Source organism: Vasconcelosia minhoensis LEGE 07310 (assembly GCF_015207255.1).
Lineage (GTDB): Bacteria > Cyanobacteriota > Cyanobacteriia > Phormidesmidales > Phormidesmidaceae > Vasconcelosia > Vasconcelosia minhoensis.
On sequence record NZ_JADEXG010000017.1, the window covers coordinates 1 to 84,016 of the forward strand.

93 protein-coding genes and 1 pseudogene are annotated in these 84,016 nt (G+C 55.4%); 40 read left to right on the forward strand and 54 right to left on the reverse strand.

The features are described from left to right. Positions 1-137: 137 nt before the first annotated feature. Positions 138-2,945: a malto-oligosyltrehalose synthase gene (gene treY / locus IQ241_RS09015; protein WP_193906208.1), complete on the reverse strand. Its 2,808-nt coding sequence runs from the start codon at positions 2,943-2,945 to the stop codon at positions 138-140. 56 nt (positions 2,946-3,001) lie between these two features. Then, positions 3,002-4,822: a malto-oligosyltrehalose trehalohydrolase gene (treZ, locus tag IQ241_RS09020; protein ID WP_193906210.1), complete on the reverse strand. Its 1,821-nt coding sequence runs from the start codon at positions 4,820-4,822 to the stop codon at positions 3,002-3,004. Between the two features lie 191 nt (positions 4,823-5,013). On the opposite strand from treZ, the gene IQ241_RS09025 reads away from it, so the two are divergent. Next, a complete protein-coding gene (locus IQ241_RS09025) occupies positions 5,014-5,646 on the forward strand; it encodes a DedA family protein (RefSeq protein WP_228021522.1) in 633 nt (210 codons plus the stop codon). Positions 5,647-5,761: 115 nt separating this feature from the next. Here IQ241_RS09025 and IQ241_RS09030 read toward each other — a convergent pair whose 3' ends face one another. After that, positions 5,762-6,763: a phosphoribulokinase gene (locus tag IQ241_RS09030; protein ID WP_193906212.1), complete on the reverse strand. Its 1,002-nt coding sequence runs from the start codon at positions 6,761-6,763 to the stop codon at positions 5,762-5,764. 492 nt (positions 6,764-7,255) lie between these two features. On the opposite strand from IQ241_RS09030, the gene petH reads away from it, so the two are divergent. From petH to IQ241_RS26455, 5 genes are all read left to right on the forward strand, one after another. Next, positions 7,256-8,476, forward strand: coding sequence for a ferredoxin--NADP reductase (petH, locus tag IQ241_RS09035; RefSeq protein WP_193906214.1), 1,221 nt, complete (start codon positions 7,256-7,258; stop codon positions 8,474-8,476). A 130-nt stretch (positions 8,477-8,606) separates the two neighbouring features. Then, positions 8,607-9,902 carry a homoserine dehydrogenase gene (locus IQ241_RS09040; RefSeq protein WP_193906216.1) on the forward strand — a complete coding sequence of 432 codons (1,296 nt, stop codon included), beginning with the start codon at positions 8,607-8,609 and terminating at the stop codon, positions 9,900-9,902. A gap of 12 nt (positions 9,903-9,914) precedes the next feature. After that, positions 9,915-10,823 (forward strand): peptide chain release factor N(5)-glutamine methyltransferase, encoded by a 909-nt coding sequence (gene prmC, locus IQ241_RS09045; protein ID WP_193906218.1) that lies wholly within the window; start codon positions 9,915-9,917, stop codon positions 10,821-10,823. 197 nt (positions 10,824-11,020) lie between these two features. Continuing rightward, positions 11,021-11,209, forward strand: a complete 189-nt coding sequence (locus tag IQ241_RS09050) for a hypothetical protein (RefSeq protein ID WP_193906221.1) — start codon at positions 11,021-11,023, stop codon at positions 11,207-11,209. 30 nt (positions 11,210-11,239) lie between these two features. Then, the gene (locus tag IQ241_RS26455; RefSeq protein ID WP_193906223.1) at positions 11,240-11,353 is read left to right on the forward strand and encodes an NAD synthetase; all 114 of its coding nucleotides are present in this window, start codon (positions 11,240-11,242) and stop codon (positions 11,351-11,353) included. Between the two features lie 537 nt (positions 11,354-11,890). On the opposite strand, the gene IQ241_RS09060 is transcribed toward IQ241_RS26455, so the two are convergent. From IQ241_RS09060 to IQ241_RS09070, 4 genes and pseudogenes are all read right to left on the reverse strand, one after another. Next, a complete protein-coding gene (locus tag IQ241_RS09060) occupies positions 11,891-13,000 on the reverse strand; it encodes an XRE family transcriptional regulator (RefSeq protein WP_193906225.1) in 1,110 nt (369 codons plus the stop codon). 197 nt (positions 13,001-13,197) lie between these two features. Further along, positions 13,198-13,590, reverse strand: coding sequence for an endonuclease domain-containing protein (locus tag IQ241_RS09065; RefSeq protein WP_193906227.1), 393 nt, complete (start codon positions 13,588-13,590; stop codon positions 13,198-13,200). A gap of 224 nt (positions 13,591-13,814) precedes the next feature. Continuing rightward, positions 13,815-14,075 (reverse strand): annotated as a pseudogene (locus tag IQ241_RS26460) (DNA methyltransferase); the annotation flags it as partial. 181 nt (positions 14,076-14,256) lie between these two features. Continuing rightward, entirely contained in the window at positions 14,257-14,688 is a 432-nt protein-coding gene (locus tag IQ241_RS09070) for a DUF29 domain-containing protein (protein WP_193906229.1), read from the reverse strand. A gap of 238 nt (positions 14,689-14,926) precedes the next feature. Here IQ241_RS09070 and IQ241_RS09075 point away from each other — a divergent pair, with 238 nt between their 5' ends. Further along, complete coding sequence (locus IQ241_RS09075) at positions 14,927-16,666, forward strand: SWIM zinc finger family protein (protein WP_193906232.1); 1,740 nt, start codon at positions 14,927-14,929, stop codon at positions 16,664-16,666. Between the two features lie 63 nt (positions 16,667-16,729). Here the strand turns inward: IQ241_RS09075 and IQ241_RS09080 are convergent, their stop codons facing one another. From IQ241_RS09080 to IQ241_RS09095, 4 genes are all read right to left on the reverse strand, one after another. Then, a complete protein-coding gene (locus IQ241_RS09080) occupies positions 16,730-17,287 on the reverse strand; it encodes a Uma2 family endonuclease (RefSeq protein WP_193906234.1) in 558 nt (185 codons plus the stop codon). A 44-nt stretch (positions 17,288-17,331) separates the two neighbouring features. Beyond that, positions 17,332-17,985 (reverse strand): DUF3318 domain-containing protein, encoded by a 654-nt coding sequence (locus IQ241_RS09085; RefSeq protein ID WP_193906236.1) that lies wholly within the window; start codon positions 17,983-17,985, stop codon positions 17,332-17,334. Positions 17,986-18,074: 89 nt separating this feature from the next. Then, positions 18,075-19,145 (reverse strand): tRNA dihydrouridine synthase DusB, encoded by a 1,071-nt coding sequence (gene dusB, locus IQ241_RS09090; RefSeq protein WP_193906238.1) that lies wholly within the window; start codon positions 19,143-19,145, stop codon positions 18,075-18,077. A 118-nt stretch (positions 19,146-19,263) separates the two neighbouring features. Continuing rightward, positions 19,264-19,758, reverse strand: a complete 495-nt coding sequence (locus IQ241_RS09095; protein ID WP_193906240.1) for a GNAT family N-acetyltransferase — start codon at positions 19,756-19,758, stop codon at positions 19,264-19,266. A 37-nt stretch (positions 19,759-19,795) separates the two neighbouring features. On the opposite strand from IQ241_RS09095, the gene IQ241_RS09100 reads away from it, so the two are divergent. Beyond that, complete coding sequence (locus IQ241_RS09100; protein ID WP_193906242.1) at positions 19,796-20,686, forward strand: DMT family transporter; 891 nt, start codon at positions 19,796-19,798, stop codon at positions 20,684-20,686. A 4-nt stretch (positions 20,687-20,690) separates the two neighbouring features. On the opposite strand, the gene mltA is transcribed toward IQ241_RS09100, so the two are convergent. Further along, positions 20,691-21,845, reverse strand: a complete 1,155-nt coding sequence (gene mltA / locus IQ241_RS09105; protein ID WP_193906363.1) for a murein transglycosylase A — start codon at positions 21,843-21,845, stop codon at positions 20,691-20,693. A 32-nt stretch (positions 21,846-21,877) separates the two neighbouring features. Continuing rightward, entirely contained in the window at positions 21,878-22,132 is a 255-nt protein-coding gene (locus tag IQ241_RS09110) for a hypothetical protein (RefSeq protein WP_193906245.1), read from the reverse strand. A gap of 333 nt (positions 22,133-22,465) precedes the next feature. Between IQ241_RS09110 and IQ241_RS25955 the strand changes: the two genes are divergently transcribed. Then, complete coding sequence (locus tag IQ241_RS25955) at positions 22,466-22,588, forward strand: hypothetical protein (protein ID WP_265579883.1); 123 nt, start codon at positions 22,466-22,468, stop codon at positions 22,586-22,588. A gap of 161 nt (positions 22,589-22,749) precedes the next feature. After that, complete coding sequence (locus IQ241_RS09115; protein ID WP_193906247.1) at positions 22,750-23,160, forward strand: hypothetical protein; 411 nt, start codon at positions 22,750-22,752, stop codon at positions 23,158-23,160. A 220-nt stretch (positions 23,161-23,380) separates the two neighbouring features. On the opposite strand, the gene IQ241_RS09120 is transcribed toward IQ241_RS09115, so the two are convergent. Genes IQ241_RS09120 through IQ241_RS09130 form a run of 3 tightly spaced genes read right to left on the reverse strand, consistent with a single transcriptional unit; the run spans position 23,381 to position 24,272 of the window. Beyond that, a complete protein-coding gene (locus IQ241_RS09120) occupies positions 23,381-23,803 on the reverse strand; it encodes a DUF6188 family protein (RefSeq protein ID WP_228021524.1) in 423 nt (140 codons plus the stop codon). 29 nt (positions 23,804-23,832) lie between these two features. Then, positions 23,833-24,051 (reverse strand): type II toxin-antitoxin system HicB family antitoxin, encoded by a 219-nt coding sequence (locus IQ241_RS09125; RefSeq protein WP_193906251.1) that lies wholly within the window; start codon positions 24,049-24,051, stop codon positions 23,833-23,835. Further along, positions 24,048-24,272 carry a type II toxin-antitoxin system HicA family toxin gene (locus IQ241_RS09130; RefSeq protein WP_193906365.1) on the reverse strand — a complete coding sequence of 75 codons (225 nt, stop codon included), beginning with the start codon at positions 24,270-24,272 and terminating at the stop codon, positions 24,048-24,050. The genes IQ241_RS09125 and IQ241_RS09130 overlap by 4 nt, the downstream gene beginning before the upstream one ends. Positions 24,273-24,646: 374 nt before the next feature. Here IQ241_RS09130 and IQ241_RS09135 point away from each other — a divergent pair, with 374 nt between their 5' ends. Continuing rightward, on the forward strand, positions 24,647-25,405 hold the full coding sequence (locus IQ241_RS09135) for a COP23 domain-containing protein (protein WP_228021527.1): 759 nt from the start codon (positions 24,647-24,649) through the stop codon (positions 25,403-25,405). Between the two features lie 78 nt (positions 25,406-25,483). On the opposite strand, the gene IQ241_RS09140 is transcribed toward IQ241_RS09135, so the two are convergent. The 9 genes from IQ241_RS09140 to IQ241_RS09180 all read right to left on the reverse strand — a co-directional run bounded on the left by IQ241_RS09140 (position 25,484) and on the right by IQ241_RS09180 (position 33,033). Beyond that, complete coding sequence (locus tag IQ241_RS09140) at positions 25,484-26,431, reverse strand: F0F1 ATP synthase subunit gamma (protein ID WP_193906253.1); 948 nt, start codon at positions 26,429-26,431, stop codon at positions 25,484-25,486. A 68-nt stretch (positions 26,432-26,499) separates the two neighbouring features. After that, a complete protein-coding gene (gene atpA / locus IQ241_RS09145) occupies positions 26,500-28,017 on the reverse strand; it encodes a F0F1 ATP synthase subunit alpha (protein ID WP_193906255.1) in 1,518 nt (505 codons plus the stop codon). 68 nt (positions 28,018-28,085) lie between these two features. Next, positions 28,086-28,646 (reverse strand): ATP synthase F1 subunit delta, encoded by a 561-nt coding sequence (gene atpH, locus IQ241_RS09150; RefSeq protein ID WP_193906257.1) that lies wholly within the window; start codon positions 28,644-28,646, stop codon positions 28,086-28,088. Then, complete coding sequence (locus tag IQ241_RS09155; protein ID WP_193906369.1) at positions 28,646-29,191, reverse strand: F0F1 ATP synthase subunit B; 546 nt, start codon at positions 29,189-29,191, stop codon at positions 28,646-28,648. The genes atpH and IQ241_RS09155 overlap by 1 nt, the downstream gene beginning before the upstream one ends. Before the next feature lie 93 nt (positions 29,192-29,284). Next, entirely contained in the window at positions 29,285-29,776 is a 492-nt protein-coding gene (locus IQ241_RS09160; protein WP_193906259.1) for a F0F1 ATP synthase subunit B', read from the reverse strand. Between the two features lie 170 nt (positions 29,777-29,946). Then, complete coding sequence (gene atpE, locus IQ241_RS09165) at positions 29,947-30,192, reverse strand: ATP synthase F0 subunit C (RefSeq protein WP_193906261.1); 246 nt, start codon at positions 30,190-30,192, stop codon at positions 29,947-29,949. Between the two features lie 140 nt (positions 30,193-30,332). Next, a complete protein-coding gene (gene atpB / locus IQ241_RS09170) occupies positions 30,333-31,082 on the reverse strand; it encodes a F0F1 ATP synthase subunit A (protein ID WP_193906263.1) in 750 nt (249 codons plus the stop codon). Between the two features lie 107 nt (positions 31,083-31,189). Continuing rightward, complete coding sequence (locus tag IQ241_RS09175) at positions 31,190-31,627, reverse strand: ATP synthase subunit I (RefSeq protein ID WP_322743611.1); 438 nt, start codon at positions 31,625-31,627, stop codon at positions 31,190-31,192. Positions 31,628-31,806: 179 nt separating this feature from the next. Further along, on the reverse strand, positions 31,807-33,033 hold the full coding sequence (locus IQ241_RS09180; protein ID WP_193906267.1) for a class I SAM-dependent methyltransferase: 1,227 nt from the start codon (positions 33,031-33,033) through the stop codon (positions 31,807-31,809). Positions 33,034-33,440: 407 nt separating this feature from the next. Here IQ241_RS09180 and IQ241_RS09185 point away from each other — a divergent pair, with 407 nt between their 5' ends. From IQ241_RS09185 to IQ241_RS09200, 4 genes are all read left to right on the forward strand, one after another. Continuing rightward, positions 33,441-36,191, forward strand: a complete 2,751-nt coding sequence (locus IQ241_RS09185; protein ID WP_193906269.1) for a phycobilisome rod-core linker polypeptide — start codon at positions 33,441-33,443, stop codon at positions 36,189-36,191. Positions 36,192-36,583: 392 nt separating this feature from the next. Beyond that, entirely contained in the window at positions 36,584-37,069 is a 486-nt protein-coding gene (gene apcA, locus IQ241_RS09190; RefSeq protein ID WP_193906271.1) for an allophycocyanin subunit alpha, read from the forward strand. A gap of 59 nt (positions 37,070-37,128) precedes the next feature. Beyond that, a complete protein-coding gene (apcB, locus tag IQ241_RS09195; protein WP_193906273.1) occupies positions 37,129-37,614 on the forward strand; it encodes an allophycocyanin subunit beta in 486 nt (161 codons plus the stop codon). Positions 37,615-37,859: 245 nt separating this feature from the next. Beyond that, a complete protein-coding gene (locus IQ241_RS09200) occupies positions 37,860-38,063 on the forward strand; it encodes a phycobilisome linker polypeptide (RefSeq protein WP_193906275.1) in 204 nt (67 codons plus the stop codon). Between the two features lie 262 nt (positions 38,064-38,325). Here IQ241_RS09200 and IQ241_RS09205 read toward each other — a convergent pair whose 3' ends face one another. Continuing rightward, positions 38,326-38,481, reverse strand: a complete 156-nt coding sequence (locus IQ241_RS09205) for a chlorophyll a/b-binding protein (RefSeq protein WP_228021528.1) — start codon at positions 38,479-38,481, stop codon at positions 38,326-38,328. Between the two features lie 858 nt (positions 38,482-39,339). Here IQ241_RS09205 and IQ241_RS09210 point away from each other — a divergent pair. Next, the gene (locus IQ241_RS09210) at positions 39,340-39,735 is read left to right on the forward strand and encodes an AbrB family transcriptional regulator (protein ID WP_193906279.1); all 396 of its coding nucleotides are present in this window, start codon (positions 39,340-39,342) and stop codon (positions 39,733-39,735) included. 79 nt (positions 39,736-39,814) lie between these two features. Here the strand turns inward: IQ241_RS09210 and cbiE are convergent, their stop codons facing one another. From cbiE to IQ241_RS09225, 3 genes are read right to left on the reverse strand one after another with little or no spacing between them, the layout of a single operon-like run. Further along, positions 39,815-41,080 (reverse strand): precorrin-6y C5,15-methyltransferase (decarboxylating) subunit CbiE, encoded by a 1,266-nt coding sequence (gene cbiE, locus IQ241_RS09215; RefSeq protein ID WP_193906281.1) that lies wholly within the window; start codon positions 41,078-41,080, stop codon positions 39,815-39,817. After that, positions 41,077-41,703, reverse strand: a complete 627-nt coding sequence (locus IQ241_RS09220; protein ID WP_193906283.1) for a precorrin-8X methylmutase — start codon at positions 41,701-41,703, stop codon at positions 41,077-41,079. The genes cbiE and IQ241_RS09220 overlap by 4 nt, the downstream gene beginning before the upstream one ends. Positions 41,704-41,719: 16 nt before the next feature. Beyond that, positions 41,720-42,064 carry a hypothetical protein gene (locus IQ241_RS09225; protein ID WP_193906285.1) on the reverse strand — a complete coding sequence of 115 codons (345 nt, stop codon included), beginning with the start codon at positions 42,062-42,064 and terminating at the stop codon, positions 41,720-41,722. 215 nt (positions 42,065-42,279) lie between these two features. Here IQ241_RS09225 and folD point away from each other — a divergent pair, with 215 nt between their 5' ends. The 3 genes from folD to IQ241_RS09240 are packed head-to-tail and all read left to right on the forward strand — an operon-like array spanning position 42,280 to position 44,547. Beyond that, positions 42,280-43,152: a bifunctional methylenetetrahydrofolate dehydrogenase/methenyltetrahydrofolate cyclohydrolase FolD gene (gene folD, locus IQ241_RS09230; protein WP_193906287.1), complete on the forward strand. Its 873-nt coding sequence runs from the start codon at positions 42,280-42,282 to the stop codon at positions 43,150-43,152. 16 nt (positions 43,153-43,168) lie between these two features. Further along, the gene (crtE, locus tag IQ241_RS09235; RefSeq protein WP_193906289.1) at positions 43,169-44,086 is read left to right on the forward strand and encodes a geranylgeranyl diphosphate synthase CrtE; all 918 of its coding nucleotides are present in this window, start codon (positions 43,169-43,171) and stop codon (positions 44,084-44,086) included. Positions 44,087-44,091: 5 nt separating this feature from the next. After that, positions 44,092-44,547, forward strand: coding sequence for a divergent PAP2 family protein (locus IQ241_RS09240; RefSeq protein ID WP_193906292.1), 456 nt, complete (start codon positions 44,092-44,094; stop codon positions 44,545-44,547). A gap of 33 nt (positions 44,548-44,580) precedes the next feature. Here the strand turns inward: IQ241_RS09240 and IQ241_RS09245 are convergent, their stop codons facing one another. From IQ241_RS09245 to IQ241_RS09275, 8 genes are all read right to left on the reverse strand, one after another. Continuing rightward, positions 44,581-45,180 (reverse strand): hypothetical protein, encoded by a 600-nt coding sequence (locus IQ241_RS09245; protein ID WP_193906294.1) that lies wholly within the window; start codon positions 45,178-45,180, stop codon positions 44,581-44,583. 88 nt (positions 45,181-45,268) lie between these two features. After that, positions 45,269-45,598 (reverse strand): MgPME-cyclase complex family protein, encoded by a 330-nt coding sequence (locus tag IQ241_RS09250; protein WP_193906300.1) that lies wholly within the window; start codon positions 45,596-45,598, stop codon positions 45,269-45,271. Between the two features lie 25 nt (positions 45,599-45,623). Further along, positions 45,624-47,870 (reverse strand): GumC family protein, encoded by a 2,247-nt coding sequence (locus IQ241_RS09255; protein ID WP_193906301.1) that lies wholly within the window; start codon positions 47,868-47,870, stop codon positions 45,624-45,626. A 207-nt stretch (positions 47,871-48,077) separates the two neighbouring features. After that, positions 48,078-48,563 (reverse strand): hypothetical protein, encoded by a 486-nt coding sequence (locus IQ241_RS25465; RefSeq protein ID WP_228021529.1) that lies wholly within the window; start codon positions 48,561-48,563, stop codon positions 48,078-48,080. After that, positions 48,491-49,432 (reverse strand): polysaccharide biosynthesis/export family protein, encoded by a 942-nt coding sequence (locus IQ241_RS09260; protein ID WP_228021530.1) that lies wholly within the window; start codon positions 49,430-49,432, stop codon positions 48,491-48,493. Before IQ241_RS09260 ends, IQ241_RS25465 begins: the two co-directional genes overlap by 73 nt. Before the next feature lie 271 nt (positions 49,433-49,703). Next, positions 49,704-50,444, reverse strand: a complete 741-nt coding sequence (locus IQ241_RS09265; protein WP_193906302.1) for a cyanoexosortase B system-associated protein — start codon at positions 50,442-50,444, stop codon at positions 49,704-49,706. Positions 50,445-50,467: 23 nt separating this feature from the next. Further along, positions 50,468-51,409 (reverse strand): cyanoexosortase B, encoded by a 942-nt coding sequence (crtB, locus tag IQ241_RS09270; protein ID WP_193906303.1) that lies wholly within the window; start codon positions 51,407-51,409, stop codon positions 50,468-50,470. A 5-nt stretch (positions 51,410-51,414) separates the two neighbouring features. After that, the gene (locus IQ241_RS09275) at positions 51,415-52,593 is read right to left on the reverse strand and encodes a DegT/DnrJ/EryC1/StrS family aminotransferase (protein WP_193906304.1); all 1,179 of its coding nucleotides are present in this window, start codon (positions 52,591-52,593) and stop codon (positions 51,415-51,417) included. A gap of 239 nt (positions 52,594-52,832) precedes the next feature. Between IQ241_RS09275 and IQ241_RS09280 the strand changes: the two genes are divergently transcribed. The 3 genes from IQ241_RS09280 (at position 52,833) to ndk (ending at position 53,941) form a co-directional block, all read left to right on the forward strand. Next, on the forward strand, positions 52,833-53,177 hold the full coding sequence (locus tag IQ241_RS09280; protein ID WP_193906305.1) for a Dethiobiotin synthetase: 345 nt from the start codon (positions 52,833-52,835) through the stop codon (positions 53,175-53,177). 33 nt (positions 53,178-53,210) lie between these two features. Further along, positions 53,211-53,414 (forward strand): hypothetical protein, encoded by a 204-nt coding sequence (locus IQ241_RS09285; protein WP_193906306.1) that lies wholly within the window; start codon positions 53,211-53,213, stop codon positions 53,412-53,414. Between the two features lie 77 nt (positions 53,415-53,491). Beyond that, a complete protein-coding gene (gene ndk, locus IQ241_RS09290; RefSeq protein ID WP_193906307.1) occupies positions 53,492-53,941 on the forward strand; it encodes a nucleoside-diphosphate kinase in 450 nt (149 codons plus the stop codon). 59 nt (positions 53,942-54,000) lie between these two features. Here ndk and IQ241_RS09295 read toward each other — a convergent pair whose 3' ends face one another. Beyond that, positions 54,001-54,837 carry a TerC family protein gene (locus tag IQ241_RS09295; RefSeq protein ID WP_193906309.1) on the reverse strand — a complete coding sequence of 279 codons (837 nt, stop codon included), beginning with the start codon at positions 54,835-54,837 and terminating at the stop codon, positions 54,001-54,003. Between the two features lie 153 nt (positions 54,838-54,990). Between IQ241_RS09295 and IQ241_RS09300 the strand changes: the two genes are divergently transcribed. After that, positions 54,991-55,692, forward strand: a complete 702-nt coding sequence (locus IQ241_RS09300; protein ID WP_193906311.1) for a hypothetical protein — start codon at positions 54,991-54,993, stop codon at positions 55,690-55,692. Between the two features lie 7 nt (positions 55,693-55,699). On the opposite strand, the gene clpP is transcribed toward IQ241_RS09300, so the two are convergent. Next, positions 55,700-56,305, reverse strand: coding sequence for an ATP-dependent Clp endopeptidase proteolytic subunit ClpP (clpP, locus tag IQ241_RS09305; protein WP_193906313.1), 606 nt, complete (start codon positions 56,303-56,305; stop codon positions 55,700-55,702). A 121-nt stretch (positions 56,306-56,426) separates the two neighbouring features. Between clpP and petN the strand changes: the two genes are divergently transcribed. The 3 genes from petN to IQ241_RS09320 are packed head-to-tail and all read left to right on the forward strand — an operon-like array spanning position 56,427 to position 58,170. Next, positions 56,427-56,564, forward strand: coding sequence for a cytochrome b6-f complex subunit PetN (gene petN, locus IQ241_RS09310; RefSeq protein WP_228021531.1), 138 nt, complete (start codon positions 56,427-56,429; stop codon positions 56,562-56,564). A gap of 22 nt (positions 56,565-56,586) precedes the next feature. Then, positions 56,587-56,754 carry a hypothetical protein gene (locus tag IQ241_RS09315; RefSeq protein ID WP_193906315.1) on the forward strand — a complete coding sequence of 56 codons (168 nt, stop codon included), beginning with the start codon at positions 56,587-56,589 and terminating at the stop codon, positions 56,752-56,754. Positions 56,755-56,781: 27 nt separating this feature from the next. Then, positions 56,782-58,170, forward strand: a complete 1,389-nt coding sequence (locus IQ241_RS09320) for a 16S rRNA (cytosine(967)-C(5))-methyltransferase (RefSeq protein WP_193906317.1) — start codon at positions 56,782-56,784, stop codon at positions 58,168-58,170. A gap of 17 nt (positions 58,171-58,187) precedes the next feature. Here the strand turns inward: IQ241_RS09320 and IQ241_RS09325 are convergent, their stop codons facing one another. Further along, the gene (locus IQ241_RS09325; RefSeq protein WP_193906318.1) at positions 58,188-58,937 is read right to left on the reverse strand and encodes an SDR family NAD(P)-dependent oxidoreductase; all 750 of its coding nucleotides are present in this window, start codon (positions 58,935-58,937) and stop codon (positions 58,188-58,190) included. A 99-nt stretch (positions 58,938-59,036) separates the two neighbouring features. Here IQ241_RS09325 and IQ241_RS09330 point away from each other — a divergent pair, with 99 nt between their 5' ends. Further along, positions 59,037-59,165, forward strand: a complete 129-nt coding sequence (locus IQ241_RS09330; protein ID WP_193906319.1) for a photosystem II protein Y — start codon at positions 59,037-59,039, stop codon at positions 59,163-59,165. 17 nt (positions 59,166-59,182) lie between these two features. On the opposite strand, the gene rdgB is transcribed toward IQ241_RS09330, so the two are convergent. Then, a complete protein-coding gene (gene rdgB, locus IQ241_RS09335; protein ID WP_193906320.1) occupies positions 59,183-59,767 on the reverse strand; it encodes an RdgB/HAM1 family non-canonical purine NTP pyrophosphatase in 585 nt (194 codons plus the stop codon). A gap of 63 nt (positions 59,768-59,830) precedes the next feature. Here rdgB and ureE point away from each other — a divergent pair, with 63 nt between their 5' ends. From ureE to crtD, 5 genes are all read left to right on the forward strand, one after another. Beyond that, a complete protein-coding gene (gene ureE / locus IQ241_RS09340) occupies positions 59,831-60,280 on the forward strand; it encodes an urease accessory protein UreE (RefSeq protein ID WP_193906321.1) in 450 nt (149 codons plus the stop codon). Then, positions 60,267-60,956: an urease accessory protein UreF gene (locus tag IQ241_RS09345; RefSeq protein WP_322743612.1), complete on the forward strand. Its 690-nt coding sequence runs from the start codon at positions 60,267-60,269 to the stop codon at positions 60,954-60,956. Before ureE ends, IQ241_RS09345 begins: the two co-directional genes overlap by 14 nt. A gap of 5 nt (positions 60,957-60,961) precedes the next feature. Next, positions 60,962-61,579 (forward strand): urease accessory protein UreG, encoded by a 618-nt coding sequence (gene ureG, locus IQ241_RS09350; RefSeq protein ID WP_193906322.1) that lies wholly within the window; start codon positions 60,962-60,964, stop codon positions 61,577-61,579. Further along, positions 61,576-62,907, forward strand: coding sequence for an urea ABC transporter substrate-binding protein (urtA, locus tag IQ241_RS09355; RefSeq protein WP_193906323.1), 1,332 nt, complete (start codon positions 61,576-61,578; stop codon positions 62,905-62,907). Before ureG ends, urtA begins: the two co-directional genes overlap by 4 nt. Positions 62,908-63,038: 131 nt before the next feature. Continuing rightward, a complete protein-coding gene (gene crtD / locus IQ241_RS09360; RefSeq protein WP_193906325.1) occupies positions 63,039-64,550 on the forward strand; it encodes a C-3',4' desaturase CrtD in 1,512 nt (503 codons plus the stop codon). Between the two features lie 35 nt (positions 64,551-64,585). On the opposite strand, the gene IQ241_RS09365 is transcribed toward crtD, so the two are convergent. The 4 genes from IQ241_RS09365 to IQ241_RS09380 form a co-directional block, all read right to left on the reverse strand. Then, positions 64,586-65,026, reverse strand: coding sequence for a type II toxin-antitoxin system HicB family antitoxin (locus IQ241_RS09365; RefSeq protein WP_193906326.1), 441 nt, complete (start codon positions 65,024-65,026; stop codon positions 64,586-64,588). 19 nt (positions 65,027-65,045) lie between these two features. Then, a complete protein-coding gene (locus IQ241_RS09370) occupies positions 65,046-65,240 on the reverse strand; it encodes a type II toxin-antitoxin system HicA family toxin (RefSeq protein WP_193906327.1) in 195 nt (64 codons plus the stop codon). A gap of 172 nt (positions 65,241-65,412) precedes the next feature. Next, a complete protein-coding gene (locus IQ241_RS09375; RefSeq protein ID WP_193906328.1) occupies positions 65,413-67,887 on the reverse strand; it encodes an ATP-dependent Clp protease ATP-binding subunit in 2,475 nt (824 codons plus the stop codon). A gap of 315 nt (positions 67,888-68,202) precedes the next feature. After that, positions 68,203-68,730 carry a hypothetical protein gene (locus IQ241_RS09380; protein ID WP_193906329.1) on the reverse strand — a complete coding sequence of 176 codons (528 nt, stop codon included), beginning with the start codon at positions 68,728-68,730 and terminating at the stop codon, positions 68,203-68,205. A gap of 100 nt (positions 68,731-68,830) precedes the next feature. On the opposite strand from IQ241_RS09380, the gene IQ241_RS09385 reads away from it, so the two are divergent. After that, positions 68,831-70,540, forward strand: coding sequence for an ABC-ATPase domain-containing protein (locus IQ241_RS09385; RefSeq protein WP_193906330.1), 1,710 nt, complete (start codon positions 68,831-68,833; stop codon positions 70,538-70,540). Here IQ241_RS09385 and IQ241_RS09390 read toward each other — a convergent pair. Beyond that, positions 70,497-71,084: a DUF2808 domain-containing protein gene (locus IQ241_RS09390; protein WP_193906331.1), complete on the reverse strand. Its 588-nt coding sequence runs from the start codon at positions 71,082-71,084 to the stop codon at positions 70,497-70,499. The two genes, IQ241_RS09385 and IQ241_RS09390, sit on opposite strands and share 44 nt — an antisense overlap. Before the next feature lie 307 nt (positions 71,085-71,391). Between IQ241_RS09390 and IQ241_RS09395 the strand changes: the two genes are divergently transcribed. From IQ241_RS09395 to rbsK, 3 genes are all read left to right on the forward strand, one after another. Beyond that, positions 71,392-71,622: a hypothetical protein gene (locus tag IQ241_RS09395; protein WP_193906333.1), complete on the forward strand. Its 231-nt coding sequence runs from the start codon at positions 71,392-71,394 to the stop codon at positions 71,620-71,622. A 94-nt stretch (positions 71,623-71,716) separates the two neighbouring features. Next, positions 71,717-71,989 carry a hypothetical protein gene (locus IQ241_RS09400; RefSeq protein ID WP_193906335.1) on the forward strand — a complete coding sequence of 91 codons (273 nt, stop codon included), beginning with the start codon at positions 71,717-71,719 and terminating at the stop codon, positions 71,987-71,989. Next, entirely contained in the window at positions 71,990-72,910 is a 921-nt protein-coding gene (gene rbsK / locus IQ241_RS09405) for a ribokinase (protein WP_193906337.1), read from the forward strand. Here rbsK and IQ241_RS09410 read toward each other — a convergent pair. Continuing rightward, the gene (locus IQ241_RS09410; protein ID WP_193906339.1) at positions 72,907-73,338 is read right to left on the reverse strand and encodes a pentapeptide repeat-containing protein; all 432 of its coding nucleotides are present in this window, start codon (positions 73,336-73,338) and stop codon (positions 72,907-72,909) included. The two genes, rbsK and IQ241_RS09410, sit on opposite strands and share 4 nt — an antisense overlap. A gap of 224 nt (positions 73,339-73,562) precedes the next feature. Between IQ241_RS09410 and IQ241_RS09415 the strand changes: the two genes are divergently transcribed. After that, a complete protein-coding gene (locus IQ241_RS09415) occupies positions 73,563-74,504 on the forward strand; it encodes a hypothetical protein (protein ID WP_193906341.1) in 942 nt (313 codons plus the stop codon). Here IQ241_RS09415 and IQ241_RS09420 read toward each other — a convergent pair. Then, positions 74,430-75,026, reverse strand: a complete 597-nt coding sequence (locus IQ241_RS09420; protein WP_193906343.1) for a hypothetical protein — start codon at positions 75,024-75,026, stop codon at positions 74,430-74,432. The two genes, IQ241_RS09415 and IQ241_RS09420, sit on opposite strands and share 75 nt — an antisense overlap. A 190-nt stretch (positions 75,027-75,216) precedes the next feature. Between IQ241_RS09420 and IQ241_RS09425 the strand changes: the two genes are divergently transcribed. After that, positions 75,217-75,780, forward strand: coding sequence for a Uma2 family endonuclease (locus IQ241_RS09425; RefSeq protein WP_193906345.1), 564 nt, complete (start codon positions 75,217-75,219; stop codon positions 75,778-75,780). Positions 75,781-76,167: 387 nt separating this feature from the next. Here IQ241_RS09425 and IQ241_RS09430 read toward each other — a convergent pair whose 3' ends face one another. Further along, positions 76,168-77,436: an MFS transporter gene (locus IQ241_RS09430; RefSeq protein WP_193906347.1), complete on the reverse strand. Its 1,269-nt coding sequence runs from the start codon at positions 77,434-77,436 to the stop codon at positions 76,168-76,170. Between the two features lie 64 nt (positions 77,437-77,500). On the opposite strand from IQ241_RS09430, the gene IQ241_RS09435 reads away from it, so the two are divergent. Next, positions 77,501-78,013 carry a DUF29 family protein gene (locus IQ241_RS09435; RefSeq protein ID WP_193906349.1) on the forward strand — a complete coding sequence of 171 codons (513 nt, stop codon included), beginning with the start codon at positions 77,501-77,503 and terminating at the stop codon, positions 78,011-78,013. A gap of 48 nt (positions 78,014-78,061) precedes the next feature. On the opposite strand, the gene IQ241_RS09440 is transcribed toward IQ241_RS09435, so the two are convergent. Continuing rightward, on the reverse strand, positions 78,062-78,520 hold the full coding sequence (locus IQ241_RS09440; RefSeq protein ID WP_193906351.1) for a type II toxin-antitoxin system VapC family toxin: 459 nt from the start codon (positions 78,518-78,520) through the stop codon (positions 78,062-78,064). Further along, entirely contained in the window at positions 78,520-78,786 is a 267-nt protein-coding gene (locus IQ241_RS09445) for a hypothetical protein (protein WP_193906353.1), read from the reverse strand. The genes IQ241_RS09440 and IQ241_RS09445 overlap by 1 nt, the downstream gene beginning before the upstream one ends. A 245-nt stretch (positions 78,787-79,031) precedes the next feature. Here IQ241_RS09445 and IQ241_RS09450 point away from each other — a divergent pair, with 245 nt between their 5' ends. Further along, positions 79,032-79,247 (forward strand): hypothetical protein, encoded by a 216-nt coding sequence (locus IQ241_RS09450; RefSeq protein WP_193906355.1) that lies wholly within the window; start codon positions 79,032-79,034, stop codon positions 79,245-79,247. Positions 79,248-79,751: 504 nt separating this feature from the next. On the opposite strand, the gene IQ241_RS09455 is transcribed toward IQ241_RS09450, so the two are convergent. The 3 genes from IQ241_RS09455 to IQ241_RS09465 form a co-directional block, all read right to left on the reverse strand. Beyond that, on the reverse strand, positions 79,752-80,729 hold the full coding sequence (locus IQ241_RS09455; RefSeq protein WP_193906357.1) for an ABC transporter substrate-binding protein: 978 nt from the start codon (positions 80,727-80,729) through the stop codon (positions 79,752-79,754). 97 nt (positions 80,730-80,826) lie between these two features. Next, the gene (locus tag IQ241_RS09460; protein WP_322743613.1) at positions 80,827-83,499 is read right to left on the reverse strand and encodes a TonB-dependent receptor; all 2,673 of its coding nucleotides are present in this window, start codon (positions 83,497-83,499) and stop codon (positions 80,827-80,829) included. Between the two features lie 187 nt (positions 83,500-83,686). Then, on the reverse strand, positions 83,687-84,016 hold a 330-nt coding region (locus tag IQ241_RS09465), incomplete at its 5' end, for an IS66 family transposase (RefSeq protein ID WP_193906359.1).

The window sequence follows — 84,016 nt, forward strand, 5'->3', positions numbered from 1 at the left end:
ATCAGCACTTTCGGTCATTATCTCACAGTTGTGTATACACAGTAGCCCCCCGGGAGAGGGATTTAGGGTGTAGACGCCAAAGCGGCTTCTCGAAGAGTGGGCGAACCGGTACGCTATTTAATTGCCATTCCCTTAGCCTACAGGTCAACCGGATGGTTTTCGCTCACCAGCAGCGCCACTGGAAAATGCCGCAGCACCTCCCCTACCGAGATCACATTGTCGGCAGCAATCGTGCGGTCCGTGATCCACTCGCACCAGCTGGCCTCGGCCCCGCCGGGCAGCTCGATCTGCGTATCGTTCCAAATTTTAGCACCCAGCGGGTATTCCCCGGGTTGGATCAGCTCGGTCAGAAAGCGGGGCGCGATCGCGACAATCGTTCGTTCCCCCTTATGACGGGCAAAGGCAATCAGATTATCAGCATGTTTGCCAACCGTTTTAATCGGGGCATAGCTGCCATTTTGCAGCACCTGGCGGAACTGATTGCGCAGGGCCAATCCGCGCATCGTTAAAAAGAGCTTGATCCGCCCGTCGGTACGGCGGCTGAGCAGCTCCTTCATCAGCTTTTCTTTATCGGTCTGCCAGTCCTTTTGGATGCTCTTCAGCGCCGTCAGCCGTCGGTCGTAATCCACCGGGCGGCGGTTGTCGGGGTCAACCAGGCTCAGATCCCACATTTCGGTGCCCTGATAAAAGTCGGGAATGCCGGGGGCAGTCATTTTAATCAGGGTCTGGGAAAGCGCATTGTAGATGCCATAGTCAGCGATCTTCTGCTGAAAAGATTGCAGCTGCTCTAGAAACGGATTTTCGGGTGAGGGGGTGAGCAGCGCCTCCACAAAGTTGACAAAGCCTTCTTCATATTCGGTGTCAGGCCGCAGCCAGGCGGTGTAGACCTTGGCCTCGCGGACGGCTTTGACCACGTAGTCTTTCACCCGCTGCTTAAACGAGTCCAGCTCACCGGGGTCAAAGGGGAAGGCGCCGACCAGCGTCTGGTAGAGAAAGTATTCGTCGTTCGGGTCAGGCACTAGGTGCCCGCTGAGGGACTGCTTGTGGGGCTGGTTGAGCTCACTCCAGGTTTTGACCTGCGATCGCCATTCCGCCGGCAGCTCTGAAATTGCATTCAGCCGGGCTCGCACGTCCTCACTGCGCTTAGTGTCATGGGTGGAAGTGGCGTTGAGGGTATAGGGCCAGTTTTCATACTGCCGCTGGTTGTACTCGTGGAAATCCATCAGCGACAGGCCGAAATGCTCGGGCGAACCGCCCACTTCATTCAGGCTGATAAACCGGTTGTAGACATAGAACAGCGTATCTTCGACCCCTTTTGCCATTAGCGGCCCGGTAAACTGCTGCAGCCGCATGACAAAATGCAGCCACTCCGCCCGTTCGTCTTCGGGCAGCGAGTCTTCGTACTCCAGCAGCAAAAATCGCTCGATCAGATTGAGCTCATTCAGCAGCTGGGGAATCCGTTTGCGGGCCGCTTGAATGGCGGTGCGAATATACTTCAGGTCGCGCTGGGCTACCCCCCGCTGGTTAATGTAGGTGCAGTAGATGGGAAAAGTCACCAGCACTTCTTGAATCGCCGTCTTCAGACCGCTAGCGGTGAGGTCGCGGCCATAGCGATACTGGCTGGCGACTTTCTTCAAAAAGCGGGCCAGGTTGTCAATATCGCCGACTAGGTTGGTGTCGGCAATCAGCTGCTTCTTCTCTAGAAAGAGCTGCTCATAGGGCGTCGTCACCCCGCTAAAGCGGCGATAGAACTGAGAAAACGGCTTACGATTTTGCTGCTGGCAGAACACGCCGTTGACGTAGTTCAAAAATTCATAGCCTGAGGTGCCCTGGACTGGCCAGTAGGAGGGTAGCTCTTCATTGAACTCAAGAATTTTTTCGATCACGATATAGAGGTCTTCTTTGCGCTCGCGCAGCCGCTTCAGGTAAACCGTCGGGTCGTAGAGGCCATCGATATGATCGATCCGCAGACCGTCAAAAGCGCCTGAATCCACCAGCTGAAAGATCAGCTTGTGCGTGTTCTTGAGCACTTTGGGGCTATCGATCTTCAGGCAAATCAGCTCGTTGACGGTAAAAAAGCGGCGGTAGTTCAGCTCCTCTGCCCCCACCTTCCAGAAAGACAGCCGGTAAAACTGCTCTAGCAGCAGCGAGTCCAGCAGGGTAAAGCTGCCCGGCTTACCGGGCTGGCCGTTAAAGGTCTCGATGTTCTGATCGATAAAGGCCTTGACTTCCTGATTGTCCTGGTACAGCTCCCACAGCATTTGCTTGACAAAGGCCGACTGGTCTTTGCGCTGCTGCAGCGCCATCTCTGGAAAGGTGTCCTTGAGCAGGTACAGAATCCCCAGCAGCTTGATGTAGTCGGGATGCTGACGGCCCAGGCGACGGCGCAGCCAGTGCAGGTCATGGGTCAAGAACTGGGCGTAGGACTCAATTCTGAGGGGAAACTGCAGGGCGTAGTAGTTGACCTTGAGGCCATCTTTGTCATAGCTGATCTGAATTTCGCCGCGCTCCAGACAGCGATCGTAAAAGTCGCCCAGCATTGGCGCTAGCAGCTTGCCCTGAATATCGTCGGAATGCTCCCACTCAATGTCGAAATAGTCAAAATACTGGGAGTGGGGACCATGCTCCAGCACGTCCATCAGGTACTGATTCTGCCCGTCGTAGGCCATGTGGTTGGGGACGATATCTTGCAGCCAGCCCATCCCCCGCTCGTGCAGGTCGCTGATTAAGGCGTCGAACTCGCCGCGATCGCCCAGTTCCGGGTTGAGCTGGTTCTGATCGACCACGTCGTAGCCATGCCTACTGCCCGACCTCGCTTTGAAAATTGGCGAGGCGTAGATATCTGAAATGCCCAAGGCATCCAGATAGGACGCAATCTGCTTGGCCTCCTGAAAGCCAAAATCCGGATTGAACTGAAGTCGGTAGGTCGCGATCGGGATACGCATGGCTTACTCACAGGAGGATGTTCTAAACAGGGGAGCGGACAGACCAATCAAAACCGCTAGGTCTTAACGGTGGCATAAAGGACGACACTACGGGGTGAGATCGATACTGCGGTCTGGCTCAGGGTCTCGGGAGCTTCTGAGCCGGGGCCGTCCCACTCGGGCGCGGCGGAGTCAATCTGCTTTTGCCAGGATAGGTTAGTGGTAAAGGTAATCTTAGCGGCGGATTTGCCAAAGTTCATCAGGCACAGCAGTTGGCCTTGAGGCAGCTGCCGCAGGTATTGGACGGTCTGGCTGGCTTCGTCGAAGTCAACTTCAATGTCTTCTGGCCGGGAAGGAGTCGCGATCGCGAGCTGCTTTCTCAGCTCAATCAGCCGCTGGTAAAAGGCGTACAGCGTTCCCTGCTGGCCCTGACCTCGCTTGTCCCACTGGAGAGTGGACTGCTTCAGGGTTTTCTCGCTGGCCGCATCGGGCGGCTCACCGGTGGCATGGAAGTCTTTGAACTCTTCCTTGCGACCCTGGCGTACGGCGGCAATCAGGTCGGGATCCCCATGATCGACGAAGTATAGAAAGGGCGACTCCTCACCGTACTCTTCGCCCATAAACAGCATGGGAATGTAGGGCGAGAGCAGCAGCGCCCCCGCCGCCAGCTTCAGCGCCTCAAAGGAAACCAGATGGGTGAGCCGGTCGCCCATCATCCGATTACCCACCTGGTCGTGGTTTTGGACGCAGACGACAAACTGGTTTGAGGGCAGGTCGCCGGCATCGCTGCCGTGGTAGCGCTGGCGAAAGCTGGAGTACTTCCAGGCGTACACAAAGCGTTCCTTAATCGCCAGCGCCAGCGCTTCGCAGCTGCCAAAGTCGGCGTAGTAGCCGGTGCGCTCTCCGGTCAGCAGAGTATGCATGGCGTGGTGGAAATCGTCACTCCACTGGGCGTCGATGCCATAGCCGCCTTTTTTGGGCGAGCGAATGATCCGGGCGTCGTTCAGGTCGCTTTCGGCTATCAGGTAGGCCGGAGACTGCCGGGTTTCGGCAAAGGCTTGTACCGCGTCGGACAGTTCCAACAGCAAGTGCTTGGCGCCAAAGTCGTAGATGGCGTGAATGGCGTCGAGCCGCAGGGCGTCGATGTGGTAGTCCTGAAACCAGCAGAGCACGTTCTGAATTACATAATTCCGGACACCGGTGCTGTAAGCATCGTCAAAGTTGATAGCGCTGCCCCAGGGCGTCTGATACTTGTCGGTGACGTAGGGGCCGTAGAGCCCGGTATAGTTGCCCTCTGGTCCAAAGTGGTTGTAGACCACGTCCATAATCACGGCCAGCCCCGCCTGATGGCAGGCGTCTACCAGCCGTTTCAGCCCTGCCGGACCACCGTAGGAATTTTGCACGGCAAAGGGCAATACGCCGTCGTAGCCCCAGTTGCGCTCTCCCGGGAACTGGGCCACCGGCATAATTTCAACCGCAGTGATACCCAGATCGAGCAGGTCGCCCAGCCGAGGAATCACCGCGTCGAAGCTGCCCTCTGGAGTAAACGCGCCGATATGTAGTTCATAGACAATATAGTCCTGGAGCGGAATGCCCTGCCAGCCTTCATCCTGCCAGTCGTACTGGCTGTGATCTACGACCTGAGAAGGTCCATGGACGCCCTCAGGCTGAAACCGCGAAGCCGGGTCGGGCCGACCGTCGCCCCCGTCAATGTGATAAAAGTATTGGCTGTCGGCGGCTAGACCCTTCACTTCGGTCTGCCAGTAGCCCCGCTCATGGGGCTGAAGCGGCAGCCGCTTCGCTTCGGGGCTGACCAGCTCGAGCTCAACCTGCGATCGCTCCGGCGCCCACACCGTAAACCGGCAGCGCTCTCCGTCATAGATGGCACCAATTTGCATATATTTCTAAGAAAACGGTATAAAGCTTCTGGGTAAAAATACTGATGAATCTCAGTACTAGCTGCTAGGGTATCGAAACGCCAACCGCTTTTCTTCATCTCTGGGATAGATGTGCTCAGCTTAGACTCCCCCCAGTAGGCGGACGCGTTTTTTTCAATTTCGCTGCATATTGGAATAAAATAGCGCTTTTTATGCCTGACCACACCACCATTCTTGAATGGATTACGAATGCGATCGCGACCCTGGGCTACGTTGGGGTGGCGCTGCTGATGCTCCTCGAAAACGTCATTCCGCCGATTCCCTCAGAAATCATCATGCCCCTGGCCGGGTTTGCCGCCGCCCGAGGCGAGCTTAATTTCGGCTGGGCCGTCTTTGCGGGAACGGTTGGCTCGGTTGCTGGGGCGCTGCTGTGGTACTACATTGGGCAGGCGCTGGGTATCGTCCGGGTCAAAAAGCTGGTCGATCGCTATGGCCGCTGGGTTAGCCTGTCGAGCCGAGACGTAGACATCGCCCAGCGCTGGCTGCTGAAGCGCGGCTACTGGGCCGTCGGCCTCTGCCGCGTGATCCCCGGCGTCCGCACCTACATCTCGATTCCAGCTGGCTTTGCACGGATGAAGATGCTTGGCTTTCTAACTTACTCCACCGTCGGCACGGTCATCTGGGTCGCCTTTCTCACCTACGCCGGCTACCTGCTGGGCGACAACTATGAGCGAATTGAAACCTACATTGCTCCAGTCAGTCGCGCCGTCATCATTGGCCTGATCGCCGCAACGGTGTTTTGGATTGCTCGCCGCCGGATGAATCCTCCCGAGCCGCCAGGATAAAGCCAGAAAAAAGCCAGAAAAAAGCCAGAAAAAAGATTGACTAAACGCCTAGTTAAAAAGGTGCTCGCTGAGCACCCTTTAGCATTTTCGGAATCGGTAAAGTCGGCCGACTGGGCTAGACGGTTGACTTGGCTGGAGCCTTAGCCGTTAACACTTCATAGGTCTCGCGCATCTTGAGCCCAACTAGGACCTGGAAAAGGCCGCTGCCGTTATTCGAGCCAGGATATTCGCGGTGCTTGAGCAGCAGCTCGGTCATTTCGCCATAGTTTTTAGTCGAGGTATTGCTGAGATGGCTCTCGATGTAAATCACCTCTTCTAGCCGATCAAACTGACCGTCAATCTCGAGCACCGAGACCTCTTTACCGTAGTAGCTATCGGGTCCGTAGTGCATCCGAATGCCGGGGTAGGAGCAGGTGAGCTTGCGACCGCAAGGAATCCAGTCGATGGTAGAGCCTTCGTCGAAGAGATAGACTGGGTCAAAGTTTTCGATTCCTTCGCGCTGAATCAGCCGCACCCTGAGGACCTTAGTTTCCTTATCGTCGGGAATGAGGTTAGTCGGCAGGATTTGAATGACGACGTCGGCATACTGCTTTTGGACGTCGATATAGGCTTTGAAGTCGGGCTTGCGGGAGTTGATGGCGGCCAGCACGTCTTCGTAGGTATGACCGCGCTCTTCCATATCCCGCTGGATCTTCCAGTTGATCTTGACCTCGTCGCTGATATCGAGGTAGACGCTAAAGTCGATCAGCTCGCGGACTCGCTCGTCATAGAGCGGATGTAGCCCTTCAATCACCACAATGTGGTTGGGCTCAACCCGCTCAGGGGGGTCCAGCTCGCCAGTTTCATGGTTGTAAATCGGCTTGTCGATTGCGTTCCCAGCTTTAATTGCCTTGATCTGCTCGTACATCAGATCAAAGTTATTCGCCTTGGGATTCAGCGCCGTCACCTTCTGCGCTTTTCGCTGCTTGCGGTCGAGGCTATGGTAGTCGTCGAGGCAGATCACGGTAATAAACTCTTCGCCGAATATCTCTTCCAAACGGCGCAGAAAAGTGGACTTACCGCATCCTGAATCGCCGGCAACTCCAATTAAAATGACTTTTTCTGGCTTACTGGCCATGGTTACCCTCTTAAAAAATGACAGCTGCCCCAGTCGTTAACCTGAAGCTTAATACTTGTATTGCTAAGGAGTGCTACAAGGATTTTGCCAAAAATGGGAGAATGACATCAATCCTGCCGCCGATCGCTCAACTCATCGCATCCGTTCCAAAACTTATCAGTTAAGGCTGTAAAGCCAAAGCTACAAAGCCAAAGTTTTTGAACCGTTTCGATCCCGTAAATCGAATTTTACCAGAAACCCCAGTTTCCTCACAAGCTAGCAGCTCAGCCGAAAGGTAGAGAAGTCTGGAAATGAAACTCACGTAACAGTCTACCTGAGAATGAATCGCTATTCTAATGTAGTAGTAAAAGCCGTGAATACTGTGCTGCTGCCAGCAAAGGCATAAGCGATTGGAGCTGCTTGAGGGACTTCTAAGCCCCTTTGAAGATGGATTCGCCCCTCTGACGATGATACTCTATATATCACGAGGATTTCGAGATACAAGAGTTAAGCATGTACAATCCAAGCATCAGCGGCGTTAAAGCCAATAGTACGGCCAATAGTCGGCTGTACGTCTATGAGATCGAAGGTCTGGGCCAGAACGGCGAGGCTAGCAATCTCAATGTCCCCATTCGGCGCAGCGGCAACATGTTCCTGACGGTTCCCTATAACCGGATGAATCAGGAAATGAAGCGAATCGCCAAGCTGGGGGGAAAAATCGTCAGCATTCGTCCGCTGGTCGGCGACACCATAGAAAATAACGGCAGCGCAGCTTCTACGGCCCAGTCCGCATCCGGAGATACCGATAGGCCCATGACTCAAGCCAAACCCAAAGAGCAGAAAAAGAAAGTTCCAGTCAACATTTACAAGCCCAAAGAGCCTTACATGGGCGCCTGCTTATCGAATGATGAGCTGGTTGCCGAGGGCGGGATTGGCACGGTACGTCACCTCAAATTTGACCTGTCCGAGGGGGATATGTACTACTTAGAGGGCCAAAGTATTGGCGTTATTCCCGAAGGCGAGGATGAGAAAGGCCGACCCCATAAGCTCCGGCTCTATTCCATTGCCTCGACCCGCCACGGTGATGACGTAGACGACAAGACGGTTTCACTCTGCGTACGCCAGCTAGTCTATGAAGATCCGGAGACGGAAGAGACGGTCAAGGGCGTCTGCTCGACCTATTTATGCAACATGGAACCGGGCACTAAGGTCAAACTTACCGGCCCGGTGGGCAAGGAGATGCTGCTGCCCGACGACCCCAACGCCAATATCATCATGATGGCGACTGGTACAGGCATCGCCCCGTTCCGGGCCTACCTCTGGCGGATGTTCAAGGAGGCCGAAAGGCAGGCCAACCCAGACTATCGGTTTAAGGGCTTTGCCTGGCTGATTTTCGGCATTCCCAAGACGCCTAATATCCTCTACAAAGAGGAGCTGGAGGCGCTTCAGGCCAAGTATCCCGATAATTTCCGCATCACCTATGCCATTAGCCGTGAGCAGAAGAACGAGGAAGGCGGTCGGATGTATATCCAGCATCGGGTGGCGGAACATGCCGAAGAGCTATGGAATCTGATCCAGGATGAAAAGACTCACACCTATATTTGTGGTCTGAAAGGGATGGAAGACGGCATCGATGCGGCCCTGGCCGAGCAGGCGTCCAAGTCTGACGTGGATTGGGAAGAGTACCGCCGGGCGATGAAGAAGAACGATCGCTGGCACGTGGAGACGTACTAAGCAAGTTTGGGGCGTTCAGAACTTGCCCTTGAATTTAAGCGCCCTTGAATTTAAGCGCCCTTGAATTTAAGCCAGGAGAGCCAGTGGGTTCTTCTGGCTTTTACAATTGGGGTGTCGCTTGGGGATTGGGATGGTTTTTAAGGTCGGGTTACTCGGACTGGGTACGGTTGGCACCGGCACCGCTAAAATTTTGCTAGACCCGGAAGGGCGGCATCCGCTGCTTCAGTCGATTGAAATTTGCAAGGTTGGGGTCAAGTCGCTGAGCAAATCCCGCCAGGTCAGCCTACCGCCCGACTGTCTGACAACCGACCTGGAGGCGATTGTCAGCGATCCTGCAATCGACGTTGTGGTAGAGCTGATCGGTGGGCTAGAACCGGCGCGATCGCTCATCCTCAAGGCCATCAAACAGGGCAAGCACATCGTCACCGCCAACAAGGCCGTAATCTCCCGCTACGGCGACCAGATTTTTACCGCTGCGAATCAGGCCGGGGTCTACGTCATGCTAGAGGCGGCGGTCGGCGGCGGCATTCCGGTGATTCAGCCGCTGAAGCAGGGTTTGGGGGTGAATCGCATCCAGGCCGTGACCGGCATCGTCAACGGCACGACCAACTATATCCTCACCCGGATGCAGAATGAGGGCGGCGACTTTGAGCCGATCCTGGCTGAGGCCCAGCGGCTGGGCTACGCCGAGGCCGACCCGGCTGCCGATGTAGACGGCTTCGACGCGGCGGATAAGATTGCCATTCTGGCCTCCCTGGCCTTTGGCGGGCGAATTAAGCGCGATGAGGTCTACTGCGAAGGCATTCGCCAGGTCAGCGCCGCCGATATTTCCTACGCCGACAAGCTGGGGTTTGTGATTAAGCTGCTCGCGATCGCGAAACGTCCCTATCCAAACCAGCCCGGCCTGCAGGTGCGGGTGCATCCCACCCTGGTGCCGAAGGCGCATCCGCTGGCCAGCGTCAACAGCGTCTACAATGCCATCCTGGTCGAGGGCGAGCCGATTGGGCAGGTGATGTTTTTCGGGCCGGGAGCCGGGGCGGGTCCCACTGCTAGCGCCGTCGTGTCGGACATTATCAATATCGCTGCCACCCTCACCAGCGCCGCGACTCAGCCTGTCGCTAATCCGCTGCTGGCCTGCTCCCACCAGCACTACAGTCCGATTATTCCGAACGCGGAGTTGTTTAGCCGCCTGTATCTGCGGCTGCTGGTGAAAGACCAGCCCAAGGTAATTGGCCGGCTGGGAAACTGCTTTGGCGACCACGGCGTCAGCCTGGAGTCGGTGGTGCAGATTGGCATGCAGGACAAGATCGCCGAGCTGGTGGTGATTACCCACGAAGTGCAGGAAGGAGCTTTTCAGGCGGCACTGGATGAGATTCGCGGGTTTCCGGAGATTCAGGATATTCCTAGTTTGCTGCGGGTGCTGTAGGGGAGTGATGGAGTGGGTGAAGGGGTGGCGAGGGGGGTAGAGCTGGTGGCCTGGCGGCGGTGGGCGCAGCAGGCGGCCGCGGCGGGTGGCGTGCCGCTGGCTGAGGTGGATTGGTTTTTGCAGGCGATGACGGCTTTGGACGGGCTGGCGCTGAGGTTTGAAACTTACGCGGCTGAGGATTCGATTTCGCTGAACGTGCCGCTTGAAATCCTGTCTCAGCAATGGCGGCGGCGGGTTGAAGAGCGTGTTCCGGTGCAGTATCTGGTGGGTGAAACTCGCTGGCGGCAGTTTTCTCTGACGGTTTCGCCCGCTGTTTTGATTCCTCGGCCTGAAACTGAGCTGATGGTTGAGATTGTCAGTCAGGCGCTGGAGCGAAGTCCGCTGCGGGAAATTTTGCGGCGGGGTGACTGGGCGGATTTGGGGACGGGCAGCGGCGCGATCGCGCTGGCCCTGGCAAATTGCTTTCCCCAGGCTCGGGTGAATGCAGTGGATGTGAGTGCGGCGGCGATCGCGATCGCGCAGCACAATGCTGACCGCGCTGGCCTCAGCCGCCAGATTCAGTTCCACCAGGGCTCGTGGTTTGAGCCGCTGGCCGGGCAGCAGGGACTGGCTGGAATGGTTTCTAATCCGCCCTATATTCCGCATCGAACCGTTTTGACGCTACAGCCCGAAGTCACGCAGCACGAACCCCATCTTGCTCTAGACGGCGGCGATGACGGCTTGGATTGCATTCGCCATCTGGTGCAGACGGCTCCTCAATACCTCCAGCCCGGCGGCCTGTGGCTGGTGGAAACGATGGCCGGGCAGACCGAAGCGGTTGCGGCTTTACTGCGATCGCAGGGGCAGTATGAGAAAATCTCGGTCCATCGAGATCTGGCAGGACATCAAAGATTTGTACTCGCCCACCGCCGTAAGATGTGAGGATGGTCAATAATGGACGGTACGCTCAACAAGCTTCAGGGGCTAGTGCTTTGCGACCGCGCTCGCACTCTAGCCCGGTTGAGATTTTGTATTTATGATCTCTACACGGTGGGCGATTTCCTATTTGTTGAGGCCAAAAGCTGCGATGACGAGACAGCCAAGCGCATTTTTACAATTACGCCAGAGGGAGGCCTTCTGTGAATCTTAAAACTCTAAAGACTGAAGAAGTAAAGCAATATATCCGCGCTGAGCGAGAGAAAGGCCGGTCTATGAGCGAGATCGTTCAGGAAATTGCGGCGGTCCGAGAGGATTTCACTATTCTTTCGCATAATCCCGAAGTCGCTGAGCGCCAAATGCTTGAAGCGCTGGGCAAGCCTCACGTTTAAATAGGGCCAAATAGAGCAAAGGAAACATGCATGGAAAATGGGGCTTCGTTGGATTGGGTATTGGGGCTGGTTGCGATCGCAATTCTGCTCGGCGGCCTGTTTATGCTCTTCAGCGGCATCAGCGAAATGGGAAAACGAAAATAGTTAGTAATGGGGGGATGGGTGGTTTGTTTCCAGTGGCCAGTTAGCAGTTGAGGCAAGTTCTATCAGCTCTGGCTTTGGCATTCGGATCCCTTTCTGGACTAAGATGCTCAGCCACTTGCAGAGTTCAGCACTGATTAGGATTCGCCGCTGATCAATTTGCTGAATGATCCAAAGGGTGCCATGAACGGAAACTTGCTCCTGATAGCAAAGGTTTCTCAGCGGTTTTTCGTTGGTCAGCAGCAGACGATTAAAGTTTTTTGCGTAGTAAAAGCACAGGGCGTCTTGAAGGCTGAATGGGCCTCGGTGATAGAGCTGTGCAGATTGTACCCATTCGCGGCTGACAGCAATCTGCTGAATTCCGGCGGCTCGAATCTTGGTTAAAAGAAATAAGCTCATGCTTTCTTTAGCCCCCCTTCTTAAGGGGGGCTAAAGGGGGATCCTCGGGTGCTTTGAGGTATTGAGATCCCCCTCTGTCCCCCTTGAAAAGGGGGAGGTTAGAGCCCATATCGATCAGGATGTTGGCATCTGAGAGCAGAATCAAGCTTCAGCCTCCTCCAGCCAGGCGTTGAGCGATTCTCGGACTTTGATCAGAGGCTTGCCTAAGATTTCGGCGGCTCTAGAAATCGTGATCTTTCCCTGGCGTAGTGCCAGGTAAACCATGCGTTCTAGGCGGGTTAAATGCTCTGGCTGAGGCAGTGTCACAGGTTCATTATCGGCCCCGTACTTTTTATTCAAGATGCCGATCTGCTGGCCTTTTTGCTTTATGGTAATCAGTTTGGCCTGCCTGGCGCGGTATAGAACTGTTCGCAGGCTGACGCCATATCTCCGCTTGATATCCATGAGCAAAGGTTCTGGTAGCCAGCGATCGCGGTAGGCATGAAGCTCACGCCGGATCACGTCCTCCGGTAGCAGCACGGCTCCAGCAAAGTGATTGGCAGCTTTTTCGCTGGGGTCGCTGCGTTTGGATTTGTTGAACCTCAGGTGAGCTTTAATCTCAACGGAAATGCGGTATTCCTGGCGGTGAAAGACCAGGTGAGCCAGTTCGTGCAGGGCGGTAAAGAATTTTCGCTCGGTAGGATGGCTTTCATTGATGAAAATGGTTGCGCCGTCGGTTTCGGTATAGGCTGAAAAGCCTGAGATTTCTGGGGGCAGCGGATGTAGGATTGCCTTTAGCCCTTTTGACTCTAGCAGCGCCAATACATCGCCTAGCGGGCAAGCTTCGCCCACGCCAAGCCAGTCGCGAATTTCGCGGGCAACTTCCTCAACGATGTAGTCGTTGTAACCCTGTAGGGGACGCAGGGCGGGCAGGGTAGGGACTTCCTGTACCAGGGTTTCTACGAAGGCATAGTCTGCTGCTTTTTGGGAAAGCGTTGCTCGCAAGTAGGGATTCAAGGCTGAAGGATCATCAGCTCTGAACATGAGCCCTGGTTCAAAGGTTTCGGTTGCTGGCCGGGAAGTTTGTAGCAGCAGTTCGACGCTGACTCCCAAAGTCTGGGCAATTTTGGCTAGCTGAGCGACGGATGGCTCGCGGTCTTCCCGTTCCCAGGCTGCGATGGTTTGGCGGGTGACGCCGACGCGATCGCCAAGTTCTGCCTGAGATAGGCCAGACTGCTCTCTACAATGACGTATTAAATTAACATGTGTCATCTTTGTAGTTGATCATTCAGGGGGGCATATGTTATATAAATCTAACATGTACTATGTAGGTTTAGTCATGGCTAAGTCAAATTCTGGCAAACGGCGCGTCGTCCCGAATTAATGCGGAACCTCATCATCTTTAAAAGAGAGGCATGGCGACGGTTACCAGGTCAGGCTCAGGGCTATTCATCACCAGTCTCTGTGAGCTAACTGGCGTGAGGACCATGAGATTCTGGCCAATGCTGAATTTTGTGACACACAACATCAAAATTGTTGAGTACGTCTTGATTGGTGAACCGGACTACGCTCAGCCCATATTGCTCAAGTCTGTGAGTTCGTTGCTGATCGTAAGCCTGCCCGTCTTCAGTAAAGTGACTGTCTCCATCTACTTCGATGACGAGTTTGAGTGCTGCGCAGTAAAAGTCCACGATAAAATAGTCAATTGGACGCTGACGGAGAACGCGAAATTTGAAGTCTCTCAAAAAGTCAACCCATAGCTTCTTCTCTGCAGGAGTCATATTTTTACGCAGTTCTTTTGCCTGAGGTATCAGGTCTTGGTTGTAGGGGAGATGGAACTGGCTATGATTTAGCTTGTTCATGGGTTGACTGGTGTGGCGGTAGGGGAGATCCCCCCTAGCCCCCCTTAGTAAGGGGGGAAACGGATTCAAAGCCCCCCTTAGTAAGGGGGGAAACGGATTCAAAGCCCCCCTTAGTAAGGGGGATTTAGCGGGATCGGGCAGCGGCTCGAGCTACCGGAGATCCCCCCTAGCCCCCCTTGGAAAGGGGGGAACTGGATCTCAAAGTCCCCCTTTTCAAGGGGGATTTAGGGGGATCCTCCTACACTAAACACCTTCATGACTTCGTCGCCGAGGTGGTTGATCACCTTGACAGCAATGTGGCCCGACTTCGGTTTATTAAACGGGCGAGAGGTCTCGCTGTATAAGCTTTCCCAGGCTTCGAGGTCGATCTCGGCTTTGAGGGTGGTTTTTAGGGATTTGTAGGGGTCGTTTGCGCCGAGGAAGTAGGCGTGGCGGACGAAGGAGCTTCCTTCGTTGTAGTTGGTATCGATGAACCAGCAGGCGATCGCGAATCGTAATCCCCGGCGTCACGATTAGAAAGCCTCGGATCAAAAGGAATTGAGACGCAAATTTGTGCTGTCAGCACCCCTGAAATTGCCTGAATAGAGGCTAGCTCACCCTCCAAAAAAGTTCCCATTAAAATAAATCAACGAACAGTGAGTTTACTCTACTACTATGCTGAAATAGCTATTCTGGCAGCCAATCATCTGCTAGCACTCGCTCCGGAGAATAGGGGCAGACGTCTGGAAATGTGGAAACTTCCAGGCCAGTCTGGTTAGCGGCCTGACGACGGGCGCGCTGATAGCACTGATCCAGCTGGTCTGCAAGATAGTTTTCAAAACTGGGGCTATCTTCAACCGATAGCTCGATTTGCGTACGCGCGTCAGTCATCGAGTCTAGCCAGCTATCGGAGCGGCGCTGGGGCTGATATTGCCACTTGAGTAAATGCAGTAAAAGGCGAATGAGCTGACTAGCAACGGCTCGCCGCTCACGCTTGCCCAAGTCTTCAATCTCCTCAATCAGATGGGCCAGGTCAACCTCATCCCAGCGCCGCTCGCGCAAAAGCTGCGAAGTCTGATCGATCCAGGCATTGAAGTCTGTTAAATACGCTGTGTCCATATTTTGAGACTGACCGCCATCGGAGCGGGATTCAACGTACGCTAATCACTCAATAATAACGCTCGACGACTCAATTCATTGGCTGGGACGCGCTTAGAAGGAAAACAAAAATAGCGCTGGGTATAGGGAGCATGAAGGACAACCAGCGCATTTGAGCAGCCTGAACTTAGCGCCCTTAAGCGAGAAGCATAGGGGTAGTATGTAGGGAACTCGACTATAGCTTCAGGACAGTCTGGCGATGGCAACTTTCAGCGATATTCTGGATGAAGACCTGCTGATGGATCTAGCGGGCGATCGCTACTATGAGCGGGGTGTTGGCTATTTCGAGCGAGGGCGGGTGCATTCCCTCGCCCAGTATGACGAACGCATTACCGCTGAGGTTCATGGTACAGAGGTCTATCAGGTTCGGCTTTGGTTGGAAGACAACGAGCTGGCGTCTCGCTGCTCCTGCCCTTTGGGTGTGGAGGGGGCGTTCTGTAAGCACTGCGTTGCGGTCGGGCTGACCTGGATCGCTGAGCCGCCACTCTATCGGCCCGATGTAGCGGCCCCGGCCCGGGTGGGCATCACAATGGAGGATGTCCACGATTACCTAGCCCAGCAAGAACGAGACACGCTGGTCAGGATGATTCTCAACCAGGCCATGGAGGATACCCGCTGGCGAGAGTATTTGCTGATGAAGGCCGCCGCTAATCGGGCTGGCGGCGTTGACATTGGCACCTTTCGCAGAGCATTGAGAAGTGCGATTGCGGTTGACGGCTACGTTGATTACTACGCCGCCGATGGCTATGCCGAAGGCGTAGAAACAGCGATATATGGCCTGGAGGATCTGCTAAACGCAGGCTACGACAGCGATGTGGTAACGCTGAGTGAAGAAGCGATCGCGCTGCTAGAAGACGCCTTCAATGCCGTTGACGACTCCAGCGGCGGGCTCAGCCTGGTTGCCGACCAGGTGCAGGACCTCCACTATCGGGCCTGTGAAGCCGCTCAGCCGGACCCACAGGCGCTGGCAGAGCGGCTGTTCCACATGGAGTTAAATTCGGGATTTGGCTTTTTTCACAACGCACTGGAGACCTATGCCGACATTCTAGGTGAGGCGGGCCAGGACGCCTACCGAGAACTGGTAGACACTGAGTGGAAAAAGCTGCCCGAGGTAGTGCAGCCAGGCGACCACAGCTTTAGCTATCGCCGCTCCCAGCTCAGCCGGATGAAAGAAGCGCTGGTGAGCGCTACTGGAGACCTGGAGGAGCTGGTCGCCGTGATTGCCCAAGACCTGTCCCAGCCCTCTCGCTATCAGCGGATTGCCGAGATTTATCAGGAGGCCGGGCAAACCGACGCGGCTATTGACTGGGCTGAGCAAGGGGTCGATGCATTTGACGCCTTTCGTACAGGTCAGCTCAGCGACTTTTTGATTTCGGCCTACGAGCAGCAGGGACGATTCAACGATGCGGTGAATCTGGTCTGGGAAGCGTTTTCCCGTCGGCCTTCTCTTCAGCTGTACCAAAAACTCAAGCGGCAGGCAGATAAAGCTCAGCGCTGGCCTGATTGGCGCGATCGCGCCCTAGACCGCGCTCGGCTGGCCAGCGCTGGCCAACAGCCCAACGGCCCTAGATTTCAACCGCTCCAGAACTCGCTCCTGGTCGAAATCTTTTTATGGGAGGGGGACCTCGATCAGGCTTGGAAAGCAGCCAAGTCGGGAGGCTGTAGCCGAAACCTTTGGATGCAGCTGGCAGAGGCTAGGGCTGCCGAACATCCCGAAGATGCGCTATCGGTTTACCGGCCTGCAATTGAGCCGCTAATTGACCAGACCCACAACGATGCCTATCGCCAGGCTGTTGATCTGATCGTCAAGGTTGAGGATTTGATGAAAAAGCTCGACCGGAAGGCAGAATTTGAACAATTTCTGGCAGAGCTCAGCACGACCTACAAGCGCAAACGCAACTTTATCAAGCTCCTGAATCACAGGGGATTGCTTCGGTAGGTCACATCCCCTTTCTCAGCGGGAAACCAAACATTGGCATGAGTCATCTTGGCGGATTAACGCCTATTGATCTGTAACCATGAAAAAAACGCTATCAGCCGTTACCTCTAGAGTCATCTCTGACAAAGTGGGAAGTGGACTGGCCCCTCGACATACCGATGGTTCTTGCCGAGGTGCAAACACGAGAACAGAACGGTCGTCTGGATCGATCATCCACCCCAGCTGGCAGCCATATTTGATGCAGTGCAAGAGATTGTCGATAACCCGATTTGCCGATTGATCGGGCGAGAGAATTTCAATCGACCAGTCAGGCGGTTCGAGAAAATTATCCTCAGGCTCTCCCGCTTCGTTCACTTGAATTCGGTTCCAGGCAACGACCGCGACATCGGGAACAACCGATCTACCACCAAAAGTGCATCGGAGTTCAGGTAGGGCTGTGTAAGCTTGACTATGGCTATCTATTTCAGCCAGCAGTCGCTTCTGTAGAATAGAGTGGCGCGCTTTTGGCATCGGCTTCTGCAACGCAACCCCGTCTACATATTCCCATGCTGGCGATTCCTCAACATGGGGAAATTGGAGGAACTTTTCGAGGGTCAGCTTTTGAGTTAGTGAGGCAGACATGGCTGAAGTTTCGATGAAGTCTACTTAGCCGTCATTTGCTCAACTTAATAAGACGGTCGGGGTTCGCGATCGGCTTTGGCTCGCTCCTTTGCCTTGTTGGCGCTCTTCTTCAACGCTTCCAGTCGGCGGATAAAGCGATCGCGCTGCTTTTTCTTCGGGGTTTGCTCAATTAGGGTTTTAAGAGCGCTGCCTAGACTCTTGTAGGCGTTGGGCAGGGTGTAGCCAAAGCGAGTCGCGATCGCGATCGCCTTTTCATCGGCGTCGATCGCTTCCTGGAGCGTTTTCTGATTGTTGTTACGCTTATAGAGTCGCCAGCCTGACACGCCGCAGAGGCCCATCGCCAGCAGCAGCAGTAGCCCGTCCTGCACCCAGAGCTCGCCCACTGCGCCACCCAGGCCGATCGCTAGGGCCGCCATTTCCCAGCCGTCGCGGGGAATCGTGTCGTTTTGCACCCGCGCCACCTCATGCCAGAACAGCAGATTGCGCTGGTCGATCGCCAGCTGCTCCCACTTAATCAGGTCAATCTGCACCTCGATCTGGTCGCGGCCCAGCTCTTCGCAGGTAATCAGCGGCGGCGCTACATCGGTCGCGGGCTCAACCGTCACCCAGCTTTGCAGCTCCGGCGGCAGCAGCGTTCTCAAACGACGAAGCTCGCCCATATCAGTTCGGGGGGAGCTGTAGCTAGCGTAGGAAGTCATGGGCTGAGTCTCGGTAGGCTGAACAGTTCGGGGTCGCCGCAGCCCAGCTGAACTGCGATCGCCCGTCTGAAGCAGGGCTATTCTCAGAATTATAGCGCTACCGCTGCCGGTGCGGCAGCCTCGATGGCTTCTAGGGCCGCGATTGCCTGGTCCAGCAGATCGTGGCCCTGCTCGACCGACTCAATCCGGCAAAGGCGATCGCGCCAGTCCGCCGCGCCCACAAAGCCTTTGGCATACCAGGCCATGTGCTTGCGGGACTGACGGATGCCGCTGTCACCTTTGTATTCCCACAGCAGGGTCAGGTGTTCGCGGGCGCAGAGCAGCCGTTCCACCGGCGTCGGCCCGGGGCGGCGCTGGCCGGTTTTAAGAAAATGGTCGATTTCGCCCACCAGAAAGGGATTGCCCAGCGTCCCCCGCGAGCACATCACGCCGTCAGCACCGGTCAGCTCCAGACAGCGCACCGCCGCTGCGACCGAGTCAATATCGCCGTTGGCAATCACCGGAATCGTCAGCGCCTGCTTGACTTTAGCAATCCAGTCCCAGCGGGCTGCACCGTTATAGCCCTGGGCCCGGGTGCGGCCATGCAGGGTCAGTAGCTGCGCCCCGGCGTCGGCCATCTGCTGGGCAAACTTCACCGCATTAATGGCGTCATCTGACCAGCCCAGGCGGGTTTTCACCGTCACTGGCACGGCGACCGCACGGCTGACAGCGGCGACAATTTTCACGGCGGTTTCTGGCTCCTGCAGCAGGGCCGAACCGCCGCCGTTCTTGGTAATTTTATTCACCGGACAGCCCATGTTGATATCGACCACGTCGGCCCCCTGATCGACCGCCCGGCGGGCGGCCTCGGCTAGGAACTCAGGCCGCCGGTCAAACAGCTGGATGCCGATTGGCCGCTCGTCGGGGTCAATGTCCATGATTCGCGGCAGCGATCGCAGCTGGCACAGCTCAGCCGCGCTGACCATTTCGGAATACATCATTGAAGCGGGCGCATGGCGTCTCACCAGCCGCCGAAACACCCGGTCGGTGACGCCCGACAGCGGCGACTGGAGTACCCGGCTATGAACTGCCACCGAGCCAATTTGTAGTGGCTGGGACAGTCTGGCCTGGAGCATGGGGGATAGCGTCAACGAGCTGAGCAAAGCTTGTGTAGCATTCATTCTGGGTATAACGGTTAAATGAGCTTCGGTAATAGCCTTCAACCCAAAACTCAAATTTATATTCTGTCCGCTCCATCTCAATCATTGCGGCAGGTAAGTTATGCAATGTAATCAGTTACTACTGATTCGTAAAAGCAGAGTTTATAGAAATATTTGTTTCGACCTGTGATTGCGTCTTTGCTGTTTTCAACATCATGGTCATTTTAGGATGATTTGAGAATCCATGCTTTTCATAGAAAGTTGCGGCTGGGCTATCGCGTACTGTTAACAGATAAATCATGCTGACACCCTTACTTACGAGACCTTGGTAAAGCATATCTATGATTTGTGAGCCAATACCACTTCGCTGATTGATGGATTGAACACACATTTCTTTTAAATAAAAATGCTTATCTTCGTACCATACCTCAGTATAACCAAGAGCAAAGCCGGAAATTTTATCTTCTAAAATCGCAATAATACCATAAGATCCTGGGGTGTCATAGCAGTCCTTTAACCTCCTCAGGGCTATTTCTTGACTCCATGTTTCATTCCAAGGCGAACTACTGAAGACTGAGGCAAATAAGTCGGCGCACTCTCTGAGATGACAAGGTTCAATAGGTTGTATTTTCATTTGCTAATGATATAGCTCATATTTTTGAGCTGCGCATATGGAGCTAATCAATTTTAGGGGCGAAATTGCCGCGCTGGGAGCGGCTTTTTTGTGGGCGGTCTCGACGCTGATGTTTGGCCGTCTGGGTAAGCAGCTGGTCCCGCTGCTGCTAAATTTTGTCAAGGGCAGCATGGCGCTGGGGTTTATCCTGCTGACGCTGCTTTGGCGAACTCAGTCAGCTCCAGAGCTTCCCCTGTTCTCAGTCCTATTTTTACTGCTCAGCGGCGTTATTGGCATTGGCCTGGGCGATACGGCTTACTTCGCTGCCCTCAACCATCTCGGTCCTCGCCGGGTTTTGCTGATGGAGGCCCTGGCCCCGCCGATGTCGGCGCTGCTGGCGCTGCTGTTTTTGCAGGAGCGCCTACCGGCGATTGCCTGGGTCGGGATTACGCTGTCGGTGGGCGGCGTTGCCTGGGTAATTACCGAGCGTGTTCCAGACGTACATCCCCAAGGAGAAAATCTGCCGCGCGGCGTTACGCTGGGGCTGCTAGCCGCGCTGGGTCAGGCGGTGGGCGCAGTGCTTTCAAGGGCGGCCCTGGCGGATACGGCGGTTGACCCGCTGTGGAGCACGCTGCTGCGGCTGGGAGCCGGGCTGGTCTGTATGCTGGCGCTGCTGCGGGCTCGGCCCCAGGCCGGTGGTGGCTGGCCCGCGCTGCGATCGCCCCTGCTGCTAGGCGGCGTTGCGATCGCGGCTTTCCTCGGTACCTACCTAGCCATCTGGCTGCAGCAGACCGCGCTGAAATATTCGCCCACCGGCATTGCCCAGTCGCTAACGGCAACCAGCCCGCTGTTTATCCTGCCGATGGCACTGCTCTTGGGTGAACGGATTAGCGCTAGGGCAGTACTGGGGGCGCTGGTCGCGATCGCGGGCGTGTGGCTGCTGCTTTGAGAGATTATTCCTTCAGCAGCAGATAGTACAGCTCACCGGTATGGTTGATCAGCCCGGCCTGTTCACCTGCCTCAACGCCCGTACCAATAAACAGATCGACCCGCCCCGGCCCGCGAATCGCGCCGCCCGTATCCTGGTCCAATACAAAGCGGCTAATGCGTTCAGTTTTCCAGCTGCCGTCCGGCTGGCGCTGGGGGAGAGGCAGCGTAACCAGCGCTAGGGCACCCGGCGGCATCATTGATTTGTCAGTAGCGATGGAGCGGCCCGCTGTGACCGGGAAGCCCAGGCTGCCAATAGCAGGCGAGCCACCGGTCTCGCGAAAGAAGACGAAGCGTCGATTGCGAGGGAGGTACTCGTCCAGGGCCTGGGGATTTTCTTCAAAGTAGGCCATGAGGAGCGGTAGGGAAAGCTCGTCCTCGGCAAAGACGCCATCGTCGATTAGCGCCCGACCCACGCTGCTGTAGTCGTAGTTGGTGCGCCCAGCATAGCCTACCGATAGGGTGGTGCCGTCGGTTAGCTGCAGCCGAGCCGAGCCCTGCACCTGGACTAGAAAAGCTTCTAAACGGCTGCGCAGCCAGACCAGCTCTAATCCTTTCAGCGGCCCCTGACTGCCCTGAAGGCCGTCTGGCCCCTCTAGGTCAGCCCGGGTGGGGTGGGGGTCGGGCCAATCGGCTAAGTCAGCCGGGGCGCGGTAGAGGGGATAGCGAAATTCTTCGGTCGGGACGCGACTGGCGGCATAGGTCGGCTCAAAGTAGCCCGTAAAAATCACTGCGCCGTCGCCGTCCTGACCGACCGAGCGATAAAACTCAAACTCCCGGCTGACGGCCCGCTGCAAGACCTCGGGCGAACGAATCAGCAGCACCAGCTGGCGAAACCGCTCCAGGCTGCGCTGGACGCGGCGATGGGTGATGCCAGAAATGGCATAGTCCTGATAGGCGGTGACCGAACCCGGCGTTCGCATATAGGCCAGGCTTTGGTTCACCGCGTCAATTAGGGTCTGTCGGGAGTTGCCCTGGCTGAGCAAGCTATCCGCTAGCGGCGTCTCTGGTGCGGTGGGAACCAGAACCGGCTGGGGAGCTTCCAGCGCGATCGCGCCAAAACCGCTCAGCAGCAGGGCCACAGCCAGGCCGAGCAGACTCAGGATGAAATTTTTGAAAATACGCAAGGGGGAATGTCTGAACGCTAACAGAGCTAGTATCGCTCGACACTGGAACTAAAGACAGGCTCCACCCGAATCGCGATCAGCCGACTGGGACGGACGACCATATATTCTCCCGCGTTGACCTTGGGAATGGGTACGTTGACAAAGTCATTAGAGCTGGCCTTGGGCAGCAGGTCGCTGCTGTACCATTTCTGAAAATCCTGGATGGTTGTAAACCGCACTTCTTGGTGGTGTCCGCCCTCCAAAAGCATGTGGACGAGGTATTCGCTAGGAGTTCTTGGCATGTTAAGTCAGGATTAGGGTTTAGCAGCCCTAGTATGGGTTGGCAAGCCCGAAAACTTTCATCTCTGGGGTGATTTTTTAGATTATTTTCGTAGGAACCCAAAAGCTGAGCGCCTTTTTTCCACCGGCTGAGTCAGGCTACCAGCAAACACCAGTCAACGAAGAAACCGGACTAGCGGCAGCCAGCTTGGAGCAGGATGGCAAGCAGCTCGCTATTCTCAGTATTTTAGACACCGCGATCGCGCCTTCAGAAGCAGGCAAATATCGTCACAGCAGCAATCTTAGTTCAGGGATATCCGGCCATTGAGCAGGGCGAGACGGTCACGGGCGTCCTGGTGAGCGATCGCGGCCAGGTCACCGTACGCAGCCTCGACAGCAGCTTTGACCAGCGAGATCGCGAAGCCTGGATTGAGAAATTTGACCTGCTCGGCCTGGCAAAGCTAGTTCAGACAGAGTAGTTTTGCGTTTTTTGGATTGACCAGCGTAGGAATAGCAGCGCTCTCAGCTTTCTCAGAAAGCCCTTAAGCCAGCCTCAGTTTGGCATCAGTCGAGGCTCAGATGGGTGTCGCATTCTTGTAAGTAATGAAGTTCATCATTCACTCACAAGGAGCTTACTCACATGAAACGCAATCTCTTTGCCGCCCTGGCCCTTTCCGCTGCTGTTCTAACCGTTGCCCCTAATGCCCAAGCTGCCGAAGCCAGCTCTTTCCAGGAAAGCCGCTTCGAAGTCCTCGATCGCGGCGGTGCCAAAGCCGTTGATAACATTCAAGCGACTCGGCTAGAGCATTTGGACAACCAGTCCAAGGCCGTCAGCGATATTCAGGCGACTCGCCTGGAACATCTGGACAATCAGTCCAAGGCCGTCGATAACATCCAAGCGACTCGGTTGGAGTTTCTGGATAATCAGTCCAAAGCTGTTGAGAACCTACAGGCAACCCGGCTAAGCGAGCTCGATCGCCGCGACAAAGGAGAAGTTCAAAAGCTGCGGCTAGAGCATCTCGACAACCAGTCTAAGACCAACTCAATTTAGTCAGCTCAACATCGCTAAATAAGTCATAGGCCATCAGGGCGCTGGGTATCTTGCCCAATGCCCTGATGGCCTACCAAGCTGGGTCAGTCCGAAATCTCTGTCATTGCCAATAGGGATTTTTTGTCTTGAGGGTGCGATCGCGTCTCCCCCAGCGTAGCCAGTAATTGTCGTCTAACCCAACGGTTTCGCCAATACTGAAATACAGGTTATTTTGCGGTGTCTAATCGTTAGCCATAGGGCTCCCAAAGTAAGCCAGGTCTCCGCCACCTAAGGCGCTAAAAAACATGTCAGCTTTCAACACTTCCCAAGCTTCGTATCCCGACGAGTCAGGAATCACTTGCAGAACATGCCCCGTGTCAAATTGCAGCTCAAGGTCGAGCGTTTGGTCTCGTAGCATCACTAGCTCGATTGCTCTATGACCAATACGGCTATTCAACTCTGCTGCCGCATCTATCGATGCGGGCAGACCAAACCATTGGCCATCATCCTGGCTGGCAAAGCGGATGCGACCCGCTTCGAGTAAGCGCCAAAGGCACGAAACAAGAAGCTGAGCCTGCCCATCAAACGTGAAAACCCAGTCATGCTCACGGTGCAGCACTAATTCCAATTGATGCTTTGCAAGCCAATCCAGAGAATCCATCATGTAACTTTGCGATTTTGCTCATGGGCTCGTCAGGCAATTTGCAGTGTTTTGGGCTCAGGGATGGGTTGGCCTTCTAATTTCCAAGCCTCTATATACATCTCGATCACTTCTTCGCCGTTCCGAATAGCTTCTTCACGAGTCTCGCCATGAGTACAGGGCATCACAACAAGATCGGCAAACTCTGGTATCGTGACTAGGAAAAGCCGATCTTCTTCAGACCACTGGATAGACATACTATAACGATTCACAAACTTTCATCCTCTTCTAAGTTTTTTAGCTCAGAAAGTAACTTTGCCAGCTGCTTTTCCAAGTAAATGGGTACATCATTTCCATCCTTGCCTGAGATAGTCATCGTTTTATTGAGGAGAGGATGACGCCAGCGTTCATGACTTCCTTTTCCTCTCTTTGGTAGACAAATAAACCCCTGCTGTGAAAGCTGGGCCTTCAACTCTCGAATTTTTCTAGGCATGAACTTTATGAAACGTTCTACCTTATTTTTAGAGGTTACCAATGCTTAGTGAGTACGAGCTTGATTAAGCTGGGAGCATGTCACCTTTGAGCCCTCACCCTAAATCCCTCTCCCTGAGGAGAGGGACTTTGAGCTTCACTCAGCTTCCCGGCTAAGTTCCGGCTCCCCTTCTGCCCGGGGATAAGGGGCTGGGGGATGAGGGCTTTGCTCTTCTCGGAGAGTGGGCTGTACAGCAAACCTGACATGCTTCCGATTAAGTTCGCGAAATAGTAAAGACTATTGGCAAACTGGCATAGGGCTGGGACTGATAAAATTTTAGCTCGCTAAGCTAGAACTGAATAGCTTTTGACGACGTTCGTTGGGGAAGAGGAAAGATGCGCGAAAAAGGCTTTGACTCATGGGGCTCAGTTCGCAAACTGAGTCAGGCTGCCGTTCTAGGGGGTACGCTGGCGGCCCTGCTATGGCCGATGCCGATCGGCGCTCAGACGACGGACTCTGAAGAGCTACCCGATCTGGAAGAGGAAGTAATCGGAACACCGTCCGAAGCGGTTTCCCTGCCGGAGGATTCTCGCTTTGAGTGCCAGCTGAATAATCGCGAATTCACCGTCATGTATCTGCCCGAGAGCCAGCCCGACCAGGCCTATCCCTGGGCTCAGCCCGGCGAGATGGGCGGCGGCTGGACTGCGGAGCGGCGCTGCTACGAAATTAGCGATCGCTTAGAGCGCTACCGACCCGAAGGACTGCTAGATCTGCGGACGGGCATGGAAAACGGCTATGACATCGTCTGCGTCACGACGGAGGAAAACCCCAACAGCTGCCAGATCGTCTTTACCGTGCCGCAGGGGCAAAATCCGGTGGTGACTCGCGATCGCGTCTTTGAAAACCTCACCCTGGCCGACAGCGGCACCGATACGACTTCGGTGAATACCTTTACCGGCAACGGATCGGAACTCCTCAGCCAGATTGGTCAGGTACTGGGAGGACTGCCGCTACCGGGTAATAGACCCCAGAGCCGTTCCAACGGTATCAACCTAAAGCCCTATCTCGATGCTGCGGACGGCGGCACTGGTGAATACCTGCGCCGTCCCGCCGCTCAGCCGGGCCAGCGGCTAAACCCAGATAGCTTCCGCTAGGTTGAAGTCCCAAGTCAGCAAAAAGGCGAGGCTACAGCCTCGCCTTTTTTATTTGAACCAACTTGCCAGAAGCAGACCTTATCCCAGCGCTTCCGCACCGCCGACGATTTCTAGAATCTCCTGGGTAATTGCCGCTTGCCGGGCCTTATTGTAGGTCAGCGTCAGCGACTTCACCAGCTCGGTGGCGTTGTCGCTAGCGGCATTCATCGCCGTCATCCGCGCCGCCAGTTCGCTGGCTGCCGCTTCCTGCAGGGCCCGCAGAATTTGGTTATTCAAATAGAGGGGAAGCAGCGCATCGAGAATCTGCACCGGGTCCTGCTCGAAGATCATGTCCTGGGGGAAGGAGCGCGTCTCGGCGGTGACCTTTGAGCGCTCTACTTCAAACTGGCCGCCTCGAGTCGTCAGCCGGAAAATCTCATCGTCCTGGGCTTCAAACCCCTGGGGGTCGAGCGGTAGTAGCGTCTGAACTACGGGACGGGAGCTGATCAGCGAAACAAACTTGGTGTAGACCAGCTCCACCCGGTCTACCGACTCGGATAGGAACAGCGACAGCAGCTCATCCGCAATCTCGGCGGCCTCAGCCGCCGTCGGCACCTGCTCTAGGCCAGAATACTTGGCATCGATCGGCTGATTGCGCCGCTGGAAGTACTGGATCGACTTGCGGCCCACCAGCACATACTTAAAGTTAATCCCTTCTTTGGTCAGCTCGTTGGCCCGCGCCTCGGCCCGGCGGATAACGGTGGTATTGTAGCCGCCGCAGAGACCGCGATCGCCAGAAATCACGACCAGTCCAACATTCTCCACCTCGCGCTGCTCCAGCAGCGGCAGGTCGGCATCCTCAAACCGCAGTCGGCCCTGGAGGCCATAGAGCACCTGGGCCAGCCGGTCGGCAAAGGGGCGGGTGGCATTCACCTGCTCCTGGGCGCGGCGGACCTTAGCCGCCGCCACCAGCCGCATGGCTTCGGTAATTTTTCGCGTATTCTTGACCGACTGGATGCGATCGCGAATAGATTTTAGATTCGCCATATTGTTTTCTCAGCAGGCTGCGGCCCGTTCTAGACTCATGCTGAACCAGCCGCCAGCCGCCTGTCCTCCTAAGCCGCAGCCATCATCGACTGCTTGGTTTCCTTGATCGCCGCTTCCAGCAGCTCCTTCGCCGGGTCGGTCAGCACCTTTTCGGACTGAATGATCTTGACGTATTCCTGCTTGCTGGTATTGATATAGCCACAGAGCTCGGTGACGAACTTAGCGACCTTATCCACCGGGATATCGTCCAGGAAGCCGTTAATACCGGCGTAGATAATCGCCACCTGCTCCGGCAGAGAGCGCGGCGAGAACTGGGGCTGCTTGAGAATTTCGCGCAGCCGCTCCCCCCGGGCCAGCTGGGCTTGGGTGGCCGGGTCGAGGTCGGAGGCAAACTGGGCAAAGGCCTGGAGCTCGTCGAACTGGGCCAGCTCCAGCTTTACCTTACCAGCGACTTTCTTAATTGCCTTGGTCTGGGCAGCCGAGCCCACCCGCGAGACCGAAATACCCGCGTTGATCGCCGGGCGCAGACCGGAGTTAAACAGGTCAGACGATAGGAAGATCTGGCCGTCGGTAATCGAAATCACGTTGGTCGGGATGTAGGCCGAAACGTCTCCCGCCTGGGTTTCGATGATCGGTAGAGCGGTCATACTGCCCTCGCCCAGCTCTTCGCTCAGCTTAGCCGCCCGCTCTAGCAGGCGAGAGTGTAGGTAGAACACGTCGCCGGGGTAGGCTTCGCGACCGGGCGGACGCCGCAGCAGTAGGGAAACCTGCCGGTAGGCCTGGGCCTGCTTGGTCAGGTCGTCGTAGATTACCAATGTATGCTTGCCCTTATACATGAAGTATTCGGCCAGGGCGGCCCCGGTATAGGGGGCTAGATACTGAAGCGGGGCCGGGTCGTTGGCGTTGGCCGCGACCACAATGGTGTACTCCATCGCGCCGCGCTCTTCTAGCACCGAGACGACCTGGGCCACCGAAGAGGCTTTCTGACCGATAGCGACGTAGACGCAGATCACGTCCTCGGATTTCTGGTTGAGGATGGTGTCGATCGCGATCGCGGTTTTCCCCGTCTGCCGGTCGCCGATAATCAGCTCGCGCTGGCCACGACCGATGGGAATCATCGCATCAATCGCGGTAATGCCGGTTTGCAGCGGTTCATAGACCGACTTGCGCTCAATAATGCCGGGCGCACCCGACTCGATCAGGCGAGTTTCAGACGTTTCGATATCGCCTTTGCCATCGAGGGGGCGAGCCAGCGAATCAACCACCCGGCCGAGCATGGCTTCTCCCACCGGGATAGAGGCAATCTTGCCGGTTGATTTGACCGAGCTGCCTTCCTGAATGGCTCGCCCGGTGCCCATTAGCACGGCCCCGACGTTGTCCTCTTCTAGGTTCAGGGCAATGCCCGCCGTACCATCTTCAAACTCCAGCAGCTCACCTGCCATCGTACTGTCAAGGCCATAAATTCGGGCAATCCCGTCGCCCACCTGGAGCACGGTCCCAACGTTGGTGGCCTTGACCTCCTGGTCATACTGCTCAATCTGCTGTCGAATAATGCTGCTAATTTCGTCAGGTCTGATGCTTACCATAGGAGTCGCTCTACTAACACCGATACAAACTACAAGTTGTGAAAATCCATGAGACTTTTGGGGCCAGATTAGCGGGCCGTAGCGCTTAGCTGAACGCCAATTCGCCGCAGCTGACCGCGTAGGCTGGCGTCGATCACCTGAGAACCCACTTGAATAATTACGCCGCCCAGCAGGTCTGGGTCAATCCGGGTCTCTAACTCTACCTGCTGAGCCGAGGTTAAAGACTTGACCTTGCGGCGGATCGTCTCTCGCTGCTGCTCAGTCAGCTCTACCGCTGAAGTAATCTCTGCCAGTACGGTCTGATTGAGCTCCCGCACCAGGGCTTGAAACTGCTTCAGAATTGGCGTTAGCAGAGAAATCCGGCCCCGGTCTACCAGCAGCAGCAGAAAGTTTTTGAGGTTCGGGTTCGGGTTTTCTCCCAGCACCTGCTGCAAGACGCCCTTTTTCGTTTCGCCCTCAATCAGAGGATTGCCCAAAAAGGCTGAAAGCTCATCCGACTGCTTGAGCAGTTCCAGCAGCTCAGCGGTGCTCTGGGCCACCGGCTCAACACTGCCATTTGACTGGGCCAGAGACAGCAGCGCCTGGGCATAGGGTTCGGCAATTTCTGACGTAACAATGCTGGTACTCATTAACGGTCTCCAATTAGGGCAATGCTCTGGTCAATCAGCTTATTCTGGATTTCGTCATTGAGGACGTCAGAGAGGCGGGTCTCAACTCGCTCCATCGCCATCGCCGATACCCGCTGCCGCAGCTCTCGCATCACCCGGTCTTCCTGAGAAGACATATCCTGCTGAGCCGCCGCCTTCATCCGCTCGACGTCTTTCGCCGCCTGCTGCAAAATCGCTTCCCGGGCGGACTTGGCGTTGGTCTCAGCCTCAGCCCGAATCTGCTTGGCCTGATTTTGGGCCTGCTGGAGCTTCTGCTGTTGCTCTGCCAGCGAGGCGGACGCTTTCTTTTGCCGAGCCTCAGCCTCTTTGATGGCAGCCTCAATTTCAGCTCGCCGCTCAGCCAGCTTTTTACCTAAGAAGCCGCGCCCAAAGTAAATAAGGACACCAATGACGATGATTAAATTGACTAGGTTGGACTCGAGCAGGTCGAAGCTAAGCCCAAATCCTTCAGACTCTGAAGCTAATTCTGGAGCGACCTCTGAGGCCAATAGCGCAAACGCTTCTATAAACACTTGTGAATACCTATACTGGCTGTACCTTGAGGCATGGCTAAGCCAACTTCCTCCGTAAACATGGGCTAGACAAGCTATTGGGCGCGGCTAGACCGCAGCGCCCAATAGCTTGTCTAGAATCTGCTGACTTAGCTGCTCTACCTGCTGCTCTAGCTGGCTCAGAGCTGCTTGCTTTTCTTCATCCAGCTGCTTTTGCGTTGCTTCGCGTTGGGCCTGGGCTTCCTGCTGGGCTTCCGAGATGCTCTGGGCCGCTTGCTTCTGAGCCTCGGCCTGGGCGTCTTCGACCACGCTGCGAGCCTGACGGCGCGTATCCGCTAGGGATTGCTCATATTCTTGGGCTAGCCGCTCTGCCTTCGCCAGTCGCTCTTGAGCATTGGCCCGGGTCGAGCGAACATAGGCGTCCCGATCGTCAATGGCCTGCCCTAAGGGCTTGTAAAATATCGCGTTGAGTAGCGCCGCTAGGATTAAAAACTGAATGGCCATTAGGGGCAGGGTTGCATCCAGGTCAAACAGACCGCCTCCTTCCTCTGCTGCCGTCTCAATCGCAAATAATATCAACCCGTTCAAACCGTTCAACATGTCCTACTTCCTCAGGCTCGCTGCGCTCTCGCAGCGAGATTGTTCTGCTTGTGATTCAACCCAGTTTTTAAGGGCCCAGTTTTTAAGGGCCCAGTTTTTAAGGGGCCAGTTTTTAAGGGGCTTCACTGGCAGATGCCGCGGGGAATCACCAGCAAAGCCCAAGATTCAAACTAGCTAAAGGGGTTGGCAAATAGCAGCACTAGGGAAACCACCAGACCGTAGATAGTCAGTGCTTCCATAAAGGCCAGACTCAGCAGCAGGGTGCCGCGAATTTTGCCTTCCGCTTCGGGCTGCCGGGCAATACCCTCAACAGCTTGGCCAGCAGCATTTCCCTGACCGATGCCAGGACCGATTGCCGCTAGACCGACCGCTAGAGCAGCCGCAATGACAGAAGCACTCGCAATAATGGGATCCATTTTTTTCCTTACCTTCTTGAACGTTAGCCAGTAGTCTTAAGCGTTAGACGCTTTTGATTGCGAGGTTGACTCGCCTCACCACAGTCGGATATTGACCGGAGTCAAATCCTCTCTGGATGGAAACCGATCGGGCGATCGGGTCATCCATGCTCTTCTGCACCATGCCCTTCCATCGCTTCGCCGATGTAGGCCGCCGCCAGGGTCGCGAAAATCAGCGCCTGAATGGCGCTGGTAAACAGACCCAGAATCATCACCGGCAGCGGCACAAACAGCGGCACTAGCAGCACGAGTACTGCCACCACCAGCTCATCCGCCAGAATGTTGCCAAACAGACGAAAGCTGAGGGAAAGCGGCTTGGTGAAATCTTCTAAAATGTTGATCGGCAGTAGAATCGGCGTGGGCTCGATATATTTGGCGAAATAGCCCAGGCCGCGCTTGCGGAAACCGGCATAAAAGTAGGCGAGCGAGGTTAGCAGGGCCAGGGCGACAGTGGTGTTAATGTCGTTAGTTGGCGCGGCCAGCTCGCTGCCGGGGATGTGAATCAGCTTCCAGGGCACCAGTGCCCCCGACCAGTTAGATACAAATATAAACAGGAACAGCGTCCCGACGAAAGGCACCCAGGGGCGATATTCCTTTTCCCCAATCTGGTTTTTGGCCAGGTCCCGAATGAACTCCAGCGCATATTCCATCAGGTTCTGCAAGCCGGAAGGAATTCGCTCTACTTTGCGGGTCGCTAGAAAGGCAACGCCAATCAGCAGGGAGGCGACAAACCAGGAGGTTAAAAATACCTGCCCATGGACTTTGAGGCCGCCGATATGCCAGTAGTAATGCTTTCCGACTTCGAGCTCGGCCAGCGGCATAAAAATCAAATTGTGCAGACTGTTTAGCATCTCCGTTCCGTTCTGGGGGTGAGTTCTGATCGCTTCTGCCTGGAGGCGCATTGAAGAAGCGCATTAAAAAAGGCGGATAACCCTGCGGTTCCACCCTTGCCTGGGCCTTACTCGGGCAAAGCAGCCGTCCAAATCGTATAGCCAATTAGAGCAGCCTTGTAGGTCAAAAATCCCAAGAAGACGGGAAGCACTTCCAGCTGCTGCCACTGGGTTGACAAGACGATAAGGCCGATGACGATGGCCAGCCTACCGCTGCTCAGCTGACTCTGCTGACGCCCCATCTCAGCCACTTTCTTTGCCAACATTCTTAAGTAAACCACACCAGTGCAGGCCCCAATCAAATAATTCAGGCCGATATGCAGTGAATAGAAATACCAAACGCAGACAAAGATAATGGCGCTAAATAAAACGGTCAGCCGCAGTAAGTTTTGCTGAAGTCGGTAATAGTCCTGCATCGCTTCCCGGTTGGGCGGCGGCAGCAGGCTAACTGACGCTGAGGACGCAGCCAAGTCTGAATTTTCGAGTGATTCTGGAGGCGCAGTCACAGCGATCGCGATTTACAGCTATAAGGGCTAAAGCATTCTCTAGCAGCCCGAGACATCGGTCTAAAGCACGATTAAGCCTTTGCATAGGGACCGTGTTAGACCTTGCTGATTGTACCATGGCAACAATACTTAATCATCCGGAATGCGCATCTAAATTCTGTGTGTCATTCATCTGTGCGTCATTGAGGGCGGGCCAAGTCGGCGGCCGGATTCAGTAAAATGAGCTGCCGGTTTTGGAGCGATCGCACTCCCGCCAGGTCTAGCCCGCACTGGGGCAGCAGCTCAGCTACGGTTTGGTCAACGGCGCGATCGCAGCTCTGCATAAAGGCAAACTCGGCGTCGCTCAGCGTCACAATCTGATAGTCATAGTTAAACAGGCTGCGACTGGGCCAGCCCTCCAGGCAGGGGTGGCGCTCGGGCCGCGCCTGTCCTAGGACATCGTCGTCGGTCCAGTCCCAGTGGCGTAAGGGCGGACGGGCCAGAAAAAACTCGTAATGGGTGATTTCAGGATCGAGCAGCTCGGTCAGCCGGTAGCGATCGCGCTCTGACAGCTGGCTGGCCCGCTGCATCAGGTTGGGATTGCTACCCAGCAGCCGGCTCAGGTCCCAGTACTGGGGATTGGAAAAGCCGATGAAGCTCAGCCCCGAAGCGTCAATCAGCTCGAACAGGGTTTCGATCGAATAGTCAATTTCCTGCGGATGCACGTACATATCGGCGAAGCACTCGTCCCGCTGATTTTCCAGCGACCAGCGCGACTGCTCCCGCTGCCGCAGCCGATTGGTCTCGGGCAGCGCCGCAAACACCTGCCGCCCGACCTGGACGCCGTCCCGATAGTCGCCTCGCTGCTCCCCTTGCAGCAGGCCGATTGCCTGCTGCATCAGCCGAATTTCCCAGCGGCCCAGGTCGGCATAGACAAAGATATGCATTAGCCCGCCCGGCGCCAGCTTGGGGGCCAGGGCCTGGATCCCCCGCACTGGGTCGGGCAGGTGGTGCAGCACGCCGACGCAGTTAATCAGGTCAAACTCGCCGGGAATCTGCTCGACATCGTAGAGGCTGAGATGGTGAAAGGTCACCCGGTCCGCGCCGGAGCGACGGCAGCGCTCCTCTGCCACCGCGATCGCGCCTGCACTCAGATCGACGCCGACGACTTCAGCCTGGGGGTTGAGATGCACCAAATACTCAGTGCCAACGCCCGTCCCACAGCCCGCGTCTAAAATTCTGACCCGATCCTGAGCGGGCTTGCGACCGGCACAAAAGCCGTAGGCAGCCTGCCAGTGCCAGCGCCAGTTGTACCCAGGCGGCGCTTTATCCAGCAGCGGCTCCGGCGGAAAGGGATAGGTGTCATAGAGGCGGGCGACGGCCTGACTGATGTTGCCAGCCCCGGCATTGGCGAAATTAGCGGACAATGGGTCCTCCCTGAATACGACCTTCAATACCTTCAATACAGCGCAGTGCGGCTGATGCTCTCCTAAGCATCTCCTATCTAGCCAGCCGGTTGAAAAAGTTTGGAAAGCTAACGTAACATAACTTATCTTTTTTCTCAGGTTTCCCGACGCCGTCCTCTATGATCGACTTGGGCTGTTTTCCTGAAGCAAGGACAGGTTTGAAACGGGTTCACGCCTAAAACCTGACACAGTTTTTAACAAATCACTGTAAAGGCCCTCAGTCGTTTTAATCTGAAGACTACAGGCCCGTAGCCTGGGCTCGTCAGCAGAGTATGTCAGCACAGGATGAATATCAGGATTGACCGCTCGACGGCTCAGATAAAAGACAAAAATTTTATGCAATTACTCAACTTGGGAGCTGAGAACTCATGACGGTGACAGCTAGTGGTGGCAGCTCTGTAGCTAAGCCACAATTCTATCAGACGCTGCCGGTAGCGACGATTGCTCAGGCCGAGCAGCAGGACCGCTACATGGAGCGGGGCGAACTCGGCGAGCTGGCCAGCTTCTTCCGGTCTGGGGCTAAGCGACTCGCGATCGCCACTGCCCTGACTCAGAATGCCGAGCTCATCGTCTCTCAGGCGGCCAACCGGATTTTTACCGGCGGCTCGCCGCTGGCCTACCTGGAAAAGCCCGAATACGACCAGGTCGCCGAGATGACCCGGGGTGGCGAACGGCTCGACGACCAGGCCGCAACCAAGCTAGGAACCGCGACCTATGTTGCCGAGGGTGGCGGCAGCGGCGTCCTGGGCAGCCTCCGCAATCTGATAGCGGGGACCGATAGCGGCCCCGTCCCGAAGAACTTTCGGCCGATTAATATTACGAGTTACGGCCCCGGCAACATGCAAAAGTCACTGCGGGATATGAGCTGGTTCCTGCGCTATCTCACCTACGCAATCGTCGCGGGCGACCCCAACATCATCGCCGTCAACGTTCGCGGGCTGCGCGAAATTATTGAAAACGCCTGCTCCACTCCAGCGACAATTGTCGCCCTGCAAACGATGCGCGCTGCTTCACTGCTCTACTTCAAGCAGGATGAGGAAGCCGACGCGATCGTTCGTCAGTACTTCGACCTGATGATTTCCGAGTTTCGCGCCCCGACCCCGTCTGACAAGCTGCGGCAGCGCCCGACGGACGACCAGCAGGGGCTACAGCTGCCCCAGATTTACTACAACGCCTCCGAGCGACGGCCCAAGTACCTGATGAAGCCCGGGCTTTCCTCTCTAGAGAAAAATCAGGTGGTCAAGGCGGCCTATCGTCAGCTGTTTGAACGCGACATCACGCGGGCCTACTCTCAGTCCATCTCTGACCTGGAGTCCAAGGTCAAAAACGGCGAGATCTCAATGAAGGAATTCATCCGCCGCTTAGCCAAGTCGCCGCTCTATCGCAAGCAATTCTACGAACCGTTCATCAACAGCCGGGCTTTAGAACTGGCCTTCCGCCACATTCTGGGTCGCGGCCCCAGCTCTCGGGAAGAGGTACAGAAGTATTTTTCGATTATTTCTGAGGGCGGACTGTCGGCGCTGGTGGATGCGCTAATCAATTCCAAGGAGTATGAAGACTATTTTGGAGAGGAGATCGTCCCCTACATTCGGGGTCTAGGCCAGGAAGCACAGGAATGCCGCAACTGGGGCGCGCAGCAGGACCTGCTCAACTACAGTGCGCCGTTCCGCAAGGTGCCGCAGTTCATCACCCTGTTCGCCTCCTACGAGCAGCCGCTGCCCGACCAGCATCCCTACGGCTCGGGGAACGATCCGCTCGAAATTCAGTTCGGCGCTATTTTCCCTAAAGAGACGCGCAATCCAACGGCTAGCCCGGCTCCGTTTAACAAGGATACGCGCCGGATCCTGATCCATCAAGGACCTGGAATCAACAATCAGCTGAGCAATCCCAGCGCCCGGGCTGAAAATCCAGGCACGCTAGGGGCTAAGGTCTTTAAGTACGTCCAAACACCCTACAGCGGTTTGCGCTCAGCCTCTCAGGCCAGCGTGAAATATTCGGAATCGTCTACTCAGGCGGTGATCAATGCCGCCTACCGGCAGGTATTTGGCCGCGATGTCTACTCGGGGCAGCGGCTGAAGGCGGCTGAAAGCCGCCTTGAAACGGGCGAAATCACCGTACGTGATTTTATCCGGCAGTTGGCCAAGTCCGAGACCTTCCGGAAAATGTACTGGACGTCGCTCTACGTCATGAAAGCAGTGGAGTATATCCACCGGCGGCTGCTGGGTCGCCCCACCTACGGGCGGCAGGAGACCAATAAATACTTCGATATCTGCTCTAAGCAGGGCTTCTATGCGCTGGTCGATGCCATTATCGATACCAAGGAGTACGAAGAGGCCTTTGGTGAAGATACGGTACCCTACGAGCGCTACCTGACGCCAGCGGGTCAGGCCCTGCGATCGCTGCGAGTTGGCAGCATTCAGGACAACGGCACTCGGGTTGAGCCTGAGATCACGCCGCGCTTTATCGAGCTGGGTTCGGTCGGCAGCAGTCGGCCTAAGCCAGAGGTCGAGCAGCGCATCCGCCAGGGCGTCAATCGTCAGCGCGAACAGACTAAGATCTTCAAGCTGACTAATCTGGCCGACAAACAGGCGCTGAAGCAGGTCATTCAGGCCACATACCGGCAGATCTTCGAGCGCGACATCGCGCCCTATATCGTGAAGAACGAATTCACCGCCCTGGAAAGCAAGCTGGGCAACGGTGAAATCAACCTGAAGGAGTTTGTCGAAGGATTGGGCAATTCCAGCCTCTACCTGAAGGAGTTCTATGCTCCCTATCCCAACACTAAGGTGATTGAGCTGGGGACAAAGCACTTTCTGGGTCGCGCCCCCCAAGACCAGGTTGAGATTCGTAAATATAATCAGATTCTGGCCTCTGAGGGCGTCCGCGGCTTCATCCGAGCCATGGTTAATAGCCCCGAGTATACGGAGTACTTTGGCGAAGATACGGTGCCCTATCGCCGCTTCCCGACGCTGCCCGCAGCCAACTTCCCCAATACCGAGCGGCTGTATAACCGACTCACTAAGCAGAGCGACAGCATTGTCGTTCCCAGCTTTGAGCCGGTGCAGTCCGATACGCCGGTTGAACAGATGCCGCTGATGGCGAACGCGGCTTCTGATTAAATACCGATATAAATACCGATTGCCCCCAAATAGCCGGCTGAGGTTTCTGAAACGACTACGGAAATCTTGGCTGGCTTTAGCCTGCAGCTCAAAATGGAAAAACTGAGGGCGGCATTAAGAAATGTTTCACAGTCCCTAAGAAGGTTATCGAAATGCCGGAAAATAGCTACTGAAGCTAGCTGAGCCTGAAAATTAGGCACACCCAGATTAGTTTTTGAACCTGCCTTGAGGGGTTAGGTCGGCTGACCGGTTGGAATCCATTCCTAAGGCTGCGGACTCAGGCCCAAGCTAGAGATCCAAAAAGACTGCTTTTTAGGGTCAGGCGGGGCTCAGCGCTTTGAAGGGAACGCCAGTTACACTCATCTGGTTATATCTTTTGGAGGAATCCATTCATGAGTATTGTCACGAAATCAATCGTGAATGCTGATGCTGAGGCACGCTACCTCAGCCCCGGCGAGTTAGACCGCATTAAGGGTTTTGTGACTTCGGGTGAGCGCCGTCTGCGCATTGCCCAGGTCCTAACCGAATCACGCGAGCGGATCGTCAAACAGGCTGGCGACCAGCTGTTTCAAAAGCGCCCCGACGTCGTTTCTCCCGGTGGCAATGCCTACGGCGAAGAAATGACAGCAACCTGCCTACGCGACATGGACTACTATCTGCGTCTGATCACCTATGGTGTCGTCGCTGGGGATGTCACCCCCATTGAAGAAATTGGTCTGGTCGGCGTTCGGGAAATGTACAACTCCTTGGGTACGCCGATTCCGGCTGTGGCTGAGGCGGTTCGCTGCATGAAGGGCGTCGCCGGTTCGATGATGTCTGGCGAAGACGCAGCAGAAGCAGCTGCTTACTTTGACTATGTCGTCGGGGCAATGCAGTAATTCTGCGGCTCGCCACTGACCCTACTCGTTTAGAGTCCATTTTTAAGGAAGCTTAAATCATGCAAGACGCAATTACCTCTGTTATCAATTCTTCGGACGTTCAGGGCAAGTACCTGGATCAGTCTTCGATGGATAAGCTCAAGGCTTATTTCCAAACCGGTGAGCTGCGCGTTCGGGCAGCAACTACCATCAGCGCCAACGCTGCTGAGATCGTCAAAGAAGCGGTTGCGAAGTCGCTGCTGTACTCTGACATCACCCGCCCCGGGGGTAACATGTACACGACCCGGCGCTATGCAGCCTGCATTCGCGACCTCGACTACTATCTACGCTATTCGACCTATGCCATGCTGGCAGGCGATCCTTCCATCCTCGATGAGCGCGTGCTCAACGGTCTGAAGGAAACCTACAACTCTTTGGGTGTACCCATCGGAGCGACCGTGCAGGCGATTCAAGCGATGAAAGAAGTCACCGCTAGTCTGGTTGGCGCTGACGCTGGTAAGGAAATGGGCGTGTATTTCGACTACATCAGCTCTGGTATCAGCTAGGCTGAGCCGCTTTGTTGAAGCTTGTTTCGGCCAGAGAGTCTGCCCTTCGTGGCTGGTTTAACGGCTTAAAATAATGCTTCACCCCCTGCGGAAGTCTGGAGTGAGTGTTAGACCGTCATAGGCTTATGGCTGCCTCAGGGCATTCCAAATGGCTTTAACGAGTTAGCATTGGCTCTCAGACTTCCGATTTTACAAAACACCTAAGGCAGACAGCTAAAGATTTTACTAGGCAAGGAGAAGCCACCATGCGCATGTTTCGGATTACGGCCTGTGTGCCGAGCCAAACTCGGATTCGTACCCAGCGAGAGCTGCAAAACACCTATTACACCAAGCTAGTACCCTACGACAATTGGTTTAGTGAGCAGCAGAGAATTCAAAAAATGGGTGGCACCATTGTCAAGGTCGAGCTCGCTACTGGCAAGCAAGGCGCTAATGCAGGTCTGGCCTAGCAGTTTTTGAAATACCAGTTCCAGTTTTTGAGAAGGGCAGTCACCAGCTGCCCTTTGTTGTAGCTGCCAATATAACTAGGCCAGCCCAACTGTTGTGCCTATCCTCCGTCCGTCAGGGCATCACCACTTAGGTTGCGTCCAATTCTGCCCCTCAAGGTCGTCTAGCTGAGTCAATAATCCCAGATGGCGTTCCTACCGTCATCGATGCGAATTCTTACAACTCTGGCCAGGGTAGCGATCAGCTGCGAGCCATTGTGGGTCATTAAAGAAGCCCCACCCAGCTCCAAAAACTCTGTCCGGTAACGGCTTCTATCACTAGCAGTGCTACAAAACCAACCATGGCAAATCGACCGTTGAGACGCTCGGTGTAACGTGTCCAGCCAAAGGCTGGACGCGGTCGCTCAGCGCTGTCTGACATAGGTATCGGTGCCGGAGCAGAGGATTCTACAGGCATAATGTCCAATTAAAATTACCGTCCTATTTTAGCGCTGCGGCTTAAATCTAGGAAATGGGTGGACGCAGTCTGATTGGATAATGGGTAAAAAATCAGCTTTTCATGACGCTACTAGTCTGTTGGGTTCGCCTGTCCTAGTGCATTAGAGTTTACGCATTTGAGCTCGATGCTGTGCTTTTTAAGGCAATGGGTATTGTGGCAGTGCCTAAAGTTTTGCAGTGCAATTAGGCAAAATCAGCACCTTTTTGAACTGCTGAAACAGCTTGACCTAGAAGGATTAAGCCAAAAATCATTGTAGAAAACTGAGATGAAAACAGTCGCCAAAATTTGCTTTAGATGGGTCGGTATAAGGTTTTTTTATGATTGACAATATTAATTTTACCCATGTTATGATTCTGCTTTATTCTCAAGTTTGTCTAGCCTCAGGTGCGCTACCTGCTAAAGACATCAGCTCAGATATAGCGCCATATAGCGTCTAGGAGATAAAGGTTTTTCTAGGATCGAGTGGCTGTCACTCAACCATTCTCGGCTAAAACAAGTTCAAGCAATAAAGATAATACCTTAGCTATCCTCAGCCATGTATTGGCTGCCGAAGTATCACTAATCACCTCGTCATTCACCTAACCCAATTTTTGTGAGCCGTTGGCTATCGATACTCTGAGTTAATAAAATTAGAGAATGTTGTCTGTTATAATCAAGCTTTCAAATTAAACTGTCTTTAAAGCGAGTCCCTATTTTCCCTAAATACTGCTGTCTAATATCGTTTAGCCTATTTGCGCTCAAAGTACTCAATCAGTAAAAATTTCACTTTTTCCCAAACCCATGGCTGAAACTAAGACCTTACCCTTAATTGGCAAGCCTTTACTTCAAAAGGTTAAAGAGCTTAACCATTTGCCGAAGCGAGAAACTGCGAGGGAATGTGGCTACTTTACCGTCACTAAAGATAATCAGGTTCGCGTCAACCTAACCGACTTCTATGAGGCGCTGCTAGAAGCTCGCGGCATCCCCATGAGCCCAGAGGGCGCGAAGGATGGTAGAGGACGGGAACCGACCTATCGAGTGAGTGTCCACAAAAACGGGCAAATCGTGATCGGCTCAACCTACACCCAGGAAATGGGGCTCAAGCCGGGGGACGAATTTCAAATTAAGCTGGGCTATAAGCATATTCAACTAAAGCAGCTTGATGGCTCCGAAAGCGATGAGCTTGAGACCAATTAGTTTCGGCTTATTCCTTGTCTCGAAGTTTTTCAACGGATGTGGCGTAGTCCAGTCCTAGTTCAGACCATTTTTTGCTGGCTCATTCTTGGGCTGGTTTAAATAGCGTGCTTAGCATGACGGGGTTCAAGGGGGATAACCGGGTTAGGGGTCCTACCGCCACAGAACGAGCCAAATTAATCTGGAGTAGCTGGTGCTGCCAGTTCAGCCCAGACCGCTCTATCCACCGCGTGAGCTGGGCTAGGTGCTCTAGGGTCGCTAGAGCAATCACAATCCGCCCTTCTGCCGATAGCCTATGGGCTAAGCTATCGAGAATGACGTCAAGCTCTCCCTGACTGCCACCAATAAAGGCGCGATCGGGTGAAGGCAGCGATCGCAGTACCGCCGGTGCTCGACCGCTGACGACGGTGAGGTTAGGTGTGCCGAGCCGCTGGGCATTTTGCTGAATCAGGGCTGTCCCCATGGCGGTCTGCTCAATGGCGTACAGATGGGCAGTGGGACAAAGACGAGCAATCTCAATGCTGACTGAACCGGTACCGGCTCCAATGTCCCAAATCGTCTGACCCGGCAAAGGCGCGATCGCGCCTAAAATGAGCAGCCGAACTTCGCGCTTGGTGATCAGGCCGGGACGATCTTCAAAGCTGAGGAAGGCCGCATCGGGCAGGCCAATCAGCGGCAGATGAACTGGGCTTGTCGATGCGATCTGCCTCAGCAGCACCACCACATTTAGCGGGGCAAAGGACCGATGGCGCAGGTCGTTCAGCTCGTAGAACTGGACCCGCTCGGCCTCACCGCCCAGATTCTCGCAGACCCAGATCCGGTATTCAAAGGGGAGTTCTAGGTCGAGGAGCAGCGCTGCGATCGCGGCTGGCGTATGGTCAGAATCGGTGAGAACAGCAATTTTATTCGTCCCTCGCTTGAGAGCCTGGACCAGCGCTTCAGGTGAACGCCCATGGACGCTGACGACGTGAGCATCTTGCCAGGGCAGCTTGAGCCGGCTGAAGGCGAGCTGTACCGAGCTGGGATGGGGATGAAAGGCCAGCTGCTCAGCCGGGAACTGGGCAAGCAGTAGCCGACCCAGACCAAAAAATAGCGGATCGCCTGAGGTTAAAATTACGGTCCGGGGTGGCGAGGCGGTAGCCAATCGGGCCTTTAGTGCCTCGAACAGAGACTGAAAGTCAGCCAGCCGCCATTTTTCCGCAGCATGATTGGGAAAGTAGGCGAGGTGGCGATCGCTGCCAATCAGCAGTTCTGCCTGTTCGACCCGCTGTTGCTCGGCCAGGGCTAGGCTTTCTGCCCCGTTTAGCCCGATGCCCACGACTTGAATCAGCTGAACTGGCGCGGTCACGGTAGCTGCTCCCAGCTCCAGATTAGCAGTGCATTAACAATAGCGGCGGCGGCACCCGACCCGCCCCGGCGACCATCAATCCGAATCTGAGGCACCGGTATGGCGGCTAGCGCTTGCTTAGACTCCACCACGTTGATAAACCCGACCGGCGCACCGAGCACGAAGGCAGGCCGTTTGCCATGGGTAATCTGATTACAGAGCGCCTCACAGAGCGCCAGCAGCGCTGTCGGCGCATTGGCGATGACAAAAATGCCGTCTGGATAGGCTTGCCAACAGTTGAGCAGACCGCTAGCGGTGCGAGTTTGACCAGGTCGCAGCGGTTCTGCCCGATCAATGGCCACGACAATCGGGTTTTTCCAAGTGCGGCTGACCACGCCCCGGATTCCTTGAGCGACCATACTGACGTCGGTAATGATGGGTGTTCCCTGCCGCAGGGCGGCAGCAGCAGCGGCGATCGCGGTGGCGCTGAAGGTGAGCTGAGAGGCCAGCTGAAAGTCGGCCGTGCTATGAATGAGCCGCCGAACCACGGCATATTCAGCGGGGGAGAAACGATGCTCGCCGATCTCTTGGTCGATGACTGCAAAACTCTGGCGCAAAATCGGATGTTCGGGATAGACAGGCATCGGTTGGGGGCAGGGGCTACGGGATCTGCTGAAGGTAATATTCTCCCTGATTGATCACCCCGTTGGAGATTTCTTTGTACTGGACAGACCCTTCGACGGTCAGGGTACTCCCGACCTCCGGCGGAGACTGGGGTGCGACGACCCAAATGCCGCCGGTTTCGTCCTGAAGCTCATAGAGCCAGCCGCCCAGGATAGGAACGCGCTGCTGCACCTGTCCTCGCAGAACGACCGTCTGCTGGGTCAGTTCTGGAGCTTGGACGGAGTCAATGGAGACCGTCCGGGCACCCACCTCCAGCACCGGAATCGAGAAACCGCTGGCCGCCGGGTCGTCAGTCTCAGCTAAGCTGCAGCTGGTAAACATCAGTAGGCCTAGGCTACATCCGAGCGCAGGCCAGCAAAACTTCGACATAGTCGAGCGTGGATTAGCCATGAATGACTACCGTTGGCGAAAAGGCAAATCAGCTGTCTAAGCCAGGTTCGGGGACAAAATCCGGCAAAATCCATTAGATACTCGGTTCAAAGCGGGGGATAATGAATGAGCAGCCGCCGGTCATAACGGTATCGTATTCTAACACTATGGCCCAGATTCTCGACGGCAAAGCCCTGGCGCTAAGCATTCAGGCCGAGCTCACCACTCGCATACAGGCCTGGCAAATTGAGTACGGTCGGCCGCCTGGCCTAGCCGTACTCATGGTAGGGGACAACCCAGCCAGTGCGGCCTACGTGCGCAACAAGGCGCGCGCCTGCGAGCAGGTTGGGATTGCGGCGCTGGGGCAGATTTTCCCGGCTGAAACCGAGCCGGCTCAGCTCGCCCAGACCATTGCTGACCTGAATCACGACTCTCGGGTAGATGGTATTCTGTTACAGCTACCGCTACCCCAGCACTTAGACGCGATCGCGCTGCTAGAGCAGATTGCGCCTGACAAGGACGCTGACGGTCTGCACCCGGTGAATTTGGGTCGCCTGTTGAGGGATGAACCGGGCCTACGCAGCTGCACGCCAGCCGGGGTGATGCAGCTCCTCAAAGCGAACAACATTCCGTTAGAAGGCAAAACGGCAGCGGTGCTAGGGCGCAGCGTTCTAGTCGGCAAACCGATGGCGATGATGCTGCTCAACGCGAATGCAACGCCGATTATGGTGCATTCACGCTCAAAAAACCTGTCTGAGCTGACCCGCTCTGCCGATATTCTAGTAGTAGCGGTTGGCATTCCCGAACTGGTCAAAGGCGATCAGGTGAAGCCAGGCGCAGCCGTCGTTGACGTTGGGATCAACCGCATCGCCGATCCGGTTACGGGACTGGAACGCCTGGTGGGAGATGTTGACTTTGAGTCTGTTAGCCCTGTTGCCCGGTGGATTACGCCAGTCCCGGGGGGAGTGGGTCCGATGACCGTCGCGACGCTATTGCACAATACCGTGCTGAGCTATCGCAAGCGTTTTAAAATTGACTAAATTTCCACAAGTTCCCATGGTTACTACCCATTCAGCCAGTACTGACACCGTGCCTTTTGTCTTACCAGACTATTTAGCCGAGCGCCAGGCCCGGGTCGAAGCGGCCCTCGATCGCGCGATTGAAGTGGTCTACCCAGAATCGATTTATGAGTCGATGCGATACTCTCTGCTCGCCGGCGGCAAACGGCTGCGGCCGATTCTCTGTCTGGCCAGCTGCGAACTGGCTGGGGGGACGGTCGAAATGGCAATGCCGACCGCCTGTGGTCTAGAAATGGTGCATACGATGTCACTGATCCATGATGATCTGCCCTCTATGGATAATGACGACTACCGCCGGGGCCATTTGACCAATCACAAAGTCTATGGCGAGGATGTGGCTATTTTGGCAGGCGATGCGCTGCTGGCCTATGCCTTTGAGCACATTGCCGAGCAGTCCCAGGCAGTGCCACCAGAGCGGCTGATCCAGGTGATGGCTCAGCTCGGCCGCGCTGTTGGTGCAGCCGGTCTAGTCGGCGGCCAGATTGTCGATCTGGCTTCTGAAGGAACTGAGGTGAGCCTAGAGACGCTCAATTTTATCCATCGCCACAAAACAGCAGCGCTGCTAGAAGTCTCTGTCGTTTCGGGCGCCATCCTAGCCGGAGCCCCGGCGGATACTCGCCAACGGCTGTCACGCTATGCTCAAAATGTTGGGCTTGCCTTTCAAATTATCGACGATGTGTTAGACCTGACTTCCACCCCAGAGGCACTCGGTAAATCAGTTGGCAAAGATCTTGCGGCGCAGAAAGCGACCTATCCTAGCTTCTGGGGTATCGATGAGTCGCAGCGCCAGGCGCAGCAGCTGGTTGCAGCCGCCAAAGCCGAACTTTCTGCCTTTGGTCCGCTGCGGCAGCCGCTGGTTGCGATCGCAGACTACATAGCCGCCCGTACTCATTAACCCCTATGCAGGATTTTCAGGACATCTTCCAAAACCACGTACTGCTCGTTGCCGTTATTGCCTGTCTGCTGGCTCAGGTGCTCAAAGCCGTCATCGACTTTGCTCAGCATGGCAAGATCAACCTGCGGGCAATGGTCGAGACCGGCGGTATGCCCAGCGCCCATTCCGCTCTGGTGACGGCGCTAGCGGTGGGCGTGGGGCAGGCCATTGGCTGGAGCAGTCCAGCCTTTGCCGCCACCTCCATTTTTGCGGTGATTGTCATGTACGACGCCGCTGGGGTGCGTCAGGCAGCGGGTAAGCAGGCCAAAATCCTCAATCAAATCATTGATGAAATATTTCAGGAACATGCCGAGTTTAACGAAGACCGGCTGAAAGAACTGTTGGGGCATACGCCTGTGCAGGTGATTGTCGGTTCTCTGCTAGGGGCTCTCGTCGCCTGCATTGCGGCTCCTGCTTACTAGTCTGACTTACTAGTCTGAGTCGAGAACTGTCGATTACTCTGGCTCAGTCGCGATCGCGGCAATGGCCTCAGTCAGCCTAACGACCTGCTCTCCATCTACGAGGACGGCGATGAAGTTGGCCTGGCTGAGCTGCTCTAGCTGCTCGACTGCGGTGACCGCATCTTCCGTATGTTCTATCAGCAGGTAGGGGCGCTGCTGGTAGGCCGCTAGCCCTACCGGCTGGTCAATCAGCCGCTCAACGGCGGCGACAGTCGCAAGGCTGTGATCGTAGTCCACTAATACTGCATAGCCGGACCGGAGCGGCTGAGGCTGATAGGCGATAGGCTCGGCCTGGCCTGGCTCCACTGAAACAAAGGCTTCGTAGCCCTCAATGTCGTCCATGTAGGTCGCCCAGGCGTTAGCCGTTTCCAGCTGGGTAAAGCCACCGGCACGGACAATCACCTCGCCGGCATACTCACAGATCAGAACCGGATTTTCCTGGGGCAGCACGGATACAATCCGGTCTCTATCGGCCGCATCCTCGCCGCGAATCAGCAGCAGATATTCCGCCGTCGCCGGTGGAGGGCAGCTCGGCAGACTGGTTTGAGCTATTCCTGCCAGCGGCTGAAACGCACCGCCAAGGAGCCCGGTCATCAGTAACAGTCGCGAAACTATTGGCACAACCGCTCACCCTGCCAGTCTAGGGGGAGCCCGTCCCAAATTTGGCTGAAGCCTGAGTCTTTCACGACGCCGTGGCCAGGGATGCTAGCGGGTCAGGAATGGTCTCCGAAGGGGCCTCAAAGCTGCCTGTAGCAACGTACTCCAACCTCAGCTTGAGCCAGGTAATAAACGTTGGCTGGGTTGAGATAACGGCTGCTGCCGGCTGTGGGCAGCGAGCTTTAATGTCAGACAGGGCTGGCGCGTCTAAAAAAGCGGGCTGCTTGATCAGCCAAAAGTCAACCGCCTGTTCCTGGGACTGGTAGTGCCGCTGCCGCTCTTTCAAAACTTCCTCAAAGGGTTCTTCTTCCAGCAAAAATCGCTGGCTAGCGACAGCATAGTAATAGGTCGTCATCGGTCTGCGATACTCGAAGCTCGCTCTAAAAGTCAACTCTTCCCGTCGGTACGCGGTCTAGCTCGCGCTCCAGCGCTAGATTGTCTGCTGCAGTTTGAGCATCCGAGGAGGGTTCCTCAGAAACTGCTGTCAGGGAGTCTGAATCGGCGGCGTTGATGATTGCGCCAAGCAGCCGAACGTCTTCGCTCAGCTCCAGCTCATCCAGGACAGCAGTCAAGACAGCCTTCTCAGTCACGCCAGGCCGAGTTACCAGGATCATGCCGTCGGTCAGGCTCTCTAACAGCAGCGCATCGTCGCAGCGGCTGAGGGCTGGCGTATCTAAGACCACCATGTCAAATCGACCCCGGGCATCTTCTAAGAAACGCTTGACCTCCCCCGACTCCAGGACGCCCGCTGTGCGCCTGAGCGGCCCCGGCCCCGGCGAAACATACAGATTCTCTACCGCAGAAGCCATCCGAATATTTTCGCTGAGCTGACCACTGTAATAGCGCAGCGGCTCAACAGTGGACTGCGGATCGGGGGCAATATTGAGATACTGGGCTCTGGACGGCGCGCGCAGATCGGCCTCGACCAGCAGCGTCCGCCGACCGGCCCGGGCCGACGCGATCGCGATATTGAAAGCGCTGATGCTCTTCCCTTCTGCCCCACGGGTGCTGGTGATTAAAACCACCCTGGGTCCCAACGTGCTACCGTTAGCTCCAGCTAGCCGCAGCTTGCTCAAGAAACGCTCATAGTTTTCGTTGTAAACCGAGTCCGGCTGAAGCAAGACCGGTGCTGCCTTGGCCGGCCGCGTCTTGATGATCGGAATGATGCCCAGCACCGGCAGTTCCTGATCGTAGAAAATGGTCTCTAGGTCTTCCGAAGTCCGTACAGTACCGTCGAGCGCATCGAGCAAGAAAATGACCACACCGCCGACAATTAGACCGACCACGCCGCCAGCGAGTAGGACCAGGATAGGATTAGCCGTTTCCGGATCTTCTCTCACAACGAATGGCGGAGTCGCGACCGTTAGACTGCTAACCGTTTCTGCATCGGCCGCCTCAGCGTCGATTCGGCTAGCCTGAATCTGATCGTAGAGGGCTCGCCGCAGGGCAACCTGCTGGGCTAAGCGATCGCGCTCCAGCTGCTTGTTAGGCAGGCTTGAATATTGCTGACGCAGATCCTGAGCAGACTGAGCTAACACCTGCTGCTGTTGGAGAATGGCATCGCGCTGATTCTTGAGACCGACGAGCTGGTTGGCCAGCGCCGAGCGGGCCGGATCCAAGCTACTGTCCTGCCGCACCTGAGTCCCGCTGGGAATGGGCGTATTCTGACCTCTGCCGCCAATCACCTCTGCGGCTCGCTCCTGAAGTAGCTGATTGAGAGCCGCCAGAGAGCGCCGCAGCTCGATTACAGTGGGATGCTCTGGCTTGTAGTCGGAGGCAAACAGCAGCTGGATCTGGGACTCAGTGTCGTAGATTCGAGCGCGCAGATTGGCAATAATGGGGTCGGCGCTGAGTGCAGAAGAGGCGTAGGCCTGCTCTGGCGTCATCCCCAGCTGCTGACTGAGGCTCCGCATCTGAGCTTCAATTCCGGCTAGCGCAATCTGGTTTTGCCGGATCTGATTCTGGCTGCCCGAAATTGCGCCCAGCAGGCTGCCGTCCAGAGACGCCTGAATCGCTGGCCCCTCAATCCGATCGTAGGCTTCCAGGGCCTGTTCGGCCTGCCGCAGCTCAGCTTCAATCTCCGGGTTGCGCTCATCTAGCGCCTGGAGGATCGCCCGCAGCTTGGCCTTGTTAGACTCGCGGCTGAGCTCCACCATGCCCTGAAACATCACGTTGAGAATCGTTTGGGGCGTCTCCGGATCGTCTCCGTTGTAGCGCACGGTTACCCGCTCTCGTCCCGTACCCGTGTTATTATTTCTACCCCTTCTCCCGGCATCAGCTGCGGTATTATCAATTGTCAGTTCGGTATTTTGGGCCAACTCATCGGCCGTTACAGAAATCCCCCGATTCTCCAGCTCGGCAGAAACCGCCTCTAGTAGAACATCTGAGAGCAAAAATTCCTCGTTGATGATACCTAAACCCTGGGCCTGCACCCGGTTGCCCGTCGCCGTAAACGACACGGTAGGTGAGTTATCGACCAGTACCCCCTGGGCATAAAAATCTGCCTCTGGCTTGGGCCGCAGAGCAATCACACCGGCAGCCCCTAAAACGGCTAGAAAACTCGCCAAGCCAGCCCATTTGTAGCGTTGAAGGGCAAGTAGATACCGTTTAATTAAAGGGGAAGCCATAGTTCTTCAGACTAGACAATTCAGCGAATTTGATCTAAGCCAGCTATCGGCGGGAAAGCCTCAGATCAAGCCAGACTAAACCTAAATGATTTTCTTATAGCATAGCGTCAAGCTTAACGCTTGAGTGCGTTCCGTTTTCTTTAAACATACTGTCAACACACGGTTAGAAATATCCCTTTGAAAACCTGAGCCCATCGAACCTCAACCTCATGGGCTAAATAAATTATCTGCATTGTCTATCAGTGAGTCAAAGAACAGGACAAATCCTAAAATATCTCGGAAGGGTCGAGTGAACTGGCCTAGCGCAAAGGTAATCCGGCCAATTAGGGTTCGGCCAACGATAATCACGTCGTTATCTTCTAGCGGAGGGTTTTGAGTGATATCACCTCGAATCGCATCTTTAGCATCTAGACTAATGGTCACCGCCCGACCCGTTTCAGGATCAAACCGAATTAGGGCCACATCTCCCAGCCGGGCTTGGTCAGCATTGACCCTAATTTCGGTAATGGCATCCACGAAGGTGCTGCCGTTTTCAAGCGTTACCCGGCCTACGCCACCGCCGCCAGCGTAGTTGATAAAACGAACCTCAATCGTTGGCTGAGCTAGCGTTGATCGAGCTACTAGAAATCTATCGTAGTTTTCAATATCACTCGGATCGAGTTTGGGAATAAAGACGACATCGCCATCTTCCAAGCGTAGGTTAGGTAACGCCCCGCCCTCAACCAATGGCGTGAACAGATCGACCGTTTCCTCGATAACCCGCCCTTCCCGCTGCACCTGTCGCTGCACCTGGATCGAGCGCAGGTCAGAACTGCGGGTGGCCCCCCAGCAGTGAGCAGGGCCGTCGCGACTCTAGGATCGGCTAAGGGGTAAAAACCCGGTCGCTCTACTTCCCCTAAGATAGTGACCTCTACACCACGCTGAGCGACGAGCGTCAGGGTCACATCTTGGGGCTGGCGAATAACCACATATTGGTTATAGATGTTTCGAATCAGCTGTTCAGCTTGGCTCAGGGTTAGCCCCTCCAAAGAGACAGCCCCTTGGATGGGGACAACGACGTTGCCCTGCAGATCCAGCGTGGCCTGAAAGCTGAGGTCCGGAAACCGCTGCACGCTAACAAAAAGGCTGTCGCCCGGTCCCAGTCGATAGCTGTCAAAGTCAGCTTCAACCGGGGAGGCTTCGATCACCCCCTGTAGCCGCTCCGGCGTCAGAATGAACCCATCCTGGAGCGACGGCAGCAGGTCAACTGTCGGCACCTGCTCGATAGCGGGTGCAATTTCGATACTGTCTGGGCTATCTGGACCTAGGTCACCCTCTGCCGGATCGGCTGCATCGGGGTCTCGCTCCTGATCGACCGGCTCCGGGCTGCTCTCGGCAGGCGGTAGGCTAGGTAGCGGCGCGTCTTGCTGAGCCAGCGCCTTACCACTAAGACCGCCCAGCGTTAGCGTACCCAGCAGCAGCGTTCCAGCCAGCAGGTAAGCCGATGGCAGCGCTTCCGAACCGGTCTGCTTAGGGAAAACGGGTCGCGGTCTCAGCTTCAGCTCAAATAAACTTTTGGACATAGCGTAATCAGTAGAGAGAACGATCGCGGCTCAGAAAACCTACTAAGAGCTCTAACGGGAAGACATGCATCGGCTACAGCCGGAGCTAGAAATAGAATTAGGATAAAACTGTAGCCACTGTAGCCTATAGAGTTCCAAATCCATAGTGTCTGAACTTAAAACATGAGTAACTCTTTGGACATGAATAGCGCTTCAGTCTAAAACCGCCTTCATCCTGAGATTTTAATAAAGCGGTGTCAGCCGACTCAGACAGAGAGATTGTACTAGGCCATTAAGCCTGAAAAGCAGCGTCAATCAGCGCCTGCTGAACGGTCTCAGCTAGGGCCTCCGCCGACTCAAGATAGGGCTGAATATCGCCTAGCGGTGGAATTGGGATCAAAAGACTAACGGCTACCCAGGGCAGCCGCTGCTGCTTTTGTAACTGGGCCTTTTGGTCGAGCCAGAACCAGCGACTAAGGGCAGGATGGCCGCCGGTAGGCCAGGCATACCACTGCAGGACGGCATAGGTTTGAGTTGGATTCCAAGCGCGAAAAAAATCGGCGGTCACCTGAGTAGGGGCCGAGTCTGCCTGTGCAGAGGACAGCTGCTCCGGAACGGGGACTGTGAACGTCAGCCGCTGACGCGAATCCACCGTCCACTGCTGGGAGCCCCTAATATCAAGCCATTCCACTTCGGGCTGGTCGGCATACCAGACCTGTGGCCGCAGCAGCAGCGCTGCCTGGGCGATCGGATTAGCCGCGTTAGGCGTCGCCGGCGCAATCTGCTGCACGGACCAGTCATGTCCCCCCAGAGAAATTTGAGACTGTTCCTGAGTTTCCCAGCCGGGCAGGGCTAGCCCTTTCTGCTGTAGCGTCTTCAATGCCGCTACGTGGGGCACGTCGGGGGGGCTAGCCCAGGGCCAGCCGGACCTATAGTAGGGCAGCGCGCTGACTGCAATCAGCAGCGCTAAAGCCGCCAGTACCAGACATCGAGCAGCTTTGGGAAAGGGATTTGCGATCGCGGGAGAAGCCATAGCTGTAATTGCCGTTCAAAACGCTAAAAGTAACCGCGAGGTGGCTGGCCGCCCGTCCTATCCGGTTCAGCCATGGAGGACGCCGGAGCGGCCAGGTTAAGGGAAGGTGGCACAGCGTGCTCTATCGCCCGGATTAGCACAATCAGTGAGCCCAGCATCGCTGCGGAGTAAAGATCGCCGCCCCAGCTTTCGTGCAGCCAGTCGAAGGCACTTCGCTGTCCTGAGCCGTGGAAGAACGCCAGCAGCGTATTGCGAATAATATTGCCGACAATGCTGATGCCGACAATGCCGATAAAGAAAAGCCCGGTGCGCAGCCGAGAGCGATTCAATCCCGTCCAGTAGGCTAAGATCAGCCCCATGTAAAGGCTGGTAAACAGCATCTTGAGCCCGGCGCAGTGGGGGGCAACTTCTACCAGCTGGCCATTGACGGCCAGGTAGATCTGGTTGACCTGCACATCCATGCCGAACTGCTGGAGCAGGACGCCTGCGGTGGCAGCAATAAACTGCTGGAGCGGCAGAATATAGGGCTCAATTAGGTAGGGCAGCTGGGTCGGCGTAGCCAGCGCCAGCAGCAGCAGTGGAAACGCCTCCAGCCGCAGCCCCGGCCAGCCCTTGAGGGCCAGACAAAGGCCGGTCAGCAGCAGCGGCAGTGACAGGTTCATCAGGTCGCTCAGGCCGCTGCTGTAGAGCCCGAAGGCCAGACCCAGCAGCGGCAGGCTTAGCCAGTGCAATCTAGGCTCTAATCGCTGCCAGCTCTGCCGCTTGCCCCAGGCTAGATAGGCCGCGAAGGGAATGCCCAGCAGGCCGTGGCTGAAGTACTCGTGCTGAATGCTGATGGACTTGGTCAACCAGCCGTCTACCCAGTGCCACAGCAGCGGCCCGTAGAGGACCGCCAGCAGACCTAAGATCAGAGCGGTCAGTGGAGGGCGCTGGAAAGATTTGAGTGATTGGCGGGTGGCGACCATGGGGGTTAGCGGGTGGGGTCGAGGATCTGAGTAGCCCGGCTGGACTGAGTGACAAGATACTGAATAGCGGCAACGACCCGCTCCAGCTGCGCCTCACTGAGCCCAGGATACATTGGTAGAGACAGAATCTCGGTACTGAGCGCTTCGGCCCGGGGAAAGTCGCCCTGACGATGACCTAGGGATAAAAAGGCGGGCTGCAAATGACAGGGCAGGGGATAGTGAATCCCGGTCTGAATATCTTGGCTGGTCAGCTCTAGCTGCAGCCGGGCTCGGTCTACCGGGCAGTCGGCGGCAATTCGGATGACGTAAAGGTGATAGACATGACCGCTGCCGCTGCGGTTGAGCAGAGGCCGGATGCCGTAGTCTGCTAGATGGGCGAGCCGCTGGTCATATTCGCAGGCCAGGCGGTTGCGATCGCGATTCCACTCAGCCAGATAGGGCAGCTTGGCCTGAAGAACAGCGGCCTGGAGGGTATCCAAACGGCTGTTCGTGCCGCCAGCATCGGTATGGACGTACTTTTGGCGAGCCCCGTAGTTGCGCAGCGATCGCACCGTCTCGGCCACCAGCCCCTGACTGGTCAACAGCATACCGCTATCTCCCAAAGCTCCCAAATTTTTGCTGGGATAAAAGCTAAAGGCCGCACCCAGCCCCACCGAACCGGCTCGCTGGCCCTCTCGCTCAGCCAGATGGGCCTGGGCCGCATCCTCAAAAATAAACAGCTGATGCCGCTGGGCCAGCGCCCGCAGCTCGCTGGGGGAAACCATCTGGCCGTAGAGATGAACCGGGATAATGGCCCGAGTCCGGGGGGTAATCGCCTGCTCGGCGGCGACCAGGTCAATCAGCGCCGTCTCGGGCTCACAGTCTACAAAAATTGGGGTCGCCCCTGTCCGCAGCAGACCGATTAGCGTGGCGATGAAGGTATTAGCCGGTAGAATCACCTCGTCACCGGGGCCAATGCCGCAAGCTTGCAGACCCAGCGCGATCGCGTCGGTGCCGCAGCCGACGCCGACCCCATAGGCGGCACCCGAGGCGTCGGCGAAGACGTGTTCAAATTCCGCCACAGCTGGTCCCAGGACGAAATCTGCCGCCGCTAGCCTAGCCTGGAACAGGCTGAGCAGCTCAGCCTGGAGCGGCTGGTGCTGAAGCGATAGGTCTACAAAAGGGACGGGGAGAGGATTTGCCATGGGCGAGCGATGGGCGTCAGGTTCTAGGATGACTTGGACTAGGGTTACTTAGAATTGAGCCGCGATGACTCTCGAAATGTACCCCTTCTAGTTTTGGCGATTTTGTCTGCGGTTAGGGCAGGGGAATGATAAAGTCTCTGTGAAACTTAGCGAAACCGGCCTAGCCGAAACTGGGATATGACCTCAGGGTGCCCCGGTTTTTGCTATGCGCCAACAGCTTGAGCCAATTGGGAGCGGCTATGGATTTCAAAACGGCTCGTCAAGAGCTTACCCGCCAGGCCCTACCGCAGAACCAGACTGCCGATACGTTCTTGGGTCGTCTGGAGCAGGGCCAGCCGCCGGTGCCCGGGCAGGTGACTTCGCTGCTGCTAGCGCTAAGAGCGGTCTTTGACAACCTGCGGGAAGCGACGGCCCTCGACCGGGAGTTTGCCTACGCCCTGCATCGGCTAGCCTACAACAGCCGCCGCTGCTATGAGCAGGGGGTGCAAACAGGAGTGGAATGGCCGCCGCTGTTAGATGAAGATTTAGACAGGATTGCGATCGCGGTCAATCAGATATTTGCCAACCCGGCATCAGACGTATAATACATTTGAATCATTAACCTATCTGCTCCCCGTATGAACTCCCGCTCCGACTTTGAGGCCAAAATTCGGCTGGCGCTGGGGCTCGTCGTGCTGTTTGGGATCGCGCTATTGCTTTTGCATCTGCTGTTACCCTGGCTGCTCCTGGGGGGCGGGGTTGGGGTAGGCTACTGGCTATGGCAGCGTCAGCAGATTAGGCAATTTGGTCAAAATGCTTTACAAACTGCGTTTCCTTCCTGAGCATAGGAAAGGCTCCGTTCTCAGCAGTGCTAATAGGCATTTGCGACGGTAGCTTTTGACGTTTTAGGAGTGAATCTGTGGAAAAGACCTTTATTATGATCAAGCCCGACGGCGTGCAGCGGGGGCTGGTGGGCGAAATCATTGGCCGGTTCGAGCGCAAGGGCTTTACCCTCGTAGCCCTGAAGCAGCTAGCCGTATCCCGGGAGCTAGCCGAGAAGCACTACGACGTCCATCGCGACAAGCCTTTCTTCGGCGGCCTGGTCGAGTTTATTATCTCTAGCCCGGTGGTGGCGATGGTCTGGCAGGGGGAAGGCGCGATTGCCTCGGCCCGTAAGCTGATTGGCGCGACCAATCCGCTCTCGGCTGAGCCTGGGACGATTCGGGGAGACTACGGGATTACGATTGGCCGCAATATTATCCACGGCTCAGACGCACCCGAGACGGCCCAAAGTGAGATTGCCCTCTGGTTTGGCGAAGGCGAAGTCTCAGAGTGGGAACCAACTCTGAAAGAATGGCTTTATGAGTAGCCGTTAAGCCGGGGAGCGCGGTCTCCCCAGTCAAATTCTTTAAGGTTCAAAATCCAAACCTACGGTCGTCTCCCAGCTTCGGGCTCTTCTTTCAGCCCTTTAGCGGCGGGAGCCGAAGCCAGGGCTTCACGATGGGATTCAATCTGCTGGGAAGACGGTTCAGATTGGTCTGACTCAAGCTGACTGGGTTCGGTCGCCATGGTCGATTTCGACCCGGTGTCCGACTCGACTCGCTGGGAAAATCCCCAGGCAAATACCGCGGCGATCGCGGAAACCATCACCCACTCAGGCGGTACCCAGGCTGGATTGACCACCCGCACCAGCAGCCGCGCGCCGACAAAGGCGACGGTGACGAAGCCCGCGTCTTCCAGGTGAGTATAGATATCCAGCCAGCGGATAAACAGTCCGGCCATAAACCGCAGCGCGATAATGCCGATTAGGCCGCCCAGCAGAATAATCGCCACCTGACGAGACAGCGCGATCGCGGTGGTGACGCTGTCTAACGAAAAGGCCAGATCGGTGACGGCAATAATGGGGATGGCCTGCCAAAGGGATTCAAACCGGGGGGCATGGTGGTCGCCATCCTCTGACTCGTCGGCGGAAAAATGCTGATAGACCAGCCAGAGCAAATAGGCTGCCCCGGCGACTTCAAACTGCCAGTAGCGCAGTACCCAGGTCGCCGTTAGGATTAGCCCGACCCGCAGCACAAAGGCGACCACTAAGCCAATATTTAGCGCCCGCCTTTGCAGCGCTTCGGTTTCCAGCCCCTGCGCGATCGCGGCCAGGGCAATGGCGTTATCTGCCGACAGCACCATTTCCAGCGCAATCAGCACGGGCAGCAGCAGCATCGTATCGACGCCGAAGCTGGGCGAATAATCAAGCAGGCTATCTAACATGGGCGGTTTAACACTTTAACGCAGTGATTACCTCCGGGGAGTCAATAAACAGGGGTGACATTTGTGGATTCGCTACTTTCTCTAGGATAATGGAATTAAAGATTAAACGTTATCCGCTATACCCCATCACCGCCCCTGCCCAAACTGCCTGCCATGGCTCTAGCCGAGTTTCGCAATCACTATCCGACGGGCTGCCTGATCACCGAACTGCTGATGGTGAACGATGGGCAGTACGTCGTTCGGGCGGCAGTTAGCCTCGATCAGCAGACCGTTGCAACCGGTCTCGCTGCCGATAAGACAATTGAGGCGGCTGAAGACAGGGCGCGATCGCGGGCCTTGGCCGTTCTCAATCCGTCCCAGTCAGAAGCAGTCGCAGAGGATGGGCTAGGCTCTAGCGCCGGGCCGTCAGCTAACAGCCCGCTTGCTGATGCGCCTAATCACATGCCTGAGATCCGGCCTGAGGCGACAGCAATGCCCTCAACTGCAACCAAGGCAGCCGAACCACCAACGGAACAGGTGCCTGCTGCCCTCCCAGCTCCGACTGAGGTCAGCAAACCCATAGCCGACTCTGCCAATAGCGCGATCGCGCCGCCCGAAAATTTCGGTGGCTCAGAAAATTTTGGTGGCCCAGAGGACTTTGACCCGTCTGCTAAGCCGGTCGATCTGTCCGACATCATTGCCCAGACCGACGTTGAGCTGAGCCGTTTGGGCTGGACCAGCGCTGACGGACGAGAGCATCTGGAGAAAACCTACGGCAAGCGATCGCGCCAGCAGCTCACGGATGAAGAGCTGCTGAGCTTTCTGCTGCATTTGGAAACGCTGCCTACCCCAAGCTGGGATAGCGGTTCAAGCTAGGCGTGATTTATTCGACCACCGTCGGTCGGCTGCCGATGGCGTGACGGTCGATGACCTGGTCGATCAGGCCATACTCGACGGCTTCCGAAGGGGACATAAAGAAGTCGCGCTCGGTGTCTTCCTTAATTTTGTCCAGCGGCTGCCCCGTGTGGTCGGCCAGAGCATTATTGAGCAAATCCTTCAGGTATAGGATTTCCTTCGCCTGAATTTCGATATCGGTCGCTTGCCCCTGGGCCCCGCCCAGCGGCTGGTGGATCATCACCCGGGCATTGGGCAGGCTCATTCGCTTGCCTTTCTTCCCAGCGCTGAGTAAAAACGCCCCCATACTGGCCGCCAGCCCAACGCAGATGGTGCAGACATCCGGGCGAATATGGTTCATCGTGTCGTAGAGCCCCAGCCCGGCGGAAACCGAGCCGCCGGGCGAGTTGATGTAAAGGTAGATATCCTTTTCAGGGTCGTCTGCTTCTAAAAAGAGCATCTGGGCCACAATTAGGTTCGCCGACTCTGCCGTCACCTCCTGTCCTAGAAAGATGATGCGCTCTCGCAGGAGCCGCGAATAGATATCAAAGGCGCGTTCGCCGCGACCAGACTGTTCAATAACGGTAGGAATCATGGAGCCCACTAAAATCACACTGCTTTTCTAAAGATTGTACAGACATCGCCCCCCCAATCGCCCGGTGCGGATAACCCATCCCCGAGACATCCCCAGACTGTCTCTGCAAACCCCGCCAGTCATGACGTATGATAGGAAAGCAATCACCGTCGATCGGCAAGAAAAATCTATGGATATTCTGACGCTGGGCTGGGTTTCGCTACTCGCCTGTTTCACCTTCTCCCTCACCCTGGTCGTTTGGGGTCGCAACGGATTTTAGCCAATTTTTCTGAGCTTGAGCTATGGATGGAGCGTTTGAAGCCAAAGCGATCAGCATTCTGGCCGTTTCAGCGCTAGCCCTGTTAGTCGTTGTGACGGGCGGAATTGTCTACCTGACGGCGGCGGAATGGCGAGACCGACGGCGGCGCAGCAAAGAGGCTACCCCGAGTGCCGCTAAGAAACGCAAGTAGAGGGCAAGTGCAGGCCCTCAAGCCTGGATGACAGCAGACGGCTCATCTTCAAATACCGGCCAAAGTTTCAGCTCTAGCACCGGCTTCAGCGCCAGGCAGCTCGCTTTAAAGGCGCTCCGCTCAATTGAACGGGGCGCTTTTGCCGATGAGGTGGTCTCCCGTCAGCTCAGCCGCGCCAACCTCAGCCTGGCAGACAAGCGGCTATTGACCGAACTGGTCTACGGCAGCGTCCGGCGGCAGCGCACGTTGGACGCCCTGATCGGTCAGTTTGGCAAAAAGCAGGCCGAACAGCAGCCGACCGACCTGCGGCTGATTCTGCGGCTGGGATTCTACCAGCTCCGGTACCTCAGCCAGGTTCCGCCCCATGCAGCGATTGACACCTCTGTAGAGCTGGCGAAACAACAGCGTCTGGGCAAGCTCAGCGGCGTCGTAAACGGCATTCTGCGTCAGTATATCCGGCGTCAGGCCGCTGGGGATGACCCGCTGCGGCTGCCCGAAGCGCCCATTGCTAGGCTCGGCATTCGCCACAGCTATCCAGACTGGATCATCCAGCTCTGGCAGACTTTACTCCCTCCAGATGAAGTGGAGTCGCTCTGCGAATGGTTCAACCAGCCGCCGAAAATCGACCTCAGGGTCAACCTACAGCGCAGCAATCAGGCCCAGGTCGAAGCCGCTTTACAAAAGGCAGACGTTGCGGCTCGGCCCATTCGCAATTTGCCCGGCGGGCTGCGGCTGACTCAACCCGCCGGGGCCATCCACCTGCTGCCGGGCTATTCTGAAGGGGAATGGAGCGTTCAAGACAGCAGCGCCCAGCTCGTCGGTCATCTGGTCACCCCCCAGCCCGGAGAACTGATAATCGATGCCTGCGCTGCCCCCGGCGGCAAGAGTACGCACCTGGCCGAGCTGATGGGGGATGTGGGAACCGTGTGGGCCTGCGATCGCGCCCCCAGCCGCCTGAAAAAAATTCAGCAAAACCTGGACCGACTCAGGCTTAAATCCGTTCAGCCGCTGCTCTGCGATAGTCGCACCTATGAGGAGTTTGGGGAGTGCGATCGCCTTTTGCTCGACGTGCCCTGCTCTGGCCTGGGCACCCTGCACCGCCACGCCGACGCCCGCTGGCAGCAGTTCCCAGAATCGGTCGAAACGCTGGTTCAGCTCCAGCGAGACCTGCTGCTCCACACGGCCACCTGGGTGAAACCCGGCGGCATCTTAGTCTACTCCACCTGCACCCTCAACCCGGCTGAGAACGAAGACCAAATCCTCTGGTTCCTCAGCCAATGCCCCAACTGGCAAATCCAACCGCCGCCACCCAGCTCGCCTGCCTATCCCTTCGCCGCAGCCAAAGGCTGGATCAAGGTCTGGCCCCACCGCCACGACATGGACGGTTTTTTTATGGTGAAGCTTCAAAAAGAATAGGTTTCATCATTTGTGTCTCAGGTTTCCTGACCGGTGGGTCGAACCAGGATGTCATGGACTTGGACATAGCTGGGCTGACTCAGGACATAGCTGACGGCATTGGCGATGTCCTGGGGCTGGAGGACGGGGAAGCGGCTGTAGGTTTCCTGGGCTTTTTCAGCGCTCTGGTGATATTTTTCAGCAAACTCGGTTTCCACATAGCCGGGGCTAATTGAGGAAACGCGGATGTTAGAATCGGCGGCCCGGAGTTCGCGGCGGAGCCCTTCGGTGAGGGAGCGGACGGCGAACTTGGTAGCCGAGTAGAGGCCGCTGAGGCTGGGCACCCGATGGCCCGACATCGAGCTGATATGGACGATATGGCCGCTGTCTCCATTGGCCTGCATCAGCTGAACGGTCTCGCGGGTGCAAATGCAAAGGGCCAGGACGTTGACGTCTAGCATCTCGCGCCAGCCCTCGGTGCTGCCGTTTAGCAGCGGTTGATTATGCCCGAGCCCGGCGTTATTGACCAGCACATCCAGATAACCCCAGCGGGTTTTAATGGCGCTGAAGAAGTCGAGAATCTGCCCCTCGTCTCTCAGGTCTACGGGCTGTGCCAGCACATCGCCATGCTGCTTGAGCGTCTGGCTAAGCTCGTCGAGACGGTCCTGACGGCGGGCGCAGATGGCCAGGTCATAGCCCTCCTGGGCGAGGCGCAGAGCGATCGCGCGGCCAATGCCGCTGGAGGCTCCGGTAACGAGGGCAGTGGGGCGTCTGGCGGGTTGAGTCATAGGATTTTGTGGGGAGTTTTCGAATCGGGCTAGCAATATCGATGGACTTTATGAGAGAATTGTGACAGCAGCTTAAGCATTTTTTAGAGGGTTTTAGAGATGGACTTTGACTTTCGGATTCTAGCGGTGCTGGCCCCCATTGCGATCGCGGCAAGCTGGGCTGGGTTCAATATCTTCAAAGCGGCCCTGGGTCAGGTTCAGGAATTTCTCAACAAGCGCGACGCTTAACGTGCAAGCTTTCAAACTTAAGGGCGGCTGAGGTCGAGCCTGCGCAGGGCGGGCATCAGCTGCTCAAAGGCGATGCCGCGATGGCTGTAGCGCTCCTTTTCAGCCGGGCTCATCTCGGCGAAGGTTTTGTCATGGCTCGGCAGATAGAAAATGGGGTCGTAGCCAAAGCCTTTGTCGCCCTGGGGCTGATAGAGAATTTCACCCGGGCATATGCCCGTGGTTTCTAGCGCAATCGTCCCGTCGGGCCGGGCCAGCGCGATCGCGCAGACAAACTGAGCCCCACGGTCTTGTCTCTCCCCCAATTCCCTCAGCACCCGGCCAATCCGGTCAGCGTCGCTGCTGCCATAGCGGGCCGAATAAATTCCCGGCGCGCCGTCTAGCGCGTCAACCTGGAGGCCAGAATCGTCGGCAATCGCCCACTGCTGGGTGGCGATCGCGACTTCCGAAGCCTTTAGCCGGGCATTGGCGATAAAGGTATCCCCCGTTTCTTCAACCTCAATCGCCTCCGGCTTCAGGGCCAGCTGCCAGTCTAATTCCTGAAGATAGCCCTTGAGCTCCGTCAGCTTGCCCGGATTGCCCGTGGCAACGACTACAGTAGTCATAGCGGATAATATTGTCACTGCCCTCTCAGCCTACTCGCTAACGGCGGGGTGCTGCTTTTGACGATGACTACGGTTTTAGAAACAAGACTCCCCCCCGACCCGAACCAGCCGGTGGAGCTCACCTTGGCGCTAACGGCTGAGCAGCGGACGCGATCGCGCCATCGATTCACCGCTGAAACGGGCGAGTCTGTCTATCTCAATCTGCCGCGCGGCACCGTGCTGCGCGATGGCGACCGGCTCCAGGCCCAAGATGGGACTCAGGTGCGAGTCGTTGCCAAACCTGAAACCGTACTTACGGTGACCGCCAGCTCGCCCTTTGAGCTGCTGCGAGCGGCCTACCATTTGGGCAATCGCCACATTGCGCTAGAGCTAGCGCAGGACTATCTGCGACTGCTGCCCGACCCAGTGCTGGAAGCCATGCTGGAGCAGCTGGGTCTGACAGTCGTGCGTCAGCAGGTGCCCTTTGAGCCCGAGGCAGGAGCCTACGGACACGTCCATCATGATGACCATTGATACCGATGCAGCGGCGCTGCTACAGCTGCTACAGCTGGTCAGCCCGGCCCTGCCGGTGGGGGCCTTCAGCTATTCCGAAGGATTAGAGACGCTGACTCAGTCTGACCTGCTGCAAACCCCGGCGGCTCTAGAGGACTGGCTGCTGCAGGAGCTGCGGTATGGGGCAATCCGGCTGGAAGCGGCGGTGGTGGGACGAGTGCATCGAGCCTTTCTAGAGGATGATCTGGCGCAGCTAGCAGAGTGGAATCACTGGCTGTCGGCGGTTCGAGAGGGCGCAGAAATCCGACAGCAGAGCTGGCAGATGGGGCGATCGCTAGTGAGATTGCTAAATGCTCTATATCCTGAGCTCCAGCCTGCCCTGACCGCCTGCGAGCAGCCCTGCAATTTTGCCGTCGCCTTTGGTCTAGCGGCGGCTCATTGCAGAATCCCGGTAGAGCTGAGTCTGCTAGGCTACTTACAGAGTTGGGCGACAAACCTGATTACGGCAGCGGTGAAGCTGGTGCCCCTGGGTCAGACCGAGGGCCAGGTAACATTACTGAGATTGCAGGATGAATTTGCGATCGCAGCCGATACAATATTATCCCTGAGTGACGATCGGCTGTTCACCAGCGGCTGGGGCGCAGCCCTCGCCAGTATGCAGCACGAGACGCTCTACAGCCGTCTATTTCGGAGCTAAGCGCGATGGGGCCTTTTCGGGTGGGAATTGCGGGGCCGGTGGGGTCGGGCAAGACGGCCCTGGTCGATGCCCTTTGCAAGGCGATGCGGCAGCAGCATTCGATTGCGGTGGTGACCAACGACATCTATACCCAGGAAGACGCTCAGTTTTTGGTGCGGAGTGAGGCATTGGAGCGAGATCGCATCGTCGGTGTCGAAACCGGCGGCTGCCCCCATACGGCGATTCGCGAAGATGCTTCGATCAATCTGGTGGCGATTGAAACCCTGGAGACGCGGTTTGATGACCTCGACCTGATTTTTGTCGAAAGCGGCGGCGACAATCTAGCCTCGACCTTTAGCCCAGAGCTGGTCGATCTGACGATCTACGTGATTGATGTGTCAGCGGGCGACAAAATTCCGCGCAAGGGCGGACCGGGGATTACCAAATCAGACCTGCTGGTGATCAACAAAATTGACCTGGCAGACCTGGTCGGGGCCGATCTCAACGTGATGGCTCGGGATGCCAAAAAAATGCGCGGCGATCGCCCTTTCGTATTCACCAACCTGAAGCAATCCTTGGGGCTCAGCACCGTCGTCGAATTTATTAACCACCACGGCCTGTTTGCCCGGCCAGAGACGCTATGACCAATCGCATTGGCCGACGTAAATTCTTAACCTACGGGGCAGCGGCAGCGGGCGGCAGCCTGCTGCTCAAATCCTGTGCGGCCCCAAACAGTTCAGAGACCAGCTCAGAAGCTGAGACTGAAGCAGCCCCGTCAGCTGAAGAAGCCGACAGTGATGAACCAATCCGGGTGGGCCTTTTGCACTCGCTGAGCGGCACCATGGCTTTTAGCGAGACCGCGGTGGTAGACGCTGAGAAGATGGCGATTGCTGAAATTAATCAGGCTGGCGGGGTGTTAGGTCAGCAGATTGTGGCCATTTTAGAAGACGGTGCGTCTGACTGGCCGACCTTTGCCGAAAAAGTAGAACGGCTGATTGACGAGGATAAAGTAGCCGCTGTATTTGGCGGCTGGACGACTGCTAGCCGCAAAGCAATGCTGCCGATCGTCGAGTCGAAGCAGCACTTGCTATGGTACCCGGTACAGTTTGAAGGCCAGGAATGCTCACAAAACATTTTCTATGCTGGCGCAGCGCCTAACCAGCAAATCGAGCCTGCCGTAGACTGGCTTTTCGTCAATAAAGGCCAGCAGTTTTTCCTAGTTACTTCTGACGATATGTTTCCGCAGTCGGCGGATTTCATCACGGTCAACACGCTGGTGAGGGAACAGCTCGAAGCGAAGGGCGGCGAAGCCGTAGGCGAAACCTCCCTGCCCCTCGGCAGTGCCGAAGTCGCACCCATTATCAGCCAGATCAAGACGGCTCTGCCGGAGGGTGGCGTCATTTTTAACAGTCTTCAAGGCGACAGCAATGTAGCCTTTTTTAAGCAGCTTAAGGGGGCGGGGCTGGGACCAGATCAATATCCGGTGATGTCAGTCAGTATTGCGGAAGAAGAAGTTCGGGTAATTGGCACCGAATTTCTCAAGGGTCACTATGCTGCTTGGAACTACTTTCAGACGGTCGAGACGCCTGAGAATGAGAAGTTTGTCAGCGCCTTTAAAGGCAGATATGGCGAAGGCCGATTCACAAACGACCCGATGGAGTCTGCCTACACGATGATCTATCTGTGGAAGCAGGCGGTTGAGCAGGCCGGTACGACCGATATTGCTGCGGTCCGCGCTGCGGCCTATGGGCAGACCTTTGCTGCACCCGAGGGCAACGTGACGATGAATCCTAACCATCACCTTTCTAAAACGGCGCGCATTGGCCAAGTCCGCGACGATGGTCTGTTTGATATCGTTTGGTCTACTGACGCGCCAGTCGAACCACAGCCCTGGAGCAAATATGTACCGGAGAATAAGGGCTTTGCCTGCGACTGGTCAGACCCCGAGAAGGGTAGAAGGTTCAAGGCCTAAGCCAGTGAACTTAAACATTACTCGCTTCGAAGTGTGAGAGCTGGGTCAGCGCGCTACAAGAATTCGCTTTGACAGCAGGAAAACTCGATTGAGATTAAACTGAGGGTAGAGTTAAGAAATGTAAATCTGCCATGGTTCAGCTGTCTAATCCCTCAGCCCGCCAGCCCAAAGTCGTTGTGATTGGGGCGGGTATCGGCGGGCTGACGGCAGCGGCGCTGCTAGCGCATCGGGACTATGCGGTTAAGGTTTTTGACCAGGCAATTGTGCCGGGGGGCTGCGCCTCTACGTTTAAGCGACGCGGCTTTACCTTTGATGTCGGTGCGACCCAGGTAGCCGGGTTAGAGCCCGGGGGGATTCACCATCAGATTTTCACTAAGCTAGGGTTAGAGCTACCTGAGGCGACGCCCTGCGACCCGGCCTGCGCGGTCTTTTTACCCGGTGAAACTGAGCCCATCCGAGTCTGGCGTGAGGCGGAACGCTGGCAGGCCGAGCGGCAGCGGCAGTTTCCTGGTAGTGAACCGTTTTGGCGATTTATGGCAGCACTTTTTCGCTACAGCTGGCGGTTTCAGCAGCGCGACCCGGTGCTGCCGCCGCGCAGCGTCTGGGATCTGTGGCAGCTGGTGTCTGCCGTTCGGCCCGATACGCTGTTGACGCTGCCCTATATCCTTTCCACCGTCGGCCAGGTGCTGCGGGGCTACCAGCTTCGCGATCGCAGGCTCAAAACTTTCTTAGACCTACAGCTCAAGCTCTACTCCCAGGTAAATGCGGACCAGACCGCGCTGCTCTACGCGGCGACCGCCCTGGGGGTTTCCCAAGCGCCTCAGGGGCTATCCCACCTACAGGGCAGTATGCAGGCGCTCAGCGATCGGCTGACGCAGGCGCTCCAGCGCGACGGCGGCGAGCTAAAAATGCGCCACACCGTTGAGAAGGTCTGCTTAGAAGACAATCGGCCGCGCCGAGTGCAGGTGCAAGATCAGAAAACCGGCGATCGCTGGTGGGAACCCGCCGACCACGTCATCGCCAACGTCACCGTGCAGAATCTAATGCAGCTGCTGGGTTCCCAGGCTCCGAAAGGCTATGCCCAGCGGGTTGAGAAGCTGCCGCCCGCCTCAGGCGCCTTCGTGATTTATCTGGGCGTCGAAGCCGCCGCGATTCCCGCCGACTGTCCGCCGCATTTGCAGTTTCTCTACGACTATGACGGTCCCATCGGCGAGAACAATTCGCTCTTTGTCTCAGTCAGCCGCCCCAGCGATGGCCGCGCCCCCGAGGGCAAAGCGACGGTAATCGCCTCTTCGTTTACCGACCCCCAGCGCTGGTGGCAGGCCGAGGACTATGAGGCGATGAAGGCCGACTATACCCAGACCGCGATCGCGCGGCTCGGCCAGTACTTTGACCTGCGGCCTGAGCACATTGTTCATAGTGAAGCGGCGACGCCCCGGACGTTTGCTAAGTTTACCGGGCGCGATCGCGGTATCGTCGGCGGCATCGGCCAGCGGCTGTCTGACTTTGGCCCCTTCGGCTTCGCTACCCGCACGCCGATTCCTCACCTGTGGCTGGTGGGGGACAGCACGCATCCGGGTGAGGGGACGGCTGGCGTCAGCTATTCGGCTCAGACGGTAGTGCGACAGATTGAGGCGGGTTAGGCAGCGAGATAGGTTGGTGTACAGTAACGATTCAGCTAAGATGCGATTTCCACTTTGCTATCTGGGGGGCTCTCAGAGCGCATAGCCATATACTCGATTGCTGCATTAGCCATGAGCCCTGATCGGCTTTCGTGGCGACTGACAGCAAAGGCATCAATCCGACTCAAAATGCGTTCGGGAATAGTCACATTAATGCGTTTGCTTTTTCCTGAAAGTTTAGACAGGTCGATGTCAACGAACATCCAGGCGAAGGCATCCGCAAAATCAGGATTTTCTCTATGTTCTTCAATAGGATTAGGTAAAGGGATATCTTCCCCATCGATCAGCAAACCTTCAATATGGCATTCGATTGCCTCAATCGCGCAAGCGACTACATCTTCAATTGAATCTCCAGCAGAGAAACAGCCCGGAAGATCGGGGACAGTTACCCCGTAATCACTGTCAGAGTCCTTATGAATAACAATTGGATAACGCATTAATTTTTTATCCTTACGCTTACTTCAAGGGCCAGTCCCAACTAGCCTGTCTAGCAATGCTTCTAACGGTTCCAATAGGCAGGCTTTTCTTGGGATGAGGAACGGTTACACGGCCTTTTTTGTTTGGGTGTTTGAATTGTTGGTGGCTACCTTTAGTGTCTACCAAGACCCAACCATCGACTTTCAGCCTGGAAATAATCTCTCGGCTGGTCATAGCGTTTATACATGCATACTATACACACTTTATCCATGTATGTATACATACTACACACACTTTATCCATGCATACATGCTAAAAGTTAACCGACCTAGTTCAGATTTATGGAAAAAGCAAGGGGCCATGGCAACACCATGGCCCCTTGCTAAATTAATCAGCCAGCCGGCCGTTAAGCGCCGACTAGGGCGGGCTGCTTTTCTGGGCTGACGGTCACTTTACCGTCTTCATCGATGTCAAAGACGGCGACATCGTTATCCTGTAGGCGACCGGCGAGGATGGCTTCGGCTAGCTCATCTTCGATCAGGCGAGAGATAGCGCGGCGCATGGGGCGAGCCCCGTAGCGTTGGTCGTAACCTTCCTCAACCAGGTGGTCCTTGAATGCCTCAGACAGCTTCAGGGAGAGGCTGCGCTCGGCTAGCTGCTGGTTGATCTGCTGCAAGAGCAGGTCGGCGATCTCTTTGATTTCCGGCTTGGTGAGCTGACGGAAGACGATGATTTCGTCAATCCGGTTGAGCAGCTCAGGCCGGAAGAACTGCTTCATCTCCTCGTTCACCAGGTTGCGGATGTTGTTGTACTGGGTCGATAGACCATCTTCCGTAGACAGTTCAAAGCCCAGACCACCGCCGCCTTTCTCAATCACCTTGGAGCCGATATTCGACGTCATGATGATCAGCGTATTCTTAAAGCTGACCACCCGCCCTTTGGAATCGGATAGGCGACCGTCGTCGAGCAGCTGGAGCAAGATGTTAAAGACATCCGGGTGGGCCTTCTCGATTTCGTCCAGCAGAATCACCGTATAGGGCCGACGGCGAACTGCCTCGGTCAGCTGACCGCCCTCGTCGTAGCCGACGAATCCCGGCGGCGAGCCAATCAGCTTAGAAACCGTGTGGGGCTCCATGAACTCGGACATATCCAGCCGAACCATCGCCTCTTCAGAGCCGAAGACGACTGCGGCTAGGGCTTTAGCTAGCTCGGTTTTACCGACGCCGGTTGGACCAGAAAAAATCAGGCTAGCAATCGGTCGATCCATCCCGCGCAGCCCAACTCGGGCGCGGCGAACCGCTTTCGACACCGCCGTCACGGCCTCATCCTGGCCGACCACGCGCTCGTGCAGCGTGTCTTCCAGATGGAGAATCATCGCCGATTCAGATTCGGTCAGGCGGTTCACCGGTACCCCGGTCCAAGATGAAACGATATCGGCGATATCTTCATCGGTTACCGAAGGCATCGGCGGCAGCGGCTGGTCGGGATCGAGCGCATCGCTGAGCTGAAGCGCGATCGCGGCTTCCTGCTGATGCAGCTCGCTGGCCTTACCGTAGTCTTGCAGCTGGACCGTCTCGACCATGTCCTTTTGCACCTGCCGTAGCTGCTGGCGACCCTCGCCCGCTGGAATCCGCTGGGAGTAGCGCAGCTTCACCCGGGAACCGGCCTCATCGATCAGGTCGATCGCCTTGTCGGGCAGGTGGCGGTCGGTGATGTACTGGTCGGACAGGTTAGCCGCGGCCTCCAGCGCCTCGTCGGTAATGATCAGCCGGTGGAACTGCTCGTAGCGGCTGCGTAGGCCCTGAAGAATTTCCAGCGTATCTTCGACCGAAGGCGGCTCGATCATCACCGGCTGGAAACGCCGTTCTAGGGCCGCGTCTCGCTCGATGTGCTTGCGGTACTCATCCAGGGTCGTCGCCCCGATGCACTGGAGCTCACCCCGAGCCAGGGCTGGCTTCAGCATGTTGGCAGCGTCCATGCCACCTTCCAGGGAACCCGCGCCAACGAGAGTATGGATTTCGTCAATCACCAGGACAATGTTCTGAGCTTTACGAACCTCGTCCAGCACCTGGCTGATCCGCTCCTCGAAGTCGCCCCGGAAGCGAGTCCCCGACACCAGAGAGCCCATATCCAGAGCAATCACGCGCTTGTCGAGCAGCTCTTCCGGCACGTCCTGATTGACGATGCGCTGGGCTAGACCTTCTGCGATCGCGGTTTTACCCACGCCGGGTTCGCCCACCAGCACCGGGTTATTCTTCGTCCGCCGACCCAGAATCTGTACGACCCGCTCGATTTCTTTCTGGCGGCCCACCACGGGGTCGAGCTTGCCTTCAGCGGCGACGGCGGTCAGGTCGCGGCCATATTCCGCCAGCACTTTGCTGCTGTTGGACTGACGACGACCGTTGGAACCGCGATCTCGCCGGGGCCGATTCGCCGCGACGGTGGTCATTTCACCGATAATTTTAATCAGCTGAGTCCGCAGCTTATCGGGGTCAACCCCCAGATTAGCCAGGACGCGGTAGGCGACGCTTTCGGAATTTTGGGTCAGGCTGAGCAGCAGATGCTCGGGCTCGATATAGGGATGGTCGAGCTTGCGAGCTTCCTGGAAAGCCTGCTCAAAAACCTGCTTAACTTTGGGCGTAAACGGAATTTCGGCTGGCCCATTGCCCGAACCTTTGCCGATAATCGCTTCGACTTCGGTGCGCGCGCTGGCCAGGCTGACCCCAAATTCATCCAGCACCTTAGCCGCAATACTAGAGCCTTCCTTAATGATGCCTAGCAGAAGCTGCTCGCTGCCGACAAAGTTGTGACCCAGGCGACGGGCCTCTTCTTGCGCCTGCATGATGACGGCGATGGATGTATTTGTGAAGTGTTCAAACATATCAAGGGACCTCTACCCGATAAATGGCCTAAGCGCTGCGATGAACTAGCTGCGATGAACTAAAGGGCACCTAGACCCGACTGCGGCAAATCCGCAGGTTGCCAGTATTCAGACTGGCTCTCTAATACACTATGTATGTAAATGTAACGATAATTAGAGTCCGTTGCAGGATGGAGAGCCGTCGCTGTCGGATGGGGTTTCCGTAATCTACGCCAGGGAGCTAGGTTTAGTCTGCCCAAAGCTGCCGGAAAAACCCAAGCCATGGGCACGAGGTTCAAACTCCGGGGTGAGCGCCCGAATAGGCTCAAACCGGATCTAACGCTGGGCAAAGTCGGCCTGACAGGTGGCGAGAATGTCATAGTCCTGGGCATCGGGCTGGAGCGAGTGAAAGCCGACCAGGGTAAACTCACTCGCCGCGGGGCCAGCTACCAGCGTTGCCGGCGTTTCGATCGCCACGGAGTAGGAATGTACGGTCTGCTCATAGCTGCTGACGACGCTCAGGTCAAGCCGATTGGGCCGAACCTGACCCGAGAAGCAGTCAAAGGAAGAATGCGGCATATAGAAGGCTCCGACCGCCTGCTGCTGCTCAACCTCAAAAACTAGGTAGGCCGACCCGAGCTGGTCGGGCTGCTGGCTTTGACCATACAGGTAAACGCCGTCTGCTAGGGTCTGAGGCGTATTCGCCGGTTCGGTCCGACCTACGGCCGGAGGCTGGGCTAGGACTGGAGCCATGAACAAACCGCCGGTGACGCAGCTCAGGCTGAGGGTCGCGATCGCTCGCCGCATAAAACGCCGGATAGGTTGAGCTGCGGTCGGTCTGGTAGCAGAGGTCGTCAAAGCCATGTCTATTTCTATCTTTCCGTCTGATATCGATATTCTTTATTTAGCCTGCTGTCCTATAGACTGACATCTACTATCCGGTTGAATATTATTTATCGATAGCATGACTTCCGACACCCGCCTCAGACAGAGCCTGGAGCAGCTCGATGGCCAGAGCTACAAAGCCTATAAGTCGCTGCGAGGCAGTTACGAGTTTTCGGACTTTAGCCTGACGATTGACTATGTGCAGGGAGATCCCTTCGCTGCCCCAAGTCGGATTCGGCTGCAGCTACCCCAGTCCGTCGCGGGCTTTCCCTCGGACTGGCTGTCAGTACCGATCCGCCAGACCGCGCTGGCCGACTATCTCAGCCGTCGGGCCGCCCAGCTAGCCCGCTCGATTCAGCAGAAGCGGGGGTCGGGCAAGAGCGGCAAAATCTTGGTTCCTGAACTGAGTCAGGCGGTGCTGCGGCGCACTGTGGCCTGGGTCGATGCGGCGGCGGTGGAGCTCAGACTAGCGGTGGGCCTGCCCGCCAGAGGTCGGCGGATTGCGGGCTACGGGGCGGCGGCGCTGATGTGCGAGGACATTCCCGAGCTGGTGGCGGGCTGCCTGAAATATGCGGCCCTGGACGCCGCTGCCCTGGAGCGGCAGATTGCCGTGGTCGAAGATGCGGCGGTGTTGAGATCGCAGCTCTCCGACCACAATCTGATCGCCTTCATCGCCGACCAAGCCATCCTGCCCCGTCGCAGCGGCGTCGATTCTCGACCGCTGACTGCCGAGGTCGTCCCCTTTCGCAGTTCAGAGGCGCTGCGGGTGAGGCTGCCGGCCCCCCATGCCGGGCCGGTCACCGGCCTGGGTATTCCCGCCGGGGTGACGCTGATTGTGGGCGGCGGCTACCACGGCAAATCTACCTTGCTGCGGGCAATCGAGCAGGGCATCTATAACGCCATCCCCGGCGACGGTCGGGAGCAGGTGGTGACCCATCCAGCGGCGGTCAAAATTCGGGCCGAGGATGGCCGCAGCGTGGCTGGGGTAAACATCTCACCGTTTATCAATGATCTGCCCCAGGACCGCTCGACCGCCGATTTTTCCACACCAAACGCTAGCGGCAGCACCTCCCAGGCCGCCAGCATTGTGGAAGCGCTGGAGGCCGGTGCGCAGGTGCTGCTGATCGACGAAGACACGGCGGCGACGAACTTTATGATCCGCGATCGCAAAATGCAGGCCCTGATTGCCAAGGAAAAGGAGCCGATTACCCCCTTCATCGATAAGGTTCGCCAGCTCTATGACGACCACGGCATCTCAACCATTCTGGTCATGGGCGGCAGCGGTGACTACTTTGACGTAGCCGATACGGTGATCGCGATGGACAATTATCAGCCCCGGGAAGTAACGGCTCAGGCTCAGGCGATCGCCCAGTCTCACCAGAACATACGCCAGTCTGAGGGCGGGGCGCAGTTTGGCCCGATTAGCCAGCGAGTCATCCTGCCCCAGAGTATTGAGCAGGGAAACCGACCGACCAAGGTCAAGGTGCGGGACACCGACAATCTGGCGCTGGGCTACGAAGCCATTGACCTGCGGGCGGTGGAGCAGGTGATCGAGCCGGGGCAGGTGCGCGCGATCGCCCAGGCCATGCTCTATGCCCGGCAGTATTACCTGGACGGCAGGCGCTCTCTGGCCGAAGTTCTGGACGGCGTCATGGCCGACATCGAGCGCGGCAGCCTGGATGCGCTCAGCGATCGGCTGGGGCTAGACCTGGTGGAATTTCGGCGGTTGGAACTGGCGGCTGCGTTTAATCGGCTGAGAACCTTGCAGGCAGCACCCATCGATTCGTAAACCGGCGCTCGTAGAACTGGAGCCTGCCTAGGCCCAATCGCTGACCCGGCCCAGAAACGCCCGGCGGCAGAGCCGTAATGTCGTAGAGGTAAGTGCCCGCGTCAGGGTTATGGCGGGCTCGCAGGACGACGGTAATCCGCTGACCCGGCTCAATCGGTGGGTCAAAGGTCAGCACCATGGTTTTGTCGCCACGGTCGTCATCGACGTCTACCAGGGGCAGGGGAGAAACGGCCCGCTCGCCCAGGTTGACCACGGCGCTGGTGCGGCTTTCGCTGAAGCGAGGATAGCCAAACCCCTCGACCTGGGTAAATATCATCTGTGCAATCGGCTGCTCAGCCGTCGCCGGAATTTCAAAACGAAACCGATAGTCGGCTGGCCGGTCTTCGGTCGTATTGGTCGTATAGACCTCTAGCAGCTGCGGCGGCTGGCCAAAGTAATTTTCAGTCGGCGGCAGATCTGCTACCGCTTTAGGAGCCTGAGAAAACAGGGTGAGAAACGCGATCGCGCCCGTCCCCAATAACCAGCTGTAACGCCTATTAGCCATTGCTCCTCACTCTTAAGCTCAGTAACTTTACTTAAGCTATTAGAACAAATATATCGTGAAGAACTAGGGAATGCGGCGCGATCGCGAAATCATCCGCCGTTCAAAACAAATGCAGTATCAGAAACTTTGAGCATTCTTTAAATGGACAGTTTGCTGGCTCAAATGTCAGCTGTCTAGCATGAATAGCTTCTTTATGTTTATCTGGAAATTGATAGAATTTACTGACCTCTAGAAAGTATGCAGGGGATATACCGACTTCCACATGACAATTAATACAGTATGTCAAAGCAAAGTAGGGTAAGAGGACATGAATGCTCACAAAGTTGCAGCGACGTTAACTGAAGATGGAAAACTTCTGCTCACAGGGTTGCCCTTCCAGGCTGGCGATACGATAGAAATTATTCTCCTAGAACAGCCTAAAGAACGGAATTCATCCCAGGCTAATCTTGCTCAACTAGAACATCCATTGCAAGGTACAGTCCTCCGCTACGAGGATCCGTTTGAACCGGCTATGCCTGTCGAAGAGTGGGAAATATAGTAGTCCACTAGAGATTACAAAGACCTAAAAGCTACCCCAGAATCGGCTTGCCCCTCCATAATATGAGGGAACCCTATCGTCCGCCCATCCACCCATGGAAGCTTTTACGCCCCTGCCGCCGCATTGGACTGAAAAGGCCGTCCACGCCCATCAGTTTTGCTGCCCCGCCTGTGGTGCCTCTAACAACGAATCCCAGGCCGTTTGGGTCAACCGGCGGGCTCCTGTCTATACCCATAACCACAAGCGCAAATGGCAGGAATTCTATCACTGTCAGTGCGATGCGGTTTGGTGGGCCTGGAGCACCGACCGACCGCCTTCAGACCTGATGCGGGACTCGGAAGCCAGCGAAGAGCCCTGGAATCTATAGATGAGCATTGTCGTCTTCGGCAGCCTGAACATGGACCTGGTGACCCAGACGGCGCGGCTGCCGCAGCCGGGCGAGACCGTGCTGGGACAGAATTTTACCACCGTACCGGGCGGCAAAGGGGCAAATCAGGCCGTAGCGGCGGCTCGGCTGGGCGCAGAGGTCGTGATGGTGGGGCGCGTAGGGAACGATGGCTTTGGCGAAGCCCTGCGGCAGAGTCTGGGAGCGGCAGGGATTGAGACAGCCGAGATCGCAACCGACCCCGATCATCGTACAGGTACAGCCGCGATCGCGGTCGAGCAGTCCGGCGAAAACCAGATTATCGTCGTCCCCGGCGCGAATGGGGCGGTAGATCAGACCGACGTAGAACGGCTAACACCCTACCTGAAAACGGCTCAGGTGCTGCTGCTCCAGTTTGAGATTCCGCAGCGAGCGGTGCAAAAGGCCGCCGCAATTGCCCAGCAGTATAATCTACAGGTAATCGTAGACCCGGCCCCCGCCGTAGACCAGCTGCCTGATCGCTTTTATCCCCATATTCACCTGCTGACGCCCAATCAAAGCGAGGCGTCGCGGCTGGTGGGGTTTGAGGTAAAAGACCCAGAAACCGCTGCTGCCGCAGCAAAAGCGCTACGGCAGCGGGGTGTAAACATGGTAATTGTGAAGCTAGGCGCTCAGGGAATTGTCTGCGACGGGCCAGACGGCCGCTTCAGGCAGCCGGCCTTTGCCGTTGATGTCGTCGATACCGTCGCAGCGGGAGATGCCTTGAACGGGGGATTGGCGGTAGCGCTGGCCGAAGGTCAGCCGGTCCAGTCCGCAGTTACCTGGGCGAGGGCAGTAGCCGCGCTGGCCGTGACTCGCAGCGGGGCTCAGGCAGCAATGCCGACGCGATCGCAGGTCGAAGCGTTTCTTCGGGATGCCGACTAATTGCCGCCGACGCTGATCGGCGTGCCGAGCACCTGTGCACCCGACAGATTGACGTTTTCGAAAGATGCCCCGGCAACGTTAGTGTAGTGCAGGGTCGCTTCGGTCAGGTTAGCGTTGTCTGCCTGAGCGCCGTCTAGCACTGCGTTGGTTAAGAAAGCTCGAGTCAGATTAGCATCGGTGAGATTGGCCCCGGAGAGGTCAGCCCCTTCTAAATTTGCATCGGTTAAGTTGGCGTTTTGCAGATTGGCATCGCGCAGATCGGCACCAATCAGGTGAGCAACGCTCAGGTCAGCGCCCGATAGGTCACAAGCCTGACAGGCTCCCGTCACTAAAAGCTGGCGAACCTGGGCCGGGTCGGCGGCCTGGGCGGAAGTTACGACGAGTAATGGTAGCGTAAGTGTCAAGGCAGATAAAGCGTGTAATTTCATCTTTCCCCTCCTAATAACTATTTGAAAACCTTTCGGAAAGGGCTACCCTTCAATAGTAGAAAATGTTTTCTACAGCTGCCTCCTCCAAGAGACCTAAACCAAATTCGAGAGAAACGTTTAGCCTTTCAATCTAATTTTGTCCTATTTAACAAGAAATTAGGGTAGGGTTAGCAACACCTTCATTGAATCGCTGTAATTTGTAGATACATTTGCCGCCTGGCTTTATGAGTCTCGATATTCTAATTTTGACGATTTACTTTTTGATCGTCCTATACGTGCTTTATCAGATGGCCCTGTCGCTGGAGCGGCTGCTAGAGGACCAGGTCTCGATCAACCTGGATCATGAGCAGCTGGCAGCGCGATTGCGCAATCAGCTGGCTGTTCAGACCCGCGCCAGCTATATCAATGCTGAGGTGAAGCCGCTGCCGGTCATGCCAGATAGCCCAAAACAAAAGGCCCCCAGAATTTCATCCCTTTCTCTTACGTTTGAACCGCCGACGGAAGAGAGCCGGGTCAAACGCCAAGATGCGATAGCAGCGCCCGCAGAATCGGGCGCTGCTCCCACAGAGTCTGACAGCTACTTTGCCGAGCGAATTACCCTGCGCGTATTGCCAATGGGAAAACGCTCCCTGGAGCCGCCCATCCCGTTTCTTACTGTCGAAGTCGTCAATACAACCCCTGACATACAGCTCTATATCGACTGGGATCGAAGCTCAATCGCGGTCCTGTCCTTTCAGGCTGAGCGCGTCATTCGGCTGCTTCCAGGAATGGACTTCGACCTCTTTCACCCCCAGGTGATGAGCGTGCTTAACCCTCAGCAGTCGCTGAAGGCAAACGTCGCCAACGAACCTAGCTTCGTCCGCAATGCGGAGAGCCAGCGGGTTGAACCGGGTAAGCCTCTAGTAGATATTCAGAAAACGGTAGGGCTTTTGCAGGTGACGAGTCAGCCTAACAGTCAACGCCAACCGCTGTCACTATATACGCTGAAGCTGCTGATTGGGGTCAAGCGGCTGACCGAGCCCGACAGCCAAATGGTTACTATGCTCGCGCCCTTTCACTTTACCCTAGAGCTGCTGCCCGAGCAGGTGGCGCTACCGCCGCTGCGCTGGCTGCTCAACCTGCCGCGACAACGGCAGCAGCGGCTGCAGGCCGTCACTCGCCGATAACCCGACCGGAGGCCAGCTACCATTCGACAAACCCGGCCCAGAACGGACTAGACTAGCTGAGGAAAGAGTTGGCGCAGCGGTTGCGGGCCAGGTTACCCTGGCCTGAGGAAAGTCCGGGCTCCCGAAAGACCAGACCTGCTGGGTAACGCCCAGTGCGGGTGACCGTGAGGAGAGTGCCACAGAAACATACCGCCGATGGCGGCGGGGCGCGATCGCAGTGGCAATCAGCGAAACGGCGAGAAGGGACATCTGGCGAGCCGCAAACACCCGTCCCTGCACCTCCAGGGCCACCTTCGCTAACCAGATGGCGGTACTGGAACGGCCTTTCAAGGGAAAGTTTAGGGACGAACAAAATTGAGCAGGAATCCAAACCAATAGCATCTGCCCCAAACCAAAGATGGTTTTGCTGATCCCCGCCCCCACCGTGCCCAGTAACACCCCATGAGTCCGACGCTGGAAGTCTCCCCAGGTGTGGAAACGAGTTGACCGAGCCAGACGATAATGAAAGTACGCATGAAGCAATGGATTAGCGGTAAAATAGAAAAATGTCCTAAAATCATCAATTTCATGAGTCTTACTTTGCAATTAAATCCAGAGATGGAAAGGCTTTTTATTCATTAAGCTAAGGCAAACGGTATGACCTTGCTTATTTAGAGCTTCTTATTAAAAAAACGACCTAGTAGCAACAATCAGAATTCATCCCTAAAAACTTATGAATAAAATTATCAGCCCGATCCGATGGACAATCCACGACTTAGACGCACTTCCAGAAAATGAAGGAATCCGTCGTGAAATTATTGACGGAGAATTATTTGTGACTCGTGCGCCCCATTGGAAACATCAGGATATCATTGCAAACATTATTACAGAACTAAAGATTTGGTCGAAAAATCATTCTGGGAAAGCATTTTCTTCCCCCGGTATTATCCGCTCAGAAGAAGATAACGTGATTCCTGATCTCGTTTGGGTGAGCAATGAGCGATTAACAGGAATTGCAGACGAAGCAGGACATTTTACAGGCTTCCCTGAACTGGTGGTAGAGGTACTTTCTGCCGGAGAACGTAATATTTATCGTGATAAGCAGGCAAAGTTAAAACTCTATTCGCAAGGGGAAGCACAAGAGTATTGGATCGTTGACCGATTTAGCAAACAATTAGAAGTTTATCGCCAACAAAAGGGAAAATTGGTATTAGTGGAAATCTTAACTGAAGCTGACAGCTTAACCTCCCCTTTATTTGCCAATTTTTCTTTAACTATTTCCCAAATTTTTGCCTAATTTAAAATCGACATTACCGGTGACTAAGGCAATGGCAGTTGCCCGACCTGAGCACCTGAATCCTTACGTTTTTAACTGCCTCTAGCTTTTGCCACAGGGGGTCTTTTTGAAATCTTGTAAACGCCTCCTGAGCGCCAGCACCCAACGCTACGAACATGTCATCGCCATCGAGCAAAACTAAGCGTTCGTGACTGACCAATTGGTTGGTAACATCTGGGATATTTCCCTTTTGTTGTACGTCTGGTCTGGGAACTCCTACGTTTTTTAGGACACTGCCAGGGAAGGAGGAACTATCTCGAAATTCTAGTCTTCCATCAGCATAAAGGTTAACGACTGAAACCTTTGTTTTGTCCAAGAGAGCGCATTGCCGCCTTGACAGCGTTACGATCAGTATAGGTCTGGGAATTCACGCCACAGGGTAGACCAGAAGTATCCGGCAAGTCCCACAATCACCAGGCCAAGAGACGTCAACACATAGAGCAGGGCAATCCCCGCCCCTGGATCTGAGCCAAAAATGGCGGATAAAAATGGCCCCTTGGCTGGAGCGGTGACTAGCGGTTCGAAAACGGTTTCGGCCAGAGGGCCTGCGATCAGGGCCGCGATCGCGCTCACCCCTTGCAAAACCAGGGAATTAGCCGCAAACACCCGCCCCTGCTTCTCGGGAGTGATTGACTTCATCCACAGGGCGTTTTCAGAACTGCCCAGCAGCGGGAAATTGAGGGAGGAGCAAAATTGGGCCGGAATCCAAACGGCTGGGGAGCGGCCCAGACCAAATACGGTTTTGCTCAAGCCAGCACCGATGAAGCCTGCCAGCATCCCCGTAACCCGCCGCCTCGGGCCACCCCAGAAGCTGAGCAGAATCGCTCCGGTGACGCCGCCGATCCCTGCGGCTGAGGCGGTACTGGCTAAGATCTGAGCGCTACCGTTGGTACGAGCCAAAATCATTGGGTCGTAGATAGCTCCACCTAAATCATGGAAGAACCAGAACGCAGTCGTAATCAGCAGGAGCGATCGCAAGCTGGGCTGTCGCCAGACTTCTCGAAAGCCAAAGGTGAGTTTAGCCAACCGGGTCTCAATTTCGGTGGTAGGTTGGGGCGCAGGTTGAGGGATGCGAACCGAGAGTAGGGTGGCGATCGCCACCCCAAACGTCATTAGATCAATCAGCAAAATCCCCATCAGCCCAATTATTGGATAGAGGACTCCGGCCAGCGCTGGCCCAAAAATGGCTGAACCATAGTGAACGGCGGAATTCATGCTGTTGGCTCGTGTGAGCTGATGCAGCGGCACCATTGAAGAAATTGAGGTTTTGTAGGCCAAGCTTTGAATTTGCCCGAAGCCGCCATTGAGCATGGCTGCCCCATAGATATGCCAAATTTGTAGATTCTCGGTGAAAAACAGCAGCCCAATCCCCACCGTAGAGAGTGCGGCAACGGTATCTCCCAGCATCATGAGTTGCTTACGACTGAAGCGGTCAACGATGAGACCGGCGACCAAAGTAATCGGGATACGGGGCAGCTGATAGAAAAATCCGACCAGTGCTAGGGCAGTAGCCGATCCAGTAACGTCCCAGGCCCAGAGCGTTAGGGCAAACCCGGTCATCTTGCTGCCAATGGTCGATGCCAGTTGGCCTGCCCAGATTATGATGAAGGTACGCATAAAATTTACTGCCAGGTTGCTCCAAGGTACGTATAACGCGGTCTGCTTATCGGAGGTGACAGAAATGACTCAAGAATTGCTCGACTTGAGGTTGAGTATTTTGGGAGGGCGATATGAAGACGCCTTAGAACTCGTGGATGAGCTAGAAGAGATGAGTAAGCAAGCCATCTTACGGAATATTGAGTCATTTTTAATTCGGCTGATGGTGCATTTGATCAAAAATCAATTAGAGCAGCGATTAACCAATTCTTGGGTGGCTTCTATTTCTGACTCGATTTTGAGAATCCAAAAGTTGAATCTGAAGGCCAATAAGACATCTCACTATGTCAATGTCGATGAATGGTTGCCGTTATTAGAAGAATCGATTGAAGCGGCGATCGCGCCCGCTAGTATAGAGGTATTTGGTGGTCGATTGAACGCATTTCAACTCAGTAAACAGGTTGAACGAAATTCAGTGATTACTGTCGCTCAATCATTGCTGGAGTTGACCTATCAATATTCAGGTAAAGAGCTACCGGCTATCATTATTGCTCGTTTGGCGGAACTGCCAGGAGGGCAAGAATGGTATGAGGGTTAAACTTTTCGTTTCACGGCATTTTGCTTGATCTTTATGAAACCTAGAAAGCTAATCTTGAGTCGCTTCTAAAATAGATCGGGGATGAACAATCGTAATGTTATCGATATGCCTAAAATCATCTGGATTAAATGTTAATAAGTAAGTGATGGCGTGAGCCTTCATAACGGCAACCAATCGAGCATCATGGACACGTTTTCCTTTGATTTGATAGGTCGTTACTAGATTTAGCCAGTAAGGAAATATTTGCGGAGTTTCTTCAAGCTGTGGAAACTGGTTGAGAATTTGCTCAATTTCAGCACGAGTTTGTTCAACACTCCAACCCAGACCGTTGACATCAACTGGACGGGTTGCGACAACCCAAAATTCGATAATATTTTGACTAGTAGTCCATAGCTGATGATCTTCTGCAAGGAGTTGTGCGACAGATGCGTCTGCTAAGGCTTGCCAAGGAGAGTTAGGATCGCTGCTTCTCAGCAGGATATTCGTATCTAGCAAATAGGCTGCCATCAGTCGTAGATGTGTTCCCGTCGTAAGGCTTCATCAGGTAAATTGGGACCGTCCTGATGGCTTTGTACCCACTGGTGCCAACGTTCAGCCCTTTCTTGGGGGGTGGCAGTTGCCCAAAACGGCTGCTCTGAGGAAACGGGAGACAGAATCAAGCGATTTTCATTGCCTACCTCAACTCGGAAACGGGTATTGGGCTGAATGGCACGCAGAATTTCTTCGGGAATTTGTAGGGTGCCGGTTTCGCTGATTTCGACGATTACAGCCATTTCAGTGACCTCTCAAGTCAAATGGGACATTTGGGGATTCTACTCTGATCATTATCTCTCATTTCCTGATGGCAGGACTGGGAGAAACTTGGCAATACCGCTCGATTTAAGCACTTCAGGAAATTGCTTCCAGGGGACATCGCCATCATCTCATGACCCGTAAGATGGCTCTAGCTCGAAAGGGGAAGTTAAGTCATAAGTGGTCGTGCTAGCGTAGAAGAAAAATATAGGCTACCGAGGTTGATATGGCACAGGTTTCTAAGCTCGATCAGGTTTTAGAAAGCATTGAGATGCTACCGCTTGAGGATCAAGAGGTGCTGGTCGAGCTAATGCAGCGGCGATTAGTGGAACGGCGACGGGAGGAAATTGCCAAGCACATTGCTCAAGCTCAAGCAGACTATGAGGCAGGTAAGGTATTCCGAGGTACGGTTGAAGATGCGATCGCCGAATTGAGAGCATGAGGCAGGTCCTTTTTGCTTCATCATTCAAACGCGCTTTCAAACGATTGACTCGGCGACAACCCAGCTTACAAACACGAATCGAAGACCGATTAAGGCTGCTTGCAGGAAATCCGTTTGCTCCATCTCTGCAAACCATCTCTGCAAACCCATAGATTGAAGGGGAAACTGTCTGGAGCTTGGGCCTGCTCAGTTGAATATGATTGTCGCATTGTCTTTAACTACAGAAGATGCTGGGTCAGGGTCGAGCGGAGATTGACGCATCTGGCTAATCCCATTTCTGCAAGCGATCGCAGTTGGAAGGGTAAAGGATGAAGGTAAAGGGTGAGTCTTCGACTGGAGGATGTTGAGCTGCTCTAGCAGTTGAGGCCCTGGGAGGGCTTCATGCGTTTGTGAACTGCATCTTTGCAAGACTGGCAGACAAATAGTGTAGGTTTTGACATAGTTAGACAGTGATAAAAGTTTTCATGTTACTTGGTTAATTTTCTCGCTCTATTAGGCTGATTCTCACTCCTCGACCAGATACTTAAACAAATCGTCGAGGACTAAGTTAGCAGCGATCGGACCCATGTTTATCCAATAGTTAGGAACTTCGTAGACCTCATCTTGCTGAACAGCATTCAACTTTAACCAGAGAGGATCTGCTTTCAACTGTTTCAACGCGCTTTGAGCCTCATTTGCCATTTCTTGATCGCTAGCAAATGTCCAGGCGAAGATAACATCGCCATCTATTTTGTAGAGTGATTCTTTACCGATCTCCATACTGAATGAGTTTTGAGGATTTGTTTGATAAGGTGGACGGGGCAACCCTGCATCCGCTACAATCGCCCCGCAAGAACTATCTTCAAGATAGATATTTAATCCATCTTGAAGAACACGAACAATCGAAACTTCTGTTTGCTTTAGGCGATCACCCATCTGTGCCTGAAACTCCTCGATTCGAGCATGGTAATCTGCCAATATTTGCTCGGCTTTATCAGTCTTTCCCAGAGCTTCTGCGTATTTGTTCAGCATTCTCTCCCACTCACCACTAGTTTCCACTTCCGCGATTACAGTTGGGGCAATCTGTGACAGCAGATTGTAATTATTTTGGCTATCCCACGCTTTAGCACCCAAAATTAAATCAGGTTCTAAGGCAGCAATTACCTCTAAATTAGGACTGTCAAGATGACCAACACTTGCAATCTCTCCTAATCTATTATTGAGATAATCGTATCCACGAAAGTATTTTCCAGGGACTTGAGTGCTGCCGACAGGATTTACCCCCAATGAAAGAACGGTATCCAAGCCTGTAGCAAGAACGACAACCCGTTGAGGATTCATGGAAATCTTGGTTTCACCAAAAGCATGCTTGACTACTCTGACAGCTTCAGTAGAAGAATTATCAACCTGAGAACTTGGTTGTCGAGGAGCATTTCCCCCACAGGCAGAAACAAAGACAAAAGTGAGAATTCCTATTATCAGTAAATGACGTAGTTTTGACATGAGCGAAGGGAGTTTAAGGAGCAAGGAGCAGATAGCAATTAAGAATTTGCCAGTAGTACAATTAATTTCAGTGAATTAATTGTAACTATGCTACTTTTTAAAACTTCACTGAAACCGTACCTAGTACTGTAAACGGCGCACCAGGAATGACTTCTGTTCTACCTGCCGTACCTTCAATAAATTCGGCATCGAAAAGATTTTTAAAATTCAGGGCGAACCGATAGTTTTCTCGTTCGTAGTAAATTGCAGCATCGACACGAACATAATCGTCAACAAAGAAAGAATTATCTAAATCTCCTGCCCGTTCGCCCACATAAAACACACCTGCACCAAATCCCAATCCTGCCAAATCACCCTCTTGCAGAGTATAAGTTGTCCACAGATTAAAATTATGCTCTGGCACGTTGACGAGGCGGTTGCCTACAGGAATCTCATTATCTTCTGTCACCTCCGCATCGGTATAGGCATACCCTGCAAAAATATTCCAGCCAGGCAAAATTTCTCCTTGAACATCTAGTTCGATGCCTCGACTTCTTTGTTCTCCTGTTTGAACGGAAAAATTTGGGTTATCGGGGTCTTCTGTAGTCACATTGGTTAGAGTCGTGTCATAGAAAGCCAGAGTTGAAAACAGGCGGTCTTCGATAATTTCAGTCTTCACCCCAATTTCAAACCCCGTTCCTCGTTCGGGATCGAATGGCTCGTTATCGATATTCACGCCGCTTACTGGAGTAAACGAGCGAGTATAGCTAGCATACAGTGAAACTGGCTGTATGGGTTGATATACTATGCCCACACGAGGGGAGAAAGCGTCGGCTTCTGTTTCTGTTACTTCACCATCAAAAGTTTCTTCTTGACTGAAAGTATCAAATCTACCTCCTACAACCAGCTTGAGATTATCCAGTAAGGCAATTTGATCTTGTAAATAGATTCCAATCGAATCGCTACTCTGTTCAAAATCGAAAGATCCAGATTCGTCAAAGATAAATTCTCTTGAAGGGTCAAAGATATCAATTGTAGCTCCCGTTCTGATTGTAGGTGCAGAACCGAAAAATGTATTGGCATATTCTAAGCCGAACAAGAGCGTATGCTCGATCTCACCTGTATCAAATTTAGCAATTAAATCGTTTTGAATAGTAAAAGTTTCAAAGGACTGATCTTGTCTAGTATCTGATATAGGAAAATTGCGGTCATCTTCCGACTCACCGTCAATTTCTATTGTAGATCCATTTACATCAGAAGTAGTGTAACGGATAAGTGAACGAAGAGATAGATTAGAGTTAAAACGATGGTCGAGATAGAGTTCGGTACGAGTTTCGTCAAAATCTAGTCGCCCATCGGGATCTCCCAGAAAGGTATCAAAGGGAATATCGGCAACTTCGTCATCACTTAAAACGACCAGTCCGCGATCTATCGGTCGAGTGTCATGCAAATAAGAAAACTCTAAGCTCAACTCTGTATCGGGACTAATTTCCCAAGACAAAGTTGGCGCGACAAAAAAACGCTCCGTTTCTACGCCATCGCGAAAACTACCCGCGTTTTCATAAGCAGCGTTCAAACGATATGCCAAATTTCCGTTTTCCGTTAAAGGTCCTGAAAAATCTAAAGTCGGACGATAAAAATCAAAACTACCAGCCGTAAAAGCAATCTCGTAAAACGGTTCCCGTAACGGCTTTTTGGTCACAAAGTTAATGATTCCTGCTGGTTCGGCACGTCCGAATAAAATTGATGCAGGACCTTTGAGAATCTCTACACGATCGACATTGGCTAACTCAGTTTGAGTAGCAGACGATAAAAAATCATCGCGAAAGCCATTGCGAAACTGCTCTGCTTCAAACCCTCGAATAATAAATCGTTCATCACGATTTCCTGCTGATTCTGCGAAGTTGACACCAGCAGCATTTCGCACGACTTCACGCGCGTTAGTCGCCCCTTGGTCTTCAATGACCTGCTGCGGTATGACCTGAACCGAAGAGGGAGTATCTCGAATTGGCGTATCGGTTCTGAGGGTGCTACTCGCATTGGGTACAAAGTAGTCAGAGCCAGCCTCTTCTCCGGTGACAATAACTTGAATTGCCTCATCTGCATCGGCAGCAGTGGCCACTCCCGGCACCACGCTCAGCACCAGATTTCCGGCTTCCGTGCTCACCTCAGCCTGCGGCGGCGCATCCGTCCCTGTAATTGAGACCCTAACGCCGCCATCTGGCAAACTCGTCACGCTGACCAGGGCAATCCCTTCCGCTGGGCCAAACTGCTCAAACATCTCACCTTCTGGCAGGGCCAGCACCGCATTGGGGATGTCTGCCGTCAGTGCATTGCCCACCGTCTGAGTCGTTGGCGTTGGCAAGTCTCCCGCTGCCGTTTCCAGCACGATGGATAGTCCCGTTTCAGTGGGTTCAAGCCTGACCCCCGTAATTTGCACCTGCGACGCCTCGATCTGAGCCACCCAGTCTGCCACCGTAGTGGCTGGTCGGGAAGTGGGGGAGTCGGGAAGTGGGGAGATGGGGGGATGGACTTCGGCGTGCGACTGCGGCGAGCTCAGTCGAGTCGCGTTCGGTTCGGCGGAGGTTTCGACGATGGACTCAGCCGAACCGCTCACCGTCGAAGGCAGCCGAACGGAAGATGGGTTTGCTTCTAGAATGGATTCGTCTGGTTGGCTATTGCCTTGAACGCCGACCTCTTCATTGGCCCAAGCCGCCCAAGCCGTTGGCGTCAAAATCACAGACAGGAGAGTTATCAGCCCCAGCGGGCTCAGTATCAGTAATGCTTTCACGATCTCGCCTCACACACAACTCCAGCAAAATGACCTCTCATTCCCACCCGCACATCAGGGGGTAGTTGAGAAGCATTTTCAAGAACAATAGAGAAAGCTTACGGGATATCAGGAGGGCGATCTACTCTAATCGGCCCAGTTTTGACTCCAATCGGACTGGGCAGGTCATTCTAAACCTCACTTGTAACTACTCAGGCTGAAACACCGGAAGAATAGGGCTACCCGTAAAAGCACTTTTCAAGGCATCAAGTACAGCAATCCCCTGCTTTCTTAATGTCGAGATGTAGCCCCGAATGCGGCAGAACTGTTGCCCCCCGGCAGCGGTTCGAAAGCAGCCTGAAATCTTCTGCTTGAGCTTCATCATCCGGACATCGCGTTCCGCCTGGTTGTTATCAAAGGGCACTCGAAAGTCATACATGAAGGCCAAGACAGCCGTGTCATGGAAGTCGAGTCGGTCGAGTAAGTTTTTGGGTGGGCTTTGTTTCGGACGCCCTCGTCTTTTTGGGGTGTCGGCCTC

What these genes read in the sequence shown, in the direction of transcription:
- IQ241_RS09200 (WP_193906275.1), top strand. Translation starts at nt 37,860, where the DNA reads ATGCGCATGTTTCGGATTACGGCCTGTGTGCCGAGCCAAACTCGGATT.
- IQ241_RS09445 (WP_193906353.1), bottom strand. Translation starts at nt 78,786, where the DNA reads ATGGCTGTAATCGTCGAAATCAGCGAAACCGGCACCCTACAAATTCCC.
- IQ241_RS26455 (WP_193906223.1), top strand. Translation starts at nt 11,240, where the DNA reads ATGGAAAATGGGGCTTCGTTGGATTGGGTATTGGGGCTGGTTGCGATC.
- IQ241_RS09160 (WP_193906259.1), bottom strand. Translation starts at nt 29,776, where the DNA reads ATGTTGAACGGTTTGAACGGGTTGATATTATTTGCGATTGAGACGGCA.
- treY (WP_193906208.1), bottom strand. Translation starts at nt 2,945, where the DNA reads ATGCGTATCCCGATCGCGACCTACCGACTTCAGTTCAATCCGGATTTT.
- IQ241_RS09225 (WP_193906285.1), bottom strand. Translation starts at nt 42,064, where the DNA reads ATGTTTACCAGCTGCAGCTTAGCTGAGACTGACGACCCGGCGGCCAGC.
- IQ241_RS09315 (WP_193906315.1), top strand. Translation starts at nt 56,587, where the DNA reads ATGGATGGAGCGTTTGAAGCCAAAGCGATCAGCATTCTGGCCGTTTCA.
- IQ241_RS09450 (WP_193906355.1), top strand. Translation starts at nt 79,032, where the DNA reads ATGGCACAGGTTTCTAAGCTCGATCAGGTTTTAGAAAGCATTGAGATG.
- apcB (WP_193906273.1), top strand. Translation starts at nt 37,129, where the DNA reads ATGCAAGACGCAATTACCTCTGTTATCAATTCTTCGGACGTTCAGGGC.
- IQ241_RS09400 (WP_193906335.1), top strand. Translation starts at nt 71,717, where the DNA reads ATGGAAGCTTTTACGCCCCTGCCGCCGCATTGGACTGAAAAGGCCGTC.
- IQ241_RS09375 (WP_193906328.1), bottom strand. Translation starts at nt 67,887, where the DNA reads ATGTTTGAACACTTCACAAATACATCCATCGCCGTCATCATGCAGGCG.
- rbsK (WP_193906337.1), top strand. Translation starts at nt 71,990, where the DNA reads ATGAGCATTGTCGTCTTCGGCAGCCTGAACATGGACCTGGTGACCCAG.
- IQ241_RS09300 (WP_193906311.1), top strand. Translation starts at nt 54,991, where the DNA reads ATGGCTCTAGCCGAGTTTCGCAATCACTATCCGACGGGCTGCCTGATC.
- IQ241_RS09030 (WP_193906212.1), bottom strand. Translation starts at nt 6,763, where the DNA reads ATGGCCAGTAAGCCAGAAAAAGTCATTTTAATTGGAGTTGCCGGCGAT.
- atpB (WP_193906263.1), bottom strand. Translation starts at nt 31,082, where the DNA reads ATGCTAAACAGTCTGCACAATTTGATTTTTATGCCGCTGGCCGAGCTC.
- IQ241_RS09115 (WP_193906247.1), top strand. Translation starts at nt 22,750, where the DNA reads ATGAAACGCAATCTCTTTGCCGCCCTGGCCCTTTCCGCTGCTGTTCTA.
- treZ (WP_193906210.1), bottom strand. Translation starts at nt 4,822, where the DNA reads ATGCAAATTGGTGCCATCTATGACGGAGAGCGCTGCCGGTTTACGGTG.
- IQ241_RS09120 (WP_228021524.1), bottom strand. Translation starts at nt 23,803, where the DNA reads ATGATGGATTCTCTGGATTGGCTTGCAAAGCATCAATTGGAATTAGTG.
- IQ241_RS09185 (WP_193906269.1), top strand. Translation starts at nt 33,441, where the DNA reads ATGACGGTGACAGCTAGTGGTGGCAGCTCTGTAGCTAAGCCACAATTC.
- rdgB (WP_193906320.1), bottom strand. Translation starts at nt 59,767, where the DNA reads ATGACTACTGTAGTCGTTGCCACGGGCAATCCGGGCAAGCTGACGGAG.
- IQ241_RS09440 (WP_193906351.1), bottom strand. Translation starts at nt 78,520, where the DNA reads ATGGCAGCCTATTTGCTAGATACGAATATCCTGCTGAGAAGCAGCGAT.
- IQ241_RS09110 (WP_193906245.1), bottom strand. Translation starts at nt 22,132, where the DNA reads ATGCCAAGAACTCCTAGCGAATACCTCGTCCACATGCTTTTGGAGGGC.
- IQ241_RS09070 (WP_193906229.1), bottom strand. Translation starts at nt 14,688, where the DNA reads ATGGACACAGCGTATTTAACAGACTTCAATGCCTGGATCGATCAGACT.
- atpH (WP_193906257.1), bottom strand. Translation starts at nt 28,646, where the DNA reads ATGAGTACCAGCATTGTTACGTCAGAAATTGCCGAACCCTATGCCCAG.
- petN (WP_228021531.1), top strand. Translation starts at nt 56,427, where the DNA reads ATGACGTATGATAGGAAAGCAATCACCGTCGATCGGCAAGAAAAATCT.
- IQ241_RS09135 (WP_228021527.1), top strand. Translation starts at nt 24,647, where the DNA reads ATGCGCGAAAAAGGCTTTGACTCATGGGGCTCAGTTCGCAAACTGAGT.
- folD (WP_193906287.1), top strand. Translation starts at nt 42,280, where the DNA reads ATGGCCCAGATTCTCGACGGCAAAGCCCTGGCGCTAAGCATTCAGGCC.
- IQ241_RS09140 (WP_193906253.1), bottom strand. Translation starts at nt 26,431, where the DNA reads ATGGCGAATCTAAAATCTATTCGCGATCGCATCCAGTCGGTCAAGAAT.
- IQ241_RS09210 (WP_193906279.1), top strand. Translation starts at nt 39,340, where the DNA reads ATGGCTGAAACTAAGACCTTACCCTTAATTGGCAAGCCTTTACTTCAA.
- IQ241_RS09220 (WP_193906283.1), bottom strand. Translation starts at nt 41,703, where the DNA reads ATGCCTGTCTATCCCGAACATCCGATTTTGCGCCAGAGTTTTGCAGTC.
- IQ241_RS09075 (WP_193906232.1), top strand. Translation starts at nt 14,927, where the DNA reads ATGGCAACTTTCAGCGATATTCTGGATGAAGACCTGCTGATGGATCTA.
- IQ241_RS09245 (WP_193906294.1), bottom strand. Translation starts at nt 45,180, where the DNA reads ATGACCGGGCTCCTTGGCGGTGCGTTTCAGCCGCTGGCAGGAATAGCT.
- IQ241_RS09410 (WP_193906339.1), bottom strand. Translation starts at nt 73,338, where the DNA reads ATGAAATTACACGCTTTATCTGCCTTGACACTTACGCTACCATTACTC.
- IQ241_RS09250 (WP_193906300.1), bottom strand. Translation starts at nt 45,598, where the DNA reads ATGACGACCTATTACTATGCTGTCGCTAGCCAGCGATTTTTGCTGGAA.
- IQ241_RS09385 (WP_193906330.1), top strand. Translation starts at nt 68,831, where the DNA reads ATGACTTCCGACACCCGCCTCAGACAGAGCCTGGAGCAGCTCGATGGC.
- IQ241_RS09370 (WP_193906327.1), bottom strand. Translation starts at nt 65,240, where the DNA reads ATGACCAGCCGAGAGATTATTTCCAGGCTGAAAGTCGATGGTTGGGTC.
- ureG (WP_193906322.1), top strand. Translation starts at nt 60,962, where the DNA reads ATGGGGCCTTTTCGGGTGGGAATTGCGGGGCCGGTGGGGTCGGGCAAG.
- IQ241_RS09435 (WP_193906349.1), top strand. Translation starts at nt 77,501, where the DNA reads ATGACTCAAGAATTGCTCGACTTGAGGTTGAGTATTTTGGGAGGGCGA.
- IQ241_RS09265 (WP_193906302.1), bottom strand. Translation starts at nt 50,444, where the DNA reads ATGGCTTCTCCCGCGATCGCAAATCCCTTTCCCAAAGCTGCTCGATGT.
- IQ241_RS09085 (WP_193906236.1), bottom strand. Translation starts at nt 17,985, where the DNA reads ATGACTTCCTACGCTAGCTACAGCTCCCCCCGAACTGATATGGGCGAG.
- IQ241_RS09280 (WP_193906305.1), top strand. Translation starts at nt 52,833, where the DNA reads ATGGATTTCAAAACGGCTCGTCAAGAGCTTACCCGCCAGGCCCTACCG.
- IQ241_RS09455 (WP_193906357.1), bottom strand. Translation starts at nt 80,729, where the DNA reads ATGTCAAAACTACGTCATTTACTGATAATAGGAATTCTCACTTTTGTC.
- IQ241_RS09275 (WP_193906304.1), bottom strand. Translation starts at nt 52,593, where the DNA reads ATGGCAAATCCTCTCCCCGTCCCTTTTGTAGACCTATCGCTTCAGCAC.
- clpP (WP_193906313.1), bottom strand. Translation starts at nt 56,305, where the DNA reads ATGATTCCTACCGTTATTGAACAGTCTGGTCGCGGCGAACGCGCCTTT.
- IQ241_RS09415 (WP_193906341.1), top strand. Translation starts at nt 73,563, where the DNA reads ATGAGTCTCGATATTCTAATTTTGACGATTTACTTTTTGATCGTCCTA.
- IQ241_RS09130 (WP_193906365.1), bottom strand. Translation starts at nt 24,272, where the DNA reads ATGCCTAGAAAAATTCGAGAGTTGAAGGCCCAGCTTTCACAGCAGGGG.
- IQ241_RS09390 (WP_193906331.1), bottom strand. Translation starts at nt 71,084, where the DNA reads ATGGCTAATAGGCGTTACAGCTGGTTATTGGGGACGGGCGCGATCGCG.
- IQ241_RS09345 (WP_322743612.1), top strand. Translation starts at nt 60,267, where the DNA reads ATGATGACCATTGATACCGATGCAGCGGCGCTGCTACAGCTGCTACAG.
- crtD (WP_193906325.1), top strand. Translation starts at nt 63,039, where the DNA reads ATGGTTCAGCTGTCTAATCCCTCAGCCCGCCAGCCCAAAGTCGTTGTG.
- IQ241_RS09285 (WP_193906306.1), top strand. Translation starts at nt 53,211, where the DNA reads ATGAACTCCCGCTCCGACTTTGAGGCCAAAATTCGGCTGGCGCTGGGG.
- apcA (WP_193906271.1), top strand. Translation starts at nt 36,584, where the DNA reads ATGAGTATTGTCACGAAATCAATCGTGAATGCTGATGCTGAGGCACGC.
- IQ241_RS09320 (WP_193906317.1), top strand. Translation starts at nt 56,782, where the DNA reads ATGACAGCAGACGGCTCATCTTCAAATACCGGCCAAAGTTTCAGCTCT.
- IQ241_RS09380 (WP_193906329.1), bottom strand. Translation starts at nt 68,730, where the DNA reads ATGGCTTTGACGACCTCTGCTACCAGACCGACCGCAGCTCAACCTATC.
- IQ241_RS09095 (WP_193906240.1), bottom strand. Translation starts at nt 19,758, where the DNA reads ATGAAAATACAACCTATTGAACCTTGTCATCTCAGAGAGTGCGCCGAC.
- IQ241_RS09325 (WP_193906318.1), bottom strand. Translation starts at nt 58,937, where the DNA reads ATGACTCAACCCGCCAGACGCCCCACTGCCCTCGTTACCGGAGCCTCC.
- IQ241_RS09425 (WP_193906345.1), top strand. Translation starts at nt 75,217, where the DNA reads ATGAATAAAATTATCAGCCCGATCCGATGGACAATCCACGACTTAGAC.
- IQ241_RS09080 (WP_193906234.1), bottom strand. Translation starts at nt 17,287, where the DNA reads ATGTCTGCCTCACTAACTCAAAAGCTGACCCTCGAAAAGTTCCTCCAA.
- IQ241_RS09365 (WP_193906326.1), bottom strand. Translation starts at nt 65,026, where the DNA reads ATGCGTTATCCAATTGTTATTCATAAGGACTCTGACAGTGATTACGGG.
- ureE (WP_193906321.1), top strand. Translation starts at nt 59,831, where the DNA reads ATGACTACGGTTTTAGAAACAAGACTCCCCCCCGACCCGAACCAGCCG.
- IQ241_RS09255 (WP_193906301.1), bottom strand. Translation starts at nt 47,870, where the DNA reads ATGGCTTCCCCTTTAATTAAACGGTATCTACTTGCCCTTCAACGCTAC.
- urtA (WP_193906323.1), top strand. Translation starts at nt 61,576, where the DNA reads ATGACCAATCGCATTGGCCGACGTAAATTCTTAACCTACGGGGCAGCG.
- petH (WP_193906214.1), top strand. Translation starts at nt 7,256, where the DNA reads ATGTACAATCCAAGCATCAGCGGCGTTAAAGCCAATAGTACGGCCAAT.
- atpE (WP_193906261.1), bottom strand. Translation starts at nt 30,192, where the DNA reads ATGGATCCCATTATTGCGAGTGCTTCTGTCATTGCGGCTGCTCTAGCG.
- crtE (WP_193906289.1), top strand. Translation starts at nt 43,169, where the DNA reads ATGGTTACTACCCATTCAGCCAGTACTGACACCGTGCCTTTTGTCTTA.
- IQ241_RS09330 (WP_193906319.1), top strand. Translation starts at nt 59,037, where the DNA reads ATGGACTTTGACTTTCGGATTCTAGCGGTGCTGGCCCCCATTGCGATC.
- IQ241_RS09040 (WP_193906216.1), top strand. Translation starts at nt 8,607, where the DNA reads ATGGTTTTTAAGGTCGGGTTACTCGGACTGGGTACGGTTGGCACCGGC.
- IQ241_RS09060 (WP_193906225.1), bottom strand. Translation starts at nt 13,000, where the DNA reads ATGACACATGTTAATTTAATACGTCATTGTAGAGAGCAGTCTGGCCTA.
- IQ241_RS09295 (WP_193906309.1), bottom strand. Translation starts at nt 54,837, where the DNA reads ATGTTAGATAGCCTGCTTGATTATTCGCCCAGCTTCGGCGTCGATACG.
- IQ241_RS09100 (WP_193906242.1), top strand. Translation starts at nt 19,796, where the DNA reads ATGGAGCTAATCAATTTTAGGGGCGAAATTGCCGCGCTGGGAGCGGCT.
- IQ241_RS09025 (WP_228021522.1), top strand. Translation starts at nt 5,014, where the DNA reads ATGCCTGACCACACCACCATTCTTGAATGGATTACGAATGCGATCGCG.
- atpA (WP_193906255.1), bottom strand. Translation starts at nt 28,017, where the DNA reads ATGGTAAGCATCAGACCTGACGAAATTAGCAGCATTATTCGACAGCAG.
- IQ241_RS09260 (WP_228021530.1), bottom strand. Translation starts at nt 49,432, where the DNA reads ATGTCCAAAAGTTTATTTGAGCTGAAGCTGAGACCGCGACCCGTTTTC.
- IQ241_RS09430 (WP_193906347.1), bottom strand. Translation starts at nt 77,436, where the DNA reads ATGCGTACCTTCATCATAATCTGGGCAGGCCAACTGGCATCGACCATT.
- IQ241_RS09205 (WP_228021528.1), bottom strand. Translation starts at nt 38,481, where the DNA reads ATGTCAGACAGCGCTGAGCGACCGCGTCCAGCCTTTGGCTGGACACGT.
- IQ241_RS09395 (WP_193906333.1), top strand. Translation starts at nt 71,392, where the DNA reads ATGAATGCTCACAAAGTTGCAGCGACGTTAACTGAAGATGGAAAACTT.
- IQ241_RS09240 (WP_193906292.1), top strand. Translation starts at nt 44,092, where the DNA reads ATGCAGGATTTTCAGGACATCTTCCAAAACCACGTACTGCTCGTTGCC.
- crtB (WP_193906303.1), bottom strand. Translation starts at nt 51,409, where the DNA reads ATGGTCGCCACCCGCCAATCACTCAAATCTTTCCAGCGCCCTCCACTG.
- dusB (WP_193906238.1), bottom strand. Translation starts at nt 19,145, where the DNA reads ATGAATGCTACACAAGCTTTGCTCAGCTCGTTGACGCTATCCCCCATG.
- IQ241_RS09065 (WP_193906227.1), bottom strand. Translation starts at nt 13,590, where the DNA reads ATGAACAAGCTAAATCATAGCCAGTTCCATCTCCCCTACAACCAAGAC.